Origin of the sequence: Thalassobaculum fulvum (assembly GCF_014652915.1) — a bacterium.
Taxonomy (GTDB): Bacteria; Pseudomonadota; Alphaproteobacteria; order Thalassobaculales; family Thalassobaculaceae; genus Thalassobaculum_A; species Thalassobaculum_A fulvum.
On the sequence record NZ_BMZS01000003.1, the window covers coordinates 167,274 to 277,021 of the forward strand.

A 109,748-nucleotide genomic window follows, 5' to 3' on the forward strand; every position below is an offset into this window, starting at 1 on the left:
TGCCGCTCTGCACGATCGGGAACCGGTAGGTGAAGGTCTCGCCCGGGGCGATGCCCGGGAAGCTGATGCCCGGCACGCCGTCCTGGTCGGGCGGCAGGATCAGGCCGTGCCAGTGGATCGAGGTCGACTCCGAGAGCCGGTTGGTGACGTTGATCGTCACCTCCTCGCCCTCCTTGAACCGCAGGGTCGGGCCCGGGGTCTGGCCGTTGTAGGCGATCGCCTGCTTCGGGGTGCCGGAATGATCGACCGTCACGGTGTCGATGACGAGGTCGTAAGTGCCGGCGACGGCCGGCCCGGTGGCGAGTGAAGCCAGCATGGCGACGAGCGTCGCCATGGCGGCCTTCCTGACGTTGGGGTTGCCCATCACTGCGTCCTCAGGAGGTCTTGTCGCCGTTCTTCGGACGGACCGAGAGCGTGCCGACCATGCCGGCGTCGTAGTGGCCGGGAACGTTGCAGGCGAACTCCAGCTCGGCGGCCGTGGTGAAGGTCCACACGATTTCGGCGCTCTCGCCGGGCTCCAGCAGCACGCTGTTCGGGTCGTCGTGCTCCATGGTCATGCCGCCGCCCATGTCCATCTTCATGCGCTCGCGGTTGATCCGGTCGGGTTCCAGGGCGCCGTGCTCGACCATCATCATCATTTCCTTCTGATGGGCGGCGTGCATGGCGGCGGTGCCGATGTTGAACTCGTGCACGAACGCGCCTTCGTTCCTGAGGACGAAGCGAACGGTCTCGCCGGCCTTCACGGCGATGTTCTCGGGTTCGAACAGGTTGTCGCGCATGACGACGGTCACGGTCCGGCCGGCGTCCGCCGCCTTGGCGGGCTTGCCGAAGTCGAGGCTGGCGTGGCCGTGTCCGCCGCTGTGCATGCCGCCGGCGAGGGCTGCGGAAGCGCCGGCAATGGTGCCGCCGGCGAGAACGAGGGAAAGCAGGGCACGAAGCTTCATGATGTCGACTCCACGGGTCGATGACTGTCTGAGACAACAGCGAGGCGAACGGCGCGCAGATTGGCTGCGCCCCGGTTCACGGCCTTGCCGGGATCCGGCCGGTCGGCCGGCGGTCGGGCGTCAGACGGGTCTTGGAGGGCGGTCTTCGCGCGGCAGGTCGGCACCGTGCGGCACGGGGACGACCGGCGACTGCGGGGCCGCAGCGACCTGGCGGGGAAGCGGAACGGCGGGCGTGCCGTTCTCGGCGCTGCCGACGCCACTGCAGCCGGCAGCATACCGGCAACCGTGGGTGCCCGGCATGTGCTCGTGCGGGTCGGCGGCGCGGAGGTGCTGGATCGACCCGCTATCCGGCACCTGCTCGACCGTCGCCGGCGCGCGGTGCGCGGCCCCGTGACCGGCAGCCGCAGCCGCGGCGCTCGGCAGGATGCCGATTCCGAACAGCAAGACCACCAGGGCGAGGAGGAGACGGACCACGGGAACGCTGGGTTGGTTCGACGACGTTGCCGGGCTAAGTAGTGGTTCCCCCCGGGGGAAGGTCAAGGGAGGGGCGGCGATTTCTCCGATCGCCCGCTCACGGTCTCGGTCGGTTCACGTCGCTCTGGCTGAACTTAGCCAGGCTGGCGTAGCCGCGCACGACGGCCTCCAGTTCCTCGCGGGTCGCAACGTCCTCCAGCTTCTCGAAGCCGTCGGGCGCGCGCTCCTCGACCAGGTCGATGACCTGCTCGGGGCCGCCCTTGCGGTTGGTGCGGACGATCTCGGCCGTCATCGGCAGGCGCTCGGCCTCGTAGGCCTTCAGCGCGCCGGTTACGTCGCCGTTGCAGCCGGCCAGCAGGTCGGCGAGGCAGCGCGCGTCCAGCACCGCCTGGGAGGCGCCGTTGGAGCCGACCGGGTACATCGGGTGGGCGGCGTCGCCCAGCAGGGTCACCCGCCCGAACGACCAGTGCTCGACCGGATCGCGGTCGCACATCGGGTACTCGTAGAAGTCGATCGTCGAGTTGATGATCGCGACCGGGTCGACCACGTCGAGGGTGAACACCCCGTCGACGTGCTCCATCAGCTCCTCGCGGTTGCCCAGCCGACTCCAGTCCTCGCGCCGGGGCGGCGGGGTCGAGCCGTCGCCGATCCGCGCCACGACCGCCCAGTTGATCAGGGTGGTGCCCGGCGCATGGGGATCGTTGAAGATCGGGTAGCACACGAACTTGGCGTTCATGCCGCCGGCGATGATCATCGAGCGGCCGGTCAGGAACGGCTTGCCCTCGACCGCGCCGCGCCACAGCATCAGGCCGTTCCAGCTCGGCGGCCCTTCGTCGGGATAGAACTTGCGGCGCACCGTCGAGTGGATGCCGTCGGCGCCGATCAGCACGTCGCCGGTCACCACGACGTCGTCGTGGCCCTCGCGCCGCTCGAACCGGGCGGTGACCTGGCTGCCGTCGTCGCTGAACTCGACGAGCTGGTGGCCGGGATGCACCTTGCCGCCGCCGATCCGCTCCAGCACCGCCTGGTGCAGCACGCCCTGCAGCTTGCCGCGGTGGATCGAGAACTGCGGGAACTCGTAGCCGGCGTCGGTGCCGCGCAGGTCGCGCCAGACCTCCTGGCCGAACCGGTTGGTGTAGATCAGCTCGTAGGTCCGGATGCCGACCGCGTCGAGCGCGTCGAGCAGGCCGAGGTCGGCCAGCTCCTTGATGGCGTGCGGCAGGGTGTTGATGCCGACGCCGAGCTCACGGATCGACCGCGACTGCTCGAACACCTCGACCTCGATGCCCTTGGCGTGGAGGCTCAGCGCCGTCGCCAGCCCCCCGATGCCGCCGCCGACCACGATCGCCTTCATCGTCCTTCTCCCCGCTTCAATGGGCCCGGACCGCTCCACGCCGGTTATTGTGCCGCCTCCGGCAGCGTCCGGTGATGGGATTTCGGCCGGGCCTTTCGTCGCAGCTCCAGCAGGTCCTCGCGCTCGCGCGCCGCGGTCCGGTACAGCTGGTCCATGCCGGCAAGGTACTGCGGCGGGCAGTGCACGTCACGGACGCCGTAGAACGCTGCGGCGCGCATCAGGAACGCCGGGTCGACCAGATGTGGCCGGGCCAGCGCCACCAGGTCGGCGCGGCCGGCGGCCAGGATGGTGTTGACCTGGTCGGCCGAGACGATGTTGCCGACGCACATGGTCGCCAGCCCTGCCTCGTTGCGGATCTGCTCGGAGAACGGGGTCTGGAACATCCGGCCGAACACCGGCTCGGCGTCGTGCACGGTCTGGCCGGTCGACACGTCGATCAGGTCGCAGCCGTGCTCGGCGAAGGCCCGGGCGATCGCCACCGCGTCGTCGCCGGTGATGCCGCCTTCCTTCCAGTCGGTCGCCGAGATCCGGACCGACATCGGCTTGTCGTCGGGCCAGGATGCCCGCACCCGGTCGAACACCTCGAGCGGGAACCGCAGTCGGTTCTCCAGGCTGCCGCCGTACTCGTCGGTGCGCCGGTTGGTCAGCGGCGAGACGAACGACGCCAGCAGGTAGCCGTGGGCGACGTGCACCTCCAGCATGTCGAACTCGGCCCGGTCGGCCCGCTCGGTCGCCTGCACGAAATCCGCGACCACCTTGTCCATGTCGGCGCGGGTCATCTCGCGCGGGACCTGGCTGTGCGGGTAGTAGGGCAGAGGCGAGGCGCTCATGATCGGCCAGTTGCCGGCCTCCAGCGGCTCGTCGATGCCCTCCCACATGAGTCTGGTGGACGCCTTGCGGCCGGCGTGGCCGAGCTGCAGGCAGATCCTGCCGGCCGAGTTGGCGTGCACGAAGTCGACGATGCGCTTCCACGCCGCCTCGTGCGCGTCGGTGTAGAGTCCGGCGCAGCCCGGCGAGATCCGGCCTTCCTCCGACACGTCGGTCATCTCGGTGTAGATCAGCCCGGCGCCGCCGAGGGCGCGGGCGCCCAGATGCACCATGTGCCAGTCGGTCGGGCAGCCGTCGACCGCCGAGTACTGGCACATCGGCGACAGCACCAGCCGGTTCGCCAGGGTCAGGCCGCGCAGCCGGAACGGCTGGAACATCGGCGGTACCGGCCGCCCGGTGTCGACGTCGAAGCCGAGCTCGCCCCGGACCTTGCCGGCGAACATGCGGTCGACCGAGTCGACGAAGGCCGGCGCCCGCAGGCGCAGGTTGTCGTAGGTGATCGACTTCGAGCGGGTCATCAGCCCGAACGCGAACTGCAGCGGGTCCATGGGCCAGAACCGGTCCAGGTGCTCGAACCAGACCAGCGAGACCTCGGCGGCGTGCTGGGTCTTCTCGACGTCCTCGCGGCGCTGCGACTCGAAGCGGGTCAGCGCCCCCGCTACATCCGGCTCGGCCTGGAACGCCTCGAACAGGGCGATCGAGTCCTCCATGGCCAGCTTGGTGCCGGAGCCGATCGAGAAATGCGCGGTGCCCTTGGCGTCGCCCAGGATCACCACGTTGTCCTTGACCCAGCGGGCGTTGCGGATGGTCGGGAAGTTGCGCCAGATCGAGCGGTTGGTGATCAGCTTGTGGCCGGCCAGCTCCTCGGCGAACACGCCCTCCAGGAACCGGGCCGACTGCTCCTCGTCCATCGACCCGAGGCCGGCACGCCGGAAAGTCTCCGGGTCGGTCTCCAGCACCCAGGTGCTGCGCCCCGGCTCGTACTGGTAGGTGTGGGCCACGAACAGGCCGTGCTCGGTCTCCCTGAAGAAGAACGAGAAGGCGTCGAGCGGCCGGTCCGAGCCCATCCAGGTGAAATGGTTCGGGCGCAGGTCGACCGACGGCCGGAAATGGTCCTCGAACTTCTTGCGGACCGCGCTGTTGATGCCGTCGGCGGCGACCACCAGGTCGCTGTCGGCGATCAGCGCGTCGATGTCGGTCACCTCGTGCTCGAACAGCAGGGTGACCCCGAGGGCCCGGCAGCGCTGGTGCAGCAGCTTCAGCAGGGTCGGGCGCGAGCAGCCGCAGAACCCGTTGCCGCCGATCCGGTGCACCGTGCCCTTGAAGTGGATCTCGATGTCGTCCCAGTAGGCGAAGTGCTCGGTGATCAGCCGGTAACTGTCGGGGTCGTATCGCTCGAAGGTCTCCAGGGTCTCGTCCGAGAACACCACGCCGAATCCGAAGGTGTCGTCCGGCCGGTTGCGCTCGTACACGGTGATCCGGGCGGCGGGGCGGGCGGCCTTCATCAGGATGGCGAAGTACAGGCCGGCGGGTCCGCCGCCGATGACCGAGATTCGCATGGCTTGCCTCGCAGCGCTGGCTTCCGGTGGCCTCGCCCGGTCGCGGGCTTGGCGTCAAAAAAACTTTAAGCTTAAAATATCACCGCGGCAACCGTTCCCCGGCTTGTCGTTGAGGGGTGAAAGTTTTAGGCTTCAAATAAAATTCAAGGAGGTCGAGGCCATGATCCTGGACGGGCGCCATGCGCTGGTGACCGGCGGCAGCCGCGGCATCGGGGCCGCGATTGCGGCGGCGCTGGCTGGTGCCGGGGCCCGGGTATCGGTGCTCGGCCGCGACCGGGCGGCGCTCGACGCCGTGGCTGCAAGGGCAGGTGGCATCGCCGTGACCGCCGACGTTACCGACGGCATGGCGCTCGAAGCGGCTATCGCCGAGGCCGAGGCCGGGGTCGGGCCGGTCGACATCCTGGTCAACAGTGCCGGCGCCGCCGAGACCGCCAAGTTCACCGCCTCCGACGACGACCTGTGGGAGCGGATGATCGCGCTGAACCTGATCGGCGTGGTCCTGGCCACCCGGAGGGTGTTGCCGGGCATGCTGGAGCGCGGCTGGGGCCGGGTGATCTCGGTCGCCAGCACCGCCGGCCTCAAGGGCTATGCCTATGCCTCGGCCTACAGCGCCGCCAAGCACGGGGTGATCGGCCTGACCCGGTCGCTGGCGCTGGAGACGGCGCGCAGCGGCGTCACCGTCAACGCGGTCTGCCCGGGCTATACCGATACCGACCTGGTTCGCGACAGCGTTGCCCGCCTGGCCCAGCGGACCGGCAAGCCGGCCGAAGCCCTGGTGGCCGAGATGGTCGCCGGAAACCCGCAGCGCCGCCTGATCGAGCCGGAGGAGGTGGCCCGCACGGTGGTGTGGCTTGCCGACCCGGCATCCGGGGCCATGACCGGCCAGGCGATCGCTGTCGCCGGCGGCGAGATCATGTGAGGTGACGATGAGTGTCGAGGCCGCAGAAACCCTTGATGCCGAGGTGCACCTGGATTCCGAGAGCCGCGCCCACGGCGACCATGCCGACCACAAGGCCGAGCTGCGGCTGTGGCTGCGGCTGCTGACCTGCACGACCATGATCGAGACCGAGATCCGCCGCCGGATGCGCGAGCGGTTCGACATCACCCTGCCGCGCTTCGACCTGATGGCCCAGCTCGAGCGGACGCCCGAGGGCATGACCCTCGGCGAGCTGTCGAAGCGGATGATGGTGTCGAACGGCAACGTCACCGGGCTGGTCGACCGGCTGGTGACCGAGGGGCTGCTGCAGCGCCGCCAGTCGGACACCGACCGGCGCGCCCACTACGTCAGCCTGACCGCGGCCGGCCGCCGGGCGTTCGCGGCGATGGCGGACGAGCACGAGGACTGGGTCGCCGACCTGTTCGCCGACCTGGCGCCGGGAGAGCTCGAGGCCCTGATGACGCTGCTCGGCAAGGCCAAGGCCTCGGTCCGGCGCAGTACCCAGAACGCGGTGGAGACATGACGCACGCCAACGCCACGATCCTGCCGGTCCGCGAGTTCGCCCCCCGGCACTTCAAGCTGGAGGTCGACGGCAAGGTCGCGACCGTCACCCTGGACCGGCCCGACCGCAAGAACCCGCTGACCTTCGAGTCGTATGCCGAACTGCGGGACTTCTTCCGGGCCCTCCAGCACGAGCCCGAGGTGAAGGCGGTGGTGATCACCGGCGCCGGTGGCAACTTCTGCTCCGGCGGCGACGTGTTCGAGATCATCGGCCCGCTGCTCGACCGCGACATGGTCGGGCTGATGGAGTTCACCCAGATGACCGGCGACCTGGTGAAGGCGATGCGGGCCTGCCCGCAGCCGGTCGTGGCGGCGGTCGACGGGGTGTGCGCCGGTGCCGGCGCGATCCTGGCGATGGCGTCCGACATGCGGCTCGGGACGGCCGGCGCCAAGGTGGCGTTCCTGTTCACCCGGGTCGGGCTGGCCGGCTGCGACATGGGGGCGTGCGCGATCCTGCCGCGCATCGTCGGCCAGGGCCGGGCCAGCGAGTTGCTGTTCACCGGCCGCTCGCTGGGCGGCGAAGAGGGCGAGCGCTGGGGGTTCTTCAACCGGCTGGTCGAACCGGCGGAACTGCTGGACGCGGCCCGGGAGCTGGCGCAGCGCATGGCCGACGGGCCGAGCTTCGCCAACGGCATCACCAAGAAGATGCTGCACATGGAGTGGTCGATGGGGGTCGACGAGGCGATCGACGCCGAGGCCCTGGCGCAGGGCATGCTGATGCAGACCCGCGACTTCGGCCGCGCCTTCCACGCCTTCGCCGCCAGGCAGAAGCCCGAGTTCGAGGGGAACTGAAGATGGCGGCGGTGGCAGTGTTCCGGGACGGGGGGGCGATCGCGGAAGGTCGCCCGTTGCTTCGTGGGTTCCGGCTCGTCCGCGCCGGGGTCGGCGCGTCCGGCCGGAATGACGTCAGGGGGAGGGAGCCGCGGCGCCCACCCCTCCCCGACGTCATTCCGGACCGGGTCGCCGAAGGCGGGACGGAGCCGGAACCCACCCGCTGCCGGCCGACGACCGAGGACTGACCATGGCCGACCGCAGCTTCCTCGCCTGGCCGTTCTTTGACCCGCATCACGCCGAGCTGGCGCATGCCCTCGACGCCTGGGCGGCCGACACCGTGGACGACCTGATCGACCACCACGACGTCGACGGCTCGTGCCGGCGGCTGGTGGAGGCGCTGGCCGGCGCCGGCTGGCTGGACCTGGTGATGCCGGCGAGCCACGGCGGCCGCCACGAGCGGATCGACGTGCGTTCGGTGTGCCTGGCGCGCGAGGTGCTGGGCTATCACGCCGGCCTCGCCGACTTCGCGTTCGCCATGCAGGGGCTCGGCACCGGGCCGATTTCGCTGTTCGGCAGCGCGATCCAGAAGGACCGCTGGCTGCCGCCGGTGCTCGCAGGCCGGTCGATCGCCGCCTTCGCCTTGTCCGAGCCGGATGCCGGGTCCGACGTCGCGGCGATGACCACCACTGCCACGCCGGACGGCAACGACCACGTCCGGCTCGACGGCGAGAAGACCTGGATCTCCAATGGCGGCATCGCCGGCCACTACGTGGTGTTCGCCCGCACCGGCGAGGCCCCGGGGGCGCGGGGGCTGTCGGCCTTCGTGGTCGATGCCGACACCCCGGGGCTGGAGATCGCCGAGCGGATCGAGGTGATCGCCCCGCATCCGCTCGCCCGCCTGCGCTTCGACGGCTGCCGGGTGCCGGTCGCAAACCGGATCGGCAAGCCGGGCGAGGGCTTCAAGGTAGCGATGGGCACGCTCGACGTGTTCCGGGCGACGGTCGGGGCGGCGGCGCTCGGTTTCGCGCGGCGCGGGCTCGACGAGGCGCTCGATCGCTCGGCCGGCCGCCGGATGTTCGGGGCGCCGCTGGCCGAGCTGCAGATGACGCAGGCGGCACTCGCCGACATGGCGACCGAGGTCGATGCCGCCGCCCTGCTGGTGTACCGCGCGGCCTGGGCCAAGGACGCGGGCGCCGCCCGGGTCACCCGCGAGGCGTCGATGGCCAAGCTGTTCGCAACCGAGGCGGCGCAGCGCGTGGTCGACCGCGCCGTCCAGATGCACGGCGGGCTCGGCGTGACTGCGGGCGTCAAGGTCGAGGAGCTGTACCGCGAGGTCCGCGCCCTGCGGATCTACGAGGGCGCCAGCGAGGTCCAGAAGATCGTGATCGCGCGCCAGATGCTGGACGCGCGGGCAGGGGGAACGGCCTGAGGATTCGATAGGGGCCGAAGACGCGGGGAAGCGTGGTTTGGGCTGTGTGACGGGAGACGACGGGATGGGAGACTACACCGCACATGTCGACACCTTCGCGCGCGACAACCTGCCGCCGCAGGACCAGTGGCCCGATTTCCTGTTCGACATCGACGACGTGCGCTATCCGGAACGCATCAACTGCGCGGTCGAGTTCCTGGACCGGCACGTGACCGAGGGGCGGGGCGACCGCACCCTGTTCGTCACGCCGGACGGCCCGATCAGCTATGCCGGGTTCCAGAAGACCGTGAACCGGATGGCCCGGGTGCTGGTCGAGGATCTCGGCATGGTTCCGGGCAACCGGGTGCTGATCCGCTCCGCCAACAACCCGACCATGACCGCGGCCCTGTTCGCCGTCATCAAGGCCGGCGGGATCGCGGTCTGCACCATGCCGCTCCTGCGCGCGGTCGAGCTCGCCAAGATCGTCGACAAGGCCGAGATCGCGCTGGCGCTGTGCGACGCCCGGCTGGCCGACGAGATGGAGAAGACCCTGGTCCGCGCCCCGCGGCTCAAGCGGGTCGCCTACTTCTCGACCGGCGGGGTCGACGGGCTTGAAGCCCGGATGGCGAGCAAGCCGGACAGCTTCGAGGCGGTCGACACGGCACGCGACGACGTCTGCCTGATCGGCTTCACCTCCGGCACGACCGGCGAGCCGAAGGGCACCATGCACTTCCACCGCGACATGCTGGCGATCTGCGACGCTTACTCGAAGCACGTGCTGCAGCCGAACCCGGACGACCGGTTTATCGGCTCGCCGCCGCTCGCCTTCACCTTCGGGCTCGGCGGGCTGGTGCTGTTCCCGATGCGGGTCGGCGCGTCGGCGGTGCTGCTGGAGAAGGCGGCGCCCGATCAGCTGCTGGACGCTATCGAGACCTGGCGACCGACGGTCTGCTTCACCTCGCCGACCGCCTACCGGGCGATCCTCGGCAAGCTGGACGGACGCGACATCTCGTGCCTGCGCAAGTGCGTGTCGGCCGGCGAGACCTTGCCGAAGCCGACCTGGGACGACTGGTTCGCCGCGACCGGCATCAGGATCCAGGACGGCATCGGCGCCACCGAGATGCTGCACATCTTCATCTCCGCGACTCTTGACGAGATCCGGCCGGGTGCGACCGGCAAGGTGGTGCCGGGCTACCAGGCCAGGGTGATCGGCCCGGACGGCGAGACCCTGCCGCCGGGCGAGGTCGGCCGGCTGGCGGTGCGCGGCCCGACCGGCTGCCGTTATCTCGCCGACGACCGGCAGCGCAATTACGTTCAAGACGGCTGGAACCTGACCGGCGATACCTACCGGATGGATGAGGACGGCTATTTCTGGTACCAGGCGCGCTCCGACGACATGATCGTGTCGTCGGGCTACAACATCGCCGGCCCGGAGGTCGAGGCGGCCCTGCTGTCGCACCCGGCGATCGCCGAGTGTGGCGTGGTCGCCCAGCCGGACCCGGACCGGGGGTCGATCGTCAAGGCGTTCGTGGTGCTGAAGCCCGGGCAGGTCGGCGACGCGGCGCTGACCAGGGCCCTGCAGGACCACGTGAAGGCGGAGATCGCCCCCTACAAGTACCCGCGAGCGATAGAATACGTCGACGCCCTGCCGCGGACCGACACCGGCAAACTGCGCCGCTTCGAACTGCGCATGATCGCCGAGCAGCAGGCACGCGGCGCCGCCTGAGAGCCTGAGAAGGAGAGAGACCGCATGGACCTGCGCAAGCCGGCGACGGGGCCGGGCCGGCCGACGACCCTCAACCCCGAGGGCTGGCCGCGCCCGAAGGGCTATTCCAACGGCATGATGGGACGCGGCACGGTGCTGGTCACCGGCGGGCTGGTCGGCTGGGACGCCGAGGAGCGGTTCGCCGACGGCTTCGTCGCCCAGGCCCGGCAGATCTTCGAGAACATCGTCGCGGTCCTGGCTGCCGGTGGGGCCGGCCCGGAGCATCTGATACGTCTGACCTGGTACGTCGTGGACCTGGAGGAATACCGTCGCAGCCTGCCGGCGCTGGGGGCGGCCTATCGCGAAGTCATCGGCCGCAATTTCCCGGCCATGGCCGTACTCGGGGTCGGCGGCCTGGTCGAGCCGGCGGCGCGCCTGGAGATCGAGGCGACCGCGCTGATCCCGGATCCCGAATGACCGGCGGGCGGGTCTTCCGCAAGACCGTGCCGGTCCGCTTCGAGGACTGCGACCCGGCCGGCATCGGCTTCTACCCGCGCATGCTGATGATGGTGAACCGGCTGGTCGAGGACTTCTTCGCCGAGGCCCTGGACTGTCCCTGGCCGGCGATGCACGGCCGGCAGAGGCGCGGGGTGCCGACGGTCCGGCTGGAGGTCGACTTCAGGGGGCCGCTGTTCCAAGGCGATGCGCTGGACCTGGAACTGCGCGTGCGCAAGGTCGGGACCAAGGCGTTCACCGTGGCGGTCGCCGGGTCGGTGGCCGGCTCCGAGAAATTCGCGGTGGTTCAGGTCCTGGCCTATGCCAGCACCGGCCCCGACGTCCGCGGGCTGCCGCTGCCGGAAGCGCTGGCCGAGGGGTTGCGGCGCTACGCGGAGCACTGACCGGCGCCCGCTGGGCTTTCCGGCTTCACGCCGAGGTCGTGCAGGGCCTGGTCGACCGTTCTGCTGAGCTGAGGTCCGCCGAGGAGTGGGTCCCGGCTCTCGGCTGCGCCTCGCCCCGATGACGCTGAATGGTGTGCGCCCTCGCCGATCCTCATCCCGGGCAAGCGGAGCGCGAACCGGGACCCAGGCTCGACGCATCCTATCCGTTCGTACCGTCGGACCGCGGTCGCCGCCGCTCGCGGTACGACAGGACCAGCGCTCCGAGTATGGCCAGGCTGCCGGGAAGAAAGAACGCACCGCCAACGGTGTTGCCGGCGAGCAGGCTGGCCGTCCCGGCGACCATTCCAACTGCGGCCAAGAGCAAGACGAACCCGTCGACCACCACCGGGAAGCGCCGCAGGATCCAGTGTTGGATGAACTGAACCAGGATCTCCGCGAGGATCTGCATCGGCCGCCGTCCTACCGCACCAGCGGCTCGCGCTCGCCCTTGCGCAGCACGGTCCCGTCCCAGGCCGGGCGGCCGAACACCTCGCGGACCATCGGCGCGAAGTGCTCGAGCGGCGGGCTCCGGTAGTCGGGGTCGAAGCTCGCCTGGTCCCAGCGCTCGCAGAAGTCGACGGCGTCCTGGTAGTACGGATTGTCGGCGTATTTCCGGCGGGCCTCGGGATCCTTGCCGTAGTGATGGGCGTAGTAGACCATCTGGAAGATGCCGTGGTGCTGGACCACCCAACTCACCTGCTCGCGGACGTACGGACGGATGATGTCGGCGGCGATGCTGTCGTGGTTGTGCGGCGCCAGCTCGTCGCCGATGTCGTGCAGCAGGGCGGCCACGATCCAGTCGATGTCGGCGCCGTCGGCCTCGGCCCGCGCCGCCGACTGGATCGAGTGCTCGAGCCGGCTGATCCGGTAGCCGGACAGGCCGTCGCCGAGCTTGGCGAGCTGCGCGAGAATCCGGTCGGCGGTCCCGGCCGCATACTCATCCTCGCGGCGCGCGAGCAGCTCGTAGTCGGCCCGGCTGCCGTGCTTCATCTCGGTGAAGCCGACGGTGGTCATCTCGTTCATGGCGCCCTCGCGATCGGTCGGTCTCCGGAGGGCACAGTGTCACGCCGGCGGGCGGTTCGCTACTCCGGGTCGGCGTAGCAGGCCTTGCAGATGTCGGGGATCCGGCCCTCCAGATGCGCTTTGCGGAACGCCACGAAGTCAGCCCCCTGCCAGTGCCGGGTGAAGGTCTGCGGGTCGTCCCGGTCGAGCGGAGCGCCGATCTGGTAGACGTCCGGGTTGCCGATTGCGCAGCACGGCACGACGCGCAGGTCGGACGACACGAAGGCCCGTTCGAACGGCCACGGGCACAGTGTCTCCGGGGAGCGCGTCGAGTACTTCTCGGTGGTGTTCCAGAACCGAACCTCGACCCCGAGGCTGTCGCCGAGCGCGACCAGGCCCATGAGCGCGTCCGGATCGAGCTGGTCCTCGACGCTGACCGTGTCGTTGGCGGCACGCCACTCGGCGAGCCCCCAGTCGACCAGCTCCAGGGAGAAGGTGTGGTGCTTGAAGCCGAGCTCCGCCGCCAGCCGGACCAGGTCGGCCAGCTGGTGGAAGTTGGCGCGCTGGACCACCGTCCACATCTTGGTCCGCACCACCCCGCGCTCCCGGCAGTAGGCGTTCAGGAGCTTGCAGTTCGCCACGACCCGGTCGAACACCGAGCCGTGGCGGATGCTCTCGAACACCGCCTTGGTGGCGCCGTCGATCGAGATCTGGATCTCGTTGGGATCGGCGTCGACCAGCTTGCGGTAGTTGTCCTTGAGGTGCAGGAGCGAGGCGTTCGTGGTGGTCCGCACCCAGATGTGGCGGGCCCGGGCGTAGCGGATCATGTCGAAGTACGGGTCGCGCTGCATGGTCGGCTCGCCGAGTCCCTGCAGCTTGATCTCGACCAGGCCGTACTGCTCGTCGATCAGCCGCTCGAACGCCTCGAGCGGCAGGTCGTCGGCGCGCTGGCCTTTGTGCCACTGGCTGACGCTGCACATGATGCAGCGGAAGTTGCAGCGGCTGACGTTCTCGATGTCGAGCTTGATCGGCAGGTAGTCGGGCTCGGCCTCGCGGCGCTGATGGGCGAGATAGCGCTCGTAGTTCGCGCGTTTCCGGGGCGATGCCTGGAGTGCGAGGTCGCGCTCGCGGTGGTAGGCGGCGAGGCCGGCCGACGGCGCCGGTGCCGGCAGCGCTCGCAGGGCGTGCCGACGGGCCTCGGCATCGCGGGCGGCCGGCGTCCGGGGTTCCTGGCGGGCCGTTCGGACGACGTTCAGGTCGGGCATGCGTCTCTCCAGAGTCGCGGCGTTCTGCCTTGCGTGGCCGGACTATCGCGGCGGCGGCCCGCCGCGTCCTTGCGATGGATCAAGTCGAGCGCGGATCGCCGCCGCAAGACACTTGGCGCAGCGGCACGGCGCTGCGATGCTCCGGCCGGCGCAGGGAGGCGAAGGCGTGGAGCGGTCGGAGACCGGACAGCAGGACCTGGACGACGAGGCGGTGCTGGTCGAACGGCTGAAGGCCGGCGACGAGCGCGCGTACGAGCTCGTGGTCCGGCGCGAGACCGGCCGCCTGCTGGCGGCGGCCCGGCGGCTGGTGCGCGACGAAGCGACGGCCCACGACTGCGTGCAGGAGGCGTTCCTGTCGGCGTTCCGGGCGATCGACAGCTTCGAGCCGCGGTCGTCGGTCGGCGCCTGGCTGAACCGGATCACCATCAACGCGGCACTCATGCGCCTGCGCAAGGAGCGGCGGCTGGCCGAGACCCCGATCGACGACCTGCTGCCCGTCTTCGACGCCGACGGCTGGCGCCGGGACCTGGTCGATGTCCCGGACGACGACCCGGAGAGCGAGCTGGAACGCCGCCGGATCCGGGAATTCGTGCGCGCCAAGATCGACATGTTGCCTGACGGGTACCGGACGGCATTGATACTCCGCGACCTCGAAGGCTGGAGCACCCGAGAGGCCGCGGAAGCGCTCGGCATAGCCGAGGGCGCGATGAAGGTCCGGCTGCACCGCGCCCGCGCGGCGCTGAAGAGCCTGATCGAGCCGATCTGGACGGGAGAGGTCTCGGCATGAGCCATACGGGTTCGGGGGGCGACGGGATGGACGGGCGCGGCGGGCTGTGGAAGCGGATCCGCCACTGGATGTCGTGGGGACTGCACGGCGCCATGACCTGCGAGGAGTTCGACCGCGGCCTGGTCGATTACCTCGACGGCAATCTCGGGCCGGTGGCGAAGCGGCAGATCGAGCTTCACACCGTCTTGTGCCCGCACTGCCATCGCTATCTGCGGGCCTACGACCGGGCGCGCCGGGTGGCCGGGGAGGCCCTGCGCGAAGCCGACGAAGAGGCGTTGAAGACCGTGCCGGAAGATCTGGTACAGGCGATCCTGGCGGCCCGGCGCAACGGCCACGAGGCGGCCGGCGACCCCGGATAGCGGGCCGGACGCCGCCACCGGCGGCTTCCGGACGACCGTTTCCCATTTTTCGAGCCCGACGATGCCCATCAAGATCCCCCACGACCTGCCGGCCCGCGAGACCCTCGAGCGCGAGGGCGTGCTGATCATCCGCGATACCGACGCGATCCGGCAGGACATCCGGCCGCTGCGGATCGCGTTGCTGAACCTGATGCCGAAGAAGATCGAGACCGAGACGCAGATCGCGCGCGTCCTGGCCGGTACGCCGCTGCAGGTCGAAATGACGCTGTTCGCGCCGTCGGGCTACGTGCCGAAGAACACCCCGCGCGAGCACATGATCGACTTCTACCGGTCCTGGGAGGAGATTCGCCAGGAGAAGTTCGACGGCCTGATCGTCACCGGGGCGCCGGTCGAACAGCTGCCGTTCGAGGCGGTGGTGTACTGGGAGGAGCTGCGGCGGATCTTCGATTGGTCGCTGACCCATGTGCACGGGCTGTTCGCGCTGTGCTGGGGCGCCCAGGCGGCACTCCACCACTTCCACGGGATTCCCAAGCACCAGCTGCCGGAAAAGCGCTTCGGCGTGTTCCCGCACCGGGTGCTCGACCATACCTCGCTGCTGATGCGGGGGCTCGACGACGAGATCCGGATTCCGGTGTCGCGTCACACCGAGAACCGGCGCGAGGACCTGGCCGGCCACGCCGACCTCGAGGTGTTGATGGAATCGGACGAGGCCGGGCTGTGCCTTGTGCACGACCGGCGGCTGCGCCACGTGCACATGTTCAACCACCTGGAATACGACTCGACGACCCTCGACGCCGAGTACCGGCGCGACCTGGAGAAGGGCGACCCGATCGGCGTGCCGCGCTACTACTACCCGGGCGACGACCCGTCGCGGGCGCCGGTCAACACCTGGCGTGGCAACGCCCACCTGCTGTACTCGAACTGGATCAACTACATCTACCAGACGACGCCGTTCGACGTGGCGCAGATCGGTCGCTGAGAGGCGGCCGTCAGGCCTGCTCCAGCCCGAGTTCACGGCGCAGCTTGCGGGTCAGCCCGCCGGCGACGATGCGGTGCGATTCGCGGATGTAGTCGCGCAGCTCGTCCGGGGCGAGCCCCGGGCGGTCGTGGTGCTGGATCCACTTCATGCCGCGCGAGGCGAGGTATGGCGCGGGCCGGAGGCCGGGCTGCTCCTTCAGGAACTCGTAGGCGATGTCGGAGACCTTGAAGGTGTAGCGGGGCTGGCCGCCGCCGTCCCAGCCGCCGATCGCGAACACCTTGCCGCCGACTTTCCAGACATCGGAGCCGCCCCACTGCACCACGTGCGTGGTGGCCGGTAGCGAAGCGCAGAAGGCGTTGAACTCGTCGTAGGTCATGTCCGGGTGGGTCATGTCCGGGTGGTTCATGTCCGGGTGGGTCATGTCCGGGTGGTTCATGTCCGGGTGGGTCATGTCGGATTCGCCGTGTCGGGGGTTCGGGAATGGCCGGACGACGCCGCCACGGGCACGATACTCCGATGGTGTGCCCGACCCTGTCAGCAGCGCCGGAGCCGTCACCGTGACCGTCATTCGTTGGCTCATCGACCCGGTAAGGACCGCGACGCTCGCCGCGGCAGTCTGCCTCGTCCTCCCTCCGGCGTCGACGGCGCACGGGTCTTCAGCGGCCCGGGCCTACTACGAGGATTTCTACCTCGACGCCGCCTGTGCCGCCTCCGGTCCGGAGGCGCTGGACGGCCACAACGGTCACGCCCACGGGGGCCACGACCATGCGGACGAGGACCTTGGCTACCACTATCACCTGACCGTCGACGCGGCGCTGCGGCCGACGTTCCCGTACACGTTCGGGCCGACCTACCGCGGTCGGGTCGAGGGCAGCAGCTTCACGAGCTGCGGGGCGGCTGCGTTCGGGTTCGCGGACCGGCGTGCCGGCCGTCGCTGAGCCGGCTTGCGCGCCAGGCGATCACACTCTGCGCCAGCAGGACGGCGACCGCTGCCTGGGCGGTGATCACCGCGGGCCAGATCCGGGGAAACGCCGGATCGAGATATTTCTGCGGACCGAACGACACCAGCGCGGTGGCGACGAACAGCAGCACCAGCGCGCGACCGGCCCTGGTGCCGCCCGACAGCCAGAGTGCCGCGGTGCCGATCGCCAGCGACGCCCCCAGGAACGGGGCGAGAGCGAACGGCGGCACGGTCAAGGGCGGATGCGGCGGCGTGCGGGTGAACAGGGCTGCGAGCATGACGGCGGTCAGCACCAGGAGTGCCGTGATCGCGGCACGCGTGGCGGTCGAAGCGGGGGCGTGCGGGACGCTGGTCATGAGCCTTCTCCATGTCCGTACTCATGGGTACGCTTGACTGATCCGTACTTACGGGTACGGTTTCTGTCAACCCCGCGATACGGAGTGCATCGATGAAGGCGGAAACCCGCGAAAGGCGGCGGAACGAGATCCTCGACGCCGCGCTGGCGGTGCTCGCGGAACGTGGCTACCGCGATGCCAACATGCTGGAGGTGGCGCGTCGCGCTGCGGCGTCGAAGGAAACCCTCTACGCTTGGTTCGGCGACAAGCAGGGGCTGTTCGACGCCCTGATCCGCCGCAACGCCGCCATGGTCGGGACGGTGGTCGACCGGCATCTGGACGGTGGGCTGCCGATCGAGTCGGCGCTCGTCGATTTCGGCGAGGCGCTGCTCGGACTGCTGCTCGGCGACGACGCGGTGGCGATCAACCGTGCCGCCGTCTCGGAGGCGGCCAGCGATCCGACGCTGGCGCGCACCCTGGCATCGGCCGGCCGAGACGCGGTGCTGCCGGGGTTCGTGCGGTTGCTGCGGCGCCATGCCGAGCAGAACCGGCTGAGTTTCGCCGACCCGGACCGCGCGGCCGAGGACTTCCTTGGCCTGCTGCTCGGGGACGCCCAGGTCCGACGTCTGCTCGGCGTCGCTCCGGCACCGTCGGCGGCCGAGGTCGCGGTGAGGGCGGCGCGCGCGACCCGCGGCTTCTTGCGACTGTATGGCTCGAGCGAGGCAAAATCGGGGTAGTCGGCCGACCCGGCGCGGGTAATCTGCCAGCATGGAAATCCGGTTCCCCATGTGGCTCCGGGTCGTCGACAGGCCCGGTGCGAACGTCTTTGCGATTCTTTCCGCGACGGAGGCGTTCTCGCGTGCGCTGATCGCGGGGATCATTCCGCTCGAGGCCTATGCGCTGCTGGAGTCGGCCCGCAACGTGTCGATCGCCTATACGGTGATCGGCGTGGTGGCGCTGCTGGCCAGCTTCGCGGTGCCGCTGGTGATCCGGGCGGTGCGTCGCAAATGGGTGTTCTCGGCCGGCTGCCTGTTCATGGTGGTGGCCCCGCTGCTGATGCTGGCCGGTGCCGCGATGCCGTTCGTAGCCGCTCTGCAGTTCCGCGCGCTCGCCGTGGTGTGCGTCAACATCTCGCTGAACCTGTACATCCTCGATTACATCCGCCGGAAGGACTTCGTCACCGCCGAGCCGCGGCGGCTGGCGTTCATGGGGGTGGCGTGGTTCGTCGGCCCCGGGCTCGGTATCTGGCTCTACAAGACGGTTGGCCTGCTGGCGGTCTGCGTGCCCAGCGCGGGCTTCGCGGTGCTGGCGCTGGCTTATTTCTGGCTCCTGCGGATGCAGGAGAACCCGGCGGTGGCGCCGGCGACCCGCAAGCCGCCGATGCCGTGGCACAACATCCGGCGGTTCGCGCTGCAGCCGCGGCTTCGGCTGGCCTGGGTGATCCCGTTTGCGCGCAGCGCGTTCTGGACCACGTTCTTCGTGTACCCGCCGCTGTACATCGTGAAGACCGGCGGCGACGAGATGCTGGCTGCCGCCATGCTGTCGGGCGGGCAGGGGATCCTGTTCCTGGCGCCGGTCGCCGGCCGACTTGGCGCACGCTACGGCATCCGGCGGATGATCGTCGGGGCGCTGCTGTTCACCGGCGGCCTCTCGATCCTGGCCGGCGTGACGCAGCCGGCTCCGCTGGTCCTGGCCGGGATCTTCTTCGTGGCGTGTCTGGGGTCGGTCACCCTCGACGCGCTCGGCAACATCCCGTTCCTGCGGTCCGTGCACCCGTACGAGCGGTCCGAGATGACCTCGGTGTTCCGGACCTACATCGAGATGTCGCAGCTGCTGCCGGCGGCGATCTACGCCGGCCTGCTGCTGGTGCTGCCGATCGGGTCGGTGTTCGTGGCGCTCGGCGTGCTGATGGTCGGGACCGCTGGATTGGCGACATACCTGCCGCGCAGGCTGTAACATCGCGGGCTCGGCCGGCTTTCTTGCGGCCGACGCTCAGGCGTGGAGAAGCGGGGAGGGGGCAACCCGATGCGGGGTCGATTTCTGGCGACGACGGCATTGACGGTCGTCGGATCGGTGCTGGCCGCCGGTCCGGCAGGCGCCGCCGAACGCATCAACGTCAAGGTCGGCGGCTACATGGAGCAGTTCGTCGGCTACGCCGACCAGGACGTGCCGGGCAGGGACGTGACCGGCTTCGACGTGAAGTCGGACACCGAGATCTTCTTCGCCGGCTCGACGCGGCTCGACAACGGCATCGAGTTCGGGGTCAACGTCCAGCTCGAGGGCAACACCGAGTCCGACCAGATCGACGAGTCCTACCTGACCGCGTCCGGGGCCTTCGGCCAGGTGATCGTCGGCTCGGAGAACTCGGCGCAGTACCTTCTGCACGTGGCGCCGAAGGACTTCGGGTTCGGCCTCAACTCCGGCGACAACGTCGAGTGGGTCGACTTCACCGGCATCGGCGGCAACACCGGGGCGTTCCGCGGACCGTTCGCCTCCACCTACCTCGAGGCCGGGCGGGTCAACGACGCCAACCGCCTGACCTACATCTCGCCGCGGTTCGCCGGCTTCCAGCTCGGTGCCAGCTGGGTGCCGGATTCCGGCGAGGACAGCAACGCGACCGCCGACAAGTCGGTGGCCGTGCACGACGGCTTCAGCCTGGGCGCCAAGTACGCCGGCAAGCTCGGGCCGGTCGCGGTCGCCGCTTCGGTCGGGTGGGGAACGGTCCAGGCCGCGGACTCCGCCTCGGCCTCGGATCCGACCGCCTACAACGCCGGGCTCTCGCTCGGCTGGAGCGACTGGACGCTGGCTGCCGCCGTCGCGGGCTCGCGGAACGATGCCGCGATCGGCGACAGCACCGGCTGGACGGTCGGCCTGAACTACGCGCCCGGGCCTTGGAAGCTGTCGCTCGCCGGGTTCTTCGGCGACCGCGACGGGTCGGCGACGGCCAATGCCGGCGGCAGCGGCGCCCGCAAGGCATCGTTCGACACGGTGCAGTTCGAGGCCGGTTACGACCTGGGCCCCGGTGTGGCGCTGGTCGGCGTGCTCGGCTATGCGGAACTGGAGGACCGCAGCGGCTTCGGGACCGACAGCGAGGCCGTCTACGGCGTGTCGATGGTGCGGCTCAGCTTCTGAGCGCGCGGACGGCGTCCCCGTCGACGTGGTCGTTGGCGGGGTCGAGGCCGTCCATGTCGAGAACCGCCGGATTCAGGGCGACGGCCGCCGGCAGGATGTCCGGATCCACCGGGTTATGCACCGCGGCGGCGGCGAGCGCGGCCTGCTCGGCTGCGCGGGCCTCGGCGGCGTAGCGGCGCATCGCCCGCTCGTCGCGGATCGAGCCGATCACGCACAGCGCGAACGGGCCGATGGCGCCGATCAGAAACGCGACGAACATCACCACCAGGACCGCCGGATGGACCGACGGATCGACGGTGAGGGCCTGGCTCTCGATCCCGGTAGTCATGGGCGGCATCCGTGGTCACGGCCGCTTCTGCGGCGCCGAAACAAAAGCCGCCCGACGAGGGCGGCCAACCTGTCCCGACACATAGGAACTGCGGTCGCGGACTGATCGTCCGGGGGCGACACCGGCTGTCGTTTTGGCGTTGTTGCGCCGCAAAACGAAACCGTATATACGCGCCGTTGTCACGGAGGTCGCCGCATTCGCGGGGCCTCCGTGACGTTTCCAGACATCGGGATTGTCCGGTCCGCCGGTGCGTTCCCCCTTCGAGATTCCGGAGAGAGGCCGCCGATGGCGATCCGACTCGCGACCCTGCCCGTCCGTGACGTCATGGCGATGACCGGCGTGACCGGCTATCCGCGCTGGGCCGGCGACGTGACGGTCGACGACGGCCTGATCGAGCATCACCTGGCCAACGACCATCTGATCGAGCCGGACGACAGCCGCGATCCGAACAAGCCGGTGCCGGCCGCCGAGCACGCCGGCCGCATCGCCTGGCTGATCCGGAACATCCGGCCGAACCGCTGCTCGATCACCATCCGCGACGGCCTGATCCAGGACGGCAACCACCGCTTCGCCGCGGCCCTCTATCGTGGCGACGAGCTGGTTTCCTGCTGCCTCATGGACTGAGGCCGCACCGGACCTCGATCAACCGGTCCAGGAAGTCGGCCACCGCCGCGGTATCCGCCAGGCACCAGCCGGCCGCGCTGTGGCGCGGCGGGGTGGCCACCAGGATCCCTGTGTCCCTGTCCGGATCGAGCGCCCGGAACGCATCCTCGTCCGTCACGTCGTCGCCGATATAGAGCACCGAAGGCACGCCGCCGCCGGCCGCCGCGTGGTCGCGCAGCAGCCCGACCGCCGACCCCTTGTCGCGCTCGATCGCCGGCCGGAACTCGGCGACCTTCTTGCCGCGACCGATCCGGAACGCCGGGAACGATCCGGACGCCTCCTCGACGATCCGCTCGGCGGCGGCCTCCTCGGCCGGGCCGGCGAGCCGCCAGTGCACCGCGACGGAGTGGCGCTTCGGCTCGACCAGGACGCCGGACAGGTCGGCGGTCGCCGCGCGGAGATCCCGGATCAGCGCGCCGAGCGCGGCGTCGCTCCGTTCCAGCCCGGGCGCGCGTTCCACGCCGTCGCCCGGGTAGGCGATCTCGATGCCGTGGGATCCGACCAGAATGGCGCCAGGGGCCGCCACGCGGCGGCCGAGGTCGTCCAGGTCGCGACCGCTGACCACGGCGGTCGGCACCAGGGCGGCGAGGGCCGTCAGGCGGGAGCGCATGGCGTCGTCGATCCCGGCCCCTTCCGGCCGGTCGACGATCGGCGCCAGGGTGCCGTCGAAATCGAGGCCGATCAGCAGCGGGCCGGTCCCCAGGCGGACCAACAGGGCCGCCTGGTCGGCGGCGGAGTCGAGCGATCGCGGCAGGGCCGGGTGCATGGAACAAGCCGGGTCCGATGTGAGTCGCCGGACTCTTGGGCGATCATGGGTGATGGAGCAAGCCCTCAGATCGGCGGGCTCACCGGTCCGGGTTCCAGCCGTCCGGGACTCCGACCGTTTGCGGCGCCGCGCCGGTGGTTCTACGCTCCGTGCCGGATGGAGACCGGTTCAGCCGGCGGATGGAGGGAACGCATGGGCAAGATGCTGTCCGACGATCAGATCGCGGCCTACCACCGGGACGGCTATGCCTCGCCGTTCCGGGTGATGGACCCGGAGACGGCGGCCGCCTACCGGCGCCGGTTCGAGGCCTACGAGGCGGCACAGGGCGGCTGGTACGAGCTGTCCAAGGGCGCCAAGCTGTACCTGCTGCAGACCTGGGCGGCCGAGCTGGCGATGCATCCCCGGATCCTGGACGCGGTCGAGGACGTGCTGGGGCCGGACCTGTTCTGCTGGGGCCTGTCGCTGTTCGTGAAGGACGCGCACAACCCGGGCTTCGTATCCTGGCACCAGGACGCGACCTACTGGGGGCTCGACAAGCCGGACGTGGTCACCGCCTGGCTGGCGCTGTCGCCGGCGACCGAGCTCAGCGGCTGCATGAAGATCATTCCCGGCAGCCAGACCTGGAACCAGGTCGAGCACCGCGACACGCTCGCCAAGGAGAACCTGCTGACCCGCGGCCAGGAACTCGCGGTCGAGGTGAACGAGGACGAGGCGGTGCCGATGCCGCTGCAGCCGGGCGAGATCTCGCTGCACCACGTGCTCGCGGCCCACGCCTCCGAGCCGAACCGCAGCGACGACCGCCGGATCGGAATCGCCATCCGCTACGTCCCGCCCTATGTCCGGCAGATCAACGGCGACCAGGACTCCGCCCTGCTGGTGCGCGGCGAGGACCGCTACGGCCACTTCATCCACGAGAAGCCGCCGGTCGCCGACATGGACGCGGCGGCCCGGGCCGAGCACAGGCGGATCATGGAGTTCCGCCAGGGCGTGCTCTACAAGGGCGTGGCCGGCCAGCCGGCGCACACCCGGGTTTAGCCGGCGTCAGCCGGCGACGAGCCGACGCTGCAGCATGACGACCGCGCTGTCCGGGCTGGTCAGCACCGGTACCCCGACCCGCTCCGTCACGGCGTCGCGGGCGCGGGCCATCGAGAACTGCGCCAGCAGCAGGGCGTCGCAGTGGGCGAGGCCGGCCGCCGCCTCCGCCACCAGGCGGTCGTGGGTCGCGGCGTCGCCGGCGGCGAGCGCCGGCATGGCGTCCGGGGTGCAGGCGGTCTCCAGCCGCGCCGGCGACCCTGCGGCCTTCGCCATGGCGGCGAACTCCGCCTGCATCGGCGGCAGGCTCGGCGCGAAGGTGGCGACCATGCCGATCCGGGTACCGAGCCCCATCGCCTCCGCGAACATCGCCTCGTTCGGCTTGAGCACCGGCCGCGGCGCCTGGTCCCGGGCCGCCCGATCGATCGCCGGGCCGAAGGCCGAGCAGGTGAAGAGGATTGCGTCGGCACCGCAGTCGACCGTGTAGGCGGCCAGACGCCGGAACCGCTCGACCATCGCCTCGTCGAGTTGCCCGGTCCGGGCCAGGTCGGGCGCCAGGGAATCGTCCAGCAGGTTGCGGGCCTCGGCCGCCGGCCACAACCGTCGGAACGCCTCGTTGACCGGCTCGATCGCCAGCGGTGTGGCGTGGATCAACGCGATCCGCGGGGCCTTTTCGGTCATCGTCGTCATCCTCCAGGGCCGGGGTGGCGGGAAGTATCGACGACCTCGGAGGCGGGCGCTATCGTCCGGCCATGAGCGCCGTCGTCGACCACATCATCGAGCTGTTCGAGACCAAGGGGCAGGAGCCCTATGGCGAGGACGTGACCCAGGCCGAGCACGCGCTGCAGTGCGCGGCGCTGGCCGACCGCGAGGGCGCCGGCGAGGCGCTGGTGATCGCTGCGCTGCTGCACGACATCGGCCACCTGATCGAGGAGCCGGACGACGGCTTCGGCGTCCATCGCCACGACGTCGGCGGGGCGGCGTTCCTGGCACGGCATTTCCCGGAAGCGGTGGTGGCGCCGGTGCGCATGCACGTCGCCGCCAAGCGCTATCGGGTGGCGATCGACCCGGGCTACGCGGCCCGGCTGTCGGCTGCCTCGACCCACACGCTCGCCCACCAGGGCGGTCCGATGTCGCCCGAGGAGGTGCGTGCGTTCGAGGCCGAGCCCCACCTGCAGGCGGCCCTCAGGGTCCGGGAGTGGGACGACTGCGGCAAGGTGGAGGGTCTGGTCGTCGCCCCGGTCGAGGCCTACCGGGACCGGATGGAGCGGCTGCTGTCCGCGTGACGCCGCGACGCGGCGCCCCGGCGTTGTCGTGGCCGGACCGGTGGCGTAGATTGTCGCTGAGCAAGGCAGTCGATCAGACCGGAGGCAGGCAGATGGCCTATACTTTCGAGCAGTTCTGCAAGGATGCGAACGCCGCGCTTCGCGCGGATCCCGGCCCTGGCGGCAAGGAGACGATCCGTCGGAACCTCGAGGCGCTGCTGAAGAACGAGGCGTTCGTCGAGTCGGTCTGCGGGCCGGACGCCGAACTCGGTACGCACCAGATCTACCGCGATCCGGACTTCGATTTCGTCGTGCTGGCGCATGTGAACAAGGACGCCCGCAAGTCGCCGCCGCACAACCACGGCACCTCCTGGGCGATCTACGGGCAGGCCACCGAGTACACCGACATGAGCGAGTACCGCCGGGTCGACGGCAAGACCGGGGCCGGCGATGCCGAGCTCGAGCACGTGAAGACCTACCGGCTGACGCCGGGTCACGCCGGCCTCTACGACGTCGGTGCGATCCACGCCATCGACTATCCGGCCGGCGCGCGCTTCGTGCGGGTAACCGGCACCGACCTGGAGACGGTCGAGCGGCTGAAGTTCGACACGGCGCACGGCAAGGCCGAAGTGATTCAGAGCATCGGCGTTAACTGAGGACGGAACGGTGGTCGTCGAGGACGAAGCGGTGGGCGAGGCCGGGGTGCTGTCGAGGATCGAGGCGCTGTGCGCCGAGAAGGGGCTCCGCATGACGGAACCCCGTCGGGTGATCGCCCGCGTCCTGTCGGACTCCGAGGATCATCCCGACGCCGAAGAACTGTACGACCGGGTCAAGGCGATCGATTCGTCTATCTCGCTCGCCACCATCTACCGGACCATGAAGCTGTTCGAGGAGATGAGCATCGTCTCCAAGCGGGACTTCGGCGACGGCCGGGCCCGCTACGAGCGCAAGTCCGGCCCGGAGGACCACCACCACCACATGATCGACGTCGAGAGCGGCGAGGTGATCGAGTTCTACAACCAGGAACTCGAGGACCTGAAGAAGCGGATCGCCCATGATCTCGGCTTCGAGCTGGTCGATCATCATCTCGAGCTGTTCGGCGTGCGCCGCAAGAAGAAGCATTGAGCGAGGGCCCGGTCATCATGGTCGAACGCGACTACCTCGATCCGAACTGCCCGGTCACCGCGGCGTGCCGCCAGGCTGTCCTGCGGACCTACGCCAGCCTGCGGGGCCGTGGTGCCGATGAGCGCGTGGCCTTCGAGGCGGCGGAGACCGTGTACTCCTGGCATCATCCGGAAGTGCCGCGCCAGCGTGTTCCGTTCGTGATCGCCGACTGGCTGCCCTGAACCGGCCGGCGCCCGACCCGGCGCGGTCCGATCCGATGCTGTCCGACGCGCGACTACCCGTCAGGTAGTCGCGCGATCCGTTTGCGGGTCTAGAGTGTGCGGACACCGCTTGCGGAGGACGCCATGCCGTTGACCGTCGAAGAGGCGAATGCCCGGTTGCTGCCGTTCGCCCGTCTGTTGGGCATCCGGTTCACCGAGGTCGGGACCGAGCGGGTGACCGCCGAACTTGCCGTCCGCGAGGACCTCTGCACCATGCCGGCGATCGCCCATGGCGGTGCGTTGATGGCGTTCGCCGATACCGTCGGTGCCGTGGCGACGGTCGCCAACCTTGCCGAGGGCGACGGCACCACGACCATCGAGAGCAAGACCAATTTCCTCGGCGCCGCACCCGAGGGCGCCGCGCTCGTGGCGACGGCCACGCCGGTGCATCGCGGCGGCCGCACCCAGGTCTGGCAGACCCGGATCGAGACCGCCGCGGGCAGGCTGGTATCCCTCACCACCCAGACGCAGATGGTGCTGAAGGCCCGGTAGTCCGCCCGTCGCGGTGGGAAGCTAATTGAACAGGTAGTCGCCGACGATGATGCCGGCACCGATGCCGATCACCGCCCCCGCGACCTGCGGCTGCGCGATCACGACGTTGCCGAGGGTCACCAGGGCGTTGTTCACGGCCGTAGCTGTGACCGTGTAGGCACCGGCGACCGCCGGGGCCGCGGTCGGCAGGAGATAGGGCACCAGCACCACGCCGGCTGCGGCGCCGGCGACGGCCGATACGGTGGTCAGGGCCGCCCCGCTCAGGCTCGTCTCGGCGGCGGCCGGTGCGACCGGAGCCGACGCCAGGGCGGTGACGACGGCGACGCCAATGGCTAGCTTTCTCAAGATCCCCTCCTTCGATGCCCGTCGGGCCGGGTCTCCGACCCGCGACCTCGTGCTGCGAGGCCCTCATGCTGCGAGGCTAAGCCCAAGCGGTCGCCGCCGCCACCCCATGGCGGGCGTCAGTTCGACGACGCCGTGACGATCCGGCCGAACTCGACGATGTTGGGCGTGTCGCGCTGCAGTGGGCTGATGCCGAACATCTCCTGCCACATCATCTCGTGGAAGAAGAACTTCGTCGTGTTGACCACAACCTGAAGAATCACCAGCACGCCGGCGGCGAACGGCCGGCCGATGAAGACGTAGTCGATCCCGGCGTTGATGGTGGTCACGACGACGCGATAGGTGAAGGCCTTCCAGCCGGCGACCTGGGCATAGGTCCAGCCGGCGGCACCGGCCACTGCGGCCGGACCGGCGATGCCGGCCATCTGCCGGTCGAATTCGCTCTCGGAAATGGCTCCGGCGGCGCGCAGCTGCTGCAGGGCGTCGGCCCGCCTCGCGCGCTCCACACCGTCCGGGTCGACCGCCGCGGCCCCGGCGATCGGCGGATAGCCGGCGGCGGCCGGCTCGAGCCGGCCGCGCAGGCCGAGCGACAACGGGGCGGCCGCCTGTGCCGCCCAGGCGGCGACGTCCTTCACGATCGCCAGCCGAGCCGGTTGCCCCTCGATCGCCGCCGGGCTCCAGAGGTCCGCCCCGCCGGCGGTCGCCGGCATGCCCAGAGCGGCCGGGTCGACGTGGTAGCGGACGTCGACGACGTCGCTCCGGTCGGCCACGCGCAGTCCGGCCAGGATCCAGAAATCCGAGGCGACGGCACCGTGCTCGCGGGCGAAGCGGGCGACCGCCTGGCCGCCGGGCATATCGCTTCCGCCGGCCTGGAGGGGCTTGAGGTACAGGCAGGAGACGTCCCAGCCGCTCTTGTAGTTCGAGACCGCGGCATAAAGGTCCTTGCGCGAGCAGTCGGCGGGTGCCCCCCAGCCGTCGTGGTGCGGCAGCAGGTTCGCGGCGATCTCCACGACCGTGCCGACACGCCCGTCCACGATCTGGGCGAGCGTCGTCTTCCGTATCGGGCCGAGGTCGAGGCGGTCCGTCTCGACGCCGCTCTTGACGACCCGGGCACTCGTCAGGGCGACGTCGACCACCGTGAAGTCGCCGGCCGGAAGCGGGATCTGCTTGCCGGCGACGGTGACCGTGCCACTGACCGTCGTGCCGATGGACTGGGCGCCGGCCGATGCGCTCCAGGCGAGAAGGCAGCCGGCGGCGAGGGTGGCGGTCGCGATGCGGAGGCTATGGAACGTCATCATGCCGGCTCCCCGATGCGCACGCCGGCATAGACGAAGTCGACCATGCTGGAGTTCGCCGTCGCCTGCGCTGCGATGTAGTTGTCCCACCACATGTCGTTGAATACCTGCGCGACGCTGTGAGTCGCGACGATCGTGGCGGTGATGTAGCCGGAGATCGCCGCGTTCACGGTCACGACGAACGCCAGGATGTAGTCGACCGAGACGCGGAAGAAGTTGAAGGACACGACCTTGGCGCCCAGCAGCCGGTAATAGTCGTCCGGTGTCGGCGGCGGCGGCATCTCCTCGATCGCCTTCCGGTAGGCCTCCTGGTCCTCCCGAGTGATCACGCCGGATTCGGCGAGTTCGTCGAGGGCGGCGATACGGGCCGTCCGGCTGACCCGTCCCTGCGCTTCGCCGCCGGTCACAGCGTCGGCCGCTTCCTTCGGCACCGGCACCTCCCAGGCATTCGGCAGCGGTGCCGCCGCCTTCTCGGCCAGCTTGCCCTCGAAGCCGTCGGCGACCAGACCGGCCGCCAGTCCGCCCCATGCGGCCAGCTGATTGACCGCGTCGTAGCGCTTCGGGTCCGCGAGTACGGCTTCGACCGTCCAGGCGGTCTCGGCGGCGGGCGGCAGGTCCAGCCGGTCCGGGTCGAAGTGGTAGCGGACGTCGAGTACGTCGTGCCGGTCCGAAATCCGGAAGCCGACGGTCAGCCAGGTCGGAGACGGGGCGGCGGTCCCCTGGTGCAGGGCCGTCCGGGCGTCGGTCCACGCGGCCGGCCCGGGGGCATCGGCCTCGCCGAGCGCCGTCGGCACGACGAAGAGGCAGAAGCCGTCGATCGGCGTCTTGTAGAAGGCGACCCGCGCGAGACTGTCCTCGCGGGTGCAGTCGTGCGCGCTTCCCCACCCGCCGCTCACATGCAGGCGGTTGGTGTTGATCTCCACCAGGGCATCGATCCGCTCACCGTCGCGGCGGGCCAGGATCACGTTGTCGATGGTGCCATAGGCGCCGGGACTTCCGCTGGTCAGGACGTTGCTGCCGCGCCCGAGCACCGACCACTCCCCGGCAGGAAGCGGGATCTGGCGCCCGAGCAGTTCCAGCCGGGCCCGGTGACGTTCGCCCGGCTCGACGGCGACGGCCTGCTGCGTCGGTGCGAGTAATACAATCAATGCAAGAAACAGGAGACGCAAGAACGCAGTTCGCATGGAGCGCACCATCGAGGTGACGCCGGTACCCGCCGGGGCCGGCCGTGCGTTGTCGGGGAACCGGTCTTCTACTCGCTGTACAAGTACAGCCCGGCGGCCAGGCCGGCGCCCATGCCGAGCACCGCGCCGGTCATGCGCGGTTCGGTCAGGAGCAGGTTGCCGAGACCGGTGATGGCCCCGTTTAGGGCCGATGTCGTGGCCGCATACGCGCCGGAAACGACCGGCGCGGCGACCGGGGCGGCATACGGAACCAGCATGGCGCCCGCGGCCGTGCCGGCGAGCGCGAACGCAAATGTGTACGCGAGGGTTTCCGTGGTGATCTCGCCGGCCTTGGCCGGCGCCACCGGTGCCACAACGAGTGCGGCCGCCACCGCGATCCCAGCGAGCTGCTTCGTCAACGATCCCTCCCTGATCCCCGCGCGGGCCGCGACGCCGCCCGCGATCATCGACGAGTAAGGATAGCCAGAAGCGGGTCCGTCCCGCATCCATATTTTCGCGAATGGCGGTCGACGGTCGTGTCGAACGAAGGCGGCTTTATCCCGGCGCGAGGCTGGACTACAACAGGCACAGGCGCGTCACCGCGACAATCGCGGGACCTCGCAGGGAAGGCGCTCGGAACAGGCAGACACGGACCGGACGAGAACGCAGTCGATGACGGCCGCCGGCCGTCTCCGAATGCGCTCCCGCGGCAACCGGGTCGCCGGATCGGGGGAATATGGCGTATCTGCTCCAGCAGCTGATCAACGGGCTGACGCTCGGGTCGATCTACGGGTTGATCGCGATCGGCTACACCATGGTCTACGGCATCATCGGGATGATCAATTTCGCCCATGGCGAGATCTACATGATCGGTGCCTTCGTCGCGGTGATCGCCTTCACGGCGTTCTCGAACCTGCCGCTGGTCGTGGCGATCATGCTGGTTCTGCTGTTCTCGATGGTGATCACCGCCGCCTACGGCTGGACCGTCGAGCGCGTGGCGTACCGGCCGTTGCGCGGCTCGTTCCGCCTGGCGCCGCTGATCTCGGCGATCGGGATGTCGATCTTCCTGCAGAACTACGTGCAGCTGCTGCAGGGCGCCCGCAACAAGCCGGTCCCGCCGATGATCCAGGGCGGCTTCACGGTGATGCAGGAAGGGACGTTCACGGTTCAGTTGTCGTACCTGCAGATCATGATCGTGGTGACGACGCTGGTGCTGATGGCCGGGTTCACGCACTTCATCAACACCACCTCGCTCGGGCGCCAGCAGCGGGCCTGCGAGCAGGACAAGACGATGGCGGCGCTGCTCGGCGTCAACGTGGACCGAACGGTCTCCCTGACCTTCGTGCTGGGGGCCGGGCTGGCGGCGGTGGCCGGCGTGATGGTCACGCTGTACTACGGCGTGGTCGACTTCTACCTCGGCTTCCTGGCCGGCCTGAAGGCGTTCACCGCCGCCGTGCTCGGGGGTATCGGGTCGCTGCCGGGCGCGATGCTCGGCGGCATCCTGATCGGCTTGATCGAGGCGTTGTGGGCCGGGTACTTCTCGAGCGAGTGGAAGGACGTCGCGGCGTTCTCGATCCTGGTCCTGGTGCTGATCTTCCGCCCGCAGGGCCTGCTCGGCCGTCCCGAAGTCGAGAAGGTGTGACATGAGCCGATCGATAGCTTCGGCCATGGGGCCGGGTGGCGAATCCCTGGTCAAGGAACTCGGCTTCACCGCCCTGATCGGTCTCGCCCTGACCGTCCCGCTGATCAGCTACGAGACGATCGACGACGTCGGCGGGCTGCAGCTGCAGGGGCGCTGGGCCGCCACCGCGTTCATCGTCGCCGCCCTGGTGATGGGGCGGCTCGGGATCATCCTGCTGCGCACGCCGGGCCGCGAGACCTGGGTCGCCGCCGGCGGCGCGTTGGCGGCGGTCGTGGGGCTGCTCGACCTGTTCCGCGACACGGTTGCCGGGGTGCTCGGGCTGGAGCGGTGGCCGGCGATCTCGCCGAGCTACACTCTGGCGTTCCTGCTCGGGGTCGGCGGCGCCGTGCTGGCGATTCGCGCGGCGGTGCAGATCAGCCGACGCAACTCGGCGATCAGCAAGGCCGAACGGGACGCCCGCATGGAGTCGCTCGGCGAGCAGGTCCGCAAGCTCGTGCGGGTGTTCGCCGCGGTCGCCGTGCTGTTCGCGCTGACCCTGCCGTTCATGCCGTTCTCCAACCGCTACGTGATGGACGTCGGCACGCTGATCGTGACCTACGTCATGCTCGGCTGGGGGCTCAACATCATCGTCGGCTATGCCGGCCTGCTCGACCTCGGCTACGTGGCGTTCTACGCGGTCGGCGCCTATTCCTACGCGCTCGGCGCGCAGTATCTCGGCGTGAGCTTCTGGCTGGCGTTGCCGTTCGCCGGGCTGCTGGCGGCATCCTTCGGGCTGATCCTCGGGTTCCCGGTGCTGCGCCTGAGGGGCGACTACTTCGCGATCGTCACCCTCGGGTTCGGCGAGATCATCCGGATCATCCTGATCAACTGGTACGACGTCACCAACGGCCCGGACGGCATCTCCGGGATCCCGCGGCCGGACTTCTTCGGCCTGGCCACCATGACGCGTCGCGGGTCCGACGGGCTGCCGGCGTTCCACGAGTACTTCGGCCTGGAGTACTCCTCGGAGCATCGGGTCATCTTCCTGTACTACCTGATCGTGGCGATGGCGGCGCTGGTGGCGGTCTTCACCGTCCGGATCCGCCGGCTGCCGATCGGCCGGGCCTGGGAAGCCCTGCGCGAGGACGACATCGCCTGCGCCTCGCTCGGCATCAACCGGACGACGGTCAAGCTGGCGGCGTTCGGCATCTCGGCCGCCTGGGGCGGATTCGCCGGCGCGTTCTTCGCCACCCGCCAGGGCTTCATCAGCCCGGAGAGCTTCACCTTCATCGAGAGCGCCATCATCCTGGCGATCGTGGTGATGGGCGGCATGGGCTCGCTGGTCGGAATCGCGATCGCGGCGGCGCTGCTGATCGGCCTGCCCGAGGTGTTCCGCGATCTCGCTGAATACCGGATGGTGGCGTTCGGCGCCGGCCTGGTGATGATCATGATCTGGCGGCCGCGCGGGCTGCTGTCGCATCGCGAGCCGTCGGTGCTGCTGGCCGACCGCTCGCCCCCGGGGAGACCGGTGCCCGCCAAGGCGGTCGCGGCCGGGGAGGTGGCGCAATGAAGCGCGCCCTTCTGACGGTCGAGCACCTCACCATGCGGTTCGGCGGCCTGACGGCGGTCGACGACGTGAGCTTCACCGCCTGGGACGGCGAGATCACCGCGATCATCGGGCCGAACGGCGCCGGCAAGACCACGGTGTTCAACTGCCTGACCGGGTTCTACCAGCCGACGGTCGGCCGGCTGCTGCTGGAACGCGCCGACGGCGAGCGCTTCCTGCTGGAGCGGCTGGAGGCCTACCGGATTGGGCGCGACGCCAAGGTGGCGCGGACCTTCCAGAACATCCGCCTGTTCCCGCGCATGACGGTGCTGGAGAACCTGCTGGTGGCCCAGCATACCAGCCTGATGCGCGCCAGCTGGTATTCGGTGGCCGGGCTGTTCGGCCTCGCCAACTACCGCCACGCCGAGGACGCGGCGATCGAGAAGGCGCGCCACTACATGGAGCTGGCGAACCTGGTGGAGGTCGCCGACTGGCAGGCCGGCAACCTGCCGTACGGGGCGCAGCGCCGTCTGGAAATCATCCGGGCGATGTGCTCCGACCCGGTGCTGCTGTGCCTGGACGAGCCGGCCGCCGGCCTCAACCCGCGGGAGTCCGCCGAGCTGAACGACCTGCTGCTGCTGCTGCGGGCCGAGAAGGGTGTGGGCATCCTGCTGATCGAGCACGACATGAGCGTCGTCATGCGGATCTCCGATCACATCGTCGTGCTGGACTACGGCAAGAAGATCTCGGACGGCACCGCCGAGCAGGTTCAGAACGACCCGCGCGTGATCGCCGCCTATCTCGGCGAGGAGGAGGTGGCATGATGCTCCAGGTCGAGGGCGTGCATACCTTCTACGGGGCGATCGAGGCGCTGAAGGGCGTCGACCTGCACGTCGACGAGGGTGAGATCGTCGCGCTGATCGGGGCCAACGGCGCCGGCAAGTCGACCCTGCTGATGACGATCTGCGGCGTCGCCAAGGCCCGGCGCGGCCGCATCACCTTCGCCGGCAGCGAGATCACGGCCGAGCGGACCGACGACATCGTGCGGCGCGGCGTGGCCTGCTCGCCCGAGGGCCGGCGGATCTTCCCGCGCATGACCGTGCTCGAGAACCTGCGGATGGGCGCGCTGACCGCCGATCCCGAGCGCTACGACGAGAACCTGGCCGCCGTGTTCGAGCTGTTCCCACGGCTCAAGGAACGCGCACAACAGCGCGGCGGCACCCTGTCCGGCGGCGAGCAGCAGATGCTGGCGATCGGCCGGGCGCTGATGAGCGAGCCGACCCTGCTGCTGCTGGACGAGCCGTCGCTCGGCCTGGCGCCGCTGGTGGTGAAGCAGATCTTCGAGGCGATCCGGCGGATCAACGCGCAGCGCCGGATGACGGTGCTGCTGGTCGAGCAGAACGCGCACCACGCGCTGCGGCTGGCCCATCGCGGCTACGTGCTGGTGACCGGCCAGATCACCATGACCGGGACGGGCCAGGAGCTGCTGGAGAACCCGGAGGTCAAGGCGGCCTATCTCGAGGGAGGGCACGCGTGATGGACCAGGCGATCCTGTCGACCTCGGTGTGGGTGTTCGTGATCCTGGCCCTGGTGTTCGGGCTGTGCAGCTGGCTCGCCGGGCAGGCGGCGGCGCGCGCCTGGCGGTCGATGCCGGTGGCGCTCGGCTACTCGGTGCTGATCGCGCTGGCCGACCGGTTCCTGCTGTTCGCGCTGCGCGACGCCTCGCTGCTGGACCCGACCGGCCTCGTCATCGCGCTGGTCATGTTCCCGACGATCGCGGCGCTGGCCTTCCGGTGGAACCAGGTGGACATGATGGTTTCCCAGTACCCGTGGCTGTACGAACGGGCTGGGCTGCTGAGCTGGCGGCCCTTGCCCGGTACCGACTTTGGCGGTGCGTCTGACGCCAAGGCGGCGACCGACTAGCGGGCCCGCGGCGACGGGGGCGTGTCCCCGTCCGCCCGGCCGCCATGCCGGACCGGCGCCGGAACAAAAAGACGGAGCAAAAAGGAGACTTCGCATGAAGAGGCATGTGGTGACGACCGCGGCTGCGGCGTTGCTGGCTCTTGCGGCCACCAGCGCCCAGGCGGACATCAAGATCGCGACCGCCGGCCCGATGACCGGCCAGTATGCGTCGTTCGGTGAGCAGATGCAGAAGGGCGCCCAGGCGGCGGTCCGCGACATCAACGAGGCCGGCGGCGTGCTCGGCCAGAAGCTCGTGCTGTCGATCGGCGACGACCGCTGCGACCCGAAGGAAGCGGTGGCGGTCGCCAACAAGTTCGTGAACGAGGGCATCCAGTTCGTGGCCGGGCATTTCTGCTCGGGCTCGTCGATCCCGGCCTCGGCGGTCTACCACGAGGAAGGCATCCTGATGATGTCCCCGGCCTCGACCAACCCGAAGCTGACCGAGCAGGGCTTCGGCAACGTGTTCCGGACCTGCGGTCGCGACGACCAGCAGGGCGACTATGCCGGCGCCTGGCTGTCGAAGCACTACAAGGGCAAGAAGGTCGCGTTCGCGCACGACAAGCAGGCCTACTCCAAGGGCCTGGCCGATCTCACCCTGGCGGCGTTCGAGAAGGCCGGGGGCAAGGCCGTCCTGTACGAGACCGTCAACCCGGGTGAGCGCGACTACTCTGCGTTCGTCACCAAGCTGAAGGCCGCCAACATCGACGCCCTGTACTACGGCGGCTACCACACCGAGCTCGGCCTGATCGCGCGCCAGATGCGCGAGCAGGGCCTGAATGCCCAGATCCTGTCGGGCGATGCGCTGAACACTCTGGAGTTCTGGTCGATCACCGGCGACGCCGGCGAGGGCCTGCTGTTTACCTTCGCGCCGGACCCGCGCGCCAAGCCGGAAGCCAAGAAGATCGTCGACCGGTTCAAGGCCGAGGGCTACGACCCGGAGGGCTACACCCTGTACACCTACGCTGCGATCCAGATCTGGGCGGCGGCGGCCAACAAGGCCGGCTCGCTCGACACCGCCAAGGTCGAGGCGGCGCTGCACAGCGGCCCGTTCACCACGGTGATCGGCGACCTCTCGTTCGACGCGAAGGGTGACCGCACCACCGCCGACTACACCTGGTACGAGTGGACCAAGGGCAACTACGTCGAGGTCGGCGACGTCGCTCCGAAGTCCTGACCCGACGCGGGGACTGCGGGAGGGGCCCGGCGAAAGCCGGGCCTCTTTCGTTTCGGGACCGCTTGCACGTCCGCTGGAACCGGCTAGCGTGCCGAATCGGGCAACGGGAGGCAGTGGCCATGCAGGCGGATTCGGTGGAGCGCGGCGGCAAGGCGGTGTTCGGTGCCACGGTCGGCATCCTGATGCTGGAGGCGCGGTTCCCGCGGGTGCCGGGGGACATGGGCAACGCGCTGACCTGGCCGTTCCCGGTGCATTACCGGGTGGTGCGCGGGGCTTCGCCGGACCGGGTGGTGCGCCGGCGCGCCGAGGGCCTGCTGGAGCCGTTCGTCGAGGCCGCCAGGGACCTGGTCGCGACCGGCGCCGACGGCATCACCACCAATTGCGGTTTCCTGTCGCTGTTCCAGCGCGAGATCGCCGACGCCGTCGGGGTGCCGGTCGCGACCTCGTCGCTGATGCAGATCCCGACCGTGCAGTCGTTGCTGCCGCAAGGTCGGCGGGTCGGCGTGCTGACGGTCTCCAAGGAGACCCTGACGCCGGCGCATCTGGAAGCGGCCGGCGTGGCGCTGGACACCCCGGTGGTCGGGACCGAGGGCGGGCGCGAGTTCACCCGGGCGATCCTCGGCAACGAGCCGGAGCTTGACACCGAGAAGTCGCGCCTCGACCTGCTCGACGCCGGCCGCGCGCTGCTGGACGGCCACCCGGAGGTCGGCGCGATCGTGCTGGAGTGCACCAACATGGTGCCGTACGCGGCCGAGCTGCGGCGCGCCCTCGGCGTGCCGGTGTTCAGCATCTATTCCTTCGTGCTTTGGTTCCAGTCCGGCCTGATGCCGCGGGCTTACGACACGCGGCTGATGGACCCGCGGCCGTAGGTATCGGGCGACGGAGCGGCGGGTGGGTTCCGGCTCCGGCCCGCCTCCGGCGATCCGGTCCGGAATGACGGCAAGGGAAGGGGGTAGCCGCCCTTTCCATAACTCCGTCGTCATGCCGGCCGCCGCGCAGCGGTGAGCCGGGATCCACGAGGCGACGGGCCCTATCCGCTATTCCGCCGCCGCCACCAGCAGCTGCGCGTTGCCGCCGGCCGCCGTGGTGTCGATGCACAGCGCCCGCTCGACCAGGCAGCGATGCGGCTCCAGGTGGCCGATCACCAGCGGCACGACGGCACCCGCCCGGTCCGCCAGGGCCTGACGGACTTCCTTCAGTGCCGCGACCGGACCCTCGGCCAGCACGGCGTCCAAGGGCCGGCAGGACCGCAGCGCCTCCACCGCGACCCGACCGTCGAGCGAGGCGACCGGTGCGCCGGCGGCGCGCAGTGCCGAGATCGCGGGGGCGGCCGCCGGGGCGGCGACCACCGCGGCGTTGCCGAGCGCCAGGGCCAGGAACGCCTGGCCGACGGCGGCGTCCGGCCGGTTGCTGCCGAGGTCGCCGAGGCACAGCAGGGTGCCGCGCGGGTGCAGCGAGAGCCGGTTGCTCTCACCGGTCGGCCCCGGCAGGTCGAGCGGTGCGAAGTCGATCGCCTCGGCGGTCGCCAGCGACGCCTCGGCGACCGCGCGGGCCCAGCCGTCGAGCCCCCGGACCACGCGGCGCAGCACGGCGAGGCGCTCGCCGCGGCCGCTCCAGCCGCTGCCGGAGACGATGTCGAGGGCACGATCGAGAGCCGCCGGTGCCACGGTCGCGCCCGGTACCGCCGTCTCGTCGGTCGCGGCCAGTTCGAGCGGCCGGCGGAACCGGTCGAGATAGTGCGGGCCGCCGGCCTTCGGGCCGGTCCCGGACAGGCCCTCGCCGCCGAACGGCTGCGACCCGACCACGGCGCCGATCTGGTTGCGGTTGACGTAGAGATTGCCGACCCGGGCGGCGTCGACCACCTGCTGCACGCGGCTGTCGACCCGGGTGTGGAGGCCGAGGGTCAGGCCATAGCCGGAGCCGTTGATCGCCGCCAGCACGGCGTCGAGCTCGGTCGCCTCGTAGGTGGCGACGTGCAGCACCGGACCGAACACCTCGCGTTCCAGGCTGGCGATCCCGTCGACCTTCAGCACGGTCGGCGGCACGAAGCTGCCGGCGGTCGCCTCCCTCGGCAACTGCACCCGGCGCAACAGCCGGCCCTGGGCCTCGAGTGCCGCACAATGCTTCTCGATGTCGGCGCGCGCCTCGTCGTCGATCACCGGGCCGACATCGGTCGCCAGGTCCCACGGGTCGCCGACCCGCAGCGCGTCCATGGCGCCGTACAGCATCTCCAGGAGGCGATCCTGCACGTCCTTCTGGACGTACAGCACGCGCAACGCCGAGCAGCGCTGGCCGGCGCTCTGGAACGCCGAGGCGACGATGTCGCGCACCGCCTGCTCGGGCAGGGCGGTCGAATCGACGATCATGGCGTTGAGCCCGCCGGTCTCGGCGATCAGCGGGGCGTCGGGGCCGGCACCGGCGGCCAGCGCCTTGTGGATGCGGCGGGCGGTGTCGGTCGAGCCGGTGAAGCAGACGCCGCCGATCCGCGGGTCGCCGGTCAGCGCCGCACCGACGGTCTCGCCGGGACCCGGAACCAGCTGGACGACCGCCTCCGGCACCCCGGCCTGACGCATCAGCTCGATCGCCCGGCCGGCGATCAGCGCCGACTGCTCGGCCGGCTTGGCGACCACCGCATTGCCGGTCACCAGGGCGGCGGCGATCTGGCCGGTGAAGATGGCGAGCGGGAAGTTCCACGGCGACACGCAGGCGAACACCCCGCATGGCGGATGCCCGCCGTCGCCCTGCCGGCGCGCCTCGGCGGCGTAGTAGCGGCAAAAGTCGACCGCCTCGCGGACCTCGGCGACACCATCCAACAGGGTCTTGCCGGCCTCCCGGCAGGCGAGCGCGAACAGCTCTGGCGCGTGCGCCTCGTACAAGTCGGCGATCCGCTCCAGGCGGGCGGCGCGGTCGGCGGCGGGCAGGGCGGCCCAGGCCGGCTGCGCGGCGGCGGCGGCCCCGATCGCCGCAGCGACATGCGCGGCGGTACCGTCGGCCACGGTGCCGACCGGCTCGCCGGTAGCCGGGTTGCGGACTTCGTGCGGCACGGTCTCGGCTTCGACCGGCGCCGCGACCATCGGACCGGCGGTCCACTGTGAGGTCCGGAACGGCTCGCGGGCGGCGTCGAGGGCGGCGATGGTCGGCGGATCGGTCAGGTCCCAGCCTTTGGCACCACGGCGGTCGGGGCCGAAGATCGCCGCCGGGTGCGGGATCCGGTCGTTGGCGACCGAGGCACCCAGTTCCTCGACCGCGGACAGCGGGTCGCGGGCGATCTCCTCCGGCGTCACCCGCTCGTCGACGATCTGGTTGACGAAGGACGAGTTGGCGCCGTTCTCCAGCAGCCGTCGCACCAGGTAGGCCAGCAGGTCGCGGTGGGCACCGACCGGTGCGTAGATCCGGCAGCGCGCGCCGGTTTCCTTGCGGACGGTCTCGTGCAGCGACTCGCCCATGCCGTGGAGCCGCTGGAACTCGTAGCCCTCGACGCCGCCGGCCATGCGCAGCACGGCCGCGACGGTGTGGGCGTTGTGGGTGGCGAACTGCGGGTAGATCCGGTCGGTCATGCCCAGCAGCATGCGCGCGCAGGCGATGTAGGAGGCGTCGGTCGAGACCTTGCGGGTGAACACCGGAAAGCCGTCGAGCCCCATGACCTGGGCGCGCTTGATCTCGCTGTCCCAGTACGCGCCCTTGACCAGCCGTACCATGATCCGCCGGTCGAGCTTTCGGGCGAGCGCGTGCAGCCACTGCAGCACGAAGCGGGCGCGCCGGCCATAGGCCTGCACCACCACGCCGAACCCGTCCCAGCCGGCCAGGGCCCGGTCGGACAGCACCGCCTCGATGACGTCGAGCGACAGGTCGAGCCGGTCGGCCTCCTCGGCGTCGATGTTGAAGCCCATGCCGGCACTCTTGGCGATCAGCGCGAGCGAGCGGGTGCGGGCGGCGATGTCGTCCAGCACGTGCGGCTTCTGCCCATACTCGTAGCGCGGATGCAGGGCCGAGAGCTTGACCGAGATGCCCGGGTTGGCGCGGATGTCGCCGTGGCCGCAATGCGCGGCGATCGCCGAGATCGCCTGGGAGTAGGCGATGTGGTAGCGCCGGGCGTCGGCCTCGGTGCGGGCGGCCTCGCCCAGCATGTCGTAGGAGTAGGTGTAGCCCTTGGCCTCCATCCCCTTGGCGCGCTCGGCGGCCTCGTCGATGGTGCGGCCGAGCACGAACTGGCGACCGAGCTCCTGCATGGCGCGCCGCACGGCGGTGCGGATCACCGGTTCGCCGAGCCGCTTGACCATGCCGTGCAGGGCGCCCGGCAGGTCGTCCCCGTCGTGCTCCGCCACCACCCGGCCGGTCAGCATCAGCGCCCAGGTCGAGGCGTTGACCAGCGGCGAGCTGGAATGGCCGAGGTGCCGGCTCCAGTCGGCCGGCGCCACCTTGTCCTCGATCAGTTCGTCCATGGTCCAGCGGTCGGGCACCCGGAGCAGAGCCTCGGCCAGGCACATCAGCGCCACGCCCTCCTTGGTGGTCAGGCCGTACTCGGCCAGGAAGCTCTCCATCATCCCGGGCCGGGTGCTGCCGCGGACCGCCCGCACCAGCCGGGCCGCCTCGACGGCGATCGCCGCGCGGTCGTCGTCGCCGAGGGCGGCCAGCGCGATCAGATCGTCCAGCGTCGATTTCTCGTCGGCCAGGGTGTGACCGGCGATGATCCGGCGGAGGTCGGGGAGCGGGGCGGGATCGTCGGGCATGATGCACCTCGCGCTGGCGTGGCGTTGACAGGCAATCCTAGCGCAACTCCGCTCCGACGGATCGGCCGATCCGACCGCATTGACAGGCGAAGTTCCCGAAGTTTCTCTCTCAAAGAGACGAAATGATAGAAATCGAGCCCCATGACGGACGAATTGGACAAGATCGACCGCAAGATCCTGGCCGAACTGCAGAAAGACGGCCGGATCACCATGACCGCGCTGGCCGAGCGTGTCGGCCTGTCGAAGAGCCCTTGCCAGCAACGGGTCCGGCGGCTCGAGGAGCGTGGCTACATTCTCGGTTACACCGCACTGGTCGACCTGTCGCGGCTCGACGCCGGGCACATCGCCTTCGTCCAGGTGACGCTGAGCGACACCACCACGCCGGCGCTCGACGCCTTCAACCGGGCGGTCCGCCGGTTGCCCGAGGTCGAGCAGTGCCACATGATCGCCGGCGGATTCGACTACCTTCTGAAGGTGCGGACCGCCGACATCCGGGCGTACCGGCGCAGCCTCGGGGAAAGCCTGTCGAGCCTGCCGCACGTCTCGCACACCAGCACCTATGTGGTGATGGAGAGCGTGAAGGACCGCGACGTGGCGGAGGAGCGGTGAAGGTGGGATCGGTGAGGGGAAACTCGCAATGAAGGTTCGGTTCCTGGGCAGCGGCGACGCCTTCGGCAGCGGCGGCCGGCTCAACACCTGCTTCCACGTCACGTCGGGGCCAGAGTCGGGGGCGGGGGCGTTCCTGATCGACTGCGGGGCGACGGCGCTGCCGGCGCTGAAGGCGGCGGGGATCGACCGCAATGCCATCGATACGATCCTGATCACTCACTTCCATGCAGATCATTTCGGTGGCGTACCGTTCTTCATCCTGGACGCCCAGTTCTTCGCCAAGCGAACCGCGCCCTTAACCATCGCAGGCCCCGAAGGTCTGCGGGACTGGTATGTCCGGGCCCTGGAAACTGCATTCCCAGGTTCGTCGTCGACCCGGCAGAAGTTCGAGCTGTCGCTGGTCGAGCTGGAGGCCGGCAGGCGGCAAGCGGTGGGGGATCTGACCGTGACCCCGCAGCGGGTGATCCACGGCCCACCGGGCGGCCCGTTCTTCGCCTACCGCATCGAGGTCGACGGCCGGGTGCTGGCCTATACCGGCGACACCGAGTGGACCGAGGCGCTGGTCGAGGTCGGGCGGGACGCCGACCTGCTGATCGCCGAGGCGTACTTCCGCGACAAGCCGGTGCCGTTCCACCTCGACCTCGCGAGCCTGGAGCGCAACCTCGACCGGATCCGGCCGAAGCGGCTGGTTCTCACGCATATGAGCGACGACATGCTCCGCCAGGCCGACGCCGTGCCCTACGAGACCGCACGCGACGGTCTGGAGATCGCGGTCGCCTGACCGGCAGTTGCATCGATCTGCCAGGTTGCGTGGATAATCTTGTGAATAAGATGAATAATCATACGTATCATATTGATAAATAGCAGATATTTATCACTCACGCTGGGGAAGGGCAGCAATCCTCACCTTCGCCGGAGACCCGGTTGCCGGTCCCGTGCACAATCCCCTGAACCGCCGGCCGGCAGAGCCGCGGACAGCGAGGGAGGCAGGGCGTGGAACAGGACGGAAGCTACGACGTCATCGTGGTGGGCGCCGGGTCGGCGGGGTCGGCGCTGGCGTCGCGGCTGACCGAGGACCCGAAACTCAGGGTGCTGTTGCTGGAGGCCGGGGCGGCCAGCCATCCGCTGTCGCCGGTGCCGATGAGCTTCGCCTTCCTGATGAACCACCCGACCGCCAACTGGAACTATCGCTCGACCCCGGAGGAGGGAACCGCGAACCGGGTCATTCCGGTGCCGCGCGGCCGGCTGGTCGGCGGCTCGTCGTCGATCAACGGCCTGGTCTACGTGCGCGGCCAGCCGATCGACTACGACAGCTGGGCGCAGTTCGGAAACCGCGGCTGGAGTTACGAGGACGTGCTGCCGGTGTTCCGGCGCATGGAGAACTACGAGCACGGCGCCGACGACTGGCGGACCCAGGGCGGCCCGCTGCACGTCTGCGAGGCCTACGACCGCAGCCCGATCTACGACGCCCTGCAGGAGGCCGGGGACAAGCTCGGCATCCCGCGCAACAAGGACTACAACGGCGCCTCCCAGGAGGGCATCGTCCGCACCCAGACCACGATCCGCGACGGCAAGCGGTTCAGTGCCGCGGTCGCCTACCTGAAACCGGCGCGCGGCCGTCCCAACCTGAACATCGTCTCGGACGCCCATGCCACCCGCCTGCTGTTCGACGGCACCCGCTGCGTCGGCGTCGCCTACGAGCGGCACGGCCGGGAGGTCGAGGCGCGGGCCGGCCGCGAGGTGGTGGTGTCGACCGGTGCGGTGGCGACCCCGCAGCTGCTGGAGCTGTCGGGCATCGGCCGCCCCGAGGTCCTGTCGCAGCACGGCATCGCGGTCCGCCACGCCATGCCGGGCGTCGGCGAGAACCTGCGCGACCACATCAACGCCCGCATCATCTGGCGGCTGAAGACGAGGGGGCTGTCCTACAACGACCGGATCGTCGGACTCGGCAGGATCTGGGAAGGGCTGAAGTACATCGCCACCCGGCGGGGATTCCTGGCGATCCCGTCGGCGCCGCTGCTCGGGTTCCTGAAGACCCGGCCGGACTTGGAGTGCCCGGACATCCAGATGCACGTGCTGCCCTACGTCATCAAGGACGCCTTCAAGCGCACCCTGCAGCCGTGGCCGGGCATGACCCTGACCTGCTACCAGCTGCGGCCGGAGAGCCTGGGGTCGATCCACATCAAGTCGGCCGACCCCAAGGCGCACCCGGACATCCGCTTCAACTTCCTGTCCGACCCGATCGACCGCCGGACCATGGTCGACGGGCTGAAGCTGATCCGCCGGCTGGCCAATGCCGGGCCGCTCGACCCGTTCATCGACCAGGAGGTCGATCCGGGGCCGGGGGTGACCGACGATGACGGCCTGCTCGACAGCATCCGCAACACCGCCAACACCGCGTTCCACCCGATCGGCACCTGCCGCATGGCTCCGGGCCCGAACGGGGTGGTCGACGACCGGCTGCGGGTCCACGGTCTGCTGGGACTGCGGATCGCCGACGCGTCGATCATGCCGACCATGGTATCCGGCAACACCAACGCCGCCTCGATCATGATCGGGGAGAAGGCTGCCGAGATGATCCGCCAGGATCTGCGGGCGCCGGCCTGAGAGCGTGGTAATGGACATGTTTCGCACTGCCCCATGGGTCCCGGATCTTCACGACTTCGCCGTGGCGTCCGGGATGAGGGTGGCAGGTGCGTGTCTGTTGAACCTCATCCCGGACGGATGCGCTCTGCGCGGCCGATCCGGGACCCAGCCGCCGCTCCGACTGCGTGCGCCGGCAAGAGCCCGTGAAAGGATGACCCGATGAAGAGCCTGCAAGTCCGGTTCGTTAAGCGCCCGACCGGGGAGCCGACGGCCGACACCTTCGAGATCGGCGAGGCCGAGCTGCCGGCGCTCGGCGACGGAGAGATCCTGGTCCGGATCATCTGGCTGTCGCTCGACCCCTACATGCGCGGCCGGATGGACGACAAGCGCTCCTACGCCCAGCCGCAGGCCCTCGGCGCGGTCATGCAGGGCGGCACCGTCGGCCAGGTGGTCGAGAGCCGCAACCCGAAGTTCGCCGAGGGCGACTTCGTGCTCGGCATGTTCGGCTGGCAGAGCCACGCGGTCTCCGATGGAGCCATGGTGCGCAAGCTCGACCCGGCGGTGGCCCCGCTGTCGACCTGGGTGGGCGTCATGGGCATGCCGGGGCTGACCGCCTATATCGGCCTGCTCGACGTCGGCGAGATGAAGGCCGGCGACACGGTGGCGGTCTCGGCGGCCTCCGGCGCGGTCGGCTCGGTGGTCGGCCAGCTCGCCCGCATCAAGGGCGCGAAGAAGGTGGTCGGAATCGCCGGCGCCGAGGAGAAGTGTCGGTTCGTGGTCGACGAGCTCGGCTTCGACGCCTGCGTCAGCCACCGCTCGGCGAGCCTGCGCGACGACCTTAAGGCGGCCTGCCCGGACGGCATCGACATCTATTTCGAGAACGTCGGCGGCCCGACCCTGGACGCCGCCCTGTCGCTGATGAATCCGTTCGGCCGGATCCCGGTGTGCGGGATGATCTCGATGTACAACACCGGCCCGTCGACCGAGGGGCCGGACCGGCTGCCGAGTCTGATGCGCCGGGTCCTGACCGACCGCCTGAAGATCCAGGGCTTCATCGTGTCGGACCGGGCCGCCCAGCATCAGAAGGCGTTCATCGAGGAGGTCGGCGGCTACATCCGCGACGGCCGGATCAAGTACCGGGAGTTCGTCACCGAGGGCCTGGAGAACGCCCCGCGGGCGTTCGCCGGCCTGCTGCGCGGCGAGAACTTCGGCAAGCAGCTCGTGAAGGTCTCCGACGACCCGACGCTGGGTTGAGGCGGTAGCAGCCGGGTCGGCCGACAGTGCCGACCCGGCGCCGACCGTTGCCGGTTTAGTTCCAGTTGTCGATCTTGACGTCGTCCGGGTAGGGGGTGCCCGTACCGGACTCGACATAGGACTTGAGGCTCAGCAGGAACACGGCCCACTTGGTGCTGCAGTGGTGCATGAACTCGACCGGCTCCTTCCAGCCCTGATGCCTGAACAGGACGATAGTGTGGTCGTCCTCCTCCCTGAGATCGAAGCCGACCCGCGTCCCGATCCATTCCGCCGGCCCGTCGACCACCTCCCACAGCACGTGCCTGGGTGGTTCGAGTTCGAGCACCTTCATGTCGAAGAAGCCGCGCGGCTCGAAGCGGAACTGAATGACGCCGCCGACCGAGCCGTCACCCCGGGTCGTTCGTGTCCACCAGCCGGCGAGCCCCTCGATCGAACTCAAGGCCTCGTAGACGGCGTTCGGCGACGACTTAATCCCCACCCTGTGAAGAATGTCCGGCATTTCGATGTCTCCTTCCGGTTCGATTTCCGTGCACTCTCGGCGAATCGCTGCGTGCCCGGTGGAGACGGCTTAGCCGCGGGCGGCCGAACGCCGGGAGTTACAAGCCTGTCGGGATACGGATGGACTCGCTGATCACCGCCGCCGCCCGGGCTCTCGTCGCCGGCGATCCGATCGCGGCGCTGAACCGGGTCGCCCTGCGCGACGACGCGCCGGCGCTGGCGCTGCGCGGCATCGCGATGGCGCAGCTCGGCGACCTGGAGCGGGCCCGGGTGCTGCTGCGGCACGCGGCACGGGCATTCGGCCCGCGCGAAGCCGTGGCCCGGGCCCGTTGCACCGTCGCCGAAGCGGAGATCGCGCTGGTATCGCGCGACCTGGGCTGGCAGCCGAAGGCGCTGGAGGGCGCGCAGGCGATCCTCGAGCGGCACGGCGACCGCGCCAACGCCGCCCATGCCGGCTATCTCCGGGTCCGCCGGTGGCTGCTGACCGGCGATCTCGACGCGGCCGAGCGGGCGACGGCCGAACTCGACCCCGCGGCGCTGGCTCCGGCGTCGCGGGTCGGCCACGCGCTGGTCGCGGCCGGCATCGCGATGCGGCGCCTGCGGACGGTGCCGGCACGCGAGGCGGTCGCCCGGGCTGCCGCCGCGGCACGGCAGTCCGGGATTGCGGCGCTAATGGCCGAAGTCGAGGCGACCGCGGTGGCGTTGGAGGCGCCGGCGGCCCGGCTGGTCGAACGCGGCGGATCGCGCCTGCTGCGGCTCGACGAGGTCGAAGGACTGCTGGCGTCCGACGTCCTGGTCGTCGATGCCTGCCGGCACGTGGTGCGGGGCGGCGCCGCGGTCGTGCCCTTGGCGACGCGGCCGGTGCTGTTCGCGCTCGTCCGGTCCCTGGCGGAGGCGTGGCCGGCGGACGTGTCGCGCGGGTCCCTGCTGGCGCGGGCATTCCGGGCCAGGGAGGCGGACGAGTCCCATCGCGCCCGGCTGCGCGTCGAGATCGGGCGGCTGCGGGTCGAGCTGCAAGGGCTGGCCGGGGTGAGGGCGACCGCCGACGGCTTCGTGCTGGAGCCGGCCGCCGACCGCGAGGTCGCGGTGCTGGCGCCGCCGGTCGACGAGGCCCACGCTTCGCTGGTGGCGCTGCTGGCCGACGGCGAGGCCTGGTCGAGCACGGCTCTGGCGATCGCGCTGGGGACCAGCCAGCGGACGGTGCAACGGGCGCTCGAGGCGCTGGCGGCGGCGGGCAGGGTTCGGTTCGTCGGGCAGGGGCGGGCGCGGCGCTGGCTGGCACCGCCGGTGCCGGGTTTCCCGACAACCTTGTTACTCCCGGCGCCACTCGCCGGTGGCTAGGTCTGTCGCACGCAACCAGCGAAGTGTTGGACGGATGAAACAGACAGTGGCGCAGATCGTTCGCGAGTACGGCCCGTTCCCCGGTGTCTCGACCGTCGGCGGGGTCACCTATGACGGCCGGCGGCTCTGGATCGCGTCGGGGGACAAGCTGAACGTTGTCGATCCCGAAACCGGGACTGCCGTCGACTCGCTGGCGGTCGCCGCGGATGCCGGCACCGCCTATGACGGCCGGCACCTGTTCCAGATCGCCGAAAGCCGGATCCACAAGATCGATCCGGTGTCAGGCGAGATCCTGGCGAGTATCCCGACACCGGGTGGCAGCGGGGGCTCGGGGCTCGCCTGGGCGGAGGGATCGCTCTGGGTCGGTCAGTACCGGGCGCGCAAGATCCATCAGGTCGATCCGGAGACCGGCGCGGTGATCCGGACCATCGAGTCGAACCGGTTCGTCACCGGCGTCACCTGGGTCGGCGGCGAGCTCTGGCACGGCACCTGGGAGGCCGAGGAGAGCGACCTGCGGCGCATCGACCCGGCGACCGGCGAGGTGCTGGAGCGGCTCGAGATGCCGGCCGGCGTCGGCGTGTCCGGCCTGGAATCCGACGGCGCCGACCGGTTCTTCTGCGGCGGCGGCAACAGCGGCCGGGTGCGGGTGGTCCGGCGACCGCCGCGGGAATAGAGATGCATCGCCGTCGCTCCATGGGTCCCGGCTCGGCCGCGCCGGGGCGGCGCGTCCGTCCGGGATGACGTCATGATGGTAAGACCGGGCCGGGCGCTCGATCCGCCCGCACTCCACCTTGACGTCATCCCGGACCGGACCGCCGCAGGCGGAACGGATCCGGGACCGACAGTTCGACGGGCGACCGGCGCTACTCCGCGGCGGTCGGCAGGACGTGGTCCTTGAACTTCTCGCGGAGCTGCAGCTTCGACAGCTTGCCGGTGGCGGTGTGCGGCAGCTCTTCGACGAACAGCACGTCGTCCGGCAGCCACCACTTGGCCACCTTGTCCGACAGGAACGCCCGAATGTCGTCGGCGGTCGCCGTCTGGCCCTCCTTCAGCACCGCGATCAGCAGCGGCCGCTCGGCCCATTTCGGGTGGGCGGCGGCGATCACCGCGCATTCCGCGACCGCCGGGTGGCCGATGGCGGCGTTCTCCAGGTCGATCGAACTGATCCACTCGCCGCCCGACTTGATGACGTCCTTGGTGCGGTCGACGATGTACAGGAAGCCGTCCGGGTCGATCCGGGCCACGTCGCCGGTCCGCATCCAGCCCTCGGCGTCGTGCGAGGCCGCGCTGGCCTCCGCGTCGTTGAAGTAGGCGGACATCACCGCCGGGCCGCGCACCAGCAGTTCGCCGAACGCCACGCCGTCATGCGGCAGCCGGGCGCCGTCGGCGTCGACGATCTTCAGCTCGCAGCCGTACAGCCGTCGGCCCTGGGAGTTCTTCAGCGCCAGCCGCGCGTCGTGCGGCTGCTTTTTCATGCCCTGATCGAGGACGGTCAGCGAGCCGACCGGGCTCATCTCGGTCATGCCCCAGCCGTGCACGACATTCAGCCCGTACTCGGTCTCGAGTTCCCGGATCAGTGGCCCCGGTGCGGCCGAGCCGCCGGTCAGCACGATCTCCAGCCCGGCCGGGGCGCGGCCCTGCTTGCGCATCTCGGCGGCCAGGCCGAGCCACACCGTCGGCACGCCCCAGGCGGCGGTCACCTTCTCGTTGTCCATCAGGGAGAACAGGCTGGCGCCGTCCAGCTTCGGCCCCGGGAACACCGGCTTGGTGCCGACCAGCGGCATGGCGTAGGGCAGGCCCCAGGCGTTGACGTGGAACAGCGGGACCACCGGCAGGATCGACTGCCCGGGCCTCAGCCCGATGCCGTCGGCCACCACCAGCATGCCCAGCGTATGCAGCAGGGTGGAGCGGTTGGAGTACAGCACGCCCTTGGGGTTGCCGGTGGTGCCGGAGGTGTAGCAGAGCCCGCAGGCGGTGTTCTCGTCGAACTCCGGCCAGACGATGTGGTCGGGCTGCCCCGCCAGCAGGTCCTCGTAGCACAGCGGGTCGGCCAGGCCGGTCTGGGGCATGTGCGCGCGATCGGTCATCAGCACGGTCCGCATGCCCTTCGGCATCCGGTCGGCCAGCTTCTCGATCAGCGGCGCGAAGGTGGTGTCGAGGAACAGCAGCCGGTCCTCGGCGTGGTTCACGATGTAGACGAGCTGTTCCGGGAACAGCCGTGGGTTGATGGTGTGGCAGACCGCGCCGATGCCGGCGATCGCGTAGTACAGCTCGAAGTGCCGGTAGCCGTTCCAGGCCAGCGTCGCCACCCGGTCGCCGGGCCTGATGCCGTGGTCGAGCAGCCAGTTCGCCAGCTGCGCGATGCGCCTGCGCGACTCCGCGTAGGTGTAGCGGTGGACGTCGCCCTCGACCCGGGCCGAGACGACCTCGGTGTCCGAGCGGATCTCCGCCGCGTAGTCGATGATACTGGAGACCAGCAGCGGGCGATCCATCATCAGGCCGCGCAGCATCGGCATTCCTCCCTGTGTCGCTGAGCGCTTATGGCGCGCCGTTGCCGCAACGATAGCAACGTGGCGGCGGTGCGACGAGAGGTCGTGGAGTCGCGGGTGGGTCCCGGATGAGCGGCAGTGCCTGAAGCGTCCGTGCAGCGTGTGGGTTCCGGAGCCGGGCGCCGATGCGCCCCCTCCGGAATGACGAAATAAATTGAGTCGTCATCCCGGAGAGTCCCGGACCTGATCCGGGACGGCTCCGGGACCCACGGGGCCGACGGATATCGCCATCGAGCCCTGCATGCCGCGCGGATCCGCCTCCCGGCGAATTCGCTTGGCGCTGCCGGCGGTCGCGCGCGTAATGCCGGGCGGCACGCAACTTTCCGGTATCCGGTCCCGTCATGCAGCTGGGACGTCCCGTATTCTTCAAGCGGCTCGGGGCGCCCGGGGCCGAGGCGTTCGCGGTGCTGTTCGCGCTGGAATCCTTCGCCCGCGCCCTCCTGGCGACGGTGATCCCGATCGAGGCGCTGCGCTTCCTCGGCACCGCCGGCAACGTCAGTTCGGCGTTCTTCGCCGCCAGCCTGTGCGCGCTGTGCGCCAGCCTCGGCATTCCCTGGCTGGTGAGGAAGACCGCACGGCGCTGGGTCTACTCGCTCGGATTCGTCGGGCTGGCGTCGGCGCCGGCGCTGTTCACGGTCCCGGGGTTCGAGTCCTTCATGGCCGGCATGGTCGTGCGGGCGATCGGCACGGTCGCGGTCACGGTCTGCCTCAGCCTGTACATCCTCGACTTCATCGCCAAGAAGGACCTGTCGCGGTCGGAGCCGATGCGGCTGTTCTACTCGGCGGCGGCCTGGGCGGCCGGGCCGTTCCTGGGCGTCTGGCTGGCGGTCAACGTCGGCCGTGACGCGCCGTTCCTGCTGTCCGCCGCGGTCGCGCTGGCCGCGCTCGGCTATTTCTGGTTCCTGCGGATCACCGAGAACCCGGCGGTCGTGCAGAAGGCGGTGCCGGTGCCGACGCCGCTGGCCTATGTCCGGCGCTACTTCGCGCAGCCGCGCCTGCGGCTGGCCTGGGTGATGACCACCGGCCGCAACGTCTGGTGGGTGGTGTTCTTCATCTACGTGCCGGTCTACGCGGTGAAGACCGGCCTCGGGCCCGAGGTCGGCGGTGCCGTGGTGTCGGTCGGCGCCAGCTTCCTGTTCCTCACCCCGCTGACCGGCCGGCTGGTGCGGCGCGAGGGGATCCGGCGGGTGTTCGTCGCCGGTTACCTGCTGGCCTCGGTCGCGACCTTCCTGGTGGCGGCCAGCATGGGCCAGCCGTGGATCGGCATCGTCCTGATCGTCTGCGCGGCGCTGGGCATGAGCGCGATCGACGCCGGCGGCAACATGCTGTTCCTGTTCGCGGTGCGCCGGCACGAGCGGTCGGAGATGACCACGGTCTACTCGACCTACCGCGACGTCGCCGACATCGTGCCGCCGGGACTGTTCTCGGTGCTGTTGCGGGTGTTCGAGCTGCCGGCGGTGTTCGTGGTCGGCGGCGCGGTGACGCTGGGCCTGGCGCTGCTGGCCCGCCGCATCCATCCGCGCCTCGGCCGCGAGGCCCGGCCGCCGGCGCCGCTCGCGGTCGGCGAGCCGGCCCAGTAGGGACCGGTCCGGCAGGAGCAGACGGCTCGACACCCAGTGGCGCTCTCCCTAAGCTGCGGCGTGAAACGAGGGTTCACAAGAACTCCAACCGTGGAGGGTGCGCATGGCGGCCGGGCGGGACCGGGTGGCGGGCAAGATCGCGCTGGTGACGGGGGCGGCGTCGGGCATCGGTCGGGCGATCGCCCGGATGCTCGCCGAGCAGGGGGCCACCGTGATGGTCGCCGACATCCAGGAGACCATGGCACTCGCGGTCGTCGCCGAGATCGCCGAGGAGGGCGGCAGCGCCGAGCTGGTGCCGCTCGACGTCACCGACGAGGGCCAGTGGATCGCCGCCGTCGACGGCGTTCTCGACCGCCACGGCCGGCTCGACGTGCTGGTGAACAACGCCGGGGTCGGCAGCCGCAGCGACGGCACCATCGAGGACGTCACCCTGGAGGGCTGGCGCGCGGTCATGGCGGTCAACGCCGAGGGCGTGATGCTCGGCTGCAAGCACGGCGTGCGGGCCATGAAGGCGCAGGGCGGCGGCTCGATCGTCAACATGTCGAGCATCGCCGGCATCGTCGGCGCGCCGCAGCTCAGCGCCTACTGCGCGTCCAAGGGCGCGGTGCGGATGCTGACCAAGTCGGTGGCGCTGCACTGCGCGCGCAAGGGCTACGGCATCCGCTGCAACTCGGTGCATCCATCCTACACCGACACCCCGATGGTCGACCGCATGATCAACGCCCGCAGCGACCCGGCCCGCATGCGCGCCGCCCTGGAGAGCGCCAGCCCGTTCGGCCGCATGGGCGCCCCGGACGACATCGCCGGCGCCGTGCTGTACCTGGCGAGCGACGATTCCGGCTTCGTCACCGGCGCCGAGCTGGTGGTCGACGGCGGCGTGACCGCGATGTGACCCTTTCTTGGCCCTCATCCTGGCCGGAGCGGCATCGCCGCGAGGAGCCGGGACCTAGCGGCCAGTCGATTGCTCCCGGCTCCGCGTCGCCGGCGGCGACCCGGTCCGGGATGAGGACTGTTGGGGGCGATCCGCCCCGTTGACGGAAAAAAGGCAGAGAGGAAACGCCGACGATGTTCGAACTCACCGGCAAGGTGGCCCTGGTCACCGGCTCGTCCCGCGGCATCGGCCGCGCCATCGCCGAGACCATGGCGGCCCAGGGCGCCAAGGTGATCGTCTCCAGCCGCAAGCAGGAGGCCTGCGACGCGGTGGTCGAGGGCATCCGCGCCGCCGGCGGCGAGGCCACCGCCTTCGCCTGCAACATCGGCCGCAAGGACGACCTGGAGGCGCTGAGCGCCGCCGCGATCCGGACCTACGGCAAGGTCGACGTGCTGGTCTGCAACGCCGCCACCAACCCGGTGTTCGGCCCGATGCACGAGGTCTCCGACGAGGCCTACGACAAGATCATGACCACCAACGTGAAGAGCGCGTTCTGGCTCTGCAACATGGTGGCGCCGGGCATGGCCGAGCGGAAGCAGGGAGGGGCGATCATCCTGATCTCGTCGATCGCCTCGATGTACGGCAACCGCAAGCTCGGCATCTACGGGGTTTCCAAGGCGGCCGAGCAGCAGCTGGTGCGCAACCTCGCGGTCGAGTGGGGCGGCGCCGACGTCCGGGTCAACGCGATCGCGCCGGGGCTGATCCGCACCGACTTCGCCCGCGCGCTCTGGGAGGATCCGAAGCGGCTCGCGATCATGGAGCGGATGACCCCGCTCGGCCGCATCGGCGAGCCGGTCGAGATCGCCGCGCTGGCGACCTTCCTGGCGTCCGACAGCGCCTCGTTCATCACCGGCCAGACCATCGTCGCCGACGGCGGCCGCACGGTCGGCGACCCGTCCTGAGGGGAAGAGCCCGTCGCCTGGTGGGTCCCGGAGCCGTCCCGGATCAGGTCCGGGACTCTCCGGGATGACGGAGCAAAGGTAGCGGCCTCCTGCTTTGTACCCCGCCAGCTCGTCATCCCGGAGGAGGCGCGCCAGCGCCTGGCTCCGGGAGCCACGGTGCGACGGGCGGCATCGAAGGCCTGGACCCCGGACACGGGGACTGTACGAATACGCATGACGTTGAGAAGGAGCACGGCATGGCGACGCTGGGGCCGGTCACCGAGGCCCACCGGTTCGACGAGGCGGCCCTCGACCGCTGGCTGGCCGAGCAGGGCCTGCCGGGCGCCGGGCGCGGCCTGACGGTCCTGCAGTTCCAGGGCGGCCAGTCCAACCCGACCTTCCGGGTCGAGGCCGGCGAGCACGCCTACGTGCTGCGCAAGAAGCCGCCGGGGAAGCTGCTGCCGTCGGCCCACATGGTCGAGCGCGAGTACCGGGTGATGGCGGCACTGGCGCAGACCGACGTGCCGGTGCCGGTCATGCGGCTGCTGTGCGAGGACACTGACGTCATCGGCACCGCGTTCTACGTCATGGACTTCCTGGAGGGCCGGATCCCGGGCGAGCCGTCGCTCGACGAGGGCTATTCGCCGGACGAGCGGGCGGCGATCTGGGATTCCATGAACGACGCCCTGGCCAAGCTGCACAACGTCGACCCGGCGGCGGTCGGGCTCGGCGATTTCGGCAAGCCGGCGAACTACGTCGGCCGGCAGATCGACCGCTGGTCGAAGCAGTTCGAGGCCTCCAAGACCGATCCGATGCCGGACATGGACAACCTGATCGCCTGGCTGCTCGAGCGCGAGCAGCCGGCCGACGAGGTGTCGATCGTGCACGGCGACTTCCGGCTGCCGAACCTGATGCTGCACCCGGCCGAGCCGAAGGTGATCGCGATCCTGGACTGGGAGCTCGGCACCCTCGGCCACCCGCTGTCCGATCTCGCCTACAACTGCATGCCGTACCGCATGCCGTACGACGAGAAGGCGCTGAAGGGCATGGTCGGGCTGGACCTGGCGGCGCGCGGCATCCCGGCGGAGGAGGACTACGTCGCCGCCTACTGCCGGCGCACCGGCCGCGACAGCATCCCGGACATGCCGTTCTTCCGGGCGTTCTCGTTCTTCCGGCTGGCCGCGATCTGCCAGGGTGTGTACGCCCGCGGCCTGGCCGGCAACGCCAGCTCACTCGACGCGCTCGAAGTCGGCGCCAAGGCGCCGCGGCTGGCACAGATCGGCTGGCAGATCGCGCAGGCGGCGTGAGGGGCGGGGAAGGGAGCGAGCGCAAAGTGCGGTTGCTAGGCGACTGCAGCGAGTCGTGAATGACTTTGTGGTCCGAGTGCGGTGACGTCTCTAGCTCAGACAGCTCACCAGCCGCGAGTCCCTCGTAGAATCAACACTACTTGCAACTCCCATGGAGGCATGATCAATTTCTGACACGCGGTCCCTCAGCCTATGCGTGCGACATATGACTATTCCGGAAGATATTGCCCTTACGCAAGAGGTGACAAACTGGCGTGCCAGGTTGACTGCCGTCGTCACCGCAGCGGCTGGGCTGTTGATCGCAGGCAATAGCGCACAGATTCAAACTGAATGGATTCAAGTAAGCGTACTTGCGCTGGCCACGACATTAGTATCGGTTGGCTCACTGTCCCTACTATTCGATATCGCGCTAAGGCGTAGTTTATATCGTGAGGTAATCAAGATTGTTGGAATACAAAGGAGTGTGATGGATGGTCAATTGGTGGCAATTGGAAAATATAGAACCGTAAAATGGAATGAAATACTTTCAAATAAATCGCACTATCGTGCTTTGCTGCTTGAGCCGGTTCCATGGGTGGCGGGAAACTTTCATATATTATTGGATAGCGCGAGACAAAGGCCGGTGAGTATCGAGTTTATGTTTCCAGATATTGAAGCTCCGTACATTTCCGATCTTGCGGAGAGTCTTGGATTTGACGAGATGACGTACAAAGCAGCAATAGACGGATGTGTAGCGCAAATTGAGAAAATGTGGAGTGCTCAAAAAGAAGAGGGGGCAATAAAAGAAGGTAGCAGAGTTTCTATTAAAATTTCAGAAAGAAGGCCGCTGCAATCGCTTGTTTTGTCAGATAACATCACGGTTCTTGTTTTGACTGGGGCAATGGGCCGTGAAGGTGCAGATCATGATTTTGCGTATGTATATTTTGGGGATCGTCAGTCATATCCATCAAGTTGGTTTTTAAGACAAATGGAACGACTGGAGAGTGCCCCGATAAAATTTGAGAATGAGGTGTGACGGTGCGTGCATCGAAGGCAACTGTTCAGATGTATCACCTGAGCAACCTTGTGGAAGGGGTTGCTCAGGGGACGTTGGGCATTCCGGAGTTCCAAAGGGATTTTGATTGGTCTGAGACAGACATCAGGTCGTTGCTTGCAACAGTGTTCCTGGGATGGCCGGCGGGCAGCCTATTGTTTTTGGAGGGGAGTAGTACGCTCTTCGAGCTTAGGCCGATGGAAGGTGCGCCACAGCTAGATGAAGTGAGTTATGCGGTGTTGGACGGTCAACAACGTCTTACATCGCTTTATCAAGCCCTGTATGAGTCAGGCGAGTCAGTCTTCGCAATTAAATGGGATTTGCCTGAAGATCAAGAGCTTGAAGATCTGATCGTTTCCTATAGGAAAGACGTGTGGGATAGGCAGTATAGTTCTTTGACGGCGAATTTGGACGGTAGGGTAATTCCAGTATCGTGCTTAAAATCGGCCACGGATTTCTTCTCATGGCGAGATGATGTCTTAAAACTAGTGGATGATATAAAAAGACGAGAAATATTAAAGAAGGCAATCACAGATTTTTATACATATAAACTTAGCCCTATTCACTCGTATGAGTTTCCGGTAGTCCTGCTCAGCAAGAAGACTGACGCAAGTGCTATTGCTAGAATTTTTGAGAAAGTTAATAAGACGGGACTGACGCTGAATACGTTTGATCTGATGGTTGCGAAGTCATTCGATCCAGGTTGGAATCTGCGTGAGAGATGGATAGAAGCGAAGGAGAAGTTTGTATCTATTAACGATTTTTTTGGTGACGACGGCATGCCGTTGCTTCAGGCAATTGCGCTGATGAGTAGAAAGGTCGACCTACGGCAGTCTGCGGTATTGAACTTGTCTAAATATGAAGTTCAGGAGAATTGGGATAGCGTTATACAATCGACAGATATGGTTGTTCAGTTCTTGCGAAGAGAGTGTGGCGTATTGCGCAGAGAATATATGCCGTACTCGAACCTTCTCCCGCCATTTATCGCGCTTCAGACTGATGGGCGTCTGGACGCAGATCCTGATCTTTTTTCTGAGTGGTTCTGGTATGCGAGTTTTGCTGGCGCATATGATGCTGCGGCCAACACTCGCTTGGTGAGTCATTTCAAGTCGATTCGGGCGGGTGACCGCTCTGGGTATCGCTCCGGCGAAACTCGCGTTCTTGTGCCGGCTACTGCGACTAAGAAGAGCCAGAAGGCCCTGTGGAATGCAGTTGTTTGTGCGGCTGTCTCAGATATCGAGAACCGGATGGGAAGCGAGCTATCCGCAGTTATCTCGGACGAGATGGAAGTTGCCAACCTATTCGCGTTGGATGAAGTGGAAGAAGTGTTCCATCGGAACCCTCAGCAATATCGGCCGGAGGTGGAATTTAGAGGGGCATTGAATATCTTTTTGGTGCCCCGACGGACAGCAAGTGTGATCAAACGCACGGGTGCCGAGCAATCGGTTGCGATATGCATGGCAAGCGAGTTTTCTGATGTTGCACGTGCGCAGTTACCAGCCGGTCAAGTTGGGAGCACATGGAATTGGGACGATTTTAGAGTAGCTAGGGCGAAGTGGCTTGTAGATTTTATGAAGGGAAAGCAGGTGTCTGGTGTTGAGGTGATCTTGCCGGGGCACGGTGAGTCCTTAGCTTCACGAGTAGTTCTGTAGTGCCGCCTGCAATCCAGTAGAGGACACGGGGTGGCGTCCGCAGCTTTTCATGGCCGCGGCGGAAGCAACAATTGCAGCTGAGTGTCGCGCTGTTTCTCTCGCGGGAGAGACCGGAATTCGCCTAGACTCGGCTGCCTGCTCTACCTTCTCCGCTCCTCTAGCCGCTCCTTCAGCAGGTCGATCCTGTCGCCGCCCCAGAACAGCTCGCCGTCGAGAACGAACATCGGGACGCCGAACACGCCCATCGCCTCGGCCTCCTCGATGTTGGCGTCCATCTCGGCCCGGCCCGGGCCCTCGACCCAGGCGGCGTAGGCCTCCGGGTCGCCGCCGATGCCGGCGACCAGCGCCTTCATCTCGTCCAGCACGTCGATGTCCAGCTCCTGCTTCCAGAACCGGTCGAACACGGTGTCGTGGTAGGGCCGGAACACCCCGGCCTGCTGGGCCCACAGCATGCCGGCATTGGCGTAGTAGCCATTGTAGACCCGTTTGGTGCCCTTCAGGATCAGCCCCTGCTTGTTGGCGTAGCGCCGGGCGTCCATGTAGGAGTACCGCACCCGCCGCCAGCAATGGGCGTTGCGGGTCTCGACCGCCCCCAGATACTCCTCGATCCGCAGCGTGTAGGGCCGCCACTCCAGCTCCAGCCCGTAGTCCTCGGCGAGCTGGTAGGCCGGGCGCACGGCGACGTAGGCGTAGGGGCTCTTGTAGTCCGAGTAGACGCGGACGACGGTTCGGCTCACGACGGTTTCCTCTCGCGGCTGGCTGGGTGTGGGGGCTGCATTCGTTCCGCCGTGCGGCGGGTGGGTTCCGGATGCGTGCCGCGTGCGGCGGCCCGCTCCGGAATGACGGCGGGAAGGGGACAAGGCGGCGGCCGGCCGTCCCACCCCCACGTCATTCCGGACGGGCGCGCATCGGCGCGGTCGAGCCGGAACCTGCGGAGCGACGGGCGAGGGCGGCGGGCGGGGTCCGGTACGACGACGGGAGGGGGGCAAGGCGGCGGCCGGCCGTCCCACCCGCATGTCGTCATTCCGGACGGGCGCGCGCCGGCGCGGCCGAGCCGGAACCCACGGAGCGACGGGCGAGGGACGCGGCGGGTGGGTTCCGGATGCGTTCCGCCTGCGGCGGTCCGCTCCGGAATGACGGCGGGAGGGGGAAGGGCTGGGCTGTAGGCCTGATCGCAGCGGGTCACGATCGGCCTCCCGGCTTCTCGCGGTCCCAGTACGGGCCGTCCAGACCCTGGGCGCGCAGGACGTGCTTCTCGACCTTGGCGGTCGGGGTCTTGGGCAGGTCGTCGACGATACGGATGTAGCGGGGGATCATGAAGCGGGCGAGCCGCGGCTCCAGGTGCGCAATGACGGCCGCCGGGTCGATGGTGCGGCCCGCGACGGGCGCCAGCACCGCCAGAACCTCGTCCTCGGTGTGCTCGCTCGGCACCGCCACTACGGCGGCCTCGCGCACGTCCGGGTGGCTCAGGATCTCGACCTCGACCTCCCAGGACGAGATGTTCTCGCCGCGCCGGCGGATCGCGTCCTTCAGGCGGTCGACGAAGAAGAAGTCGCCGTCGGCGTCGCGCACGAACACGTCGCCGGTGTGGAACCAGCCGTTGCGCCAGGCCTCGGCGGTCGCCTCGGGGCGCCCGTCATAGCCGTGAGTCATGGTCCAGGGGGCGGCGGTGCGGATGACCAGCTCGCCGGGCGTGCCGTCCGGCACCGGCACGTCGTGGGCGTCGACCAGGCGCAGGGTGACGCCGTCGCGCGGCTGGCCGCACATCCCGGGCTTGGCCGGGTTCGGGCCGGACATCAGCGGCGTGCTGATCTCGGTCATGTTGAACAGAGTGTAGAAATCGACCCCGAAGCGCTCGCGGAACGGCGGTCCGGCGGCGCCCAGCGGCACGATCATGACGTGGCGCAGTGGATGCTCGCGGTCGTCGTCGTCGGCCGGCGCCTTCAGCAGGAACGTCGCCATCGCCCCGAGCAGGAACACCGAGGTGACCTCGAGCCGCCGCACGGTCGGCCAGAACGCCTCGGTGCGGAACCGCTCGACCACCGCCACCGAGGCGCCGACGCACAGCGCCATCGCGGCGATGAAGGCGCCGCCGATGTGGAAGATCGGCATGTGCAGCAGGTGCCGGTCGTCGGCCCGGGTGCAGGTCCAGGTCGCCGGGTTCATGGCGGTGTAGCAGTGCATGTAGGACGACAGCACGCCCTTGGACCGGCCGGTGGTGCCGGAGGTGAAGATGATCGACTGGGTGTCCCAGGGCTCGATCGGCCGCTCCGGGTCCGCCGGCTCGCGGCCGGGCTCGAGCAGCACGCCCTGGCCGAGCAGTTCCAGGCCGTCGGGGGACGGGGGCGGGGCATCGGAACCGGCCACCACGATCCGCTTCAGCGCCGCCGTTTCGCCCTCGATCACGCGCGAAAGCAGCGCGGCGTCGACCACCGCGACCTTGGCCCGGCTGTCGGCGATCACATGCTCCAGCAGGGCGCCGCGGTAGGCGGTGTTGGTCGGCACCATGACCGCGCCGAGCCAGTTCGCGGCGAACATCGCGCGCAGACCGAAGGCGCCGTTCGGCAGCATGATCAGCACCCGGTCGCCCTGGCGCACGCCGAGCGCCTGCAGGCCGGCCGCCGTCGTGCGGACATGGGCGAGGGTGTCGGCGAAGCTCCAGCGGCTGCCGTCCTCGAACACCGCGTAGGTGTCGCCACCGCGGGCCGCGGCGTGCCGCTCCAGGGCGTAGCGCAGCACGCAGGTCTCGCGCGGAAGGACCTGGCCGGAGGGCGCGTTCATCTCAGGCCTCCGCCGCGGCCGCTGCCGCCGGCGTTAGCATCGCCAGGAGGTTGGCCTGCAGGGTGCGGCGGAACCGGTCGACCGTCTCGGCCTCGTCGTCGTGCCCCAGCATCCGGCCGATGGTGGCGGTCGAGGCGACGAAGTGGGTGATCGCCCCGGTGGCGTGGAACGCCGTCATCTCCGGGTCGCAGGGGCCGACGGTGCCGCGGCGCTGGCCGTCGCGGATGGCGGCGGCGTAGGCCTCGATCAGCGGCAGCAGGTACCAGCGACGTGCCCGGCGGGCCCGCTCGGGGTTCTCCATCAGCTCGCGCAGCAGCAGGGCGTTGTAGTCCCGGTGATCGAGGGCCCAGTCCAGGAACCGTTCGACGATCGCGGCGACGGCAGCCGGCGAGCCGGGCGTCGGCGTGGTTGCCGGCAGGTAGGGCTCGATGCTGCCGGCGACCCGGGCGAGCACCCGGCCGTACAGTTTCTCCTTGGAGCCGAAGTGGTAGGCCAGCGTCGCGATGGTGACGTCGGCCCGCCGGGCGATGTCACGCATGCCGGTGCCGGCGAAGCCGCCGGTGGCGAACAGCGCCTCGGCGGCGTCCAGGCAACGCTCGCCGGTCTCCGGGTTGCCCTGGGGGCGGCCGGCCCGGCGTGTCTGCTCGGCAGCTGGCATGGCCTCTCCGTATCGAATTAATAGATCGATTGATTAATTAATTTGCCGGGCGAGTCAAGGGCGGGCACCGCTGGTTCTAGCCGATGCGGGGAACGTTCCGTGGGCGTGCCGGCGGGGCCGCAGGCACCGGGGCGGCCGGAGCGGGCGCGGCCGGAGCGGGCGCGGCCGGAGCGGGCGCGGCCGGAGCGGGGGCAGCCGGAGTGGGCGCCGGAGGTTGCTGTCGGAACAGGTGCGGCAGCCGGTTCGAGAACAGCGTCATGAGTCGCGTGCCGCGCTCGCGCCCCAGGGCATGCAGGGCCGGGTGCCGGGCCGCCGCCATGGTGAACTCGTCGACCAGCCGCGGAACGGCGTGACCGTACCTGATGCTGCTCTCGCCGCCGCCCTTGCCGCCGAGCGCCAGCACGATGGTGCCGACGTAGACCAGTTCTCCGGCGGCGATGTCGAACTGATAGCCGACGAGATCCTCGGCCCTGGCCCGGCTGCCGTAGCGGCTGCTGAACTCCAGCACGTAGTCGGTCCGGTAGTAGGCGGACGGATCGGGGATGAAGTGGGCGTTCAAGGTGACGTAGCGGCCGGGAACCAGGCTGACCGCTTCGAACGACGTCGCGAAGCCCTTGGTCGTCACCTCGGCCTTGACGTTCTTCAGGGTCGCGAACCACGGCATGTCGACCCCGCCGGTCGCCGGGTCGACTTGCCCGAACGACAGGGAGGCCCAGGGGTCGGCCCGGTGAAACAGGTTCGCGAGCCCGCCGAAGTGGCGGTCGCGGGCGGCACCGAGCTCGAGCGTGTTCGCGATCCGCAGGCCGATGACCGCGGTTCCGGTGGTGCCGTCGCTGCGGCCGGGCCCGCCGGCGCATCCGGACAGGATCAGCGACGACGCCCCGGCCAGCACCGCCCGGCGGCCCGGCGCACGACTGTCTCCGGGCTTCACGGTGACGCTTCCCTTCGATCCACAGCAGAAGTCGGGTAACGGTCGGATAGGCGGGCTGGTTGGTCAACCGGCGATGGTCTTCACTCCCTGCGAACCCGCCGACCCTGCGAACCCGCGGACGCTGCGAACCCGCGGACCCTTGTGTCCCGAACGGTGTGTCTCCATGCTCCGCGGATGTCCTGTTGCGGAACCGACGTGAAGTTCGACGGCCTGTCGGCCGGCTACCGCCGGGCGCTGTGGGCCGTCATCGCCATCAACGCCTCGATGTTCGCGGTCGAGCTGGGTGCCGGCGCGCTGTCCGGCTCGATGGCGCTGGCCGCGGATTCGCTGGACTTCCTGGCCGACAGCCTGACCTACGGCCTGAGCCTCTGGGTGATCGGTCGGCCGATCGCGTGGCGGGCACGGGCGGCGGTGTTCAAGGGGCTGTCGCTGGCCGCCATGGGCGTCGGCGTGCTCGCCGCCACGGTTTGGCAGAGCTTCGTGCTGGGCGTACCGGAGGCGTTCGTCATGTCGGGCGTCGGGTTCCTGGCACTGGCCGCCAACGTGGCGAGCGTGCTGATCCTGTTCCGCTGGCGCGACGGCGACGCCAACGTGCGTTCGGTGTGGCTGTGCTCGCGCAACGACGCGATCGGCAACGTCGCCGTGGTGGGCGCGGGCGGCGCCGTCTGGCTGACCGCATCCGGCTGGCCGGACGTCATCGTCGCCGCCGCCATGGCTGGACTGTTCCTGAGGTCGGCGGTGGCGATCCTCCGGCAGGCCTTCGCCGAGCTTCGGAGCGATGGATCCGGGGCGGTTCCGGCCGCCGGCGAGTGACGGCGCGGTCGCTCAGAGCGGCGTGTAGGTGATCCGGACCGGCGTGTCGTCGTCTCCGGGACCATGGTCGTGCGCCAGGCTGTAGGTCGTGGCCCCCAGGAAATAGCCGGGCTCGCCGTCCTCGCCGAGCAGGGGCATGGCGATCCGCTCGCCGGTGCCGGTGCCGCCGAGATACCGGAACACCTGCCCGACATTGTGCATGACGCACGGGGTCAGGCAGATCCGGCGGTAGCGCTCCAGCACGATCGGAAACACATCCGCCGGGAATACCTCCGACAGCTTCGCGCCGGCGCGGGCGGTGCGCAGCATCTGCGCGATCTGCTCGCCCGCCAGTCTGATGTAGAAGTCCTGGCTGGCCGCATCGAACTCGTACAGGAACACGATGCCGAGCAGGTCCGGGAAGTCGAGCGGCGAGATCTGATGGCGGTACGGGACCCGGCGGCCGTTCCGCAGGTCGAGATAATAGCGAAGGAACCGGCGCAACCGGGGGTCCAGGACGTGGTCGATGGCGCTCAGTTCCGGCTGCGGCGGGCGCTCGTTCCTGCTCGATGGCGTCACTGAAGTGCGGGTCCCCAGCGGTCGCGAGGGTGGGCTCGTACTTTAGAACATGCTAGTTCAACCGGTATCCTCCGTCATCGGCAAGAGTCTGGAGACCGCGCGGACTGAAGCCGCGAACGAAACGCGCTTGTTCCAATACCGGCCCCGTGAGCCGCTTTCCGGCGATTTCGGCAAGCTGCTACGCTCGCCACCGCGCGGACCGACCGAGGGCCGCCGTGATGCAGCCACCCCAAGTCGCTTCGATCGACCAGCCAGGGACCCTTCATGACCGATGCCATTGAGCGGTTTGCCGACCACGTCGTTTCGACCCGGTACGAGGACATCCCGGCCGACGCGATCCGGGCCGCCAAGATCTTCATCCTGGACAGCCTCGGCGTCGGTCTCGCCGGAACCAGGGCGCCGTGGGTGCGGGAGTGGATCGGCTCGACGCAGGCCATGACCCCCGGCGAGGGGGCGCGGGTCTGGGGCACCGGCGAGATGCTGCCGGCGCCGGCGGCGGCCGGGCTGAACGGCTACCTGATCCATAATTCCGAGTTCGACTGCATCCACGAGGAGGCGGTGCTGCACCCGATGGCGGTGCCGTTCGCTGCGCTGATGGCGGAGGCCGAAGCGCGCGGGTCGGTGGACGGCCGGGCGCTGCTGCGGGCGGTGATCCTGGGGGTCGACGTCGCCTGCCACATCGGCGCGGCGGTCAACAACGGCCTGCGGTTCTTCCGGCCGGCGGTCGGTGGAGGCTTCGGGGCGGTCGCGGCGATCGCCGTCGCAATCGGGCTCGATCGCGACCGGCTGCTCGACGCCTTCGGCCTGTACTACGCCCAGGCCGGCGGGACCATGCAGGCGCACACCGAAGGCTCGCCCTTGCTGGCCATGCAGGTCGGCTTCAACGCTCGCAACGCGGTGACCGCCGTGCGGCTGGCCGAGGCCGGCATCCCGGGGCTGCGGGGCACCCTGGAGGGGCCGTTCGGCTATCTGAAGCTGATGGAGGGCGACTACGACGCCGCGGCGCTGACCGCCAAGCTGGGTCGGGTCTGGCGGATCGCCGAGGTCGCCCACAAGCCGTTCCCGAGCGGCCGCGCCACCCACGGCATCATGGACGCGCTGCGCGAGCTGACGGCCGAGCACGGGTTTGCCGGCGCCGAGGTCGAGGCGGTGTCGGCGTCGGTGCCGCCGCTGATCAACCACCTGATCGGTCGCCCGCCGAAGCGAGGCATGACCCAGAACTACGCGCGGCTGTGCGGCGCCTATGCGTCGGCCCGCCTGCTGCTCAACGGAACGCTCGGGGTCGACGACTTCACTGAGGCCGCCCTGAACGACCCGGAGACCCTGGATCTCGCCGGCCGCGTCGCGATCGCGCCGAATGGCAACCCGGACCCGAACGCGTTGACGCCGGTGACGGTCGAGGTGCGGCTGCGCTCCGGGGCGACGGTGTCGCGCTCGATCCCGGTGGTGTACGGCAACCCGGCCAAGCCGCTGACCCGCGAGGCGCACCTGGCGAAGTTCCGCACCAACCTGGGCTTCGCCGCCGGGCCGGTTCCAACGGCCAATGCCGAGACCCTGATCGCCATGGTCGACGACCTGGAGACTCTGGACGACGCCCGCCGGCTGGTCGACCTGGTGGTGGCGGCCTGACCCCTGTGCTGCTGCTGGTCGCGATCCTCTGGAAGGCGCTGGCGACCGCCGCGGTGATCGTCGCCGCCGGCCGACTGGCCCAGCGCGCCGGTCCGGTGCTGACCAGCGTGCTGATCACCCTGCCGGTCAACGCCGGCCCCGGGTTCTTCTTCATCGCCCTCGACCAGGACGCGGCGTTCGTCAGCCGGGGGGCGCTGACCGCCTTCGCGATCACCGGGGCGGTCCTGCTGTTCTGCACCGCCTGGGTGCATGCCGCGCGATTCGGCGGGTTCCTGCTGTCGCTGGGTGCCGCGGTCTGCGCCTGGACCGCCTGGGCACTGCTGACCGAGGCGCTGCCGCCGACCGTGCCGTGGGCGATGGCCGGCGCCGGCGGCGGGGCGCTGCTGGCCTGGCTGCTGCGACGGCGCGACATCGGCAGACCGAGCGGCGGCAAGGGGGCGGCCGGCTGGGGCTTCGTGATCGTGCGCGGCGTGGTCGCCGGTCTCGTGGTGGCCGGCGTGGCGACCGCCAGCCCGTGGCTCGGCCCGGTCTGGTCCGGCTTCCTGCTCGGGTTTCCGACCACCCTGACCGCGTCCGGCTGGATGCTGTACGGCCACTACGGGCGCGAGTTCACCGCCGCCACCCTGAACGCCGCGCAGCCGTCGATGGTGGTGTACGCCAGCTTCTGCCTGGCCCTGCACCTGATCGCCGGGCCGCTGCCGGCGCTGACCGCGGTGGTGGTCGCGTTCGCCGGGGCCGGCCTGTTCGCCGGCACTTTGGCCCTGGTCCTGTCCCGTCGCCGCCGGGCATGATCGGGGTCCCGCCCATTGCCCTCGCGTCCGCGGGGGTGTTCCATGTTCGACAACCGAGCCGGGGAGGGTCCGCGCCATGCCGCACGTCACGACCGACGACGGGGTGAAGCTGTATTTCGAGGAGGTCGGCGAGGGCACGCCCATCGTGTTCGTCCACGAGTACGCCGGCGACTGGCGGTCGTGGGAGCCGCAGATGCGGCATTTCGGGCGGCGCTACCGCTGCATCACCTATTGCGCGCGCGGCTATCCGCCCTCGGACGTGCCGGAGAGCCCGGAGGCCTACAGCCAGGACCGGGCCCGCGACGACATCCGCTCGGTCCTGGACGGCCTCGGCATCGACGCCGCCCACATCGTCGGCCTGTCGATGGGCGGGTTCGCGACCCTGCATTTCGGCTTCCGGTATCCCGACCGGGCGTTGTCGCTGACCGTGGCCGGCTGCGGCTACGGTGCCCAGGCCGACAAGCGCGAACAGTTCCGCAAGGAGACCGAGGCGACCGCCGCCCGGATCGCCGCCGAGGGCATGGCGGTGGTCGGAAAGAGCTACGCCATCGGCCCGACCCGGGTGCAATTCCAGGCCAAGGACCCGCGCGGCTGGAAGGAGTTCGAGACCCAGCTCTGCGAGCATTCGACCCTGGGCTCGGCCAACACCATGCGCGGCGTTCAGGCCCGCCGGCCGTCGCTCTACGACCTGGTCGACGAGATGCAGGCGCTGACCGTGCCGACCCTGATCGTGAACGGCGACGAGGACGAGCCGTGCCTCGATCCCGGCAACTTCATGAAGCGCAACATCCCGTCGTCGGCGCTCTCGGTGCTGCCGAAGACCGGCCACACCATGAACCTCGAGGAGCCGGCGCTGTTCAACGCCGTCGTCGAGGACTTCCTGCACACCGTCGAGAGCGGGCGCTGGACCCTGCGGGACCCGCGCTCCGTGTCCGGCGGCATCGTGACCCCAGCCGAGGAGAAGTGACATGGCCGATGCCGGTGCCAACCGCCTGGCGGACAAGGCGGCGATCGTGACGGGAGCGGCGCGCGGCATCGGCAAGGCGATCGTCGAGGCGTTCGCCGCGGAAGGGGCGGCGGTGTGGTGTGCCGACCTGCACGGCGGCGAGGCGGAGGCGGTGGCCGCCGCCATCCGCGCCGGCGGCGGCAAGGCCGAGGGCGGCTACTGCGACGTGCGGTCGACCGACTCGGTGCTGGATGCGGTCGACGCCGCGGTCGAGGCTTTCGGCGGCCTGGACATCCTGGTGGCCAACGCCGCCACCCTGACCCCGGCCGCCACGGTCGAGGACCTGGACGAGGCCGACTGGGCCCAGGCCCTGGCGGTCAACCTGACCGGCGCCTTCCACCTCTGCAAGCACGGCATCCCGCACCTCAAGCGGGCCGGCGGCGGCTCGGTCATCCTGACCGCCTCGCAGATGGCCCGGGTCGGCAACCCCGGCAGCGCCGCCTACTGCACGACCAAGGGCGGGCTCGTACAGCTCGCCAAGGTGATGGCGCTCGACCACGCTGCCGACGGAATCCGGGTCAACACGCTGTCGCCGGGCGGCACCGCCACCGACCGGCTGTTCTCGCGGCACGGCAGCCCGGAACGGGCCGAGGAGGAGTGGGGCAAGCCGATGCACCCACTCGGCCGGCTCGGCCGCCCGGAGGAGATGGCGAAGGGGGCGGTGTTCCTGGCTTCGCCCGAGAGCAGCTTCATGACCGGGGCCGACCTGCTGATGGACGGCGGCTACAGCGCGCGGTAGACCTTTGAGCTCAATTGTGTTCTTGGTATGTTCCCGTCACAATCGCGACGGAGCCAAGCGTTGAAACTCTATTCCGGACCGCTCAGCCTGTTCTCCCGGAAGGTCGAGATCGCATTGACCGAGAAAGGCCTGTCGTACGAGCGCGAGATGGTGGCGTTCTCCCAGACCGAGGGATACGCACCGAAGCACCCGGCGGTGATCGCCGCCAACCCCAAGGGCCAGGTCCCGGTGCTGGTCGACGGCGACCTGGCGTTGTTCGACTCGACCGTGATCCTCGAGTACTTGGACGAGGCGTATCCGGAGCCGCCGCTGATGCCGCGGGACCCGAAGGCGCGCGCCCGTTGTCGGCTGCTGGAACTCACCGCCGACGAGATCCTGCTGAAGCCGCTCAGCCGGCTGATGTACCGGACCGAGCCGGAGAGCCCGGACCCGGTCCGCCGCCGGCAGCTCGACGACGAAGCCGCCCGGGCCGAGCAGGAACTGGCCGGCCTGTATCGCCTGGTCGAGCAAAGGCTCGACGGCCCGTATCTCTGTGGCGAGTTCTCCATCGCCGACGTGGCGATGGTCATGAGCATCATGTACTCGCTGCGCCTGGGCGGCCCGCGCCTCGACGCGGTCCCCGATCTGCGGGCATGGTACGAGCGGGCGTCCGCCCGGCCGTCGGTGGCGGCGGTTGTCGACGAGGTGAGCGAGGCCGACCGCCGGCTGTCGCGGCCGGTCGGCCAGGACCAGATCTAGCGGAGGGCGATCATGAGCGCAGGGAACGAGCCGCTGCCGATCCTCGAGCAGCGGCGGATCGAGGCACGGGTCATCAAGCCGATCTACGACGAGATGGTCGCGCGCCTGGGCGTCGAGACCGCGCAGGCGATCCTGGGGGCGGCGATCGAGAAGGCGGCGATCGCCCAGGGCAGGAGCTTCGCCGAGGCGTCCGGCGGCAATCTCGGGCTCGACGGCTTCGCTGACATCCAGCGGCACTGGACCGCGGGCGGCGCGCTGGAGATCGAGCATGTCGACCGGGGTGCGGACCGCCTCGACTTCAACGTCACCCGCTGCCGCTATTCCGAGATGTACCGGGAGATGGGGCTGGGCGAGATCGGCCACCTGCTGTCCTGCGGGCGGGACGGCACGTTCTGCCAGGGCTTCGACCCGCGGATCACCCTGGAGCGGACCCAGACCATCATGGGCGGCGCCACGCACTGCGACTTCCGCTACCGATTCGAGCCGGAGGCCGTCGAGGCGGGAACGGATGGATCAGCGACAGGGTGAGGCGGCGACCGCGCGCGCGACCGCGCCGGCGATCCGCCCGATCGTCTCCGGATCCGAGAGTCGCTGCTCCTCGGCAGGGTTCTTGATGACGCCGACCTCGAGCAGCACCGCCGGCGCCGCCGCCGTGCGCAGGATCTTCAGGAAGTCGCCGGCATAGATGCCGCGCGCCGGATCGAGCAGTCGCCGGTTCTCGCCGTCGATCGGCTCGGCGTGGTGCAGGCTGGGGCGCTCGCCGATCGCCAGCAGCGCGTCGGCGATGGCCGTTGCGGCCTGCCGGCTGTCCGCGGCCACCGCGGTGTCGGCCGGCACGAACAGCGAGAAGCCGGCGGCGGCGTCGGTCTGCGTCTGCTCCCGCCCATCCACGGTGCGGCGGGTGAGGTAGCGCTCCTGCACCGAGTCGTGGTGCACCGACAGGATGAGCGACGGGGCGGCGGCGGCCAGCGCGGCGACCCTTCGGTCCAGGCGCGGGTCGGGATCGGCAGTCTCGATCACGGTGGCCGTCCCGCCCGGCGGCAGCAGCGCGTGGAGGGCCTCGTCCAGCCGGGCCGCGAACCGGCGGTTGAACGTCAGCTCGTCGATCCCGGCAGCGCTCGTGGTGCCCGGCGCGTCCGGCGTGTGCCCGACGTCGACGACGATCCGCGGCACACAGGGCGGCACCGGCCCGCTGCAGGCCGTGGCGGCAAGGGCTGCGGCCAATGCCAGAAGCCGGCGGCGGGCGATCACGCCACCCGCTCGCCGGCGACCCAGACTCCGCGGACCACCGGCCGCCCGTCGATCACCCGGACCCGGATCAGGTCGGCCCGCAGCCCGACGGCGATCCGGCCGCGGTCGGCGAGGCCGGCGGCTTCGGCAGGAGCCGAGGTGACGGTGGCGATTGCGCGCGGCAGGTTCCATCCCTGGACCGTCGAGGCCAGCGTGAAGGCCGCGTGCAGCATGCTGGCCGGGACGTAGTCGGAGGAGACGATGTCGAGCAGGTCCGCGGCGGCGAGGTCGCGGGCCGTGACGTTGCCGTAGGACGACCTGCCGCGCACCAGGTTCGGCCCGCCCATCATCACCCGCAGGCCGAGCCGCCGCGACGCCCGGGTGGCCTCGAGCGTGGTCGGGAACTCGGCGATGGTGCAGCCGATCTCCGCCGACTCGGCGACATGGTCCTCGGTCTGGTCGTCGTGGCTGGCCAGCCCCAAGCCGCGACCGGCGGCCCAGGCCGCGACCGCCCGGCGCTGGCGCGGGCCGAGCTCGCGCGAGGCGGCGGTCAGTCGCTCGAAATCGGCGTGGGCCTGTTGCTCGCTCAAGCCGTCGACCTCGCGGCGCATGCGGAACCAGACGTCGATGTCGGCAGTCTGGCGCTGGCCCGGCGCGTGATCCATCACCGAGACCAGCCCGATCAGCGGGTCGTCGTCGAAAGTCGCGAGCTGGTCGAGCACCTTCGGGCCGATCACCTCGCAACGTAGGTGGACCCGGTGGTCGACCCGCAGCATGCCGGCCGCCCGGGCCTCGGCGACGCCGCCGACGATCGGTCGCAGGTGCTGGGCCCGCAGTTCGCCCTTCTCGGTCAGCCCGAGGCAGAGGGCGTCGTAGATCGTGGTGATCCCGGACGATGCGACCTCGCCGTCGTGGTTGATCACCGCCGAGACCGGGTCCCAGTAGACCTGCGGCCGCGGCTGGTAGTGGTTCTCGACGTTGTCGCTGTGCAGGTCGACGAGGCCGGGCATCAGGAAGTCGCCGTCCAGGTCCAGCGCGCCGGCCGGCGCCGCCGGGGTGTCGTCGACCCGCACGATTCGGCCGTCCGCGATCGCCAGGGTGCCGGTGGCGACGCGGTCGTTCAGGACGAGGCGGGCATTGCTGAAGGTCAGGCTCATGGCGAGGTTCGAAACCAATGGGGAAGAGAGCGATAGTGCCCCTGCGGGCAGGCGCGCAAGTGACCGTCGTGTGACAGGGTTCGGGCGGCCCAAAAATGGATCGGCCGGCCGGGCCGTGCGACCATAGCGGACGTCGGCACGTGTCGCACCGGGGGAGATGCCGCGATGGACATCAAGCACTCGACGGTCAGCGCGAATGGCATCCGCATGCACGTCGCCGAGGCCGGCGAGGGGCCGCCGGTGCTGCTGTGCCACGGGTTTCCGGAGTCCTGGTACTCCTGGCGGCACCAGCTCCGGTCACTGGCCGCCGCGGGCTACCGCGCGGTCGCGCCGGACATGCGGGGCTATGGCGGGACCGAGCGGCCGGCTGCCCCGGGCCAGTACACGCTGCTGCACCTCGTCGGCGACATGGTCGGGCTGCTGGACGCGCTGGGCGAGCAGCAGGCGGTGATCGTCGGCCACGACTGGGGCGCACCGGTGGCGTGGCACGCCGCCCTGTTGCGGCCGGACCGGTTCCGCGCCGTCGCTGGACTCAGCGTGCCGTTCCGGCCGCGCGGCTCGGGCCGGCCGACCGCGGGCATGCCGCAGACCGGGGACGAGTGGTTCTACCAGCTCTACTTCCAGCAGTCGGGTGCCGCCGAGGCCGAACTGCAGCGCGACGTCCGGGCAACTATCCGCGGCGTGCTGTACGGCGCCTCCGGCGATTCGGCCGAAACCGGCGACATCACCATGGTGCCGCGGCGTGGCGGGTTCCTGGACCGCCTGCCGGATCCGGGCCACCCGCCGTCCTGGTTGACCGAGGCCGACGTCGACTTCTACGTCGCCGAGTTCGAGCGGACCGGCTTCACCGGCGGCCTCAACTGGTACCGCAACATCGACCGCAGCTGGGAACTGCTCGGGGCGTTCGCCGGGGCGCAGGTGACGGTTCCGGCGCTCTATATCGTCGGCGACCGCGACCTGGTGTACACCTTCAAGGGCATGGAGCGCCTGCTGGCGAACCTGCCGGCGTTCGTGCCCGGGCTCCGGGACACGGTCGTCCTGCCGGGCTGCGGGCACTGGACCCAGCAGGAGCGGCCGGACGAGGTCAGCGCCCGGCTGATCGGGTTCCTCCGGGATCTCGACCGCATCTGAGCCGCGGGTGCGCAAGCGCCCTTGCATCGCCGAACGCGAGCCCGTATAACGCGCGCTCCGTTGCGGGCTCGCCCGCAGCGACGCGTTTCTTGTGGAGTGCGAACGATGGCCGTTCCGAAGCGAAAGACCTCCCCGTCCAAGCGGGGTATGCGCCGGGCGCACGACCGGATCCAGTCCGACGCCTATGTCGAGAGCCCGGATACCGGCGAGCTGCACCGACCGCACCACGTCGACCTGAAGACCGGCATGTACCGCGGTCGCCAGGTTCTGAAGGTCAAGGAGAAGTTCTGAGCGTCTTTCCGACGCCAGGAAGATCCGGCAGACCCCCGCGCCTCGGCGCGGGGGTTTTGCGTTTCGGGGCTCGGCTCAGCCGTCGCCGGCCGGCTGGTCGCGGAGGTAGCGCAGCAGGGTCTTGCCGGCCTCCGATATGTGCCGGGTCAGCAGGTCGACCGCCGCCGCCTCGTCGCGCTGCCGGCACGCCGCCAGCAGCGCCCGGTGCTCCCGGTGCGAGCGGTCGCGATAGTCGAGCGAGCCGGCCGTGAAGGTCAGGTAGCGGTCGGCGACGTCGCCCAGGGCCGCGATGTGCGCCAGCAGGCGCGGGCGGCCGCAGGGCACGTACAGCGTCGTGTGGAACGCCTTGTTCAGGGCGCCGAAATCCTGCATCCCCGCCGCCTCGGCCCGGTCCTGGATGCGCTCGGCCCGGTCGATCTGGGCGTTCGACAGCTCGGGAATCGCCCGCCGCAGGGCCAGGGTCTCGGCCGCCACCCGCATCTCGTAGACCTCCTCGAGTTCGGCCGGGTCCAGCGGCGCCACGGCGGCGCCCTTGTGCGGCACCAACACCACCAGCCCCTCGCTCTCCAGCACCCGCAGGGCCTCGCGGACCGGCATCCGGCTGGTGGCGAACCGGTCGGCCAGCAGTTCCTGGCGCAATGGCTCGCCGGGCCTGAGCTCGCCGGAGACGATCTGCGCGCGCAGGGTCTCGACCAGGGCCGCCACCTGGTCGCCGGCCTTCGGTCGTGGCGTTCGCTGGATCGGCGTGGCGGGCGAGGACGGCATCGGGGCTCCGGGACGCTTGGTGTTGAATCGCAGGATGGGACGTTGTATCCGTGCATTCAAGATTGGATCCAATTTGGAGAATCCGATGACAGTTTCCCGCCTCGCTCATATCCCCGGGATCGGCGTCGACCGCATGGGCAACGCCGCCGACGCGGTCGGTGACGACCGGATGCTGCGCCTGGAGAACCTCGATACCGACATCCCGCCGCCGCCCGAGGCGGTCGCTGCGACGGTCGCGGCGGTCACCCGCGACGCCGCCAACAGCTACCTGCCGTTCCTGGGAATCGCGTCGCTGCGGCAGGCGGCGGCGGCCCGGCTGTCGGCGGATACCGGCGTCGCCTACGACTGGGAGAGCCAGTGCGTGATCTCGGCCGGCGGGCTCTCCGGGATCCTCAACGTGCTGCTGGCGATCCTGGAGCCGGGCGACGAGGTGGTGATCACCGATCCCGCCTATGCCGGGCTGCTCAACCGGATCCGGCTGGCCGGCGGGGTGCCCCGGCTGGTGCCGCTGCGGGTCGTCGACGGCGGCTGGCGGCTCGACCTGGACAGGCTGCGCGATGCCGCCTCCGACCGCACCAGGGCGGTGCTGACCATGAGCCCGTCGATGCCGAGCGGCGTGGTCCACACCCCTGAGGAGTGGCAGGCGATCGCCGAGCTGGTCCAGCGCACCGGCGCCTGGGTGCTGAACGACGCCGCCATGGAGCGGATCCTGTACACCGACCGCCCGGTCATCCATCCGGCCGCGCTGGACGGGCTGGCGGAGCGCACGGTCACCGTCGGCTGCGTGTCGAAGGAGTACCGGATGATCGGCTGGCGGGTCGGCTGGATCGTCGGGCCGAAGCCGCTGATGAACGACGTCGGGCTGGTCGGGCTGACCAACGTGGTCTGCCAGGTCGGCATCGCCATGCCGGGGGCGGCGGCGGCGCTGACGGCGACCGACGACGGGGTCGCCGCGGCCACCCGGGAGTGGCGGCGCCGGCGCGACGTGATCCTGTCGGAGATGGCGGACCTGCCGGTGGTCAGGCCGGACGGCGGCTGGTCGCTGCTGATCGACACCGCGGCGCTTGGCATGGCGCCGGCCGACGCCTCGGCCCGGCTGTTCGACAAGGGCCGGATCGCCGCCACCCCGATGACCGGCTGGGGCGCCGACGACCAGGCCGGCCGCTACCTGCGCTTCGTGTTCGCCAACGAGCCGGTCGAGCGCCTGACCGGGATCCGCGAGCGGGTGCGCGCCGCCTGGGGGCTGTGATGCCGGGTGGGATGGCGGGCGCGATGCCGCAGTGGCGGGCCACGCGGCCGGCGCTCGCCGAGGTGGCGGTGTGCGACGGGCTGCTGCCGTGGACCCGACAATTCCTGCCGCCGGGCTCCGACCTGGGCGCTTATCTCGCTCGGATGCACCGGGCCGGCTACGACCACGTCTCGCTGACCGCGGCGGCTGCGACGGAGGACGCGGCGCAGGCGCTGTCGACCCTCGGCTGGCTGCGGGCGCAGCTGCGGTCGGCGGATATCCCGGTTGCCCACGACCGCGACGGCATCGAGGCGGCACGCGCGGCCGGCCGGCTGTCGGTGTCGTTCCATTTCCAGACCGCGACCCCGTTCCTCGGCGACCTCGATCTGGTCGACGCCTTCGCCGAGGCCGGCATCCGGCGGGCGATCCTCGCCTACAACGCGGCCAACGCCTTCGCCGACGGTTGCCACGAGCCGCGGAACGCCGGCCTGTCGGCCGCCGGGAGACGGCTGGTCGAGCGGATGGACCGGGCCGGCATGCGGGTCGACCTCAGCCACTGCGGCGAGCGCACGACCTTCGACGTGATGGCGCTGGGGCTGGGCCGTCCGCCGCTGTTCTCGCACTCCAACGCCCGCGCGCTGTTCGACCACGAGCGGAACGTCACCGACGAACAGCTGCGTCGGATCGCCGAGTGCGGCGGCTATGTCGGCATCAACGGCGTCGGCTTCTTCCTGGGGGCCGCGGGCGACCACATCCCGGCCGCGATGGCGCGGCACGCCGCGCACGTCGCCGGCATCGTCGGGGCCGACCGGGTCGGGCTCGGCATCGACTTCATGTACCTGGACGGCAGCGACTACGGCTTCTTCCACGGCAGCCGGGCGACCTGGCCGCGCGGCTATCCCGAGCCGCCCTGGAGCTTCCTGCAGCCGGAACAGCTCGGCGCGCTGGTCGCCGAGTTGGAGGGCGTCGGCTTCGCCGGGACCGAGATCGCCGGGATTCTCGGCGGCAACTACCTGACCCACGTCGCCGGCTGATAGCATCGGCCCGAACGGCGAGAGCAGTACCGGCGAGAGCAGGATCGGCGAGGGCAGGGCCATGCAGGAACGCGACGACGGGGTGATCCGGGTCGAGGACCACGGCGACGGCATCTGGCGGATCGAGGAGCTGTACGCCCACCCGTACTGCCGCGGCGCGATCTGGGTGGTCGACGGTGCCGACCGCCGGCTGGTGCTCGACGCCGGCTGGGGGCTGGTGCCGCTGCGAGACCATGTGCCGGAACTGTTCGCCCGGCCGATCGTGGCGGTCGCCAGCCATACGCATTTCGACCATGTCGGCGGCCTCGGCCAGTTCGCCGACCGGCTGGTCCATCCGCTGGAGGCGCCGGTGCTGGCGGACCCGACGCCCGAGGCGGTGCAGAGCTGGCCGTTCCTGCAAGACTACGACGCGCTCGTCTTCGACCCGGTGCCGGGCGGCTTCGACGGCGCGGCCTGGCGGCTGGCGCCGATGCCGGCAACCTCGACGGTCGACGAGGGCGACCGGATCGAGCTCGGCGGTCGGACGCTGACCGTCATGCACACGCCGGGGCATTCGCCGGGCCATCTCTGCCTGTTCGAGGAGGCCACCGGCTTCCTGTTCGCGGCCGACGCGATCTATGACGGCGAGCTGTTCGACACCGTGCCGGGCGCGTCGATCCCGGCGCTGCTCGAGACTCATGCCCGGCTCGCTGCGCTGCCGGCGACGCGGGTGTTTCCCAGCCATTTCGGGGTCTTCGACCGGGCGAGGCTGCTCGGGCTGGCGGCCGACTACCGGCGGGCGAAGGGGGCGTGACACCTCGCTGCCGGTGGGGGGTCCGATCGGGGATGCATGCCTTCCGGTCGCGGGAGTAGTCTCTCGCAAATGGCGGCACGGGCCGCGCTTACCGAGGAGACGACCCATGACCACGCATGCACCGAAGCTGCGGGCTCTGTTGACGCGGCCGGGCCTGACGGTGGTCCCGAGCTGCTTCGACGCGATGTCGGCAAAACTGATCGAGCGCGCCGGCTTCGAAGTCGCCTTCATGAGCGGTTATGCCGTCTCGGCCACCCAGCTGGCGTTGCCGGACGCCGGCCTGATCTCGTTCGAGGAGATGGCCGGGCAGGGGCGGCGGATCTGCGAGGCCGTCCGCATCCCGGTGATCGGCGACGCCGACACCGGGTTCGGCAACCCGGTCAACGTGAAGCGGACCGTGCACGGCTATCACCGGGCCGGATTCGCCTGCGCGATGATCGAGGATCAGGTCTATCCGAAGCGCTGCGGCTTCGCCCACGGGCTGGCGGTCGTCGACCGGCAGGAGGCGCTGACGCGGCTGCGCGCCGCCCTCGACGCCCGGGCCGAGATCAAGGCGGCCGGCGGCGACATCCTGGTGATCGGCCGGACCGACAGCCGCGGTCCCGAGGGGCTGGACGAGGCGTTGTGGCGGGCCGAGGCGTTCGCCGACCTGGGGGCCGACATCGTGTATTTCGAGGGACCGCAGGCCGAGTCGGAGATGGCCGAACTGAACCGGCGGGTTTCCGTGCCGACCATGCTGGCCCAGGTCGAGAAGGCCGACCGGCCGCTGCTGTCGCCCAAGCAGGCCGAGGCGCTCGGCTACGATCTCGCGCTGTTCGGCCTGACCCTCCTGAACGCCTCGATCCGGGCGATGCGGGACGCCCTGGCGCTGATGGCAGGCGGCGATCATCCCGGCGCGGACCGGCTGATGCCGTTCGAGGAGCTCTACGAGACCGTCGGATTCGAGAGCTACTATGCGGAGGAGCGACGTTACGTAGCGGGCGGTGAGCGGCCGGCCTGAAGGCCGTAATGACGGTCGTGTGATAGGATCGTGGACGGGAACAACCGGAGCTAGGTAATATAATACCGTAGTTTGCTCGTCTGGTCGATGGGAGGCGGGCGAGAGCGGGAAGGCGGATGGGCTGGCACGACGAGAACTACCCGACCGGCTTGGCATTGCGCCAGTTCCGCCGGGAACGTGGGCTGTCGCAGGAAGCGGTGGCGGCGGCGCTGGGCGTCAACCAGTCGATGATCTCCAAGTGGGAGAGCGGCCGCGAACGGCCGAGCCTCGCGAACGAGCGGTCGATCTGGAAGCTCATCGGCGAGAAACCGATCGCCGAGCGGCTGGAGGGACTCGTCGAGGCGATCGTCTCGATGCCCATGAGCGTCGCGCTGTTCGACGGTTCCGGCCGGCTGGTCGCCGAGAGCCCGGTTCGGGCCGCTTGGACGGGAGGGGCCGGAATCCGCGACCTGCTGACCGCGCAGGACCACGCGAACTTCGCCCGATTCGGCGGGCTCGAAACGGTGCTGTCGCGCCCGGGGTTGAGCTTTTCCTACCATCGCCGGCGCGTGTACACCGGCGAGCATACGATCATCTCCGGCCAGAACATCCAGCTCGGGCGGGTGGTCCTGCACTACGTCAGCGCCGCGACCCTGCCGACGGTCTCCGCGACGGTCTGCGAGGGCTGCGACGGGTACGGGGAGCACGCGGTACGGCAGCCCGCCCCCTGCGTGTCGTGCGGCGGCTTCGGGTACCGGCACGGATCTGCATCGGCGGGGCCCGGCGGTCGAGGGCACGGGCAGGGCTGGTAGTCGGAGGCCCCGCCACGTGCCCCGGTCGGGCCGTCCGCCCGCCGCTTACGGCGCTCCGCCGACGAGTTCGGCGATCTCGGCGTCCGGGATCCCCAGCCGCCGCGCGGTGTCGAGGATGTCGGACCAGGCCTCTTCCGCCAGCGGCAGACCGCCGGCGGTACGCTCGGCCAGGGTCGCGCGCTCCTTCTCGCCGGGGACCAGGACCTTGCCGCCGGGCTCGGTCGGGGTCGCGGACTTCACGAACTCGACGTAGCTCTTCACCTCGTCGGCGAAGGCGTTGCCGGTATCGAACGCCGCGACGTCGACGTAGAACGAGAACATGCCGTTGCAGAACCGCCGCCGGTTCGGCTCGCCGAGCGCGCCGGCGGTCCCCGAGCCGCCGAGCGCCCCCGCCATCATCTCCATCAGGAAGTTCAGGCCCGAGCCCTTGTGGTCGCCGAACGCCCGGAGCGCACCGGGACCGTTGTTCGGGTCGGGATAGCCGCCCGGCGGCACCTCGCCGTACAGCGGCTCGGGGTCGTTGGTCAGGGAGCCGTCGGCGTTGACCAGGGAGCCGGGCGGCAGTGCCTTGCCGCCCTTGTAGGCGACCAGGGCCTTGCCCTCGGCCACCAGCGAGGTGGCGAAGTCGAGGATGATCGGCTCGCCGCCGGCGACCGGGATGCCGGCGCAGAACGGCGAGGTACCCATCCGCCGACTGATCGCGCCGAACGGGGCGACGATCAGCGAGCCGCGGACGTTGACCATGTGGATCGAGACGACGTCGTGGGCGGCGACCCGCTCGGCCCAGTCGCCGATCCGCCCCAGGTGTCCGGAATTGCGCAGCGCCGTGACGGCGACGCCGTGCTCCTTGGCCTTGGCGATGCCGACGTCGACGGTCTGCTCGCCGATCGACTGGCCGAAGCCGTAGTTGCCGTCGATGATCGCGAAGCTGGGCTGGTCGAGGATCATCGAGATCGTCTGGTTCGGCACCTGGCGGCCGGTCTCGGCCCATTCGACGTAGCGCGGGATGCGGATCACCCCGTGGCTGTCGTGGCCTCGCAGATTGGCCCCGGTGAGTCGCCGGGCGATCCGGTCGGCCTCCTCCGCGGAGCAGCCGGCCCGCGTGAAGATCGCCCGGCCCAGCGCCTCCATGGCGGCCGGCGGCACGAACGCCTGGCCGCCCGCATGACGGACTCCGCTCATTGCCCGGCCTCGAGATCGCGGAACGTCTTGACGTCGCCGGCCACGCCCGAAATGAACAGCCGGACGTCCGAGCTGAGGGTCGTGAAGTCGAAGCCCTTCTCGATCATCTTGCGCATGTAGGTCGGCGTCAGGCAGTGGATGCCGGCCTTGATCCCCGCCTTCTTGGCGGCGGCCAGGGCCTTGTCGATGTTCGCGATCACCTCGGGGTCGGTCGGGTCCATCCCCGGGCTCTTGCCCATGGAGACGGCGAGGTCGCTCGGACCGACATAGATGCCGCTCAACCCGGGGGTGCTGCAGATCGCGTCGGCGTTGCCGACGGCCTGCACGGTTTCGATCATCGCCATCGAGATGATGGTCCTGTTGGCCTCGCCGAAATAGTTCGGATGCAGCAGCCCGGCCCGGGTCGGCCCGGTCGAGCGGTAGCCGTCGGGATGGTACAGGCAGGCGCCGACGAAGCGCTTGGCGTCCTCGGCCGTGTTGATCATCGGGCAGATGATCCCGAGCGCACCGGCGTCCAGCAGCTTCATGATGATGCCGGGCTCGTTCCACGGAACCCGGGCCAGCGGCGTGCGCCCGTAGCCCTGGACCGCCTGGAACAGGGTCAGCGCGGTCTGGTAGTCGACGAGGCCGTGCTGGAGGTCGACGGTCAGGCTGTCGAAGTCCTGCATCGCCATGAACTCGGCGGTCACGGTCGACGGGATCGAGAGCCAGCCGTTCAGCGCGCCCTTGTTCTCACCCCAGACCTTGTGCAGTCGGCTTTCCATGAGCGTTTCCTCTCAGCTCGCAACGGTCCCTTGCAGGACCTCCTTGTTGACGACGACGGCCGGATCGAGCGTGCCGTCGAAAGTGGCCAGAATGTTCTCGATGGTCTGGTAGGCCGACCGCTTGAGGGCTTCCAGGCTGGCGCCGGCGGAATGCGGCGTCATCAGGATCCGGGGTTCCTGGAAGAACGGATGGTCGGGCGCCGGCGGCTCGACATCGAACACGTCCATGCCGGCGCCGGCGATCTGCCCCGACCGTACAGCCGCGAGCAGGGCGGCCTCGTCGACCAGGCCGCCGCGCGCGCAGTTGACCACCAGGGCGCCCTTGCGCAGAGCGGCGAGTTCGGCCGCCCCGACGATGCCGATGGTCTCGGCGTTGCGCGGGCAGTGCACGGTCACGGCATCGACCTCGCTGAGCACGGCCCGGAAGTCGGCGACCGGCTCGGCCCCCATCGTGCGGATCGCGTCCTGGTCGATGTACGGGTCGTAGCCCAGCACCCGCATGTCGAACGCCCGGGCCCGCCTGACGACGCGCGAGCCGATGCGGCCGAGCCCGACGACCAGCAGGGTGCGGCCCTCCAGGTCGATCGCCTGGTGCTCGCCGCGCCGGGCCCAGTCGCCGCGCCGGACCAGCGGGTCGAAGGCGGTCAGCTGCTTGGCCAGGACCAGCAGGAACATCATCGCCTGTTCGGCGACCGACGGCGCATTGGCGCGCGGCGCGATGGTCAGCCGGACGCCATTGTCGGTGCAGGCGGCGACGTCGACGGCGTCGTAGCCGACCCCATGGCGCGACACGACCTCGAGGCAACCCGACGCCTCGATGATCCTGCGGGTGACCGGCGCCACCCGGACGGCGATACCGTGCACGCCCTCGATGTGCCGGAGCACGTTGGCTTCCGAGTAGTCGGTGAGCACCTCGAACTCGACGTCGTCCCGGCCCTCGAGCAGCGCCATGCCTTCCGGGTGGATGACGCCGAGGACCAGGACCTTTTTCTTGTTGCTGGCCACGGCGGCGCCCTTAGTGGATCTCGGCCGACTTGCCCATGGCGGCCTTCAGTTTCCCGATGTCGAAGCCCGGCGCCCGTGCGGCTTCCAGGATCACCGCCTCGCGGCGGGTCAGCAGCTCGACGGCGTCCGGCAGCTTCTTGACCGAGTCGCGCGGGATGACGACGGCGCCGTGGCGGTCGGCGTGCACGATGTCGCCACTGTTCACCACCATGCCGTACAAGTTCACCTGGCCGCCGTGGTCGACGACGTGGACGTGGGCATGGCTCGGGCCGATCTTGCCGGCGACGAGCTGGAAGCCCGGGGCGCAGGCGTCGAGATCGCGGATCGAGCCGTTGGTGACCACGCCCTGGGCGCCCAGGCCCTTGTGGATCGCGGTGTTGACCTCACCCCAGAACGCGCCGAAACCGGGCTCCGGGTCGAGGTCCTGGATCACCACCACGGTCGGGCCGGGCTTCGAGGCGACGTACTCGTAGTAGGCCTGACGGGCCGCCAGGTTCTCGGCGGCGGTCCGGACCGCCGGCGCCATCGCGCGGATGGTCGCGGTGCGGGCGAAACCGCAGATCGGCTTCAGGTCCGGGAACGCGCAGACCATCTGGCCGGTCGTAAACCCTGTGGCCCGCCGCTCGGGGTTCGTCACCTCGAGCGCGTTGCAGATCGTCGGGGTATCCCACGCGGTCAGGCGGTCGAGGTCCGCTGCCGAGATCTCGGTCATGGTTTCCGTCCCTTGCTTTCGGTGCTCATGTGTCTGCGTTTCGCAGGATGGTCCGCGGCCGGTCGGCCAAAGAGGTATGATGATCACACTAGCAGGGGCGGTGGCCTAGGCAACAGGTCAGGCCGTTCCGGCTTGCCGGTTTTCCCGTCCTCGGTCACTTTCGCGCCATGACGACGCGCGACATCGATCTCGCCTGCTTCGGCGAACCCCTGATGGAGCTGACGCGGGTCACCCGCGACGGTGAGTCCCCCTCGTATCGACCCGGCTACGGCGGCGATACGTCGAACTGCGCGATCGCCGCGGCCCGGCAGGGCGCGCGGACGGCCTACATCTCGGCCGTCGGCGACGACAGCTTCGGGCGCGAGCTGCGCGAGCTCTGGGAGCGGGAGGGCGTCGACCACTCGGCGGTCCGGACCGATCCGGCAGCACCGACCGGCCTCTACATCATCACGCCGAGCCCGGCCGGGCGCGATTTCGCCTACTACCGGGCGGGATCGGCCGCGAGCCGGTACCGGCCCGAGGACCTGCCGCTCGGGCTGCTGCCGCGGGTGCGTGTCGTCCAGCTCTCCGGCATCAGCCAGGCGGTCGGCGAGGGGCCTTGCGATGCTGGCTTCCGGCTGATCGAGGCGGCCCGCGAAGCCGGCTGCGAGGTGGCCTACGACACCAACCTGCGCCTGAAGCTGTGGTCGCTGGAGCGCGCGCGCGCGGTCATGCATGGGGCGATCGAGCGCTGCACCGTGGCGCTGCCCTCGGTCGACGACTCGCGGATCCTCACCGGTCTCGATGAACCCGACGCCATCGCCGACGCCTATCTGCGCCGCGGGCCGCGCGTCGTGGCGTTGAAGCTCGGCGCCGAGGGGGCCCTGGTCGCGACCGCGGACCGCCGCGAGCGGCTGGCCCCGAACCGGGTCACGGCGGTCGACGCGACCGGTGCCGGCGACACCTTCGACGGGGCCTTCCTGGCGCGGCTGGCGGCCGGCGACGATCCGTTCGAGGCCGCCCGCTACGCCAACGCGGCGGCGGCGCTGACGACCACCGGATACGGCGCCGTGGCGCCGATCCCGCGGGCCGAGGCGGTGAGGGAGTTGCTGGCCGGGAACTAGCGTCCTGCCGGCGCTGGTCATGACAGTGGCAGTGCCCCAGCGTATGGTGCCCCCGACAGTTCAATCCGAGGAGCCCGCCATGCGCGCGCGTGTCATCGATCGGGAGCGGCCGGCATCGACGCACCCGTTTTCGCCCCTGGAGATCGTCGAGAAGGCGATCCCTGAGGACGAGCGGGTCTGGGTGCCGCAGGCGCCCAACGTCTGGTTCCGGCCGCTGATGCTGAACACCTTGAACGGCGGGTGGTGCAACCTGCTGCGGGTCCGCAAGTCCGGCGTGCTGAGCCGGCACCTGCATCCCGCACCGGTGCACGGCTTCGTGCTCAAGGGGCAGTGGCGCTACCTGGAGCACGACTGGATCGCGACCGAGGGCTCCTACGTGTTCGAGCCGCCGGGCGAGACCCACACCCTGGTGGTCGACGAGGACTGCGAGGAGATGATCACGTTCTTCAACATCTCGGGCTGCATGTACTACGTCGACGAACAGGGCAATTGCACCGGCTTCGAGGACGTGTTCGCCAAGATGGACATGTGCCGCAAGCACTACACTGAGGTCGGGCTCGGCGCCGACTACGTCGACAGGTTCGTCCGCTGACGCCGGGCGCCGCGGCATGGACCGGCGCAAGCGCATCGGGCTGGTCGCCCATGACGCGAAGAAGGCGGACCTGCTCGACTGGGTGACCGCCAACCGGGACCGGCTGGCCGTCCACGACCTGTGGGCGACCGGCACCACCGGCGCGGTGATCGCCGAGCGCACCGGGCTGCCGGTGCACCGCCTGAAGAGCGGGCCGCTCGGCGGCGACCAGCAGATGGGTGCGCTGATCGCCGACGGCGCGCTCGATGCGCTGGTGTTCTTCTCCGACCCGATGTCGGCGATGCCGCACGACGTCGACGTGAAGGCGCTGGTCCGGCTCTCGACCGTCTACAACATCGTCCTGGCCTGCAACCGGACGACCGCCGACTTCGTGATCGCCAGCCCGCTGTTCGACGCCGCCTATGCCCCGGTCGAGACCGACTACACCGGTTATCTGGGCCGGGCGCTTCCGTCGCGCCCGGAATAGGGGGGACTCCCCAATGACGAAGGGCCGCTCCTTGAGGAGCGGCCCTTGCCGTGCGTCGAACCAACTGGTGCTGGTTACTCGAGCACCAGGTTGGGCAGCCAGAGCGTGATCTGCGGCCAGATCATGCAGGCCACCAGGCCCATCACCTGCAGCACCACGAACGGGATGATGCCGCGGTAGATGTTCTGGATCTTCACCGAGTTCGGTGCCACGCCCTTCAGATAGAACAGGGCGAACCCGAACGGTGGCGTGAGGAACGACGTCTGCAGGTTCACCGCCACCAGGATGGCGAACCAGTAGATGATGTCGCGGCCTTCGACGTGGCTGCCGAAATCCATCAGTTCCACGATCGGGGCGAACACCGGCAGCACGATCAGGGTGATCTCGATCCAGTCGAAGAAGAACCCGAGGATGAAGATCGTCGTCATCAGCACGAACAGCAGGCCCCAGGCCTCGAAGCCGAGGTGCTCGATGAACTCGATGATGATGTCTTCACCGCCCAGCGACCGGAACACGTAGGAGAACGCGGTCGCCCCCATGAAGATGAAGAAGATCATGCCGGAGGTCAGGGCGGTGCGCTCGCACACGTCCTTGATGACCGTCCAGGTCAGCTTCCGGTTGACGATCGCCAGCACGATCGAGCCGAAGCCGCCGACACCGGCCGCCTCGGTCGGGGTCGCCCAGCCGGCGAAGATCGAGCCCAGGACCAGGGTGATCAGGAAGACCGGCGGCAGGAACCCCTTCAGCAGCATGATCAGCAGTTCGCCGGTCGTGTCGGGGCCGACGTCGTCGGACAGCGACGGGGCCCAGTGCGGCTTCAGCGAGGACACCACCAGGATGTAGGCGAAGTACAGGCCGGACAGCAGAAGGCCGGGCAGGATCGCGCCCAGGAACAGGTTGCCGACCGAGATCGCCAGCAGGTCGGCCATGATCACCAGCATGATGCTCGGCGGGATCAGAATGCCGAGGGTCGCCGAGGACGCCAGGGTGCCGGTCGCCAGTTCCTTCTGATAGCGCTGCCGCAGCATGGTCGGCAGCGCCATCAGGGTCATCATGACGACCGAGGCGCCGATGATGCCGGTGGTCGCCGCCATGATCGTGCCCATGACCGTCACCGAGAGCGCCAGCCCGCCGGGAACCCGCCGCAGCAGGATCTCGAGGATGTCCAGCAGGTCGTTGGCGACGCCCGAGCGTTCGAGCATGGTGCCCATGAAGATGAAGCAGGGCACCGCGACCAGCACCAGGTTGGCGGCGGCCCCGCCCCAGATGCGCGGCAGGATGTTGTAGAACTCGATCAGCGAGAAGTAGTCGACCATCGCGCCGATGAAGCCGAACGCCAGGCCAATGCCGCCGACCACGAACGCGACCGGGAACCCCGAAAACAGTCCAAATGCCAGGGCAATGAACATGTAGACGGAGAGATAGTCCTCCCAATAGAACTCCACGGCTCAGCCTCCCCGCACGATCTCGGAGTCATCGTAGTGACCCTCGAGCTTCGCGATGTCGTTGTCCTCGTCGGTGTCCGCGATCTTCGGCAGGTGCTCTGCCTCGGCGCTGGTCAGCATGTTCATCTTGACCTCCGGCCTGAGTTCCTCGGGGCCGAACAGGAACACGACCTGTCTGATCAGCGTCGAGAGCCCGGCCATCAGCGCGAGGAGCAGCCCGATCAGGACGAACGACTTGATGACCCAGCGATGCGACAGCCCGGTCATGGCGTCGGATGCCTCGTTCGACTCCCACGCCTGATGCACGAAGGTCCAGCCGTAGTACAGCACCACCACGATATACGGGATCATGAGGCAGCAGATGCCCAGCATCTCGACCCAGGCCTGCCCCCGGTCGCTCAGCTTTTCCCGCACGAGATCGACGCGGACGTGGGCGTTGACCGTGTAGGCATAGCCGAGAGCCAGCAGGAACAGGGCGGCGTGCAGGTGCCACTCGAGCTCCTGCAGCTTGGTCGGCGACATGATGTCGTACAGCGGCGTGGACATGATCCACTGCTGCATGAACTGGAATTTCCGCGTGATCACATCGAACATGATGATCCCGATCAGCGGAAGGATGAGCCAGGCCCCGAGCTTTCCGAATCTCTGCGGAAGCGATTCGAGGCGATCCGCGACCGTCAACAGACTTCGCATTGAGCGTCCCCAGGTAGTGGTTTTTTGTTTTCAACAACCAAACGAAACGGCGACCTTTCAAAAGAACACCCGACGATATCGGCGGTCTGCCGACACGGTCGGGTTGGTCAAAAAGCTGCGGTGCCGGCCTCAACCACCGGCCTCGGCCGGCACCGCGATCATGCGAACTGCAATCCGGAGCCCTGTCCGGCAGCGGTTACTTCAGGTAGCCGTTGTCCTTCCAGATCGCATAGTCCGTGCGGAACTTGGACAGCGAGGCCCAGATCTTCTTGGAGTCCTCGTTGTCCTTGATCTCGTCCGCGATCACCTCGTTCCAGGCGGCCTCGAACTTGGCCAGCATGTCATCCGACCAGCGGTGGATGGTCACGCCCTTCTCCTGGTGGAACTTCATCGCGGCGAACTGGATCGCTTCGCCGCGGGTGAACATGTACGTCACGTTGGAGTCGCAGGAGGCCTTGATCAGGGCCTTCTGGGTATCGTCGAGCGCGTCGTAGGACGGCTTGTGGATCAGCAGCTCGTTCAGGGTCGACTGCTGGTGCCAGCCCGGGAAGTAGTTGTGCTTGGCGATCTGGTAGAAGCCCAGGTCGCGGTCGATCGCCGGCATCGAGAACTCGGTGGCGTCGATCGAGCCGAGCTCCAGGGCCGGGTAGATGTCGCCGCCGGCCAGAAGCTGGGTCGAGACCCCGAACTTCTCCATGACCTTGGCGCCGAGGCCGAAGAACCGCATCTTCAGGCCCCGAAGGTCGTCGACCGACTTCACCTCGTTGCGGAACCAGCCCGAGGACTCCGGCGCGATGACGCCGCAGAGGTTGTAGCGGATCTGGTCGCGGCCATACATCTCGGTGGCGATCTCCTCGCCGCCGCCATAGCGCATCCACGCCAGGTACTCACCGGCGCCCGGACCGAACGGCACCGCCGAGAAGAACGCGTAGGCGTTGTTCTTGTTGACGTGATAGCCCGGCGTCCCGAAGCCGGCATCCAGCGCGCCGCTGGAGATCGGGTCGTAGTACTGAGTCCCCGGAACCAGCGCGCCCGGCTCGAACATCTTCAGCGTGACGTCGCCGCCGGAAGCCTTGGTGATGGTGTCGGAGATGTTCACCGCACCTTCGCCGATCACGGCGATCTTCGAACCGAAGGCGGAGTGCATCTTCCAGCGGACCCGCTTGGCGTCTGCATCGCCCGTCGACGCCATCACGACGCCCGTCGCCAACCCCAGAAGGGCGGCCGTCTTCACCAACTTCCTGAATGCCATTCCTGTTACCTCCCAGTCGAAGACCGACCCCATCGGATCGGTTCCGTTTCGCCGATCCGTCGCCTTGTACTTTGTTTTTGTTGATTAAACCCCGATCTGTTTCAGTCGGAGCCGCGACGGCTGCGTCATTGTTACCGTCGCATTTCTGGAATTCAAGAAGGTTTGGTACACAATCTGAGGCGTCGGCGTCGATTCAGCACGATGCGTAACGAAATATGACGACTCATTGGGCAGTTACTCGGTCGGAATAGAGAAAACGCCCGATGCATGCGCGCAATAGGGGTGTTCGCCGTCGCAGGTCATGAGAATCGGCGGAAATCCGCAACCCTGCCTGACGATTTGCCGGGCCGGGAACGCCCGTCTTCCGGATGCCGGACAGCCCTTGCAGGGTTCGCCGGTACCACCCGGCGGCCGCCGAATCACCGGTCCTTCGGTTCGCGACGTTTTTCGATCGGCGGGGTGACCGACGCATCGTGCTCGCGGACCCGTTGCTCGATGTTCTGGATGTGGTCGAAGTCGTAGCTGCGGGCGCGAAGGTCGGTGACGCGGTCGTCGACCCACGCGTTGTCGAGGTCGTACGCACTGGCAACGAAGTAGTGCAGCGTCACCAGAACGGTCCATGCGGCGAGCGGCCAGAAGAGGTTCCAGGTGGAGCCGCTGAGCGCTTCCGCGATCAGCAGGAGCGGGACGGCGGCGGCGAACACCGCGAAATGGGCCGGGAAACGGTAGCGGCGCGGCAGGCGGCGCCCGGGGCGATGCCGATCCGGGATCACTTGAAGAGACGGCGGCGCGGCGGAGCGGCATCGCTCTCCGGCAGGTTCGGGTAGCGCCGGGCCAGGTTGACCAGCCGCAAGGAGTACCAGGCCAGGACGATCAGGATCGCCGCGACGATCGCGCTGTCGATCGGGTCGCGGCCGGCGTTCCGGCCGGCGACGGCGACATAGCCGAGCCCGACCAGCGGCGCCGTGCCGAGATACAGCGCGGCAGGGACCGCCTTGGTGTAGTGGAGGAGCAGGCACGCGCAGACGACGGTGAAGGCGTAGAACCCCGCGACCGGCGAGCGACCGAGCGGGGTCATCTCGCTCATCGCGCCGAGAGCCACGACCGAGAACAGGACGCCCATGAAGAGGCTGTAGGCCAGGATCTCGCTGTCCGCCTGGCGACGGTTCAGCCGGGCGACCGGAACGAGGTACGGCGTCGTCCGGTCGTCCCAGACGTAGCGTTTGAACAGGCCTTCCCAGTCAAGCATGATCGCGTCCCGTCCCCGCGAAGCCGCCGCCGCCCGCTAACGCTCCGCGGATCCGTCGTCGCCGTGGGCTCTGGCCCGCCGTTCCAGCTCGTCGGGCGCGGCGTCGAGGTCCAGCCGCTCCTTGCCCTCGATCGTCGAGCCCTCCGCTTCGGGCCAATCGAGCGTGCTCAGGTGGAACCGCCAGTGCGGCGGGCCGAACAGCGCGACCGCGACCTCGAGCCAGACCGCGACCCCGGCGATCAGGACGACCACCAGGCCGAACGCCAGGGTCAGCTTGATCACCCAACGGTGGCTGAGCCCGACCAGCGACGCCGAGACCTCGCCGCACTCGTACCAGGCGCAGCTCGGCTCCCTGTTGATCGACCAGGAATCGTACGCGTAGACGAAGGCGAAATAGGCGACCACGAGGGTGAAGGGGATCAGGAACAGGTTGAGGCCGAGGAACTCGATCCACGCCTTCTTGCGGAACGCCAGGTTCTCGCGGACCAGGTCGACCCGCACATGGGTGTTCCAGATGTAGCCGAACCCGAGCACCAGGCAGAACAGCACCGTGTGGGCGTGCCACTCCAGTTCCTGCAGCAGCGTCGAACCGAAATAGGGACTGACGTTCTCGACGAGCCACACCTGCATCCAGCCGGTCTTGCGGATCCCGAGATCGAAGGCCGTCACCAGGATCAGCGGGAGCGCGAACCACGATCCGAATCGCCCGACCCGGTCGACGAAGTTCCGGAGCCGCATGCTCACCGCGAGGATCGCCGGGAGCCGATCGGGATCCAGCTGTGTCAGCTCGCTGGCCGCGGGCGTCTTGCCGGGCGCCATGTCTGCCGTAGCCTGTGTCACGGTGCTGCCTCCAGTTCCGGCCTTCGGGTCAGTAGTCGTAGACGGATTTCATCAGCCAGAGCGCGATGTTGGGCTGCCAGATCACCAGCACCAGGCCGATCAGCTGCAGGATCACGAACGGCACGATTCCCCGGTAGATCGACTGGATCTTCACCTCCTTCGGCGCGATCCCCTTCATGTAGAACAGCGCGAAGCCGAACGGCGGCGTCAGGAACGAGGTCTGAAGGTTCACCGCCATCAGGATCAGGAACCAGAACACCACGTCCTTCGCGGCCACATGGTCCCCGAAGTCGAGCGAGGCGACGAGCGGCGCGAACACCGGCAGGACGATGAGCGTGATCTCGATCCAGTCGAGGAAGAAGCCGAGGAAGAAGGTGATCCCCATCAGCAGGAACAGCAGTTCCCAGGATCCCAGCCCGGCGGAGGTGATCAGGTGCTCGACGATGTCGTCGCCGCCGAGCGAGCGGTAGACGTAGGCGAAGCAGGTCGCGCTGATGATGATGAAGAAGATCATCGCGATGGTGCGGGCCGAGGTGTTGCACACCGCCTGGACCAGCGGAAAGGTCAGGCGCCGGTTGCCGGCCGCCAGCAGCAGGGTGCCGAAGGCCCCGACGGCGCCGGCCTCGCTCGGCGTGGCGATGCCGAACAGGATCGACCCCTTGATCATCGAGATCAGCAGCACCGGCGGCAGGAAGCTCTTGAAGATCATCTTCGGGTAGTCGCGCGCCGGCACGTGCAGCAGGTCGACCGGCAAGGGCGGCGCGGCGCGCGGGTTCAGCCTGGCGAAGATCCCGACGAACAGCAGGTAGAACACCGCGAGCAACAGCCCCGGCAGGATCGCCGCCATGAACATGTTGCCGACCGACACGGCCATCAGGTCGGCCATGATGATGAGCATGATGCTGGGCGGGATCAGGATTCCGAGCGTGCCGGAGGCGGCGATGCAGCCGGTCGACAGCGCGTGGCTGTAGCCCTGGCGCAGCATGGTCGGCAGCGCCAGCGCGGTCATCATGGTGACCGAGGCGCCGATGATCCCGGTCATCGCGGCCAGGACGGTGCCCATGACGACGACGGCCAGCGCAAGGGAGCCGGCGACCCGCTTCAGCAGCACCTGGACGCAGTACAGCAGATCGTTGGCGACCCCGCTGCGTTCCATCATGACGCCCATGAAGACGAAGGCCGGAACCGATACCAGCACCAGGTTCTCCGCCCCCTGGAACCAGATCCGCGGCATGAAATTGAAGAACTCGATCAGCGAGAACATGTCGAGGTAGTAGCCGATCAGCCCGAACAGCAGGGACAGCCCGCCGAGGATGAAGGCGACCGGGAAACCCGAGAACAGGAGCGTCGCGAGCGACGCGAACATGACGATCGGCAGGTAGTCCTGGATCGTCCAGAGCAGCTCGTTCTGCTCGTCGACCGTCATGCTCATGATCGACGCGTAGGCGGCGGCCATCACCAGCAACGCGACGACGGCGACCGAGAGTGCTGGATTCCTGCCGAACGTCCGCAAAGCAGGTGCGAAGTACTGCATCGCCTGGGCTCCCCTGAGCGCGACCGAAGGATGGAGGGAGGGGGCGGTCGAGGTCCGAAGGGAAGCGCCGCCGACCCACGGCTCGACCGCGCTCCCCCCCGTCACCCGTTGCGTCCCCCAGGGCGGGACGTCTTCAGTCCAGATACGTCGGCTTCAGCGACTGCGCGTTGCCCCACTTCGCATAGAGCTTGCGGAACGCCAGGTAGCTGTCGGCCACCTTCTTGAAGAGGGGGTCGGACTTCGAATCCTCTTCCAGCACCTCGAGCCAGGCCTTCTCGAACGACGCGAGCTGCGCGTCGGTCCAGCGTTTGGTGGCGACCCCGTACTTCTCGCCCATCTCGAGCATGGCGGACGGGTTGACGTACTCGGTCTCGGCGAAGGTGTGGTGGATGCTGTCGCCGCAGGCCACTTCGAGGATCGCCTGATACTTCTCGGGCAGCGCGTTCCACTTGTCCATGTTGACGAGCAGATGGCTGACCGAAACCTGCTGGTGCCAGCCGGGGAAGTAGTTGAACTTTGCGATCTGGTAGAAGCCGTACTTGATGTCCATCGCCGGCATCGAGAACTCGGTGGCGTCGATCACGCCCTTCTCGAGCGCGGGAAAGATGTCGCCGCCCGCCAGCAACTGGGTGGAGACGCCGAGCTTCTGCATGACCCGCGCGCCGAGGCCGAAGAACCGCATCTTCAGACCTCTCATCTGCTCGAGGTCCGTGATCTCGTTCTTGAACCAGCCGGAGGTCTCGGGGCCGATGGCGAAGCAGTCGATCTTCTTCACGTTGTGCTGGCCGTAGATCTCCTGCTCCAGCTCGTCGCCGCCGCCGAACTTCTTCCAGGCGAAGTACTCGCCCATCGACGGTCCGAACGGCACGGCGGTGAAGAAGGCGAGGGCCGGGTACTTGCCGACATCGTATCCGGCAGTCGTCCAGGCGGCCTCGATCGAGCCCTTCGAAGTGGCGTCGAAGCCCTCGTTGGCGGGAATGAGAGCGCCCGGTTCGAAGAACTTCAGCTTGAAGTCGCCGCCGGTCATCCGCTCGACGGTCTCGCTGTAGCGGACCGCGGAGGTGCCGAGGTGCGGGACGCTCGAGCCCCAGGCGCTATGCAGTTTCCATCGAACCTTCTGGGCCTCCGCGGGGGTCGCAGACAGGGCGACAGCCGCAATGAAGGCAGTCAGCGCGAACTTCTTGGCAAGTTGCATGAGTTGATTCCTCCCAGTTCAGCCCGGTCGGATTGGCGTCGGTGGCTTGTCACCACTCGGATTTCCGTCGAACCAGCCAGTCGCTCTGTTGGTTCGGCCAGAACATCAGTCCGACTGTCCCCCGACATTCTTCGGACGGAGCCCCATCCATCCACCGGTGTGCGGGACGATATCTCATATGACGGGTTTGGAGAAGTCTTGGCCGCAAAAGAAACAAGAAAATCATCTGATAAGCTAGACAATAATCGCCTCTATTACTTTGTTCTTGCATATTCTAAGCGTGAACATCGACCTAATCGTCTTATGGAGACTCGCCTGCTCAAAGCGATGACTCGAATGAGGAATCTTTGTATTCAAATGTTTATGGCGGGGCGGGCGCGCGGAGCGGCGGCCCGGCCGGGGAGCTGGTCCCGGCCGGTGGCAGGAGATGCGGCAGCGGCTTGCTCGGTCGATGGGCGATGCGGTGAACCGCGAAGTGTCGCGGCTATGCCGCCGGTCGGCGCCTGACGACGCGAATAAGCGCCTCCAGCCCGAGTAGGTAGGAGTCGATCCCCAACCCGACGACCAGACCGTCCGCTTCGCCGGCCAGCACCGAGTGCATGCCCCGTCGTTCGATGTTGGTCATGTGGACCTCGACATAGGGCATCCGGATACCGTGCAGGCAGTCCCGCAGTGCGTAGCCGGCATACAGGAAGCCGGCCGGGTTCATCAGCAGGCCGTCGACGCCGTCGCGTACCGCCTTGTAGATACGGTCGATCGCGACTCCCTCGACATTGGTGTACGCGATCTCCAACTCGACTCCCTGGCGCTCGGCCTCGGCCTGCATGATCGCATCGAGTTCGGCGGCCGTGGTCGTGCCGTACAGTTCCGGCGGACGGTTGCCGAGCCACTCCATGTTGGCCCCCTGGATCAGCAGAATACGCATGATGGTTCTCCCCAAGGTCCGGCAACGGGCCGTTGCCATGGCCGGCCGGCTGCACGACAGTCAGGCCCGAGATCGGAGCATGCCGTGCCCGGCGCGGCAAACCGCTTCCGCAGGGGAGGACAGGGATGAGCGACGCAGTCTTGGGAGTCTGGGGGGACGTCGAGGCCGGGGCCGAGCCGGAGTTCAACGAGTGGTACCACCGCGAGCACGTGCCCCAGCGCGTCGGCATGCCGGGCTGGCGATCGGGCCGCCGGTACCGGCGCGTCGATCGCGGCCGGCACCGCTACGTGGCGATCTACGAACTCGATTCGCTGGCGTGCTTCGACGATCCGGTCTACCGCGACGTGCTGGACCGGCCGACCGAGTGGACGCGGCGCATGATGCCGTCGTTCCGGAACTTCGTCCGGGCCTCCTGCCGGGTCCGCTTCGTGTCGGGCGAGGTCGCCGGCGGCTTCGTCGCGACGGTGCGATTCGACCCGCCGGAGGGCGAGCGCGAGGCCGTCGTCCGGTGGATCGCCGGCCAGGCCCTGCACGATTTGCGCGACCGTTCCGGCATCACCCGGGTGCAGCTCCTGGAGGCGGACAGCGGGCGCAGCCTGACGCCGACCACCGAGCAGCAGCTGCGGGTCGGCCCCGACGGCCGCTCGGCCTTCGTGGCGATCATCGAGGGGACCGACCGGGCGGCGGTCGAGGCGGCGCTCGCGGAGTCCGGCATCGAGAGCGGGCTGGCCGCCCGGCAGGCCCGCGACGTCGAGGCCGGGATCTACCAGCTGATGTTCGCGCTGACCCGCTGAGGCGACGCCCGGCTGCGGTACCGGGGCGTCCGCGCCGCCCCGGCATCGCAGCCTTGCCGCCGAATCTGCGCCGAGGGGGTTGCGGAGGCGGGCGTGTCGTTGCGGTAATGCGTTCGAAAAATGAACCGACGTTCAGGAGACCATTCGCATGGCCGACGACGCCCGGCGCTTCGAGACCATCCTCTACGAGGAGGATGGCCCGATCGGTTGGATCACCATCAACCGGCCGGAAGACGGCAACATGTTCACCGCCGTCACCTGCCACGAGATCCGCGACTGCATCGAGGGCATCCGCCGCGAGACCCGGACCCGGGTGGTGGTGCTGACCGGGGCCGGCGACAAGTTCTTCTGCATCGGCGGCCGCAAGGACGCCATGGAGGACACCAACCTGTATGCCGGCGTGCTGCCGACCCTCGAGATGTACGACGCCATCGACAAGCTGCAGAAGCCGGTGATCGCCATGGTCAACGGCTTCGCGGTCGGCGGCGGCAACGTGCTGCAGGTGGTCTGCGACCTGACGATCGCCAAGGAGAGCGCGGTGTTCCGCCAGGTCGGCCCGATGATGGGCAGCTTCGACGCCGGCTACGGCACCTGGTACCTGGAGGACGCGATCGGCAAGAAGCGCGCGAAGGAGCTCTGGTACACCAACCGCAAGGTGACCGCGGCCGAGGCCGTGGAGATGGGCCTGATCAACCGGGTGGTGCCGGATGCCGACCTGCGCGCGGAGACCCGCAAGTGGGCGCTCGAGATCGCCGACCGCGGACCGCTGGCGTTGGCCGGCATCAAGAGCGCCTTCCTGGCCCGCCACGGTGGCGTCGGCGGGCTCGGCCGGGTCAGCCACGACCTGCTGCTGAAGCTCTACCTGAGGACCGACGAGGCCAAGGAGCTGTCGGCCTCGTTCGGCGAGCGGCGTTCGCCGGACGTCGACAAGTTCGGGCATTGAGGCGCGCAGTGGCTGCGGTCGCAAGAGCCGATGGGTCCCGGATCGTCGCTGACGCGTCGTCCGGGATGAGGCCCCGAGGAAGGGACACACATTCCCCCCAGCCTCATCCCGGACGGCCATTGGGCCGATCCGGGACCCACCGGTCGCCGCATCATCGGGGAACTTTCGGATGAGCCGGCTGCTGACCCTGCACGACCCGGCCGAGGCCAAGGCCTACTACGCCGCCGGGCTGTGGCACGACGAGACGTTCTACGCGCTGCTGGCCAAGCACGCGGCCGCCCGGCCGGATGCCAGGGCGGTGCGCGATTCCGCGCGGCACCTGACGTGGCGGGAGCTGAAGGACTGGGTCGACGCGATCGCCGACGCCTTCCACGAGGCCGGGGTGCGGACCGGCGAGCGGGTGGCGCTGTGGGCCTCGAACCGGGCGGAGGTGGTGGCCGCGTTCCTGGCCTGCTCGCGCCAGGGCTATGTCTGCAACCCGTCCCTTCACCGCAACTACACGGTCGAGGAGATCGCCGGCCTGCTGTCGCGGGTGCGGGCGACCGCGGCGGTGGTGGAGCAGGGCTGGGGCGCCGACACCGACCGGCACGACCCGGTCGCCGCGGTCTCGGCGCTGCCGGACATGCGCCGCGTGTTCCGGCTGCCAAAGGACCGCGGCAGCGGCGACCTGCCGGCGCCGGGGACCGCGCCGCGAAACCTGCGCGCGCCCGATCTCAACCCGGACACCGTCTGCTATCTCGCCTTCACCAGCGGCACCACCGGGCGCCCCAAGGGCGTGATGCACTCGGACAACTCGCTGCTGACCAACTGCCGCGACTTGGTGAAGGACTGGCGGCACGACCATTCCACGGTGCTGCTGACCCTGTCGCCGCTCAGCCACCACATCGCCTGGGTGGCGGTCGGCCAGTGGCTGGTCGCCGGCATGGAGCTGGTGATCGACGATCCCGCACCCGGCCTGTCCCGGCTCGACTGGATGATCGAGACCGGGGCGACCTACGTCATGGGCGTGCCGACCCACGCCATGGACATCCAGGCCGAGCAGGCGCGGCGCGGGATCGGGCGGCTCGGCTCGGTCAACCTGTTCTACATGGCCGGCGCGCCGATCCCACCGGCGGTCGCCGAGCGGTTCGTGGCGCAGGGTGTCCGGCCGCAGAACATCTACGGCATGACCGAGAACTCCTCGCACCAGTACACCCACCCGGGCGACGACGAGGCGACGATCTGCAAGACCTGCGGACGCGGCGGCGCCGGCTACACGGTCCGGATCTTCGCCCAGGACGATCCCGACCGGGAGGTGCCGGTCGGCACCGTCGGGCAGATCGGCGGCAAGGGTGCGGCCCTGATGCTCGGCTACTTCGACAACCAGGAGGCCACCGAGACCTCGTTCAACCGCGACGGCTGGTTTCTGTCCGGCGACCTCGGGGTGCTGGACGAGCGCGGCAACCTGTCGATCGTCGGGCGGCTGAAGGACGTGGTGATCCGCGGCGGCCACAACATCTTCCCGGCGCGCGTCGAGGACCTGGCGATCAAGCACCCGGCGGTCGAGCGGGCCGCCGCCTTCGCGGTGCCGGACGAGCGGCTCGGCGAGAGGCTGTGCCTGGCGGTGCTGCCGTCGGGGGCCGCGGCGCCCGGCGCGGACGAGGTGCTCGCCCACCTCTACGAGGTCGGGCTGTCGAAATACGACATGCCGGAATACTTCATGGTGATGGACAGCTTCCCGCTGACCGCCAGCGGCAAGATCCTGAAGCGCGAGTTGGCGGAGTGGGCGAAGGCCGGCCGCATCGCCCCGCAGCCCTGCCGGTTCCGGGCGCCGGAGACGGCGGGATGAGGCCTTTGATCTGCAGAAACGTCGGTCGCTGTGGCAGCCGGTGGGTTCCGGCTCGATCCGGTCCGCTCAGGCGTCCCGGCTCGTCCGGAATGACGGTTAGTATAATTGTCGTCATTCCGGACGGACGCGCCGCTACGGCGCGACCGAGCCGGAACCCACCCAGCGACGGGCGGCATCACATCGGGAGCGGGCGATGAGCCTCGACCTTTCGACCCGCGACGGTGTCGCGGTTCTGACCATCGACCGTCAGGATGCGCTTAACGCGCTTAATTTCAGTCTGATAGGCCAGTTTTCTAAACTGATCGACGAAGTGGCGTCGCTGGATGTCCGCGGCCTGCTGATCACCGGTGCCGGCGACAAGGCGTTCTGCGCCGGGGCCGACATCAAGGAGCTGATCGGCCGCGACCTGATGGCCCAGCGTCGCGGTGCCGAGGCCGGGCAGGCGGCCTTCGCGAAGATCGCCGCCCTGGAGATCCCGTCGGTCGCGCTGATCAACGGCTACGCCTTCGGGGGCGGGTTGGAAATGGCGCTGGCCTGCACCTTCCGGCTGGCGGTGCCGAGCGCCAAGGTGGGCCTGCCGGAGATCAAGCTCGGCCTGATCCCCGGCTATGGCGGCACCCAGCGGCTGCCGCGGCTGATCGGCGAGGGCCGGGCGCTCGAGATGATCATGACCGGCCGCACCGTCGACGCCGCCGAGGCCGAGCGGATCGGGCTGGTGAACCGGATCGTCGCGGGCGACGATCCGATGGCCGCCGCCCTGGCGTTCCTCGGCGAGATGACCCGCTACGGGCTGCCGGCGCTGGCCTTCGCCAAGCAGGCGGTGAGCCGGGCGCTCGACCTGCCGATCCACGAGGGGCTGAAGGTCGAGGCCGACCTGTCGACCCTGGCCTACCGTACCGAGGACGCCGACGAGGGGCTGGCCGCCTTCGTCGAGAAGCGCAAGCCGACGTTCAGGGATCGCTGAGAATTGGGAACGCTGACCATGACCACCGTATTCGACCGCCTGGACGCGTCGCTCGACCTGCCCGAGGACGAGGCGGCGGTGCTGGAGTCGGTGCGCCGGCTGGCGACCGAGGTGATCGCCCCGCGAGCCGCCGACTACGACCGCCGCGAGGCCTATCCGGCCGAGAACATCGCGGCGATCAACGAGCTCGGTCTGAACGCCATGTTCGTGCCGGAGGAGTACGGCGGCATCGGCCTCAGCTATTCGGTCTACCTCGCCTGCGTGCGCGAGGTGTCGAAGGCCTGCGCCTCGACCGGCATCATCTGGGCGACCACCTTTCACGGCATGAAGCCGGTGATGGATTTCGGCTCCGAGGCGCTGAAGCGGCGGGTGCTGGCGAGCGTCGCCGAAGGCGGGGTCGGCGCGCTGTGCATCACCGAGCCGTCGGCCGGCTCGGATGCCACCGGCATGAAGACCCGGTTCACGCCGGACGGCGACCACGTGGTCGTCGACGGCGGCAAGACCTTCATCTCCAATGGCGACATCGCCGACCACCTGCTGGTGTTCGGCAAATGGTCGGAGATCGACGATCCCAAGGGCGCGATCACCGCGCTGGTGGTCGACAAGGGCACGCCCGGCCTGTCGGTGCTCCGCAAGGAGGAGAAGATGGGCCACCGCGCCGCACCGACGGTGGCGCTGTCGTTCGACGGCATGCGGGTGCCGCGCGGCAACGTGCTGGGTGAGCCGGGGCAGGGGCTGAAGATCCTGCTGGCGTCGCTGAACAAGTCGCGCCCCAGCGTGGCCGCCCACGCCCTCGGCATCGCCCGGGCCGCGTTCGAGGACGCCGTCGACTACATCAACGACCGCCGCCAGTCGGGCCGCCGCATCGTCGAGTTCCAGGGCATCCAGTTCACCCTGGCCGACCTCGCGACCGACCTGGCGATGTGCGAGAACTGGCTGTGGCGGGTCGCCCGCATGGTCGAGGCCGGCGCCACCGATTTCGGGGTCGAGGCCTCGATGCTGAAGATGCGCGCCTCCGACCTCGCCATGCGGATCTCCGAGGAGGCGGTGCAGCTGCACGGCGGCTACGGCTACATCCGCGACTACCGGGTCGAACGGCTGATGCGCGACGCCAAGATCACCCAGATCTGGGAAGGCACCAACCAGATCCACCGGCAGCTCATCGGCCGCAGTTTCGTGCGCAAGTAGGAGGGCAACCTTGTCCGAGATCCGAACCGTCGGCGTCTGCGGCGCCGGCACCATGGGCTCCGGGATCGCGATCGTGGCGGCCCGGGCCGGCTACCGGGTCGTGCTGTACGACACCCACGAGGAAAGCCTCGAGCGCGCGCGCCGCCAGACCGAGGGGTTCTTCGGCAAGTCGGTCGAGCGCGGCAAGCTGACCCGCGAGCAGGCCGACGCCGCCCTGGCGGCGAGCAGCTCGACCAGCTTCCTCGCCGATCTCGCCGAGTGCGACATCGTCATCGAGGCGGTGTTCGAGAACCTGGAGGTCAAGCGCGCCCTGTTCGGCCAGCTCGACGAGATCTGCCCGGACCGCACGATCTTCGCGTCCAACACCTCGACCCTGTCGATCACCGAGATCGCCAGCGGCTGCGGCCGCGAGGACCGCGTGGTCGGCATGCATTTCTGCCTGCCGGCCCAGCTCATGAAGCTGGTCGAGATGTCGCCGGGGCTGAACACCTCGGAGGACACCTTCAAGGCGGCCTGGGCGTTCTGCGAGGCCATGGGCCAGCGCCCGGTGAAGACCAAGGACACGCCGGGCTTCGTGCTCAACTACTTCCTGGTGCCGTTCAACAACGACGTGATCCGGCTGATCGAGGCCGGGGTGGCCGAGCCGGCCGACGTCGACCGGGCGATCAAGGCCGGCCTCGGCTACAAGATGGGCCCGTGCGAGCTGCTCGACCTGATCGGCCTGGACACCCAGGTGCTGCTCTGCGAGGCGTTCTACGGGGTCACCCACGACCCGCGCTGCGCCGCCCCGCCGCTGCTCAAGCGCATGGTCGCCGCCGGCCATCTCGGACGGAAGTCCGGCCGCGGCTTCTTCACCTACGACCGCGACGCGATGTACGGAGGCTGAGATGGTGCGCTACGTCATCGTCGATACCGGCGCCAGCCGGTCGTTTCCGGGCCCGCACCCGTTCCTGGAGCGGGCTTCCGCCGACGGCACCGTCACCGTCCTTCTCGGGGCCGGCGCCGTCGCGGCCTACAGGCCCGACCCGTCCAAGGCGGCGATCCTGGTCGAGCTCGGCACCGAGTGCCTGGGCGAGGCGACCGGTGAGAACGCCGGCCTCGAGGGTTCCAACACCGTCGGCTTCGCCCGCTTCCGCCTCGGCGACGGCGACCCGTCGGACCTGGTCGAGCTGGTCCGCCAGCCGGCGACCGACCCGGCCTCGGTCGAGGTCGCGCGGGCGATCCTGGAGGAGGCCGGGCTGCAGGTCTCGGTGTGCAGCGACTTCGCCGGCCGGATCCTCGACCGGCTGATCCGGCCCTACTACAACGAGGCGCTGACCCGGCTCGACGAGGGGCTGGCCAGCGCCGCCGACATGGACCTGACGGTGAAGCTCGGCCTCGGCTATCCCGAAGGCCCGATCGAGTTGCTGGAGCGCACCGGCCTGCACCATCACCACGACGTCACCAAGGCGCTGTTCGAGACCTACGGCACCCGCCACTACGCGCCGGCCCGCCGGGCGGTGGTCGCCAAGCGTCGGGCGGAGCGGGAGGCTGGCGAGTGACGGCTCCGCGCAAGCCGCTGGCCGGCGTCCGGGTCCTGGACTTCTCGACCCTGCTGCCGGGGCCGATGGCGACCCTGATCCTGGCCGAGGCCGGGGCCGACGTGATCAAGGTCGAGCGGCCCGGCAGCGGCGAGGAGATGCGGCACTACCCGCCGAAGGTCACCGCCGACAGCGGCGTCAACTTCGCCCTGCTGAACCGCGGCAAGCGATCCCTGGCGGTCGACCTGAAGAGCGACGACTCCATTCGTTTGATCAAACAGTTGATTCCCGATGTTGATGTTCTGATCGAGCAGTTCCGGCCGGGCGTGATGGACCGGCTGGGGCTCGGCTGGGAGACGCTGAAGGCGATCAACCCGGCGCTGGTGTACTGCTCGATCACCGGCTGGGGCCAGGACGGACCGAAGGCCCAGGTGGCGGCCCACGACCTCAACTACATGGCCGAGACCGGGGTGCTGAACCTGGGGGCCGACCGGGCCGGCGACCCGGTGGTGCCGCCGGTGCTGGTGGCCGACATCGGCGGCGGTACCATGCCGGCCGTCATCTCGATCCTGCTGGCGCTGCGCGAGGCCGAGAAGACCGGCGAGGGCGCGCATCTCGACGTCGCCATGGGCGACAACCTGTTCGCCTGGGCGTACTGGGCGCTCGGCGAGCGGGCGGTCGGCCGGCCCGACCCGCGGCCCGGTGGCGAGCTGGTGACCGGCGGCTCGCCGCGCTACCAGGTGTACCGCTGCGCCGACGGCCGCTGGCTGGCCTGCGCGCCGCTCGAGCAGAAGTTCTGGCTGAACTTCTGCCGGGTCATCGGCCTGCCGGAGGGGCTGGTCGACGATTCCCGCGATCCGGCCGCCACCATGGCGGCGGTGCGCGACATCATCGCCTCCAGGCCGAGCGGGAACTGGCTGGCGGCGTTCGAGGGTGTCGACGCCTGCGTGACCCTGGTGAAGTCGATCGGCGAGGCCGCCGGCGATCCGCATTTCCAGGCCCGCGGCCTGTTCCGCGGGGCGATGCCGGCGGGGGCCGAGACGCTGACTCCGCTGCCGCCGCCGATTGCGCCGATCTACCGCGACCCGGAGGGTGGCCCGGAAGGTGGCTGGGGGTTCCCGGCCCTCGGCGACGCCAACGACGACCTGATCGGGGACTGACATGCACGCCGTGGTGATGCGGGCCTTCGGGCCGGCGGAGAATGCCGAGTTCGTCGCGCTGCCGGATCCGGTGCCGGGACCCGGCGAGGTCGTGGTCCGGACCCGGGCGGCCGGCGTGAACTACCCGGACCTGCTGGTGGTCGAGGGCCGCTACCAGCACAAGCCGCCGTTGCCGTTCACGCCGGGCAAGGAACTGGCCGGCGAGGTGCTGGCGGTCGGCGAGGGGGTGACGGCCCCGGCGCCCGGCGACCGGGTGATGGTCCAGGTCGAGTACGGGGCGTTTGCCGAGCAGGTGGTGGCGCGGCCGGAGCAGTGCTTCCTTCTGCCCGACGCGGTGCCGTTCGACGACGCGGCCGCCATGGGGCTGGTCTACCAGACCGCCTGGTTCGCGCTGCGCGACCGTGCCGGCTTCAGGCCCGGCGAGACCGTGCTGGTCAACGGGGCGACCGGCGGCGTGGGGCTCGCCACGATCCAGCTCGTCAAGGCATTCGGCGGCATCGCGCTGGCCGGCGTGACCACGCCGTCGAAGGCGCAGGCCGCGCTCGACGCCGGGGCCGACCACGTGATCGATCTGTCGGTCGACAACCTGCGCGACGGCCTCAGGGCGCAGGTCCAGGCCGTGACCGACGGCAACGGCGCCGAAATCTGCATCGATATGCTGGGCGGCGATCCGTTCGACGCGGCGATGCGCGCGCTCGCCTGGTGCGGGCGGATGGTGGTGGTCGGCTTCGCCGCCGGCCGGATCCCGGAGATCAAGGCCAACTACCTGCTGGTCAAGAACATCGCGGTCGCCGGCCTGCAGTGGTCTGACTACCGCGACCGCACGCCGGCGCTGATGGCCGAGGCCCAAGCCGAGATCTTCCGGCTGTACCAGGAGGGCAGGCTGAAGCCGGCGGTCATGGCGCGGCTGCCGCTCGCCCGCATGGCCGAGGCGCTGGCGCTGATTCGTGATCGCAAGGTGGTCGGGAAGATCGTGCTGGAAGCCTGACCGGCACGCTAAGCTGGCGACCAATTCGGCGAAACGGCCCCGACCGGAGCCCGGCCGCACAAGGGAGGCACACGCCATGAGCACGCTCGATCCGAACCGCTTGATCATGACCGGCGAGAACCCGTTCATCCGGCTGTCCGTCAAGGACGGCGACCCGCTGTCGACCGACGCCAGCTTCTGGCGGGTCATCACCTGTCCCGGCGGCCCCGGCCACGTGCTGTACCTGAAGAGCGAGCTGACCGGCGACCGCTGGCGGATCTACTCGGACAACATCGCCATGGCGCGGTGGCTGCAGCAGACCGTGCAGGGCATGCTGAACCCGGAACTGGCGGACACCACGATCCCGGTGACCGACGCGGAGTTCTCGAAGTCCGGCGACCCGCGCTACTTCTGGACCGAGCGGCTGGTGTCGCACGACGACGATGTCGAGCTCACCTGGTACGACTGCGGCGATCCGCTGCTGATCCACACCCAGCCGAACCAGACCCCGGGCCGGCCGTACGGCGTGTGCACGGTGCTGATCCCGGCGAACGGCGCCCGGCTGACGGTCAACGGCCAGCAGGCCGCCGGCACCCCGTTCCCGCGCGAGCGCGAGGGCAGGCCGTTCAGCACCTGCGCGCTGGCGTTCTCGGAGAGCTGGACGGAATAGCGGCTACGAGCCCGGCCCGGCGAGGCTCTGCAGGCCGTCGACCACGGCCCGCAGCCCGCGGGTCAGTGGCTTGTCCGGGCGCACCACGATCGCCAGCTTGCGGATCAGCGGCGGCTCCAGCGAGCGGGCCACCAGGCCGGGGGCGGTGCGGTCGCCGCGCAGCGCCATGCCCGGCAGCACCCCGCAGCCGAGTCCGGCGGCCACGATCTCCTTGATCGCCTCGACGCTGCCGAGCTGCATGATCGGCCTGAGCGTCAGCCCGCCGCGGGCGGCCCAGTCGTCGACGATCCGCCGGGTGTTGGCGCCGGGCTCGTACAGCACGACCGGCCGGGCCGCCAATGCCTGCGGCGTCACGGTTTCGGGGACCGGGTCCTGGTCGGGCGGGAAGATCGCCATGAACTCGTCGTCCATCACCGGGGTGACGGCGAAGCCGCGGGCCGGGATCGGCAGGGTGGCGAACGCCACGTCCAGCCGGTTCTCTTCCAGCAACCGCAGCATCTCGGCGGTGTTGCCGGTGGTGACCACGATCTCCAGGCTCGGGAATCGGGCCTTCAGCGACCGCAGCAGGGGCGGCAGCAGGTAGGTGCAGGCAGTCGCCCCGGTGCCGAGCCGGACCCGGCCGGCGACCCCGCTGGCATGCTCGGCCAGCGCGTCGAGGGCGCCGGCGACCGCCGCGTCGATGCGACGGACGTGCTCGAGCAGAACCAGCCCGGCGGCGGTCGGCGTCGACCGCCGCCCGGTGCGCTCCAGCAGCCGCACGCCCAGGCGCTGCTCGAGCTGCCGGACCTGCAGGCTGACCGCCGGTTGCGTGAGGTTCTGGCGCTCGGCCGCGGCCGAGAAGCTGCCGAGCTCGGCGACGTCGACGAAGGTGTGGAGATGGTCGAGGTTGAGGCCGCGCATTCAAAGAATTTCTCATCGAACAGATAAGAAGTCCAAATTTCCATTATCGACAGGACCCACGCCACAATGCGTCCAGGGCCGTCACGGACCGACGGCCGGCCTGTCGGGGACCACGTACCGCAATGAGCCTTCTCGAGACCGATCCGGCCGGTGCCGGAGCCAAGTCCCTCGTGCCGACCGTCCGCGATTCCCGGGACGACGACGTGCCGGGGATGCAGGAGATCTACGCGTTCCATGTGCTGCACGGCCTGGCCAGCTTCGAGGAGCAGCCGCCGTCGGTCGAGGAGATGGCGCGGCGGCGCGATGCGGTGATCGCCGCCGGCTACCCCCATCTGGTGGCCGAACTCGACGGCGAGGTGGTCGGCTACAGCTACGCCTCCGCCTACCGGCCGCGGCCGGCCTATCGGTTCACCGTCGAGAACTCGGTCTATGTGCGCGCCGGTCTGGTCGGCCGCGGCGTCGGCCGCGCGCTGCTGGGCGCGCTGATCGAGCGCTGCGAGGCCGGCCCGTGGCGGCAGATGATCGCGGTGATCGGCGACACCGCCAACGAGCCGTCGATCGGGCTGCACGCCGCCTTCGGCTTCTGCCGCACCGGCACGCTGCGGGCCGTCGGCTTCAAGTTCGGCCGCTGGGTCGACAGCGTCATCATGCAGCGCGAGCTGGGCGAGGGCGAGAGCACGGACCCACGGGGATGACCGCGCTGGCACCGGCGATCGCCCGCGGGACCGTCGTCGGTCTCGGGGTCTCTCAGCTCACCTGCTGGGGGCTCTCCTACTACCTGATCGGCGTTTTCGGCGAGACCATCGCCGCCGATCTCGGCTGGCGCCCCTCGGTGGTCTATGGCGGGTTCTCCGCGGCCCTTGTGGTGATGGGGCTGGTGTCGGCACCGGTCGGCCGGCTGATCGACCGGGCCGGCGGCCGGCCGGTGATGGCCGCCGGGTCGGTGCTGACCGCCGCCGGGTGTCTCGGGCTGTCGGCCGCCGACGGCGTGGCCGGCTACTACGCGGCGTGGGTGGTGCTCGGCCTGGCGATGCGGATGACGCTGTACGACGCCGCGTTCGCCACCCTGGCGCGGATCGGTGGCCCGGCGGCCCGGCGCCCGATCGCCCAGATCACCCTGCTGGGCGGGCTGGCCTCGACGGCATTCTGGCCGATCGGCAGCGCGCTGATCGCCGGACTCGGCTGGCGCGGGGCGCTGGCGGCCTACGCCGGGATCGCGCTGCTGACGGTGCCGCTGCACCTGACGATCCCACGGGACCGCCACGAGTTCGCCGCCGGACCCGCGTCCGCCGGAGAGGCCCGCACCGCCGCCGGCCGGCGCCGCGACTGGGGCGTCGCCGCCCTGTACGCGGCCGTGGTCACGTTGACCGCGTTCCTGAACTCGGCGATGTCGGCGCACATGATCGGGCTGCTGTCCGGGCTCGGCCTGTCGGCCGGGGCGGCGGTCTGGATCGCCTCGGTGCGCGGGATCGGCCAGTCCTCGGCCCGGCTGGGCGAGGTGCTGTTCGGCCGCCGTCTCGACCCGCTGGTCCTGAACCTGATCGCCACCGGGCTGATTCCGGTCGGCCTCGCCGTCGGGCTGGCGAGCGGCGCCTGGCTGGCCGCCGCGCTGGCCTTCGCCCTGCTGTACGGCGCCGGCAACGGCCTCGCCACAATCACCCGCGGGACCCTGCCGCTGGTGCTGTTCGACCCGGCGACCTACGGGACCGTGGTCGGCCGGCTGCTGGTGCCCAGCTTCTTCCTGTCCGCCCTGGCGCCGTTCGCCTATGCCGTGGTCATCGAGCGGCTCGGCGACGCCGCCGCGCTCTGGCTGTCGGTCGGGGTGGCGACGGCTACCCTGGTGGCGTCGCTGGCGCTGTGGCGGATCCGCCGGGCTCAGGCCTCGTAGCGGATCACCGCCCGTTCGGCGATCCCGGCCGGCAGCGTCACGCCGAGGTCGCCGTAGTGGCGGTCCTCGGCGACCCGCCGCGGGGCGAGGGCGGAAGTGTCCGGCTCGACGGCACAGTCGACGTCCTCGGGGAAGCCCATGCCGATCAGCTCGCGGCCGGACAGGCAGTCCCGCAGGACCGCCCCGAGGTCGTTGCGGGCCGCCGTGAAGACGCCGCGCGCCACGGCGGCCTCCGGGCTCTCGCTGCCGGCGGCGAGGGCGGCGACGATCGCGCCGGCGCCGATCTGGTCCTCGACCGCCACCCGAAGGCGCCCGTCCGGCCAGCGCTCGCCGGCCGGCACCACCAGGATCCGCTCGCCGAGGTCCCGCGCCGCCCGGGCCACTGCGCCGGCATTGCGCAGGCAGCCGCACAGCACGGAAGGACCGTCGGGAAGCAGCGACAGGGTCGAGCCGTTCGGCGACGGCAACAGCACCGCTTCGCTGGTGGAGAGGCTCTGCATCGTCGGCGGCGACAGCGACAATCCCCCGGCATTCCGCAGCCCGGCGCTGCGCACCCCCAGCGCCGCGGCGACCGCGTCGGCGGCGTCGCGGTCGCGGAACGGGAACGGATAGACCGCCGCCCCGCGTTCGACCGCCATCGACACGCAGGTCGAGAACGACAGAACGTCGACGATCACCACCACGTCGTAACCGGGCAGGGCGGCGCCGTGCTCGCCCCACTCGACATGAACGCTGGTGGCCACCGGTCGACCCTCAGGCCAGCGCCCGCTCCAGGTCCGCGATGATGTCGTCGGCATTCTCCAGCCCGATCGACAGCCGGATCACGTCGTCGCCGGCGCCGGCGGCGGTGCGCTGCTCCTCGGTGAGCTGGCGGTGCGTGGTGCTGGCCGGGTGCAGGATCAGCGACCGGGTGTCGCCGATGTTGGCCAGGTGCGACAGCAGCCGGCAGCGTTCGACCGCCCGCACGCCGGCCTCGTAGCCGCCCTTGATCCCGAAGGTGAACACCGAGCCGGCACCCTTCGGCAGGTAGCGCTGGGCGAGCCCGTGGTACTTGTTGCCCGGCAGCCCGGCATACGACACCCAGGCGACCTTGGGGTTGGCGGCCAGCCATTCCGCCACCCTGGCGGCATTGGCCACGTGCCGCTCCATGCGCAGCGGCAGGGTCTCGATGCCGGTGATGGTCAGGTAGGCGTTCATCGGCGCCATGGTCGGGCCGAGGTCGCGCAGGCCGACGGCGTGGCCGTAGATGGTGTAGGCGAGGTCGCCGAAGGTCTCGAAGAAGGTCAGGCCGTGATAGGCCGGCTCCGGCTTCGACAGCGACGGGAACTTGTCGTTCTTGTCCCAGGCGAACTTGCCGCCGTCGACCACCGCGCCGCCCATGGCGTTGCCGTGGCCGGACAGGAACTTGGTGGTCGAGTGCACCACGATGTCGGCGCCGTGCTCCAACGGCCGGCACAGGTACGGCGTCGCCATGGTGTTGTCGATGATCAGCGGCACCCCGGCCTCGTCGGCGACCCGCGCCAGGGCCTGGATGTCGGTGATCACGCCGCCGGGGTTGGCCAGCGACTCCGCGAAGATCGCCTTGCACTTCGGGTGCAGCGCGGCCTGGCGGACGATCTCCAACTCCTCGACGTCGACGAAGTCGCAGTGCCAGTCGAACTTCTGGAAGGTCCGGCCGAACTGGGTGATCGAGCCGCCGTACAGCCGCTTCGATGCGACGAACCGGTCGCCCGGGCCCATCAGGGCGAACAGCGCCAGCATCTGGGCGGAGTGGCCGGAGGCGGTGCAGGTGGTGCCGTGGCCGCCTTCGAGCGCGGCGATCCGCTCCTCCAGCACCGCCACCGTCGGGTTCGACAGCCGCGAGTAGATGTTGCCGAAGGTCTGCAGGTTGAACAGCGAGGCGGCGTGGTCGACGTCGTCGAACACGTAGGCCGTGGTCTGGTAGATCGGCGTGGCGCGCGCGCCGGTGGTCGGGTCGGGGGCCGAGCCGGCGTGCACCGCCAGGGTCTCGAAGCCCTTGGCGACGAAGCCGTCGCCGACGTCGCTGTCGCCGCCGACCGCGTCGCTCTTGCCCGGGATGCGGCGCTTCGAGGAGATCACCCGGCTGTTGAAGCCGTGCCAGCCGAGCTCGCCGAACAGCCGGGAGAACTCGATCTTCGGGCAGCGGTTCATGACGACCTTGATGCCGGCCGCCTCGGCCCGCGCCGCCGCCTCATCGTTGCGCACGCCGAGCTGCATCCACACCACGCGTGTGCCGTGGCCGATGGCGGCGTCGGTCACCGCTCCGGCGACCTCCGAATTGCGGAACACGTCGACCATGTCGACGGTCTCGGGCAGGGAATCGAGGTCGGCATAGGCCTTCTCGCCGAGGATCTCGCCGCCCGCCGCCGCCACCTTCGGGTTCACCGGGTACACCCGGTAGCCCTTCTGCTGCAGGTACTTCATCGCGAAGTAGCTGGGCCGGTTCCAGTTGTCCGACGCCCCGACCATGGCGATGGTCTTCACCCCGCGCAGGATGTCGCGGATGTAGTCGTCGGAGTAGGCGTCGTGCACGACCGGCGCGGTCGGATCGTTCTCGGCCATGGTCAGGCTCTCGCTTGAAGGGGGAGTGGGGCGACGGAGCGGCGGGTGGGTCCCGGCTCCGTTCCGCCTGCGGCGATCCGGTCCGGGATGACGTCAAAGAGGGAAGCGCCCCTCCTTGACGTCATCCCGGACGAGACGGCCTGCGCGAGCGGGACGGATCGATCCGGGACCCAGGAAGAGACGGGCGACGGGGCGACGAGCGCACCCATCACTCCCCCCGCCACACCGGCTGGCGCTTGGCGATGAAGGCGTCGATGCCTTCCTGGGCGTCGCGGGCCAGCATGTTGCGGGTCATTACCGCGCTGGCGTAGCCGTAGGCGTCTTCCATCGGCATCTCGAGCTGGGCGTAGAACGCCTGCTTGCCGATCGCCAGGGTCAGCGGCGACTTCGAGACGATCCGGCCGGCCAGCTCGGCGACGGCGGCGTCGAGCGCGTCGGCCGGCACCACCCGGTTGACCAGGCCCAGGGTCTCGGCCGTAGGGGCGTCGATCGCCTCGCCGGTGACCAGCATCTCCATCATCTTTTTGCGGCCGATATTGCGGCTGATGGCCACCATCGGGGTCGAGCAGAACAGCCCGATGTTCACCCCCGGCGTGGCGAATTTCGCGGTGTCGGAGGCGACCGCCAGGTCGCAGCTCGCCACCAGCTGGCAGCCGGCGGCCGTCGCCATGGCGTGCACCCGGGCGATCACCAGCTGCGGGATCCGCGTGATCGTCAGCATCAGCTCCGAGCACTGCTCGAACAGCGCCTTGAAGAACGGCTCGTCGCTGCGCGAGCGGACTTCCTTGAGGTCGTGGCCGGCGCAGAACGCCGGGCCGGCGGCCGCCAGCACCACCACCTTGACCGAGCGGTCGCCGGCGATCGCGTCGAGCTCGGCCTTCAGCGCCGCCATCAGGTCGCGCGACAGCGCGTTGCGCGCGCCCGGCCGGTTCAGGGTCAGGGTGGCGACCCCGTCGCGGTCCTCGCGCAGCAGGATCGGCTCGGCCGCATGGGCTTCGGCTATCGACATGGCGATCTCCTCCGTTCGATCCCCACTTTGCGCCGGAAGACAGGGATTGCAACCCGCCTACCGCACCTCCAGCAGGGTCAGCACGCCGGCCACGGTCAGCACCGACAGTGCGGTCGAGATCAGCACCGCCGTCACCGTGGGCGCGATGCCGGCCTGGTAGCGCTGGGCCATCAGGTAGACGTTGATGCCGACCGGCAGCGACGCCAGGATCACCGCCACGTCGCGCCACAGCGGGTCGACCGCGAACACGTGGGTCGCCAGCACCCAGACCAGGATCGGGTGCAGCACCAGCTTCAGGACCACGCCGATTCCGGCCTCGCCGACCGAGCCGGCGATCCGGTAGCCGGCCAGCGACGCGCCCATGGCGAACACCGCGCAGGGCAGGGCGGCCCGGCCGAGGGTCCCGGTCAGGGTGTCGACCACGTGCGGCAGCGGCAGGCCGGCGATGTTGTAGAGCACGCCGCCGAGCAGGGCGATGATGATCGGGTTTTTGACCAGCCCCTTGATCACGTTGACCGGCAGGCTGCGCATGTCCTGGCCGGCGCCGAGGCCGGCCTCGGCCTGGATGGTCACCACCGACAGCAGCTGCCAGGAGTGGAAGGCGATGATCAGGAACAGCGGCAGGGTCGCCTGGTCGCCGAGCGCGGTCAACACCAGCGGCACCCCGAGCATCACGGTGTTCGAGAACCCGGCGGTCATCCCCGCGATCGCCGGCTCGGCACCGCTGCGCCGGAACACCAGGTAGCTGGCCAGGCTGCCGATCAGCCAGGCGCCGTAGCCGCCGCCAAAATACGAGACCAGGTAGGCCCACTCGATCTGGTGCGGCAACTCGGTGGTCGCCATGGTGCGGAACAGCATGGCGGGGATGGCGAAGTCGAAGACGAAGGACGACAGGCCCTTGGTGGCCTCGGCCCGGAACCACCCGAGTCGCGCGGCGACGTAGCCGATTCCGACGATGCCGAACACCGGCACGATGATCTCGAGGATGATCTCCATGGGCGAGGCTTACGGGCCGGCCACGGTTCCGACAAGCGTCATTGCCGCAACACGGTCTTGCGGCCGGCCAATTGGTCGGCTGTCATCGGGGCAACATTGACGCGGCGGGCCCCCCGTCGTACCGAAAAGCCAATCCCCGGGAGGAAGACCGATGCCGCACCTCGAGATCGCCGACGGTGAAAGCCTGTACTACGAGTACGCAGCACCGGGAGCGGCCGGGAAGACCTTCGTGTTCGTCAACGCGCTGACCGGCAGCTACCAGATGTGGGAAGCGGCGATCGCCCCGAAGCTGCGCGCGGCCGGCTACGGCACCCTGGTCTACAACTTCCGCGGCCAGGCCGAGAGCCGGACCAAGCCGACGACGCCGCCGACCCCGACCCAGATCGTCGACGACCTGGTGCGGATCTGCCGGGAGATCGACCCGCCGAAGCCGATCCTGGTCGGCCTGTCGATCGGCGGGCTGTTCGCCGCCCAGGCCTTCGCCAAGGGCGTGCCGGCGGCCGGGCTGGTGCTGATCAACACCCTGCGCAAGCCGACCGAGCGGCTGGCCTGGATCAACCAGGCGATGGCGCACGGCGTGAAGGCCGGCGGTTTCCGGCTGATCATGGAGCTGACGCTGCCGATGCTGGTGAACCCGGACAAGCTGGCCGAGATGAAGGCGACGATCCAGACCGGCGAGCCGTACGAGCCGGTCGACCCGAACGACGGCGGATACCGGCTGATGGTCGAGTCGACGGCGACCGACTGGGACTTCCCGTGGCAGAGCCTGACCCCGCCGGTGCTGCTGACGGTCGGCGCCCACGACCGGGTGTTCTACGTGGCCGACGACGTCGACGAGCTGGCGGCGCGGATTCCGAACCACACCCGGATCGACTTCCCGGACGCCGGCCACCTGATCCCGGCCGAGCGACCCGAGACCTTTACGAAGGCGCTGCTCGATTTCGGCAACACGCTCTGAGGTGACGCGCATGGCGTGGATGCCCGCCCTGGTGATCTTCGACTGTGACGGCGTGCTGGTCGATTCCGAGCC

Annotated in this window: 116 protein-coding genes (2 of these 116 cut by a window edge); 71 read left to right on the plus strand and 45 right to left on the minus strand. The window is 69.4% G+C overall.

Translation table 11 applies throughout. The annotated features are described in order from the left end of the window. The 4 genes from IE246_RS07130 to IE246_RS07145 form a co-directional block, all read right to left on the minus strand. Positions 1-334 carry the beginning of a copper resistance system multicopper oxidase gene (locus IE246_RS07130; RefSeq protein ID WP_189988677.1) on the minus strand. It extends 1,328 nt beyond the left edge of the window, so 334 of the gene's 1,662 nt are visible here — the first part of the coding sequence; the start codon lies at positions 332-334; the stop codon falls past the left edge of the window. A 40-nt stretch (positions 335-374) separates the two neighbouring features. Next, a complete protein-coding gene (locus IE246_RS07135) occupies positions 375-944 on the minus strand; it encodes a cupredoxin domain-containing protein (protein WP_189988276.1) in 570 nt (189 codons plus the stop codon). Between the two features lie 571 nt (positions 945-1,515). Further along, positions 1,516-2,772: a flavin-dependent oxidoreductase gene (locus IE246_RS07140; protein WP_189988277.1), complete on the minus strand. Its 1,257-nt coding sequence runs from the start codon at positions 2,770-2,772 to the stop codon at positions 1,516-1,518. A 44-nt stretch (positions 2,773-2,816) separates the two neighbouring features. Beyond that, positions 2,817-5,159 (minus strand): bifunctional salicylyl-CoA 5-hydroxylase/oxidoreductase, encoded by a 2,343-nt coding sequence (locus tag IE246_RS07145; protein ID WP_189988278.1) that lies wholly within the window; start codon positions 5,157-5,159, stop codon positions 2,817-2,819. 160 nt (positions 5,160-5,319) lie between these two features. Here IE246_RS07145 and IE246_RS07150 point away from each other — a divergent pair, with 160 nt between their 5' ends. The 7 genes from IE246_RS07150 to IE246_RS07180 all read left to right on the plus strand — a co-directional run bounded on the left by IE246_RS07150 (position 5,320) and on the right by IE246_RS07180 (position 11,443). Then, positions 5,320-6,078: an SDR family NAD(P)-dependent oxidoreductase gene (locus IE246_RS07150; protein WP_189988279.1), complete on the plus strand. Its 759-nt coding sequence runs from the start codon at positions 5,320-5,322 to the stop codon at positions 6,076-6,078. Between the two features lie 7 nt (positions 6,079-6,085). Further along, the gene (locus IE246_RS07155; RefSeq protein ID WP_189988280.1) at positions 6,086-6,619 is read left to right on the plus strand and encodes a MarR family winged helix-turn-helix transcriptional regulator; all 534 of its coding nucleotides are present in this window, start codon (positions 6,086-6,088) and stop codon (positions 6,617-6,619) included. Continuing rightward, positions 6,616-7,449 carry an enoyl-CoA hydratase family protein gene (locus IE246_RS07160; protein WP_189988281.1) on the plus strand — a complete coding sequence of 278 codons (834 nt, stop codon included), beginning with the start codon at positions 6,616-6,618 and terminating at the stop codon, positions 7,447-7,449. The genes IE246_RS07155 and IE246_RS07160 overlap by 4 nt, the downstream gene beginning before the upstream one ends. 229 nt (positions 7,450-7,678) lie before the next feature. Beyond that, on the plus strand, positions 7,679-8,860 hold the full coding sequence (locus tag IE246_RS07165; RefSeq protein ID WP_189988282.1) for an acyl-CoA dehydrogenase family protein: 1,182 nt from the start codon (positions 7,679-7,681) through the stop codon (positions 8,858-8,860). A gap of 64 nt (positions 8,861-8,924) precedes the next feature. After that, positions 8,925-10,565 carry an AMP-binding protein gene (locus IE246_RS07170; protein ID WP_189988283.1) on the plus strand — a complete coding sequence of 547 codons (1,641 nt, stop codon included), beginning with the start codon at positions 8,925-8,927 and terminating at the stop codon, positions 10,563-10,565. 24 nt (positions 10,566-10,589) lie between these two features. Further along, entirely contained in the window at positions 10,590-11,021 is a 432-nt protein-coding gene (locus tag IE246_RS07175) for a RidA family protein (RefSeq protein ID WP_189988284.1), read from the plus strand. Continuing rightward, complete coding sequence (locus IE246_RS07180) at positions 11,018-11,443, plus strand: acyl-CoA thioesterase (protein ID WP_189988285.1); 426 nt, start codon at positions 11,018-11,020, stop codon at positions 11,441-11,443. Before IE246_RS07175 ends, IE246_RS07180 begins: the two co-directional genes overlap by 4 nt. A 199-nt stretch (positions 11,444-11,642) precedes the next feature. Here the strand turns inward: IE246_RS07180 and IE246_RS07185 are convergent, their stop codons facing one another. From IE246_RS07185 to IE246_RS07195, 3 genes are read right to left on the minus strand one after another with little or no spacing between them, the layout of a single operon-like run. Continuing rightward, entirely contained in the window at positions 11,643-11,891 is a 249-nt protein-coding gene (locus IE246_RS07185; protein WP_189988286.1) for a hypothetical protein, read from the minus strand. 11 nt (positions 11,892-11,902) lie between these two features. Beyond that, the gene (locus tag IE246_RS07190) at positions 11,903-12,505 is read right to left on the minus strand and encodes an HD domain-containing protein (protein ID WP_229836595.1); all 603 of its coding nucleotides are present in this window, start codon (positions 12,503-12,505) and stop codon (positions 11,903-11,905) included. A gap of 59 nt (positions 12,506-12,564) precedes the next feature. Further along, on the minus strand, positions 12,565-13,749 hold the full coding sequence (locus tag IE246_RS07195) for a radical SAM protein (RefSeq protein WP_189988287.1): 1,185 nt from the start codon (positions 13,747-13,749) through the stop codon (positions 12,565-12,567). Positions 13,750-13,915: 166 nt separating this feature from the next. Between IE246_RS07195 and IE246_RS07200 the strand changes: the two genes are divergently transcribed. The 3 genes from IE246_RS07200 (at position 13,916) to IE246_RS07210 (ending at position 15,874) form a co-directional block, all read left to right on the plus strand. Further along, positions 13,916-14,536, plus strand: coding sequence for a sigma-70 family RNA polymerase sigma factor (locus tag IE246_RS07200; protein WP_229836597.1), 621 nt, complete (start codon positions 13,916-13,918; stop codon positions 14,534-14,536). Beyond that, positions 14,533-14,895 carry an anti-sigma factor family protein gene (locus IE246_RS07205; protein ID WP_189988289.1) on the plus strand — a complete coding sequence of 121 codons (363 nt, stop codon included), beginning with the start codon at positions 14,533-14,535 and terminating at the stop codon, positions 14,893-14,895. The genes IE246_RS07200 and IE246_RS07205 overlap by 4 nt, the downstream gene beginning before the upstream one ends. A 61-nt stretch (positions 14,896-14,956) precedes the next feature. Then, complete coding sequence (locus tag IE246_RS07210) at positions 14,957-15,874, plus strand: homoserine O-succinyltransferase (RefSeq protein ID WP_189988290.1); 918 nt, start codon at positions 14,957-14,959, stop codon at positions 15,872-15,874. A 10-nt stretch (positions 15,875-15,884) separates the two neighbouring features. On the opposite strand, the gene IE246_RS07215 is transcribed toward IE246_RS07210, so the two are convergent. Beyond that, positions 15,885-16,325 carry an MmcQ/YjbR family DNA-binding protein gene (locus tag IE246_RS07215; protein ID WP_229836600.1) on the minus strand — a complete coding sequence of 147 codons (441 nt, stop codon included), beginning with the start codon at positions 16,323-16,325 and terminating at the stop codon, positions 15,885-15,887. Positions 16,326-16,431: 106 nt separating this feature from the next. On the opposite strand from IE246_RS07215, the gene IE246_RS07220 reads away from it, so the two are divergent. Then, entirely contained in the window at positions 16,432-16,812 is a 381-nt protein-coding gene (locus IE246_RS07220; RefSeq protein WP_189988291.1) for a hypothetical protein, read from the plus strand. On the opposite strand, the gene IE246_RS07225 is transcribed toward IE246_RS07220, so the two are convergent. After that, positions 16,754-17,191, minus strand: a complete 438-nt coding sequence (locus IE246_RS07225) for a hypothetical protein (protein ID WP_189988292.1) — start codon at positions 17,189-17,191, stop codon at positions 16,754-16,756. The two genes, IE246_RS07220 and IE246_RS07225, sit on opposite strands and share 59 nt — an antisense overlap. Before the next feature lie 92 nt (positions 17,192-17,283). Here IE246_RS07225 and IE246_RS07230 point away from each other — a divergent pair, with 92 nt between their 5' ends. The 3 genes from IE246_RS07230 to IE246_RS07240 all read left to right on the plus strand — a co-directional run bounded on the left by IE246_RS07230 (position 17,284) and on the right by IE246_RS07240 (position 20,302). Next, complete coding sequence (locus IE246_RS07230; RefSeq protein WP_189988293.1) at positions 17,284-17,907, plus strand: TetR/AcrR family transcriptional regulator; 624 nt, start codon at positions 17,284-17,286, stop codon at positions 17,905-17,907. Between the two features lie 49 nt (positions 17,908-17,956). Further along, positions 17,957-19,126 carry an MFS transporter gene (locus IE246_RS07235; RefSeq protein ID WP_189988294.1) on the plus strand — a complete coding sequence of 390 codons (1,170 nt, stop codon included), beginning with the start codon at positions 17,957-17,959 and terminating at the stop codon, positions 19,124-19,126. A gap of 69 nt (positions 19,127-19,195) precedes the next feature. Next, on the plus strand, positions 19,196-20,302 hold the full coding sequence (locus tag IE246_RS07240) for a porin (protein ID WP_189988295.1): 1,107 nt from the start codon (positions 19,196-19,198) through the stop codon (positions 20,300-20,302). Here IE246_RS07240 and IE246_RS07245 read toward each other — a convergent pair. Then, positions 20,292-20,630, minus strand: coding sequence for a hypothetical protein (locus tag IE246_RS07245; protein WP_189988296.1), 339 nt, complete (start codon positions 20,628-20,630; stop codon positions 20,292-20,294). The two genes, IE246_RS07240 and IE246_RS07245, sit on opposite strands and share 11 nt — an antisense overlap. A gap of 285 nt (positions 20,631-20,915) precedes the next feature. Between IE246_RS07245 and IE246_RS07250 the strand changes: the two genes are divergently transcribed. Next, positions 20,916-21,254 carry a ParB N-terminal domain-containing protein gene (locus IE246_RS07250; RefSeq protein ID WP_189988297.1) on the plus strand — a complete coding sequence of 113 codons (339 nt, stop codon included), beginning with the start codon at positions 20,916-20,918 and terminating at the stop codon, positions 21,252-21,254. Here IE246_RS07250 and otsB read toward each other — a convergent pair. Continuing rightward, on the minus strand, positions 21,244-22,059 hold the full coding sequence (gene otsB, locus IE246_RS07255; protein WP_189988298.1) for a trehalose-phosphatase: 816 nt from the start codon (positions 22,057-22,059) through the stop codon (positions 21,244-21,246). The genes IE246_RS07250 and otsB overlap by 11 nt on opposite strands. A 192-nt stretch (positions 22,060-22,251) precedes the next feature. On the opposite strand from otsB, the gene IE246_RS07260 reads away from it, so the two are divergent. Then, complete coding sequence (locus IE246_RS07260; RefSeq protein ID WP_189988299.1) at positions 22,252-23,094, plus strand: phytanoyl-CoA dioxygenase family protein; 843 nt, start codon at positions 22,252-22,254, stop codon at positions 23,092-23,094. A 6-nt stretch (positions 23,095-23,100) separates the two neighbouring features. Here IE246_RS07260 and IE246_RS07265 read toward each other — a convergent pair whose 3' ends face one another. Then, positions 23,101-23,772, minus strand: a complete 672-nt coding sequence (locus IE246_RS07265) for an aspartate/glutamate racemase family protein (protein WP_189988300.1) — start codon at positions 23,770-23,772, stop codon at positions 23,101-23,103. Positions 23,773-23,843: 71 nt separating this feature from the next. Between IE246_RS07265 and IE246_RS07270 the strand changes: the two genes are divergently transcribed. The 5 genes from IE246_RS07270 (at position 23,844) to IE246_RS07290 (ending at position 26,233) form a co-directional block, all read left to right on the plus strand. Further along, complete coding sequence (locus IE246_RS07270) at positions 23,844-24,377, plus strand: HD domain-containing protein (protein ID WP_189988301.1); 534 nt, start codon at positions 23,844-23,846, stop codon at positions 24,375-24,377. Positions 24,378-24,469: 92 nt separating this feature from the next. Beyond that, entirely contained in the window at positions 24,470-25,012 is a 543-nt protein-coding gene (locus IE246_RS07275) for a cupin domain-containing protein (protein ID WP_189988302.1), read from the plus strand. Between the two features lie 10 nt (positions 25,013-25,022). Then, positions 25,023-25,481: a Fur family transcriptional regulator gene (locus IE246_RS07280; RefSeq protein ID WP_308434477.1), complete on the plus strand. Its 459-nt coding sequence runs from the start codon at positions 25,023-25,025 to the stop codon at positions 25,479-25,481. A gap of 17 nt (positions 25,482-25,498) precedes the next feature. Further along, complete coding sequence (locus tag IE246_RS07285; RefSeq protein WP_189988303.1) at positions 25,499-25,702, plus strand: hypothetical protein; 204 nt, start codon at positions 25,499-25,501, stop codon at positions 25,700-25,702. Positions 25,703-25,825: 123 nt separating this feature from the next. Next, positions 25,826-26,233: a PaaI family thioesterase gene (locus IE246_RS07290; RefSeq protein WP_189988304.1), complete on the plus strand. Its 408-nt coding sequence runs from the start codon at positions 25,826-25,828 to the stop codon at positions 26,231-26,233. A gap of 21 nt (positions 26,234-26,254) precedes the next feature. Here the strand turns inward: IE246_RS07290 and IE246_RS07295 are convergent, their stop codons facing one another. The 4 genes from IE246_RS07295 to IE246_RS07310 form a co-directional block, all read right to left on the minus strand. Then, positions 26,255-26,578 (minus strand): hypothetical protein, encoded by a 324-nt coding sequence (locus IE246_RS07295; RefSeq protein WP_189988305.1) that lies wholly within the window; start codon positions 26,576-26,578, stop codon positions 26,255-26,257. Positions 26,579-26,694: 116 nt separating this feature from the next. Then, complete coding sequence (locus IE246_RS07300; RefSeq protein ID WP_189988306.1) at positions 26,695-27,870, minus strand: DUF2061 domain-containing protein; 1,176 nt, start codon at positions 27,868-27,870, stop codon at positions 26,695-26,697. Continuing rightward, positions 27,870-29,054, minus strand: coding sequence for a hypothetical protein (locus IE246_RS07305; RefSeq protein ID WP_189988307.1), 1,185 nt, complete (start codon positions 29,052-29,054; stop codon positions 27,870-27,872). The genes IE246_RS07300 and IE246_RS07305 overlap by 1 nt, the downstream gene beginning before the upstream one ends. A 68-nt stretch (positions 29,055-29,122) precedes the next feature. Beyond that, entirely contained in the window at positions 29,123-29,452 is a 330-nt protein-coding gene (locus IE246_RS07310; RefSeq protein ID WP_189988308.1) for a hypothetical protein, read from the minus strand. 317 nt (positions 29,453-29,769) lie between these two features. Between IE246_RS07310 and IE246_RS07315 the strand changes: the two genes are divergently transcribed. The 7 genes from IE246_RS07315 to IE246_RS07345 all read left to right on the plus strand — a co-directional run bounded on the left by IE246_RS07315 (position 29,770) and on the right by IE246_RS07345 (position 36,205). Then, positions 29,770-30,675 (plus strand): ABC transporter permease subunit, encoded by a 906-nt coding sequence (locus IE246_RS07315; RefSeq protein WP_189988309.1) that lies wholly within the window; start codon positions 29,770-29,772, stop codon positions 30,673-30,675. 1 nt (position 30,676) lies between these two features. After that, entirely contained in the window at positions 30,677-32,224 is a 1,548-nt protein-coding gene (gene livM / locus IE246_RS07320) for a high-affinity branched-chain amino acid ABC transporter permease LivM (protein WP_189988310.1), read from the plus strand. After that, a complete protein-coding gene (locus tag IE246_RS07325; protein WP_189988311.1) occupies positions 32,221-33,024 on the plus strand; it encodes an ABC transporter ATP-binding protein in 804 nt (267 codons plus the stop codon). The genes livM and IE246_RS07325 overlap by 4 nt, the downstream gene beginning before the upstream one ends. Then, on the plus strand, positions 33,024-33,737 hold the full coding sequence (locus tag IE246_RS07330) for an ABC transporter ATP-binding protein (RefSeq protein ID WP_189988681.1): 714 nt from the start codon (positions 33,024-33,026) through the stop codon (positions 33,735-33,737). The genes IE246_RS07325 and IE246_RS07330 overlap by 1 nt, the downstream gene beginning before the upstream one ends. Next, on the plus strand, positions 33,737-34,123 hold the full coding sequence (locus IE246_RS07335; RefSeq protein ID WP_189988312.1) for a DUF6867 family protein: 387 nt from the start codon (positions 33,737-33,739) through the stop codon (positions 34,121-34,123). Before IE246_RS07330 ends, IE246_RS07335 begins: the two co-directional genes overlap by 1 nt. Before the next feature lie 94 nt (positions 34,124-34,217). Continuing rightward, positions 34,218-35,336 carry a branched-chain amino acid ABC transporter substrate-binding protein gene (locus IE246_RS07340; protein ID WP_189988313.1) on the plus strand — a complete coding sequence of 373 codons (1,119 nt, stop codon included), beginning with the start codon at positions 34,218-34,220 and terminating at the stop codon, positions 35,334-35,336. Between the two features lie 119 nt (positions 35,337-35,455). After that, positions 35,456-36,205, plus strand: coding sequence for an aspartate/glutamate racemase family protein (locus IE246_RS07345; protein ID WP_189988314.1), 750 nt, complete (start codon positions 35,456-35,458; stop codon positions 36,203-36,205). 168 nt (positions 36,206-36,373) lie between these two features. Here the strand turns inward: IE246_RS07345 and putA are convergent, their stop codons facing one another. After that, the gene (gene putA / locus IE246_RS07350) at positions 36,374-40,066 is read right to left on the minus strand and encodes a bifunctional proline dehydrogenase/L-glutamate gamma-semialdehyde dehydrogenase PutA (RefSeq protein ID WP_189988315.1); all 3,693 of its coding nucleotides are present in this window, start codon (positions 40,064-40,066) and stop codon (positions 36,374-36,376) included. 141 nt (positions 40,067-40,207) lie between these two features. On the opposite strand from putA, the gene IE246_RS07355 reads away from it, so the two are divergent. The 4 genes from IE246_RS07355 to curA all read left to right on the plus strand — a co-directional run bounded on the left by IE246_RS07355 (position 40,208) and on the right by curA (position 44,515). Then, positions 40,208-40,675, plus strand: a complete 468-nt coding sequence (locus tag IE246_RS07355; protein ID WP_189988316.1) for an Lrp/AsnC ligand binding domain-containing protein — start codon at positions 40,208-40,210, stop codon at positions 40,673-40,675. 28 nt (positions 40,676-40,703) lie between these two features. Next, positions 40,704-41,456, plus strand: coding sequence for an MBL fold metallo-hydrolase (locus IE246_RS07360; RefSeq protein WP_189988317.1), 753 nt, complete (start codon positions 40,704-40,706; stop codon positions 41,454-41,456). 212 nt (positions 41,457-41,668) lie between these two features. After that, positions 41,669-43,282 (plus strand): GMC family oxidoreductase, encoded by a 1,614-nt coding sequence (locus tag IE246_RS07365; protein WP_189988318.1) that lies wholly within the window; start codon positions 41,669-41,671, stop codon positions 43,280-43,282. 198 nt (positions 43,283-43,480) lie between these two features. Further along, on the plus strand, positions 43,481-44,515 hold the full coding sequence (gene curA / locus IE246_RS07370) for an NADPH-dependent curcumin/dihydrocurcumin reductase (protein WP_189988319.1): 1,035 nt from the start codon (positions 43,481-43,483) through the stop codon (positions 44,513-44,515). Positions 44,516-44,570: 55 nt separating this feature from the next. On the opposite strand, the gene IE246_RS07375 is transcribed toward curA, so the two are convergent. Further along, on the minus strand, positions 44,571-45,014 hold the full coding sequence (locus IE246_RS07375) for an SRPBCC family protein (protein WP_189988320.1): 444 nt from the start codon (positions 45,012-45,014) through the stop codon (positions 44,571-44,573). A gap of 119 nt (positions 45,015-45,133) precedes the next feature. On the opposite strand from IE246_RS07375, the gene IE246_RS07380 reads away from it, so the two are divergent. Both IE246_RS07380 and IE246_RS07385 read left to right on the plus strand, forming a co-directional pair. Beyond that, positions 45,134-46,354: a helix-turn-helix domain-containing protein gene (locus IE246_RS07380; protein ID WP_189988321.1), complete on the plus strand. Its 1,221-nt coding sequence runs from the start codon at positions 45,134-45,136 to the stop codon at positions 46,352-46,354. A gap of 46 nt (positions 46,355-46,400) precedes the next feature. Next, the gene (locus IE246_RS07385) at positions 46,401-47,027 is read left to right on the plus strand and encodes an NHL repeat-containing protein (protein WP_229836603.1); all 627 of its coding nucleotides are present in this window, start codon (positions 46,401-46,403) and stop codon (positions 47,025-47,027) included. A 190-nt stretch (positions 47,028-47,217) separates the two neighbouring features. Here IE246_RS07385 and IE246_RS07390 read toward each other — a convergent pair whose 3' ends face one another. Further along, a complete protein-coding gene (locus IE246_RS07390; protein ID WP_308434478.1) occupies positions 47,218-48,864 on the minus strand; it encodes a long-chain-fatty-acid--CoA ligase in 1,647 nt (548 codons plus the stop codon). Between the two features lie 380 nt (positions 48,865-49,244). Between IE246_RS07390 and IE246_RS07395 the strand changes: the two genes are divergently transcribed. The 6 genes from IE246_RS07395 to IE246_RS07420 all read left to right on the plus strand — a co-directional run bounded on the left by IE246_RS07395 (position 49,245) and on the right by IE246_RS07420 (position 56,287). Continuing rightward, positions 49,245-50,483: an MFS transporter gene (locus IE246_RS07395; RefSeq protein ID WP_189988323.1), complete on the plus strand. Its 1,239-nt coding sequence runs from the start codon at positions 49,245-49,247 to the stop codon at positions 50,481-50,483. A 103-nt stretch (positions 50,484-50,586) separates the two neighbouring features. Further along, on the plus strand, positions 50,587-51,375 hold the full coding sequence (locus IE246_RS07400) for a glucose 1-dehydrogenase (protein WP_189988324.1): 789 nt from the start codon (positions 50,587-50,589) through the stop codon (positions 51,373-51,375). 173 nt (positions 51,376-51,548) lie between these two features. Beyond that, positions 51,549-52,316 (plus strand): SDR family NAD(P)-dependent oxidoreductase, encoded by a 768-nt coding sequence (locus IE246_RS07405; protein WP_189988325.1) that lies wholly within the window; start codon positions 51,549-51,551, stop codon positions 52,314-52,316. A gap of 236 nt (positions 52,317-52,552) precedes the next feature. Next, positions 52,553-53,602 carry a phosphotransferase gene (locus tag IE246_RS07410; protein ID WP_189988326.1) on the plus strand — a complete coding sequence of 350 codons (1,050 nt, stop codon included), beginning with the start codon at positions 52,553-52,555 and terminating at the stop codon, positions 53,600-53,602. A 205-nt stretch (positions 53,603-53,807) separates the two neighbouring features. Continuing rightward, positions 53,808-54,617, plus strand: a complete 810-nt coding sequence (locus tag IE246_RS07415) for a hypothetical protein (RefSeq protein ID WP_189988327.1) — start codon at positions 53,808-53,810, stop codon at positions 54,615-54,617. A gap of 2 nt (positions 54,618-54,619) precedes the next feature. Beyond that, positions 54,620-56,287 (plus strand): GmrSD restriction endonuclease domain-containing protein, encoded by a 1,668-nt coding sequence (locus IE246_RS07420; RefSeq protein ID WP_189988328.1) that lies wholly within the window; start codon positions 54,620-54,622, stop codon positions 56,285-56,287. Between the two features lie 140 nt (positions 56,288-56,427). On the opposite strand, the gene IE246_RS07425 is transcribed toward IE246_RS07420, so the two are convergent. The 4 genes from IE246_RS07425 to IE246_RS07440 form a co-directional block, all read right to left on the minus strand. Continuing rightward, complete coding sequence (locus IE246_RS07425) at positions 56,428-57,024, minus strand: 2-hydroxychromene-2-carboxylate isomerase (protein ID WP_189988329.1); 597 nt, start codon at positions 57,022-57,024, stop codon at positions 56,428-56,430. Between the two features lie 445 nt (positions 57,025-57,469). Beyond that, on the minus strand, positions 57,470-59,068 hold the full coding sequence (locus IE246_RS07430) for an AMP-binding protein (protein WP_189988330.1): 1,599 nt from the start codon (positions 59,066-59,068) through the stop codon (positions 57,470-57,472). A 1-nt stretch (position 59,069) separates the two neighbouring features. After that, positions 59,070-59,726: a TetR/AcrR family transcriptional regulator gene (locus IE246_RS07435; RefSeq protein WP_189988331.1), complete on the minus strand. Its 657-nt coding sequence runs from the start codon at positions 59,724-59,726 to the stop codon at positions 59,070-59,072. Between the two features lie 76 nt (positions 59,727-59,802). Beyond that, positions 59,803-60,657: a hypothetical protein gene (locus IE246_RS07440; protein WP_189988332.1), complete on the minus strand. Its 855-nt coding sequence runs from the start codon at positions 60,655-60,657 to the stop codon at positions 59,803-59,805. Positions 60,658-60,852: 195 nt separating this feature from the next. Between IE246_RS07440 and IE246_RS07445 the strand changes: the two genes are divergently transcribed. After that, positions 60,853-61,470 carry a cation efflux transmembrane domain-containing protein gene (locus IE246_RS07445; protein ID WP_373297860.1) on the plus strand — a complete coding sequence of 206 codons (618 nt, stop codon included), beginning with the start codon at positions 60,853-60,855 and terminating at the stop codon, positions 61,468-61,470. A gap of 12 nt (positions 61,471-61,482) precedes the next feature. Here IE246_RS07445 and IE246_RS07450 read toward each other — a convergent pair whose 3' ends face one another. Then, positions 61,483-62,028: a PAS domain-containing protein gene (locus tag IE246_RS07450; protein WP_189988334.1), complete on the minus strand. Its 546-nt coding sequence runs from the start codon at positions 62,026-62,028 to the stop codon at positions 61,483-61,485. 264 nt (positions 62,029-62,292) lie between these two features. Between IE246_RS07450 and IE246_RS07455 the strand changes: the two genes are divergently transcribed. The 6 genes from IE246_RS07455 to IE246_RS07480 all read left to right on the plus strand — a co-directional run bounded on the left by IE246_RS07455 (position 62,293) and on the right by IE246_RS07480 (position 67,459). Then, the gene (locus IE246_RS07455; protein ID WP_189988335.1) at positions 62,293-63,657 is read left to right on the plus strand and encodes an MmgE/PrpD family protein; all 1,365 of its coding nucleotides are present in this window, start codon (positions 62,293-62,295) and stop codon (positions 63,655-63,657) included. Positions 63,658-63,662: 5 nt separating this feature from the next. Then, a complete protein-coding gene (locus IE246_RS07460) occupies positions 63,663-64,448 on the plus strand; it encodes a hypothetical protein (RefSeq protein ID WP_189988336.1) in 786 nt (261 codons plus the stop codon). Between the two features lie 76 nt (positions 64,449-64,524). Next, positions 64,525-65,415, plus strand: a complete 891-nt coding sequence (locus tag IE246_RS07465) for an alpha/beta fold hydrolase (protein WP_189988337.1) — start codon at positions 64,525-64,527, stop codon at positions 65,413-65,415. 1 nt (position 65,416) lies between these two features. Further along, entirely contained in the window at positions 65,417-66,193 is a 777-nt protein-coding gene (locus tag IE246_RS07470) for an SDR family NAD(P)-dependent oxidoreductase (RefSeq protein WP_189988338.1), read from the plus strand. Between the two features lie 60 nt (positions 66,194-66,253). Continuing rightward, complete coding sequence (locus tag IE246_RS07475) at positions 66,254-66,931, plus strand: glutathione S-transferase family protein (protein WP_189988339.1); 678 nt, start codon at positions 66,254-66,256, stop codon at positions 66,929-66,931. A gap of 12 nt (positions 66,932-66,943) precedes the next feature. Further along, positions 66,944-67,459: an L-2-amino-thiazoline-4-carboxylic acid hydrolase gene (locus IE246_RS07480; protein ID WP_189988340.1), complete on the plus strand. Its 516-nt coding sequence runs from the start codon at positions 66,944-66,946 to the stop codon at positions 67,457-67,459. Here IE246_RS07480 and IE246_RS07485 read toward each other — a convergent pair. Both IE246_RS07485 and IE246_RS07490 read right to left on the minus strand, forming a co-directional pair. Further along, complete coding sequence (locus tag IE246_RS07485) at positions 67,445-68,182, minus strand: N-acetylmuramoyl-L-alanine amidase family protein (protein ID WP_189988341.1); 738 nt, start codon at positions 68,180-68,182, stop codon at positions 67,445-67,447. The genes IE246_RS07480 and IE246_RS07485 overlap by 15 nt on opposite strands. Beyond that, positions 68,179-69,318: an alpha-D-ribose 1-methylphosphonate 5-triphosphate diphosphatase gene (locus IE246_RS07490; RefSeq protein ID WP_189988342.1), complete on the minus strand. Its 1,140-nt coding sequence runs from the start codon at positions 69,316-69,318 to the stop codon at positions 68,179-68,181. The genes IE246_RS07485 and IE246_RS07490 overlap by 4 nt, the downstream gene beginning before the upstream one ends. Before the next feature lie 165 nt (positions 69,319-69,483). Between IE246_RS07490 and IE246_RS07495 the strand changes: the two genes are divergently transcribed. Both IE246_RS07495 and rpmF read left to right on the plus strand, forming a co-directional pair. After that, positions 69,484-70,449 carry an alpha/beta fold hydrolase gene (locus tag IE246_RS07495; RefSeq protein WP_189988343.1) on the plus strand — a complete coding sequence of 322 codons (966 nt, stop codon included), beginning with the start codon at positions 69,484-69,486 and terminating at the stop codon, positions 70,447-70,449. Positions 70,450-70,554: 105 nt separating this feature from the next. Continuing rightward, on the plus strand, positions 70,555-70,740 hold the full coding sequence (rpmF, locus tag IE246_RS07500) for a 50S ribosomal protein L32 (protein ID WP_189988344.1): 186 nt from the start codon (positions 70,555-70,557) through the stop codon (positions 70,738-70,740). Between the two features lie 75 nt (positions 70,741-70,815). On the opposite strand, the gene IE246_RS07505 is transcribed toward rpmF, so the two are convergent. After that, complete coding sequence (locus tag IE246_RS07505) at positions 70,816-71,505, minus strand: GntR family transcriptional regulator (RefSeq protein WP_189988345.1); 690 nt, start codon at positions 71,503-71,505, stop codon at positions 70,816-70,818. An 85-nt stretch (positions 71,506-71,590) separates the two neighbouring features. Between IE246_RS07505 and IE246_RS07510 the strand changes: the two genes are divergently transcribed. From IE246_RS07510 to IE246_RS07530, 5 genes are all read left to right on the plus strand, one after another. Next, positions 71,591-72,754, plus strand: coding sequence for a pyridoxal phosphate-dependent aminotransferase (locus tag IE246_RS07510; RefSeq protein WP_189988346.1), 1,164 nt, complete (start codon positions 71,591-71,593; stop codon positions 72,752-72,754). A 23-nt stretch (positions 72,755-72,777) separates the two neighbouring features. Then, entirely contained in the window at positions 72,778-73,767 is a 990-nt protein-coding gene (locus tag IE246_RS07515) for a dipeptidase (protein WP_189988347.1), read from the plus strand. A 61-nt stretch (positions 73,768-73,828) separates the two neighbouring features. Then, complete coding sequence (locus IE246_RS07520; protein WP_189988348.1) at positions 73,829-74,560, plus strand: MBL fold metallo-hydrolase; 732 nt, start codon at positions 73,829-73,831, stop codon at positions 74,558-74,560. 106 nt (positions 74,561-74,666) lie between these two features. After that, a complete protein-coding gene (locus IE246_RS07525; RefSeq protein ID WP_189988349.1) occupies positions 74,667-75,560 on the plus strand; it encodes an isocitrate lyase/PEP mutase family protein in 894 nt (297 codons plus the stop codon). 116 nt (positions 75,561-75,676) lie between these two features. Next, positions 75,677-76,351 carry a helix-turn-helix domain-containing protein gene (locus tag IE246_RS07530; protein WP_189988350.1) on the plus strand — a complete coding sequence of 225 codons (675 nt, stop codon included), beginning with the start codon at positions 75,677-75,679 and terminating at the stop codon, positions 76,349-76,351. Positions 76,352-76,396: 45 nt separating this feature from the next. On the opposite strand, the gene IE246_RS07535 is transcribed toward IE246_RS07530, so the two are convergent. The 4 genes from IE246_RS07535 to IE246_RS07550 are packed head-to-tail and all read right to left on the minus strand — an operon-like array spanning position 76,397 to position 80,014. After that, on the minus strand, positions 76,397-77,533 hold the full coding sequence (locus IE246_RS07535; RefSeq protein WP_189988351.1) for an Ldh family oxidoreductase: 1,137 nt from the start codon (positions 77,531-77,533) through the stop codon (positions 76,397-76,399). Further along, positions 77,530-78,297 (minus strand): HpcH/HpaI aldolase family protein, encoded by a 768-nt coding sequence (locus IE246_RS07540; protein ID WP_189988352.1) that lies wholly within the window; start codon positions 78,295-78,297, stop codon positions 77,530-77,532. The genes IE246_RS07535 and IE246_RS07540 overlap by 4 nt, the downstream gene beginning before the upstream one ends. A 12-nt stretch (positions 78,298-78,309) precedes the next feature. Continuing rightward, positions 78,310-79,302 (minus strand): hydroxyacid dehydrogenase, encoded by a 993-nt coding sequence (locus IE246_RS07545; protein WP_189988353.1) that lies wholly within the window; start codon positions 79,300-79,302, stop codon positions 78,310-78,312. A gap of 10 nt (positions 79,303-79,312) precedes the next feature. Continuing rightward, a complete protein-coding gene (locus IE246_RS07550; protein WP_189988354.1) occupies positions 79,313-80,014 on the minus strand; it encodes an RraA family protein in 702 nt (233 codons plus the stop codon). 167 nt (positions 80,015-80,181) lie between these two features. Between IE246_RS07550 and IE246_RS07555 the strand changes: the two genes are divergently transcribed. From IE246_RS07555 to IE246_RS07565, 3 genes are all read left to right on the plus strand, one after another. Next, positions 80,182-81,117, plus strand: a complete 936-nt coding sequence (locus IE246_RS07555; RefSeq protein ID WP_189988355.1) for a sugar kinase — start codon at positions 80,182-80,184, stop codon at positions 81,115-81,117. A gap of 79 nt (positions 81,118-81,196) precedes the next feature. Beyond that, positions 81,197-81,709 (plus strand): 2,4'-dihydroxyacetophenone dioxygenase family protein, encoded by a 513-nt coding sequence (locus IE246_RS07560; RefSeq protein WP_189988356.1) that lies wholly within the window; start codon positions 81,197-81,199, stop codon positions 81,707-81,709. Between the two features lie 16 nt (positions 81,710-81,725). Continuing rightward, positions 81,726-82,175, plus strand: coding sequence for a methylglyoxal synthase (locus IE246_RS07565; RefSeq protein ID WP_189988357.1), 450 nt, complete (start codon positions 81,726-81,728; stop codon positions 82,173-82,175). Between the two features lie 74 nt (positions 82,176-82,249). Here IE246_RS07565 and IE246_RS07570 read toward each other — a convergent pair whose 3' ends face one another. The 9 genes from IE246_RS07570 to IE246_RS07610 all read right to left on the minus strand — a co-directional run bounded on the left by IE246_RS07570 (position 82,250) and on the right by IE246_RS07610 (position 91,308). Further along, positions 82,250-83,620, minus strand: a complete 1,371-nt coding sequence (locus tag IE246_RS07570; protein ID WP_189988358.1) for a TRAP transporter large permease — start codon at positions 83,618-83,620, stop codon at positions 82,250-82,252. A 3-nt stretch (positions 83,621-83,623) separates the two neighbouring features. Continuing rightward, positions 83,624-84,313, minus strand: coding sequence for a TRAP transporter small permease subunit (locus IE246_RS07575; RefSeq protein WP_189988359.1), 690 nt, complete (start codon positions 84,311-84,313; stop codon positions 83,624-83,626). Positions 84,314-84,509: 196 nt separating this feature from the next. After that, positions 84,510-85,565 (minus strand): TRAP transporter substrate-binding protein, encoded by a 1,056-nt coding sequence (locus IE246_RS07580; RefSeq protein ID WP_189988360.1) that lies wholly within the window; start codon positions 85,563-85,565, stop codon positions 84,510-84,512. Between the two features lie 419 nt (positions 85,566-85,984). Then, entirely contained in the window at positions 85,985-86,338 is a 354-nt protein-coding gene (locus IE246_RS07585; protein ID WP_189988361.1) for a 2TM domain-containing protein, read from the minus strand. Beyond that, complete coding sequence (locus IE246_RS07590; RefSeq protein ID WP_189988362.1) at positions 86,335-86,814, minus strand: hypothetical protein; 480 nt, start codon at positions 86,812-86,814, stop codon at positions 86,335-86,337. Before IE246_RS07590 ends, IE246_RS07585 begins: the two co-directional genes overlap by 4 nt. A 36-nt stretch (positions 86,815-86,850) precedes the next feature. Further along, entirely contained in the window at positions 86,851-87,654 is an 804-nt protein-coding gene (locus IE246_RS07595) for a TRAP transporter small permease subunit (protein WP_189988363.1), read from the minus strand. Between the two features lie 28 nt (positions 87,655-87,682). Next, a complete protein-coding gene (locus IE246_RS07600) occupies positions 87,683-89,188 on the minus strand; it encodes a TRAP transporter large permease (RefSeq protein WP_189988364.1) in 1,506 nt (501 codons plus the stop codon). 133 nt (positions 89,189-89,321) lie between these two features. Continuing rightward, the gene (locus IE246_RS07605) at positions 89,322-90,383 is read right to left on the minus strand and encodes a TRAP transporter substrate-binding protein (protein ID WP_189988365.1); all 1,062 of its coding nucleotides are present in this window, start codon (positions 90,381-90,383) and stop codon (positions 89,322-89,324) included. 484 nt (positions 90,384-90,867) lie between these two features. Further along, positions 90,868-91,308 (minus strand): type II 3-dehydroquinate dehydratase, encoded by a 441-nt coding sequence (locus IE246_RS07610; RefSeq protein ID WP_229836632.1) that lies wholly within the window; start codon positions 91,306-91,308, stop codon positions 90,868-90,870. 125 nt (positions 91,309-91,433) lie between these two features. Here IE246_RS07610 and IE246_RS07615 point away from each other — a divergent pair, with 125 nt between their 5' ends. From IE246_RS07615 to IE246_RS07660, 10 genes are all read left to right on the plus strand, one after another. Continuing rightward, positions 91,434-92,102: a DUF4286 family protein gene (locus IE246_RS07615; protein ID WP_189988366.1), complete on the plus strand. Its 669-nt coding sequence runs from the start codon at positions 91,434-91,436 to the stop codon at positions 92,100-92,102. Between the two features lie 148 nt (positions 92,103-92,250). Further along, positions 92,251-93,045, plus strand: a complete 795-nt coding sequence (locus tag IE246_RS07620) for an enoyl-CoA hydratase-related protein (RefSeq protein ID WP_189988367.1) — start codon at positions 92,251-92,253, stop codon at positions 93,043-93,045. A gap of 169 nt (positions 93,046-93,214) precedes the next feature. Continuing rightward, complete coding sequence (locus IE246_RS07625; RefSeq protein WP_189988368.1) at positions 93,215-94,873, plus strand: class I adenylate-forming enzyme family protein; 1,659 nt, start codon at positions 93,215-93,217, stop codon at positions 94,871-94,873. A gap of 193 nt (positions 94,874-95,066) precedes the next feature. Then, complete coding sequence (locus tag IE246_RS07630; RefSeq protein ID WP_189988369.1) at positions 95,067-95,837, plus strand: enoyl-CoA hydratase/isomerase family protein; 771 nt, start codon at positions 95,067-95,069, stop codon at positions 95,835-95,837. An 18-nt stretch (positions 95,838-95,855) separates the two neighbouring features. Further along, positions 95,856-97,025 carry an acyl-CoA dehydrogenase family protein gene (locus IE246_RS07635; RefSeq protein ID WP_189988370.1) on the plus strand — a complete coding sequence of 390 codons (1,170 nt, stop codon included), beginning with the start codon at positions 95,856-95,858 and terminating at the stop codon, positions 97,023-97,025. A gap of 10 nt (positions 97,026-97,035) precedes the next feature. Then, a complete protein-coding gene (locus IE246_RS07640) occupies positions 97,036-97,911 on the plus strand; it encodes a 3-hydroxyacyl-CoA dehydrogenase family protein (protein ID WP_189988371.1) in 876 nt (291 codons plus the stop codon). Between the two features lies 1 nt (position 97,912). Continuing rightward, a complete protein-coding gene (locus tag IE246_RS07645) occupies positions 97,913-98,566 on the plus strand; it encodes a 3-hydroxyacyl-CoA dehydrogenase family protein (protein WP_229836635.1) in 654 nt (217 codons plus the stop codon). Beyond that, a complete protein-coding gene (locus IE246_RS07650; protein WP_189988372.1) occupies positions 98,563-99,705 on the plus strand; it encodes a CaiB/BaiF CoA transferase family protein in 1,143 nt (380 codons plus the stop codon). Before IE246_RS07645 ends, IE246_RS07650 begins: the two co-directional genes overlap by 4 nt. A gap of 1 nt (position 99,706) precedes the next feature. Then, positions 99,707-100,693, plus strand: coding sequence for an NADPH:quinone oxidoreductase family protein (locus IE246_RS07655; protein WP_189988373.1), 987 nt, complete (start codon positions 99,707-99,709; stop codon positions 100,691-100,693). Positions 100,694-100,769: 76 nt separating this feature from the next. Then, a complete protein-coding gene (locus IE246_RS07660; protein WP_189988374.1) occupies positions 100,770-101,342 on the plus strand; it encodes a hypothetical protein in 573 nt (190 codons plus the stop codon). Between the two features lie 3 nt (positions 101,343-101,345). On the opposite strand, the gene IE246_RS07665 is transcribed toward IE246_RS07660, so the two are convergent. Then, positions 101,346-102,242, minus strand: coding sequence for a LysR family transcriptional regulator (locus tag IE246_RS07665; RefSeq protein ID WP_189988375.1), 897 nt, complete (start codon positions 102,240-102,242; stop codon positions 101,346-101,348). 122 nt (positions 102,243-102,364) lie between these two features. Here IE246_RS07665 and IE246_RS07670 point away from each other — a divergent pair, with 122 nt between their 5' ends. Both IE246_RS07670 and IE246_RS07675 read left to right on the plus strand, forming a co-directional pair. Further along, positions 102,365-102,937 (plus strand): GNAT family N-acetyltransferase, encoded by a 573-nt coding sequence (locus tag IE246_RS07670; RefSeq protein ID WP_189988376.1) that lies wholly within the window; start codon positions 102,365-102,367, stop codon positions 102,935-102,937. Continuing rightward, positions 102,934-104,130: an MFS transporter gene (locus IE246_RS07675; RefSeq protein ID WP_189988377.1), complete on the plus strand. Its 1,197-nt coding sequence runs from the start codon at positions 102,934-102,936 to the stop codon at positions 104,128-104,130. Before IE246_RS07670 ends, IE246_RS07675 begins: the two co-directional genes overlap by 4 nt. Here IE246_RS07675 and IE246_RS07680 read toward each other — a convergent pair. The 4 genes from IE246_RS07680 to IE246_RS07695 all read right to left on the minus strand — a co-directional run bounded on the left by IE246_RS07680 (position 104,118) and on the right by IE246_RS07695 (position 108,718). Beyond that, on the minus strand, positions 104,118-104,873 hold the full coding sequence (locus IE246_RS07680) for a 2-phosphosulfolactate phosphatase (protein ID WP_189988378.1): 756 nt from the start codon (positions 104,871-104,873) through the stop codon (positions 104,118-104,120). The two genes, IE246_RS07675 and IE246_RS07680, sit on opposite strands and share 13 nt — an antisense overlap. Before the next feature lie 10 nt (positions 104,874-104,883). Beyond that, positions 104,884-106,713 (minus strand): O-acetylhomoserine aminocarboxypropyltransferase, encoded by a 1,830-nt coding sequence (locus IE246_RS07685; protein ID WP_189988379.1) that lies wholly within the window; start codon positions 106,711-106,713, stop codon positions 104,884-104,886. A 208-nt stretch (positions 106,714-106,921) separates the two neighbouring features. Then, on the minus strand, positions 106,922-107,722 hold the full coding sequence (locus tag IE246_RS07690; protein ID WP_189988380.1) for an enoyl-CoA hydratase: 801 nt from the start codon (positions 107,720-107,722) through the stop codon (positions 106,922-106,924). A gap of 57 nt (positions 107,723-107,779) precedes the next feature. Continuing rightward, the gene (locus IE246_RS07695; RefSeq protein WP_189988381.1) at positions 107,780-108,718 is read right to left on the minus strand and encodes an AEC family transporter; all 939 of its coding nucleotides are present in this window, start codon (positions 108,716-108,718) and stop codon (positions 107,780-107,782) included. Between the two features lie 151 nt (positions 108,719-108,869). On the opposite strand from IE246_RS07695, the gene IE246_RS07700 reads away from it, so the two are divergent. Both IE246_RS07700 and IE246_RS07705 read left to right on the plus strand, forming a co-directional pair. Next, positions 108,870-109,676: an alpha/beta fold hydrolase gene (locus IE246_RS07700; RefSeq protein ID WP_189988382.1), complete on the plus strand. Its 807-nt coding sequence runs from the start codon at positions 108,870-108,872 to the stop codon at positions 109,674-109,676. Positions 109,677-109,686: 10 nt separating this feature from the next. Continuing rightward, positions 109,687-109,748: the beginning of an HAD family hydrolase gene (locus IE246_RS07705; protein WP_229836637.1), read on the plus strand. Its footprint extends 598 nt past the window's final position; 62 of the gene's 660 nt are visible here — the first part of the coding sequence; its start codon is at positions 109,687-109,689; its stop codon lies beyond the right edge, outside the window.

What these genes read in the sequence shown, in the direction of transcription:
- IE246_RS07135 (WP_189988276.1), bottom strand. Translation starts at nt 944, where the DNA reads ATGAAGCTTCGTGCCCTGCTTTCCCTCGTTCTCGCCGGCGGCACCATT.
- IE246_RS07140 (WP_189988277.1), bottom strand. Translation starts at nt 2,772, where the DNA reads ATGAAGGCGATCGTGGTCGGCGGCGGCATCGGGGGGCTGGCGACGGCG.
- IE246_RS07145 (WP_189988278.1), bottom strand. Translation starts at nt 5,159, where the DNA reads ATGCGAATCTCGGTCATCGGCGGCGGACCCGCCGGCCTGTACTTCGCC.
- IE246_RS07150 (WP_189988279.1), top strand. Translation starts at nt 5,320, where the DNA reads ATGATCCTGGACGGGCGCCATGCGCTGGTGACCGGCGGCAGCCGCGGC.
- IE246_RS07155 (WP_189988280.1), top strand. Translation starts at nt 6,086, where the DNA reads ATGAGTGTCGAGGCCGCAGAAACCCTTGATGCCGAGGTGCACCTGGAT.
- IE246_RS07160 (WP_189988281.1), top strand. Translation starts at nt 6,616, where the DNA reads ATGACGCACGCCAACGCCACGATCCTGCCGGTCCGCGAGTTCGCCCCC.
- IE246_RS07165 (WP_189988282.1), top strand. Translation starts at nt 7,679, where the DNA reads ATGGCCGACCGCAGCTTCCTCGCCTGGCCGTTCTTTGACCCGCATCAC.
- IE246_RS07170 (WP_189988283.1), top strand. Translation starts at nt 8,925, where the DNA reads ATGGGAGACTACACCGCACATGTCGACACCTTCGCGCGCGACAACCTG.
- IE246_RS07175 (WP_189988284.1), top strand. Translation starts at nt 10,590, where the DNA reads ATGGACCTGCGCAAGCCGGCGACGGGGCCGGGCCGGCCGACGACCCTC.
- IE246_RS07180 (WP_189988285.1), top strand. Translation starts at nt 11,018, where the DNA reads ATGACCGGCGGGCGGGTCTTCCGCAAGACCGTGCCGGTCCGCTTCGAG.
- IE246_RS07185 (WP_189988286.1), bottom strand. Translation starts at nt 11,891, where the DNA reads ATGCAGATCCTCGCGGAGATCCTGGTTCAGTTCATCCAACACTGGATC.
- IE246_RS07190 (WP_229836595.1), bottom strand. Translation starts at nt 12,505, where the DNA reads ATGAACGAGATGACCACCGTCGGCTTCACCGAGATGAAGCACGGCAGC.
- IE246_RS07195 (WP_189988287.1), bottom strand. Translation starts at nt 13,749, where the DNA reads ATGCCCGACCTGAACGTCGTCCGAACGGCCCGCCAGGAACCCCGGACG.
- IE246_RS07205 (WP_189988289.1), top strand. Translation starts at nt 14,533, where the DNA reads ATGAGCCATACGGGTTCGGGGGGCGACGGGATGGACGGGCGCGGCGGG.
- IE246_RS07210 (WP_189988290.1), top strand. Translation starts at nt 14,957, where the DNA reads ATGCCCATCAAGATCCCCCACGACCTGCCGGCCCGCGAGACCCTCGAG.
- IE246_RS07215 (WP_229836600.1), bottom strand. Translation starts at nt 16,325, where the DNA reads ATGACCCACCCGGACATGAACCACCCGGACATGACCCACCCGGACATG.
- IE246_RS07225 (WP_189988292.1), bottom strand. Translation starts at nt 17,191, where the DNA reads ATGACCAGCGTCCCGCACGCCCCCGCTTCGACCGCCACGCGTGCCGCG.
- IE246_RS07230 (WP_189988293.1), top strand. Translation starts at nt 17,284, where the DNA reads ATGAAGGCGGAAACCCGCGAAAGGCGGCGGAACGAGATCCTCGACGCC.
- IE246_RS07235 (WP_189988294.1), top strand. Translation starts at nt 17,957, where the DNA reads ATGTGGCTCCGGGTCGTCGACAGGCCCGGTGCGAACGTCTTTGCGATT.
- IE246_RS07240 (WP_189988295.1), top strand. Translation starts at nt 19,196, where the DNA reads ATGCGGGGTCGATTTCTGGCGACGACGGCATTGACGGTCGTCGGATCG.
- IE246_RS07245 (WP_189988296.1), bottom strand. Translation starts at nt 20,630, where the DNA reads ATGACTACCGGGATCGAGAGCCAGGCCCTCACCGTCGATCCGTCGGTC.
- IE246_RS07250 (WP_189988297.1), top strand. Translation starts at nt 20,916, where the DNA reads ATGGCGATCCGACTCGCGACCCTGCCCGTCCGTGACGTCATGGCGATG.
- otsB (WP_189988298.1), bottom strand. Translation starts at nt 22,059, where the DNA reads ATGCACCCGGCCCTGCCGCGATCGCTCGACTCCGCCGCCGACCAGGCG.
- IE246_RS07260 (WP_189988299.1), top strand. Translation starts at nt 22,252, where the DNA reads ATGGGCAAGATGCTGTCCGACGATCAGATCGCGGCCTACCACCGGGAC.
- IE246_RS07265 (WP_189988300.1), bottom strand. Translation starts at nt 23,772, where the DNA reads ATGACCGAAAAGGCCCCGCGGATCGCGTTGATCCACGCCACACCGCTG.
- IE246_RS07270 (WP_189988301.1), top strand. Translation starts at nt 23,844, where the DNA reads ATGAGCGCCGTCGTCGACCACATCATCGAGCTGTTCGAGACCAAGGGG.
- IE246_RS07275 (WP_189988302.1), top strand. Translation starts at nt 24,470, where the DNA reads ATGGCCTATACTTTCGAGCAGTTCTGCAAGGATGCGAACGCCGCGCTT.
- IE246_RS07285 (WP_189988303.1), top strand. Translation starts at nt 25,499, where the DNA reads ATGGTCGAACGCGACTACCTCGATCCGAACTGCCCGGTCACCGCGGCG.
- IE246_RS07290 (WP_189988304.1), top strand. Translation starts at nt 25,826, where the DNA reads ATGCCGTTGACCGTCGAAGAGGCGAATGCCCGGTTGCTGCCGTTCGCC.
- IE246_RS07300 (WP_189988306.1), bottom strand. Translation starts at nt 27,870, where the DNA reads ATGACGTTCCATAGCCTCCGCATCGCGACCGCCACCCTCGCCGCCGGC.
- IE246_RS07305 (WP_189988307.1), bottom strand. Translation starts at nt 29,054, where the DNA reads ATGCGAACTGCGTTCTTGCGTCTCCTGTTTCTTGCATTGATTGTATTA.
- IE246_RS07315 (WP_189988309.1), top strand. Translation starts at nt 29,770, where the DNA reads ATGGCGTATCTGCTCCAGCAGCTGATCAACGGGCTGACGCTCGGGTCG.
- livM (WP_189988310.1), top strand. Translation starts at nt 30,677, where the DNA reads ATGAGCCGATCGATAGCTTCGGCCATGGGGCCGGGTGGCGAATCCCTG.
- IE246_RS07325 (WP_189988311.1), top strand. Translation starts at nt 32,221, where the DNA reads ATGAAGCGCGCCCTTCTGACGGTCGAGCACCTCACCATGCGGTTCGGC.
- IE246_RS07330 (WP_189988681.1), top strand. Translation starts at nt 33,024, where the DNA reads ATGCTCCAGGTCGAGGGCGTGCATACCTTCTACGGGGCGATCGAGGCG.
- IE246_RS07335 (WP_189988312.1), top strand. Translation starts at nt 33,737, where the DNA reads ATGGACCAGGCGATCCTGTCGACCTCGGTGTGGGTGTTCGTGATCCTG.
- IE246_RS07340 (WP_189988313.1), top strand. Translation starts at nt 34,218, where the DNA reads ATGAAGAGGCATGTGGTGACGACCGCGGCTGCGGCGTTGCTGGCTCTT.
- IE246_RS07345 (WP_189988314.1), top strand. Translation starts at nt 35,456, where the DNA reads ATGCAGGCGGATTCGGTGGAGCGCGGCGGCAAGGCGGTGTTCGGTGCC.
- putA (WP_189988315.1), bottom strand. Translation starts at nt 40,066, where the DNA reads ATGCCCGACGATCCCGCCCCGCTCCCCGACCTCCGCCGGATCATCGCC.
- IE246_RS07355 (WP_189988316.1), top strand. Translation starts at nt 40,208, where the DNA reads ATGACGGACGAATTGGACAAGATCGACCGCAAGATCCTGGCCGAACTG.
- IE246_RS07360 (WP_189988317.1), top strand. Translation starts at nt 40,704, where the DNA reads ATGAAGGTTCGGTTCCTGGGCAGCGGCGACGCCTTCGGCAGCGGCGGC.
- curA (WP_189988319.1), top strand. Translation starts at nt 43,481, where the DNA reads ATGAAGAGCCTGCAAGTCCGGTTCGTTAAGCGCCCGACCGGGGAGCCG.
- IE246_RS07375 (WP_189988320.1), bottom strand. Translation starts at nt 45,014, where the DNA reads ATGCCGGACATTCTTCACAGGGTGGGGATTAAGTCGTCGCCGAACGCC.
- IE246_RS07380 (WP_189988321.1), top strand. Translation starts at nt 45,134, where the DNA reads ATGGACTCGCTGATCACCGCCGCCGCCCGGGCTCTCGTCGCCGGCGAT.
- IE246_RS07390 (WP_308434478.1), bottom strand. Translation starts at nt 48,864, where the DNA reads ATGCTGCGCGGCCTGATGATGGATCGCCCGCTGCTGGTCTCCAGTATC.
- IE246_RS07395 (WP_189988323.1), top strand. Translation starts at nt 49,245, where the DNA reads ATGCAGCTGGGACGTCCCGTATTCTTCAAGCGGCTCGGGGCGCCCGGG.
- IE246_RS07400 (WP_189988324.1), top strand. Translation starts at nt 50,587, where the DNA reads ATGGCGGCCGGGCGGGACCGGGTGGCGGGCAAGATCGCGCTGGTGACG.
- IE246_RS07405 (WP_189988325.1), top strand. Translation starts at nt 51,549, where the DNA reads ATGTTCGAACTCACCGGCAAGGTGGCCCTGGTCACCGGCTCGTCCCGC.
- IE246_RS07410 (WP_189988326.1), top strand. Translation starts at nt 52,553, where the DNA reads ATGGCGACGCTGGGGCCGGTCACCGAGGCCCACCGGTTCGACGAGGCG.
- IE246_RS07415 (WP_189988327.1), top strand. Translation starts at nt 53,808, where the DNA reads ATGACTATTCCGGAAGATATTGCCCTTACGCAAGAGGTGACAAACTGG.
- IE246_RS07430 (WP_189988330.1), bottom strand. Translation starts at nt 59,068, where the DNA reads ATGAACGCGCCCTCCGGCCAGGTCCTTCCGCGCGAGACCTGCGTGCTG.
- IE246_RS07435 (WP_189988331.1), bottom strand. Translation starts at nt 59,726, where the DNA reads ATGCCAGCTGCCGAGCAGACACGCCGGGCCGGCCGCCCCCAGGGCAAC.
- IE246_RS07455 (WP_189988335.1), top strand. Translation starts at nt 62,293, where the DNA reads ATGACCGATGCCATTGAGCGGTTTGCCGACCACGTCGTTTCGACCCGG.
- IE246_RS07465 (WP_189988337.1), top strand. Translation starts at nt 64,525, where the DNA reads ATGCCGCACGTCACGACCGACGACGGGGTGAAGCTGTATTTCGAGGAG.
- IE246_RS07470 (WP_189988338.1), top strand. Translation starts at nt 65,417, where the DNA reads ATGGCCGATGCCGGTGCCAACCGCCTGGCGGACAAGGCGGCGATCGTG.
- IE246_RS07480 (WP_189988340.1), top strand. Translation starts at nt 66,944, where the DNA reads ATGAGCGCAGGGAACGAGCCGCTGCCGATCCTCGAGCAGCGGCGGATC.
- IE246_RS07490 (WP_189988342.1), bottom strand. Translation starts at nt 69,318, where the DNA reads ATGAGCCTGACCTTCAGCAATGCCCGCCTCGTCCTGAACGACCGCGTC.
- IE246_RS07495 (WP_189988343.1), top strand. Translation starts at nt 69,484, where the DNA reads ATGGACATCAAGCACTCGACGGTCAGCGCGAATGGCATCCGCATGCAC.
- rpmF (WP_189988344.1), top strand. Translation starts at nt 70,555, where the DNA reads ATGGCCGTTCCGAAGCGAAAGACCTCCCCGTCCAAGCGGGGTATGCGC.
- IE246_RS07505 (WP_189988345.1), bottom strand. Translation starts at nt 71,505, where the DNA reads ATGCCGTCCTCGCCCGCCACGCCGATCCAGCGAACGCCACGACCGAAG.
- IE246_RS07510 (WP_189988346.1), top strand. Translation starts at nt 71,591, where the DNA reads ATGACAGTTTCCCGCCTCGCTCATATCCCCGGGATCGGCGTCGACCGC.
- IE246_RS07515 (WP_189988347.1), top strand. Translation starts at nt 72,778, where the DNA reads ATGCCGCAGTGGCGGGCCACGCGGCCGGCGCTCGCCGAGGTGGCGGTG.
- IE246_RS07520 (WP_189988348.1), top strand. Translation starts at nt 73,829, where the DNA reads ATGCAGGAACGCGACGACGGGGTGATCCGGGTCGAGGACCACGGCGAC.
- IE246_RS07525 (WP_189988349.1), top strand. Translation starts at nt 74,667, where the DNA reads ATGACCACGCATGCACCGAAGCTGCGGGCTCTGTTGACGCGGCCGGGC.
- IE246_RS07530 (WP_189988350.1), top strand. Translation starts at nt 75,677, where the DNA reads ATGGGCTGGCACGACGAGAACTACCCGACCGGCTTGGCATTGCGCCAG.
- IE246_RS07535 (WP_189988351.1), bottom strand. Translation starts at nt 77,533, where the DNA reads ATGAGCGGAGTCCGTCATGCGGGCGGCCAGGCGTTCGTGCCGCCGGCC.
- IE246_RS07540 (WP_189988352.1), bottom strand. Translation starts at nt 78,297, where the DNA reads ATGGAAAGCCGACTGCACAAGGTCTGGGGTGAGAACAAGGGCGCGCTG.
- IE246_RS07550 (WP_189988354.1), bottom strand. Translation starts at nt 80,014, where the DNA reads ATGACCGAGATCTCGGCAGCGGACCTCGACCGCCTGACCGCGTGGGAT.
- IE246_RS07555 (WP_189988355.1), top strand. Translation starts at nt 80,182, where the DNA reads ATGACGACGCGCGACATCGATCTCGCCTGCTTCGGCGAACCCCTGATG.
- IE246_RS07560 (WP_189988356.1), top strand. Translation starts at nt 81,197, where the DNA reads ATGCGCGCGCGTGTCATCGATCGGGAGCGGCCGGCATCGACGCACCCG.
- IE246_RS07565 (WP_189988357.1), top strand. Translation starts at nt 81,726, where the DNA reads ATGGACCGGCGCAAGCGCATCGGGCTGGTCGCCCATGACGCGAAGAAG.
- IE246_RS07575 (WP_189988359.1), bottom strand. Translation starts at nt 84,313, where the DNA reads ATGCGAAGTCTGTTGACGGTCGCGGATCGCCTCGAATCGCTTCCGCAG.
- IE246_RS07580 (WP_189988360.1), bottom strand. Translation starts at nt 85,565, where the DNA reads ATGGCATTCAGGAAGTTGGTGAAGACGGCCGCCCTTCTGGGGTTGGCG.
- IE246_RS07590 (WP_189988362.1), bottom strand. Translation starts at nt 86,814, where the DNA reads ATGCTTGACTGGGAAGGCCTGTTCAAACGCTACGTCTGGGACGACCGG.
- IE246_RS07600 (WP_189988364.1), bottom strand. Translation starts at nt 89,188, where the DNA reads ATGCAGTACTTCGCACCTGCTTTGCGGACGTTCGGCAGGAATCCAGCA.
- IE246_RS07605 (WP_189988365.1), bottom strand. Translation starts at nt 90,383, where the DNA reads ATGCAACTTGCCAAGAAGTTCGCGCTGACTGCCTTCATTGCGGCTGTC.
- IE246_RS07610 (WP_229836632.1), bottom strand. Translation starts at nt 91,308, where the DNA reads ATGCGTATTCTGCTGATCCAGGGGGCCAACATGGAGTGGCTCGGCAAC.
- IE246_RS07615 (WP_189988366.1), top strand. Translation starts at nt 91,434, where the DNA reads ATGAGCGACGCAGTCTTGGGAGTCTGGGGGGACGTCGAGGCCGGGGCC.
- IE246_RS07620 (WP_189988367.1), top strand. Translation starts at nt 92,251, where the DNA reads ATGGCCGACGACGCCCGGCGCTTCGAGACCATCCTCTACGAGGAGGAT.
- IE246_RS07625 (WP_189988368.1), top strand. Translation starts at nt 93,215, where the DNA reads ATGAGCCGGCTGCTGACCCTGCACGACCCGGCCGAGGCCAAGGCCTAC.
- IE246_RS07630 (WP_189988369.1), top strand. Translation starts at nt 95,067, where the DNA reads ATGAGCCTCGACCTTTCGACCCGCGACGGTGTCGCGGTTCTGACCATC.
- IE246_RS07635 (WP_189988370.1), top strand. Translation starts at nt 95,856, where the DNA reads ATGACCACCGTATTCGACCGCCTGGACGCGTCGCTCGACCTGCCCGAG.
- IE246_RS07645 (WP_229836635.1), top strand. Translation starts at nt 97,913, where the DNA reads ATGGTGCGCTACGTCATCGTCGATACCGGCGCCAGCCGGTCGTTTCCG.
- IE246_RS07655 (WP_189988373.1), top strand. Translation starts at nt 99,707, where the DNA reads ATGCACGCCGTGGTGATGCGGGCCTTCGGGCCGGCGGAGAATGCCGAG.
- IE246_RS07660 (WP_189988374.1), top strand. Translation starts at nt 100,770, where the DNA reads ATGAGCACGCTCGATCCGAACCGCTTGATCATGACCGGCGAGAACCCG.
- IE246_RS07665 (WP_189988375.1), bottom strand. Translation starts at nt 102,242, where the DNA reads ATGCGCGGCCTCAACCTCGACCATCTCCACACCTTCGTCGACGTCGCC.
- IE246_RS07670 (WP_189988376.1), top strand. Translation starts at nt 102,365, where the DNA reads ATGAGCCTTCTCGAGACCGATCCGGCCGGTGCCGGAGCCAAGTCCCTC.
- IE246_RS07675 (WP_189988377.1), top strand. Translation starts at nt 102,934, where the DNA reads ATGACCGCGCTGGCACCGGCGATCGCCCGCGGGACCGTCGTCGGTCTC.
- IE246_RS07685 (WP_189988379.1), bottom strand. Translation starts at nt 106,713, where the DNA reads ATGGCCGAGAACGATCCGACCGCGCCGGTCGTGCACGACGCCTACTCC.
- IE246_RS07690 (WP_189988380.1), bottom strand. Translation starts at nt 107,722, where the DNA reads ATGTCGATAGCCGAAGCCCATGCGGCCGAGCCGATCCTGCTGCGCGAG.
- IE246_RS07695 (WP_189988381.1), bottom strand. Translation starts at nt 108,718, where the DNA reads ATGGAGATCATCCTCGAGATCATCGTGCCGGTGTTCGGCATCGTCGGA.
- IE246_RS07700 (WP_189988382.1), top strand. Translation starts at nt 108,870, where the DNA reads ATGCCGCACCTCGAGATCGCCGACGGTGAAAGCCTGTACTACGAGTAC.